Origin of the sequence: Sphingobium vermicomposti (assembly GCF_011762025.1) — a bacterium.
Taxonomy (GTDB): domain Bacteria; phylum Pseudomonadota; class Alphaproteobacteria; order Sphingomonadales; family Sphingomonadaceae; genus Sphingobium; species Sphingobium vermicomposti.
Genome location: NZ_JAASQR010000003.1, coordinates 169,773 through 281,212 on the forward strand (window position 1 = coordinate 169,773; position 111,440 = coordinate 281,212).

At 62.8% G+C, this 111,440-nt stretch carries 117 protein-coding genes, 1 other RNA gene and 1 pseudogene (2 of these 119 cut by a window edge); 52 read left to right on the plus strand and 67 right to left on the minus strand.

What is annotated here, in order from left to right; translation table 11 throughout:
* From FHS54_RS10430 to FHS54_RS10450, 5 genes are all read right to left on the minus strand, one after another.
* Window positions 1-98, minus strand: the 5' portion of a protein-coding gene (locus FHS54_RS10430) for a hypothetical protein (protein WP_167303763.1). Its footprint begins 241 nt before the window's first position; only the first 98 of its 339 coding nucleotides appear in the window; it begins with the start codon at window positions 96-98; its stop codon lies beyond the left edge, outside the window.
* A 60-nt stretch (window positions 99-158) separates the two neighbouring features.
* The gene (locus FHS54_RS10435; RefSeq protein WP_167304388.1) at window positions 159-1,457 is read right to left on the minus strand and encodes a DNA-packaging protein; all 1,299 of its coding nucleotides are present in this window, start codon (window positions 1,455-1,457) and stop codon (window positions 159-161) included.
* Window positions 1,458-1,914: 457 nt separating this feature from the next.
* Window positions 1,915-2,526: a hypothetical protein gene (locus FHS54_RS16440; protein ID WP_167303764.1), complete on the minus strand. Its 612-nt coding sequence runs from the start codon at window positions 2,524-2,526 to the stop codon at window positions 1,915-1,917.
* 143 nt (window positions 2,527-2,669) lie between these two features.
* On the minus strand, window positions 2,670-3,317 hold the full coding sequence (locus FHS54_RS10445) for a glutathione S-transferase family protein (RefSeq protein ID WP_167303765.1): 648 nt from the start codon (window positions 3,315-3,317) through the stop codon (window positions 2,670-2,672).
* A gap of 99 nt (window positions 3,318-3,416) precedes the next feature.
* Window positions 3,417-4,163 (minus strand): hypothetical protein, encoded by a 747-nt coding sequence (locus FHS54_RS10450; RefSeq protein ID WP_208404886.1) that lies wholly within the window; start codon window positions 4,161-4,163, stop codon window positions 3,417-3,419.
* Between the two features lie 123 nt (window positions 4,164-4,286).
* On the opposite strand from FHS54_RS10450, the gene FHS54_RS10455 reads away from it, so the two are divergent.
* The 5 genes from FHS54_RS10455 to FHS54_RS10475 all read left to right on the plus strand — a co-directional run bounded on the left by FHS54_RS10455 (window position 4,287) and on the right by FHS54_RS10475 (window position 9,531).
* Complete coding sequence (locus FHS54_RS10455) at window positions 4,287-4,922, plus strand: YqaA family protein (protein WP_167304391.1); 636 nt, start codon at window positions 4,287-4,289, stop codon at window positions 4,920-4,922.
* A 10-nt stretch (window positions 4,923-4,932) separates the two neighbouring features.
* Window positions 4,933-6,489: an apolipoprotein N-acyltransferase gene (gene lnt / locus FHS54_RS10460; protein WP_167303766.1), complete on the plus strand. Its 1,557-nt coding sequence runs from the start codon at window positions 4,933-4,935 to the stop codon at window positions 6,487-6,489.
* 58 nt (window positions 6,490-6,547) lie between these two features.
* Window positions 6,548-7,753, plus strand: a complete 1,206-nt coding sequence (gene metK / locus FHS54_RS10465; protein ID WP_167303767.1) for a methionine adenosyltransferase — start codon at window positions 6,548-6,550, stop codon at window positions 7,751-7,753.
* 181 nt (window positions 7,754-7,934) lie between these two features.
* Entirely contained in the window at window positions 7,935-8,630 is a 696-nt protein-coding gene (gene trmB / locus FHS54_RS10470; protein WP_167303768.1) for a tRNA (guanine(46)-N(7))-methyltransferase TrmB, read from the plus strand.
* 46 nt (window positions 8,631-8,676) lie between these two features.
* A complete protein-coding gene (locus tag FHS54_RS10475; protein ID WP_167303769.1) occupies window positions 8,677-9,531 on the plus strand; it encodes an SDR family oxidoreductase in 855 nt (284 codons plus the stop codon).
* 90 nt (window positions 9,532-9,621) lie between these two features.
* Here the strand turns inward: FHS54_RS10475 and ndk are convergent, their stop codons facing one another.
* The 3 genes from ndk to FHS54_RS10490 all read right to left on the minus strand — a co-directional run bounded on the left by ndk (window position 9,622) and on the right by FHS54_RS10490 (window position 12,026).
* Window positions 9,622-10,044 carry a nucleoside-diphosphate kinase gene (gene ndk, locus FHS54_RS10480; RefSeq protein WP_167303770.1) on the minus strand — a complete coding sequence of 141 codons (423 nt, stop codon included), beginning with the start codon at window positions 10,042-10,044 and terminating at the stop codon, window positions 9,622-9,624.
* A gap of 94 nt (window positions 10,045-10,138) precedes the next feature.
* Window positions 10,139-10,576 (minus strand): DNA polymerase III subunit chi, encoded by a 438-nt coding sequence (locus FHS54_RS10485; protein WP_167303771.1) that lies wholly within the window; start codon window positions 10,574-10,576, stop codon window positions 10,139-10,141.
* Window positions 10,577-10,580: 4 nt separating this feature from the next.
* A complete protein-coding gene (locus FHS54_RS10490; RefSeq protein WP_167303772.1) occupies window positions 10,581-12,026 on the minus strand; it encodes a leucyl aminopeptidase in 1,446 nt (481 codons plus the stop codon).
* A gap of 230 nt (window positions 12,027-12,256) precedes the next feature.
* Here FHS54_RS10490 and FHS54_RS10495 point away from each other — a divergent pair, with 230 nt between their 5' ends.
* The 4 genes from FHS54_RS10495 (at window position 12,257) to rsmA (ending at window position 17,804) form a co-directional block, all read left to right on the plus strand.
* Window positions 12,257-14,491: an LPS-assembly protein LptD gene (locus FHS54_RS10495; protein ID WP_167303773.1), complete on the plus strand. Its 2,235-nt coding sequence runs from the start codon at window positions 12,257-12,259 to the stop codon at window positions 14,489-14,491.
* Between the two features lie 89 nt (window positions 14,492-14,580).
* Window positions 14,581-15,966 carry a peptidylprolyl isomerase gene (locus tag FHS54_RS10500; RefSeq protein WP_167303774.1) on the plus strand — a complete coding sequence of 462 codons (1,386 nt, stop codon included), beginning with the start codon at window positions 14,581-14,583 and terminating at the stop codon, window positions 15,964-15,966.
* Window positions 15,944-16,972 carry a 4-hydroxythreonine-4-phosphate dehydrogenase PdxA gene (gene pdxA, locus FHS54_RS10505; protein WP_167304393.1) on the plus strand — a complete coding sequence of 343 codons (1,029 nt, stop codon included), beginning with the start codon at window positions 15,944-15,946 and terminating at the stop codon, window positions 16,970-16,972. Before FHS54_RS10500 ends, pdxA begins: the two co-directional genes overlap by 23 nt.
* Window positions 16,962-17,804 carry a 16S rRNA (adenine(1518)-N(6)/adenine(1519)-N(6))-dimethyltransferase RsmA gene (rsmA, locus tag FHS54_RS10510; RefSeq protein ID WP_167303775.1) on the plus strand — a complete coding sequence of 281 codons (843 nt, stop codon included), beginning with the start codon at window positions 16,962-16,964 and terminating at the stop codon, window positions 17,802-17,804. Before pdxA ends, rsmA begins: the two co-directional genes overlap by 11 nt.
* Window positions 17,805-17,877: 73 nt before the next feature.
* On the opposite strand, the gene FHS54_RS10515 is transcribed toward rsmA, so the two are convergent.
* From FHS54_RS10515 to FHS54_RS10580, 14 genes are all read right to left on the minus strand, one after another.
* Window positions 17,878-18,339: a GNAT family N-acetyltransferase gene (locus tag FHS54_RS10515; RefSeq protein ID WP_167303776.1), complete on the minus strand. Its 462-nt coding sequence runs from the start codon at window positions 18,337-18,339 to the stop codon at window positions 17,878-17,880.
* A gap of 6 nt (window positions 18,340-18,345) precedes the next feature.
* A complete protein-coding gene (locus tag FHS54_RS10520; protein WP_167303777.1) occupies window positions 18,346-18,864 on the minus strand; it encodes a tetratricopeptide repeat protein in 519 nt (172 codons plus the stop codon).
* Window positions 18,865-18,941: 77 nt separating this feature from the next.
* A complete protein-coding gene (locus tag FHS54_RS10525) occupies window positions 18,942-20,117 on the minus strand; it encodes an RsmB/NOP family class I SAM-dependent RNA methyltransferase (RefSeq protein ID WP_167303778.1) in 1,176 nt (391 codons plus the stop codon).
* A gap of 12 nt (window positions 20,118-20,129) precedes the next feature.
* Complete coding sequence (guaB, locus tag FHS54_RS10530) at window positions 20,130-21,587, minus strand: IMP dehydrogenase (protein WP_167303779.1); 1,458 nt, start codon at window positions 21,585-21,587, stop codon at window positions 20,130-20,132.
* Between the two features lie 257 nt (window positions 21,588-21,844).
* Window positions 21,845-23,794, minus strand: a complete 1,950-nt coding sequence (gene ftsH / locus FHS54_RS10535; RefSeq protein WP_167303780.1) for an ATP-dependent zinc metalloprotease FtsH — start codon at window positions 23,792-23,794, stop codon at window positions 21,845-21,847.
* Between the two features lie 75 nt (window positions 23,795-23,869).
* Window positions 23,870-24,061: a hypothetical protein gene (locus FHS54_RS10540; protein WP_167303781.1), complete on the minus strand. Its 192-nt coding sequence runs from the start codon at window positions 24,059-24,061 to the stop codon at window positions 23,870-23,872.
* 129 nt (window positions 24,062-24,190) lie between these two features.
* The gene (gene tilS, locus FHS54_RS10545; protein ID WP_167303782.1) at window positions 24,191-25,147 is read right to left on the minus strand and encodes a tRNA lysidine(34) synthetase TilS; all 957 of its coding nucleotides are present in this window, start codon (window positions 25,145-25,147) and stop codon (window positions 24,191-24,193) included.
* Between the two features lie 6 nt (window positions 25,148-25,153).
* The gene (locus tag FHS54_RS10550; RefSeq protein WP_167303783.1) at window positions 25,154-26,077 is read right to left on the minus strand and encodes a tol-pal system YbgF family protein; all 924 of its coding nucleotides are present in this window, start codon (window positions 26,075-26,077) and stop codon (window positions 25,154-25,156) included.
* A 96-nt stretch (window positions 26,078-26,173) separates the two neighbouring features.
* Window positions 26,174-27,115, minus strand: a complete 942-nt coding sequence (locus tag FHS54_RS10555) for a helix-turn-helix domain-containing protein (protein WP_167303784.1) — start codon at window positions 27,113-27,115, stop codon at window positions 26,174-26,176.
* Between the two features lie 90 nt (window positions 27,116-27,205).
* Entirely contained in the window at window positions 27,206-29,482 is a 2,277-nt protein-coding gene (gene ptsP / locus FHS54_RS10560; RefSeq protein WP_167303785.1) for a phosphoenolpyruvate--protein phosphotransferase, read from the minus strand.
* Window positions 29,483-29,605: 123 nt separating this feature from the next.
* Window positions 29,606-30,073: an SRPBCC family protein gene (locus tag FHS54_RS10565; RefSeq protein ID WP_167303786.1), complete on the minus strand. Its 468-nt coding sequence runs from the start codon at window positions 30,071-30,073 to the stop codon at window positions 29,606-29,608.
* On the minus strand, window positions 30,070-30,558 hold the full coding sequence (locus tag FHS54_RS10570) for a VOC family protein (RefSeq protein WP_167304395.1): 489 nt from the start codon (window positions 30,556-30,558) through the stop codon (window positions 30,070-30,072). Before FHS54_RS10570 ends, FHS54_RS10565 begins: the two co-directional genes overlap by 4 nt.
* Before the next feature lie 11 nt (window positions 30,559-30,569).
* Window positions 30,570-31,373 (minus strand): VOC family protein, encoded by an 804-nt coding sequence (locus FHS54_RS10575; protein ID WP_167303787.1) that lies wholly within the window; start codon window positions 31,371-31,373, stop codon window positions 30,570-30,572.
* A 25-nt stretch (window positions 31,374-31,398) separates the two neighbouring features.
* Window positions 31,399-31,761: a DUF1428 domain-containing protein gene (locus FHS54_RS10580; RefSeq protein ID WP_167304397.1), complete on the minus strand. Its 363-nt coding sequence runs from the start codon at window positions 31,759-31,761 to the stop codon at window positions 31,399-31,401.
* 158 nt (window positions 31,762-31,919) lie between these two features.
* Here FHS54_RS10580 and FHS54_RS10585 point away from each other — a divergent pair, with 158 nt between their 5' ends.
* Entirely contained in the window at window positions 31,920-32,591 is a 672-nt protein-coding gene (locus FHS54_RS10585; protein WP_243855732.1) for a winged helix-turn-helix transcriptional regulator, read from the plus strand.
* Here FHS54_RS10585 and FHS54_RS10590 read toward each other — a convergent pair.
* From FHS54_RS10590 to FHS54_RS10600, 3 genes are all read right to left on the minus strand, one after another.
* Complete coding sequence (locus FHS54_RS10590) at window positions 32,588-33,433, minus strand: hypothetical protein (RefSeq protein WP_167303788.1); 846 nt, start codon at window positions 33,431-33,433, stop codon at window positions 32,588-32,590. The two genes, FHS54_RS10585 and FHS54_RS10590, sit on opposite strands and share 4 nt — an antisense overlap.
* 141 nt (window positions 33,434-33,574) lie before the next feature.
* Window positions 33,575-34,588, minus strand: coding sequence for an NAD(P)H-dependent flavin oxidoreductase (locus FHS54_RS10595; RefSeq protein WP_167303789.1), 1,014 nt, complete (start codon window positions 34,586-34,588; stop codon window positions 33,575-33,577).
* A 161-nt stretch (window positions 34,589-34,749) separates the two neighbouring features.
* Complete coding sequence (locus tag FHS54_RS10600) at window positions 34,750-36,015, minus strand: aspartate kinase (RefSeq protein WP_167303790.1); 1,266 nt, start codon at window positions 36,013-36,015, stop codon at window positions 34,750-34,752.
* 163 nt (window positions 36,016-36,178) lie between these two features.
* On the opposite strand from FHS54_RS10600, the gene FHS54_RS10605 reads away from it, so the two are divergent.
* Window positions 36,179-36,394, plus strand: a complete 216-nt coding sequence (locus tag FHS54_RS10605; RefSeq protein ID WP_243855733.1) for a hypothetical protein — start codon at window positions 36,179-36,181, stop codon at window positions 36,392-36,394.
* 37 nt (window positions 36,395-36,431) lie between these two features.
* A complete protein-coding gene (ubiG, locus tag FHS54_RS10610; RefSeq protein ID WP_167303791.1) occupies window positions 36,432-37,169 on the plus strand; it encodes a bifunctional 2-polyprenyl-6-hydroxyphenol methylase/3-demethylubiquinol 3-O-methyltransferase UbiG in 738 nt (245 codons plus the stop codon).
* A gap of 3 nt (window positions 37,170-37,172) precedes the next feature.
* Here ubiG and FHS54_RS10615 read toward each other — a convergent pair whose 3' ends face one another.
* Window positions 37,173-37,988, minus strand: a complete 816-nt coding sequence (locus tag FHS54_RS10615) for an HpcH/HpaI aldolase/citrate lyase family protein (RefSeq protein ID WP_167303792.1) — start codon at window positions 37,986-37,988, stop codon at window positions 37,173-37,175.
* A 99-nt stretch (window positions 37,989-38,087) separates the two neighbouring features.
* On the opposite strand from FHS54_RS10615, the gene FHS54_RS10620 reads away from it, so the two are divergent.
* Window positions 38,088-39,065 (plus strand): SPFH domain-containing protein, encoded by a 978-nt coding sequence (locus FHS54_RS10620; protein ID WP_167303793.1) that lies wholly within the window; start codon window positions 38,088-38,090, stop codon window positions 39,063-39,065.
* Entirely contained in the window at window positions 39,065-39,508 is a 444-nt protein-coding gene (locus FHS54_RS10625) for an NfeD family protein (RefSeq protein WP_208404921.1), read from the plus strand. The genes FHS54_RS10620 and FHS54_RS10625 overlap by 1 nt, the downstream gene beginning before the upstream one ends.
* Before the next feature lie 226 nt (window positions 39,509-39,734).
* Here FHS54_RS10625 and FHS54_RS10630 read toward each other — a convergent pair whose 3' ends face one another.
* The 3 genes from FHS54_RS10630 to FHS54_RS10640 all read right to left on the minus strand — a co-directional run bounded on the left by FHS54_RS10630 (window position 39,735) and on the right by FHS54_RS10640 (window position 42,761).
* On the minus strand, window positions 39,735-40,550 hold the full coding sequence (locus tag FHS54_RS10630; RefSeq protein ID WP_167303794.1) for a ferredoxin--NADP reductase: 816 nt from the start codon (window positions 40,548-40,550) through the stop codon (window positions 39,735-39,737).
* A 186-nt stretch (window positions 40,551-40,736) separates the two neighbouring features.
* Window positions 40,737-41,054, minus strand: a complete 318-nt coding sequence (locus FHS54_RS10635; RefSeq protein WP_167303795.1) for a hypothetical protein — start codon at window positions 41,052-41,054, stop codon at window positions 40,737-40,739.
* Window positions 41,055-41,165: 111 nt separating this feature from the next.
* Window positions 41,166-42,761: a phosphoenolpyruvate carboxykinase gene (locus FHS54_RS10640; protein WP_167303796.1), complete on the minus strand. Its 1,596-nt coding sequence runs from the start codon at window positions 42,759-42,761 to the stop codon at window positions 41,166-41,168.
* Window positions 42,762-43,073: 312 nt separating this feature from the next.
* Between FHS54_RS10640 and FHS54_RS10645 the strand changes: the two genes are divergently transcribed.
* The 8 genes from FHS54_RS10645 (at window position 43,074) to FHS54_RS10680 (ending at window position 49,753) form a co-directional block, all read left to right on the plus strand.
* Window positions 43,074-43,778: a response regulator transcription factor gene (locus FHS54_RS10645; RefSeq protein WP_167303797.1), complete on the plus strand. Its 705-nt coding sequence runs from the start codon at window positions 43,074-43,076 to the stop codon at window positions 43,776-43,778.
* On the plus strand, window positions 43,747-45,342 hold the full coding sequence (locus FHS54_RS10650) for a sensor histidine kinase (protein ID WP_167303798.1): 1,596 nt from the start codon (window positions 43,747-43,749) through the stop codon (window positions 45,340-45,342). Before FHS54_RS10645 ends, FHS54_RS10650 begins: the two co-directional genes overlap by 32 nt.
* 87 nt (window positions 45,343-45,429) lie before the next feature.
* On the plus strand, window positions 45,430-45,864 hold the full coding sequence (locus tag FHS54_RS10655) for an HPr kinase/phosphorylase (protein WP_167303799.1): 435 nt from the start codon (window positions 45,430-45,432) through the stop codon (window positions 45,862-45,864).
* Entirely contained in the window at window positions 45,861-46,799 is a 939-nt protein-coding gene (rapZ, locus tag FHS54_RS10660) for an RNase adapter RapZ (protein WP_167303800.1), read from the plus strand. The genes FHS54_RS10655 and rapZ overlap by 4 nt, the downstream gene beginning before the upstream one ends.
* Before the next feature lie 22 nt (window positions 46,800-46,821).
* Window positions 46,822-47,226 (plus strand): PTS sugar transporter subunit IIA, encoded by a 405-nt coding sequence (locus tag FHS54_RS10665; protein ID WP_167303801.1) that lies wholly within the window; start codon window positions 46,822-46,824, stop codon window positions 47,224-47,226.
* Window positions 47,223-47,495: an HPr family phosphocarrier protein gene (locus FHS54_RS10670; RefSeq protein ID WP_167303802.1), complete on the plus strand. Its 273-nt coding sequence runs from the start codon at window positions 47,223-47,225 to the stop codon at window positions 47,493-47,495. The genes FHS54_RS10665 and FHS54_RS10670 overlap by 4 nt, the downstream gene beginning before the upstream one ends.
* A gap of 65 nt (window positions 47,496-47,560) precedes the next feature.
* Entirely contained in the window at window positions 47,561-48,361 is an 801-nt protein-coding gene (locus tag FHS54_RS10675; RefSeq protein WP_167303803.1) for a TrmH family RNA methyltransferase, read from the plus strand.
* Window positions 48,362-48,478: 117 nt separating this feature from the next.
* Window positions 48,479-49,753 (plus strand): MFS transporter, encoded by a 1,275-nt coding sequence (locus FHS54_RS10680; protein WP_167303804.1) that lies wholly within the window; start codon window positions 48,479-48,481, stop codon window positions 49,751-49,753.
* Window positions 49,754-49,911: 158 nt separating this feature from the next.
* Here the strand turns inward: FHS54_RS10680 and rplS are convergent, their stop codons facing one another.
* From rplS to ffh, 6 genes are all read right to left on the minus strand, one after another.
* Window positions 49,912-50,280 (minus strand): 50S ribosomal protein L19, encoded by a 369-nt coding sequence (gene rplS, locus FHS54_RS10685; protein ID WP_167303805.1) that lies wholly within the window; start codon window positions 50,278-50,280, stop codon window positions 49,912-49,914.
* Between the two features lie 5 nt (window positions 50,281-50,285).
* Window positions 50,286-51,023 (minus strand): tRNA (guanosine(37)-N1)-methyltransferase TrmD, encoded by a 738-nt coding sequence (trmD, locus tag FHS54_RS10690; protein WP_167303806.1) that lies wholly within the window; start codon window positions 51,021-51,023, stop codon window positions 50,286-50,288.
* Window positions 51,020-51,292, minus strand: a complete 273-nt coding sequence (locus FHS54_RS10695; protein WP_167303807.1) for a hypothetical protein — start codon at window positions 51,290-51,292, stop codon at window positions 51,020-51,022. Before FHS54_RS10695 ends, trmD begins: the two co-directional genes overlap by 4 nt.
* A gap of 125 nt (window positions 51,293-51,417) precedes the next feature.
* The gene (gene rimM, locus FHS54_RS10700; RefSeq protein ID WP_167303808.1) at window positions 51,418-51,897 is read right to left on the minus strand and encodes a ribosome maturation factor RimM; all 480 of its coding nucleotides are present in this window, start codon (window positions 51,895-51,897) and stop codon (window positions 51,418-51,420) included.
* A gap of 5 nt (window positions 51,898-51,902) precedes the next feature.
* Entirely contained in the window at window positions 51,903-52,373 is a 471-nt protein-coding gene (gene rpsP, locus FHS54_RS10705) for a 30S ribosomal protein S16 (RefSeq protein WP_167303809.1), read from the minus strand.
* Window positions 52,374-52,417: 44 nt separating this feature from the next.
* Entirely contained in the window at window positions 52,418-53,878 is a 1,461-nt protein-coding gene (ffh, locus tag FHS54_RS10710; RefSeq protein ID WP_167303810.1) for a signal recognition particle protein, read from the minus strand.
* Window positions 53,879-54,224: 346 nt separating this feature from the next.
* Here ffh and dapF point away from each other — a divergent pair, with 346 nt between their 5' ends.
* From dapF to ispZ, 4 genes are all read left to right on the plus strand, one after another.
* Complete coding sequence (gene dapF / locus FHS54_RS10715) at window positions 54,225-55,025, plus strand: diaminopimelate epimerase (RefSeq protein WP_167303811.1); 801 nt, start codon at window positions 54,225-54,227, stop codon at window positions 55,023-55,025.
* A gap of 2 nt (window positions 55,026-55,027) precedes the next feature.
* Window positions 55,028-56,335, plus strand: coding sequence for a tRNA (N(6)-L-threonylcarbamoyladenosine(37)-C(2))-methylthiotransferase MtaB (mtaB, locus tag FHS54_RS10720; RefSeq protein ID WP_167303812.1), 1,308 nt, complete (start codon window positions 55,028-55,030; stop codon window positions 56,333-56,335).
* A complete protein-coding gene (gene ftsY / locus FHS54_RS10725) occupies window positions 56,332-57,270 on the plus strand; it encodes a signal recognition particle-docking protein FtsY (RefSeq protein WP_167303813.1) in 939 nt (312 codons plus the stop codon). Before mtaB ends, ftsY begins: the two co-directional genes overlap by 4 nt.
* 102 nt (window positions 57,271-57,372) lie before the next feature.
* The gene (gene ispZ / locus FHS54_RS10730; protein WP_167303814.1) at window positions 57,373-58,032 is read left to right on the plus strand and encodes a septation protein IspZ; all 660 of its coding nucleotides are present in this window, start codon (window positions 57,373-57,375) and stop codon (window positions 58,030-58,032) included.
* A gap of 156 nt (window positions 58,033-58,188) precedes the next feature.
* Here ispZ and FHS54_RS10735 read toward each other — a convergent pair whose 3' ends face one another.
* Entirely contained in the window at window positions 58,189-58,752 is a 564-nt protein-coding gene (locus tag FHS54_RS10735) for a urate hydroxylase PuuD (RefSeq protein WP_167303815.1), read from the minus strand.
* Between the two features lie 210 nt (window positions 58,753-58,962).
* On the opposite strand from FHS54_RS10735, the gene FHS54_RS10740 reads away from it, so the two are divergent.
* Complete coding sequence (locus FHS54_RS10740; RefSeq protein ID WP_167303816.1) at window positions 58,963-59,574, plus strand: superoxide dismutase; 612 nt, start codon at window positions 58,963-58,965, stop codon at window positions 59,572-59,574.
* 127 nt (window positions 59,575-59,701) lie between these two features.
* On the plus strand, window positions 59,702-60,136 hold the full coding sequence (locus tag FHS54_RS10745) for a hemerythrin domain-containing protein (protein ID WP_167303817.1): 435 nt from the start codon (window positions 59,702-59,704) through the stop codon (window positions 60,134-60,136).
* On the opposite strand, the gene FHS54_RS10750 is transcribed toward FHS54_RS10745, so the two are convergent.
* From FHS54_RS10750 to mscL, 11 genes are all read right to left on the minus strand, one after another.
* Window positions 60,129-60,473: a (2Fe-2S) ferredoxin domain-containing protein gene (locus FHS54_RS10750; RefSeq protein ID WP_167304405.1), complete on the minus strand. Its 345-nt coding sequence runs from the start codon at window positions 60,471-60,473 to the stop codon at window positions 60,129-60,131. The genes FHS54_RS10745 and FHS54_RS10750 overlap by 8 nt on opposite strands.
* Window positions 60,446-60,994, minus strand: a complete 549-nt coding sequence (locus FHS54_RS10755; protein WP_167303818.1) for a J domain-containing protein — start codon at window positions 60,992-60,994, stop codon at window positions 60,446-60,448. The genes FHS54_RS10750 and FHS54_RS10755 overlap by 28 nt, the downstream gene beginning before the upstream one ends.
* Window positions 60,995-61,092: 98 nt before the next feature.
* An RNA gene (gene rnpB, locus FHS54_RS10760) (RNase P RNA component class A) lies at window positions 61,093-61,493 on the minus strand.
* Between the two features lie 43 nt (window positions 61,494-61,536).
* Window positions 61,537-62,235, minus strand: coding sequence for an N-acetylmuramoyl-L-alanine amidase (locus FHS54_RS10765; protein WP_167303819.1), 699 nt, complete (start codon window positions 62,233-62,235; stop codon window positions 61,537-61,539).
* Window positions 62,236-62,375: 140 nt separating this feature from the next.
* On the minus strand, window positions 62,376-63,245 hold the full coding sequence (locus FHS54_RS10770) for a CheR family methyltransferase (RefSeq protein WP_167303820.1): 870 nt from the start codon (window positions 63,243-63,245) through the stop codon (window positions 62,376-62,378).
* Window positions 63,245-64,333 (minus strand): chemotaxis protein CheB, encoded by a 1,089-nt coding sequence (locus FHS54_RS10775; protein WP_167303821.1) that lies wholly within the window; start codon window positions 64,331-64,333, stop codon window positions 63,245-63,247. The genes FHS54_RS10770 and FHS54_RS10775 overlap by 1 nt, the downstream gene beginning before the upstream one ends.
* 45 nt (window positions 64,334-64,378) lie before the next feature.
* Window positions 64,379-64,744, minus strand: a complete 366-nt coding sequence (locus FHS54_RS10780) for a response regulator (protein WP_167303822.1) — start codon at window positions 64,742-64,744, stop codon at window positions 64,379-64,381.
* A 90-nt stretch (window positions 64,745-64,834) separates the two neighbouring features.
* Window positions 64,835-65,272, minus strand: a complete 438-nt coding sequence (locus tag FHS54_RS10785; RefSeq protein WP_167303823.1) for a chemotaxis protein CheW — start codon at window positions 65,270-65,272, stop codon at window positions 64,835-64,837.
* Between the two features lie 10 nt (window positions 65,273-65,282).
* The gene (locus tag FHS54_RS10790) at window positions 65,283-67,661 is read right to left on the minus strand and encodes a chemotaxis protein CheA (RefSeq protein ID WP_167303824.1); all 2,379 of its coding nucleotides are present in this window, start codon (window positions 67,659-67,661) and stop codon (window positions 65,283-65,285) included.
* A 137-nt stretch (window positions 67,662-67,798) separates the two neighbouring features.
* Window positions 67,799-68,065 (minus strand): hypothetical protein, encoded by a 267-nt coding sequence (locus FHS54_RS10795; RefSeq protein WP_167303825.1) that lies wholly within the window; start codon window positions 68,063-68,065, stop codon window positions 67,799-67,801.
* A 147-nt stretch (window positions 68,066-68,212) separates the two neighbouring features.
* Complete coding sequence (gene mscL / locus FHS54_RS10800; protein WP_167303826.1) at window positions 68,213-68,641, minus strand: large conductance mechanosensitive channel protein MscL; 429 nt, start codon at window positions 68,639-68,641, stop codon at window positions 68,213-68,215.
* 102 nt (window positions 68,642-68,743) lie between these two features.
* Here mscL and FHS54_RS10805 point away from each other — a divergent pair, with 102 nt between their 5' ends.
* Genes FHS54_RS10805 through FHS54_RS10820 form a run of 4 tightly spaced genes read left to right on the plus strand, consistent with a single transcriptional unit; the run spans window position 68,744 to window position 71,357 of the window.
* On the plus strand, window positions 68,744-69,346 hold the full coding sequence (locus FHS54_RS10805) for a LemA family protein (protein WP_167303827.1): 603 nt from the start codon (window positions 68,744-68,746) through the stop codon (window positions 69,344-69,346).
* A 3-nt stretch (window positions 69,347-69,349) separates the two neighbouring features.
* Entirely contained in the window at window positions 69,350-70,138 is a 789-nt protein-coding gene (locus FHS54_RS10810) for a TPM domain-containing protein (RefSeq protein ID WP_167303828.1), read from the plus strand.
* Entirely contained in the window at window positions 70,135-70,815 is a 681-nt protein-coding gene (locus FHS54_RS10815) for a TPM domain-containing protein (RefSeq protein ID WP_425057310.1), read from the plus strand. The genes FHS54_RS10810 and FHS54_RS10815 overlap by 4 nt, the downstream gene beginning before the upstream one ends.
* Entirely contained in the window at window positions 70,812-71,357 is a 546-nt protein-coding gene (locus tag FHS54_RS10820) for an NUDIX hydrolase (protein ID WP_167303829.1), read from the plus strand. The genes FHS54_RS10815 and FHS54_RS10820 overlap by 4 nt, the downstream gene beginning before the upstream one ends.
* Here the strand turns inward: FHS54_RS10820 and FHS54_RS10825 are convergent.
* A complete protein-coding gene (locus tag FHS54_RS10825; RefSeq protein WP_167303830.1) occupies window positions 71,347-71,829 on the minus strand; it encodes a DUF6456 domain-containing protein in 483 nt (160 codons plus the stop codon). The genes FHS54_RS10820 and FHS54_RS10825 overlap by 11 nt on opposite strands.
* A 98-nt stretch (window positions 71,830-71,927) precedes the next feature.
* Between FHS54_RS10825 and FHS54_RS10830 the strand changes: the two genes are divergently transcribed.
* Both FHS54_RS10830 and FHS54_RS10835 read left to right on the plus strand, forming a co-directional pair.
* Complete coding sequence (locus FHS54_RS10830) at window positions 71,928-72,491, plus strand: helix-turn-helix domain-containing protein (RefSeq protein WP_167303831.1); 564 nt, start codon at window positions 71,928-71,930, stop codon at window positions 72,489-72,491.
* Window positions 72,492-72,548: 57 nt separating this feature from the next.
* Window positions 72,549-73,721 carry a glycosyltransferase gene (locus FHS54_RS10835; RefSeq protein WP_167303832.1) on the plus strand — a complete coding sequence of 391 codons (1,173 nt, stop codon included), beginning with the start codon at window positions 72,549-72,551 and terminating at the stop codon, window positions 73,719-73,721.
* A gap of 45 nt (window positions 73,722-73,766) precedes the next feature.
* Here FHS54_RS10835 and FHS54_RS10840 read toward each other — a convergent pair whose 3' ends face one another.
* The gene (locus FHS54_RS10840; protein ID WP_167303833.1) at window positions 73,767-75,416 is read right to left on the minus strand and encodes a molybdopterin-dependent oxidoreductase; all 1,650 of its coding nucleotides are present in this window, start codon (window positions 75,414-75,416) and stop codon (window positions 73,767-73,769) included.
* Between the two features lie 68 nt (window positions 75,417-75,484).
* Window positions 75,485-76,231, minus strand: coding sequence for an HAD-IIB family hydrolase (locus FHS54_RS10845; RefSeq protein ID WP_167303834.1), 747 nt, complete (start codon window positions 76,229-76,231; stop codon window positions 75,485-75,487).
* 162 nt (window positions 76,232-76,393) lie between these two features.
* Here FHS54_RS10845 and FHS54_RS10850 point away from each other — a divergent pair, with 162 nt between their 5' ends.
* Window positions 76,394-77,212 carry a phosphotransferase family protein gene (locus tag FHS54_RS10850; RefSeq protein ID WP_167303835.1) on the plus strand — a complete coding sequence of 273 codons (819 nt, stop codon included), beginning with the start codon at window positions 76,394-76,396 and terminating at the stop codon, window positions 77,210-77,212.
* Here FHS54_RS10850 and FHS54_RS10855 read toward each other — a convergent pair.
* From FHS54_RS10855 to thiS, 7 genes are all read right to left on the minus strand, one after another.
* Window positions 77,202-78,473, minus strand: coding sequence for a capsule biosynthesis protein (locus FHS54_RS10855; protein ID WP_167303836.1), 1,272 nt, complete (start codon window positions 78,471-78,473; stop codon window positions 77,202-77,204). The genes FHS54_RS10850 and FHS54_RS10855 overlap by 11 nt on opposite strands.
* Window positions 78,466-80,079: a capsular polysaccharide export protein, LipB/KpsS family gene (locus tag FHS54_RS10860; protein ID WP_167303837.1), complete on the minus strand. Its 1,614-nt coding sequence runs from the start codon at window positions 80,077-80,079 to the stop codon at window positions 78,466-78,468. Before FHS54_RS10860 ends, FHS54_RS10855 begins: the two co-directional genes overlap by 8 nt.
* 115 nt (window positions 80,080-80,194) lie before the next feature.
* The gene (locus FHS54_RS10865) at window positions 80,195-81,493 is read right to left on the minus strand and encodes a glycosyltransferase family 4 protein (RefSeq protein WP_167303838.1); all 1,299 of its coding nucleotides are present in this window, start codon (window positions 81,491-81,493) and stop codon (window positions 80,195-80,197) included.
* A gap of 47 nt (window positions 81,494-81,540) precedes the next feature.
* Window positions 81,541-81,981 (minus strand): HIT family protein, encoded by a 441-nt coding sequence (locus FHS54_RS10870; RefSeq protein ID WP_167303839.1) that lies wholly within the window; start codon window positions 81,979-81,981, stop codon window positions 81,541-81,543.
* A gap of 10 nt (window positions 81,982-81,991) precedes the next feature.
* Complete coding sequence (locus tag FHS54_RS10875; protein WP_167303840.1) at window positions 81,992-82,627, minus strand: CoA transferase subunit B; 636 nt, start codon at window positions 82,625-82,627, stop codon at window positions 81,992-81,994.
* Window positions 82,627-83,337 (minus strand): CoA transferase subunit A, encoded by a 711-nt coding sequence (locus FHS54_RS10880; RefSeq protein ID WP_167303841.1) that lies wholly within the window; start codon window positions 83,335-83,337, stop codon window positions 82,627-82,629. Before FHS54_RS10880 ends, FHS54_RS10875 begins: the two co-directional genes overlap by 1 nt.
* A 121-nt stretch (window positions 83,338-83,458) precedes the next feature.
* A complete protein-coding gene (gene thiS, locus FHS54_RS10885) occupies window positions 83,459-84,460 on the minus strand; it encodes a sulfur carrier protein ThiS (RefSeq protein WP_167303842.1) in 1,002 nt (333 codons plus the stop codon).
* Window positions 84,461-84,580: 120 nt separating this feature from the next.
* On the opposite strand from thiS, the gene aroQ reads away from it, so the two are divergent.
* From aroQ to polA, 6 genes are all read left to right on the plus strand, one after another.
* Window positions 84,581-85,021 (plus strand): type II 3-dehydroquinate dehydratase, encoded by a 441-nt coding sequence (gene aroQ / locus FHS54_RS10890; RefSeq protein WP_167303843.1) that lies wholly within the window; start codon window positions 84,581-84,583, stop codon window positions 85,019-85,021.
* An 84-nt stretch (window positions 85,022-85,105) separates the two neighbouring features.
* A complete protein-coding gene (gene accB / locus FHS54_RS10895) occupies window positions 85,106-85,588 on the plus strand; it encodes an acetyl-CoA carboxylase biotin carboxyl carrier protein (RefSeq protein WP_167303844.1) in 483 nt (160 codons plus the stop codon).
* Between the two features lie 13 nt (window positions 85,589-85,601).
* On the plus strand, window positions 85,602-86,948 hold the full coding sequence (accC, locus tag FHS54_RS10900; protein WP_167303845.1) for an acetyl-CoA carboxylase biotin carboxylase subunit: 1,347 nt from the start codon (window positions 85,602-85,604) through the stop codon (window positions 86,946-86,948).
* Between the two features lie 65 nt (window positions 86,949-87,013).
* On the plus strand, window positions 87,014-87,208 hold the full coding sequence (locus FHS54_RS10905; protein ID WP_167303846.1) for a DUF898 domain-containing protein: 195 nt from the start codon (window positions 87,014-87,016) through the stop codon (window positions 87,206-87,208).
* 11 nt (window positions 87,209-87,219) lie between these two features.
* A complete protein-coding gene (gene arsC, locus FHS54_RS10910; protein WP_167303847.1) occupies window positions 87,220-87,564 on the plus strand; it encodes an arsenate reductase (glutaredoxin) in 345 nt (114 codons plus the stop codon).
* Between the two features lie 1,311 nt (window positions 87,565-88,875).
* On the plus strand, window positions 88,876-91,662 hold the full coding sequence (gene polA / locus FHS54_RS10915) for a DNA polymerase I (protein ID WP_167303848.1): 2,787 nt from the start codon (window positions 88,876-88,878) through the stop codon (window positions 91,660-91,662).
* A 10-nt stretch (window positions 91,663-91,672) separates the two neighbouring features.
* Here polA and FHS54_RS10920 read toward each other — a convergent pair whose 3' ends face one another.
* From FHS54_RS10920 to FHS54_RS10930, 3 genes are all read right to left on the minus strand, one after another.
* Complete coding sequence (locus FHS54_RS10920; protein WP_167303849.1) at window positions 91,673-93,130, minus strand: mannose-1-phosphate guanylyltransferase/mannose-6-phosphate isomerase; 1,458 nt, start codon at window positions 93,128-93,130, stop codon at window positions 91,673-91,675.
* A 125-nt stretch (window positions 93,131-93,255) separates the two neighbouring features.
* A complete protein-coding gene (locus FHS54_RS10925; protein WP_167304409.1) occupies window positions 93,256-93,540 on the minus strand; it encodes a TFIIB-type zinc ribbon-containing protein in 285 nt (94 codons plus the stop codon).
* Between the two features lie 2 nt (window positions 93,541-93,542).
* The gene (locus FHS54_RS10930) at window positions 93,543-94,253 is read right to left on the minus strand and encodes a Bax inhibitor-1 family protein (RefSeq protein WP_167303850.1); all 711 of its coding nucleotides are present in this window, start codon (window positions 94,251-94,253) and stop codon (window positions 93,543-93,545) included.
* Window positions 94,254-94,558: 305 nt separating this feature from the next.
* Between FHS54_RS10930 and cysS the strand changes: the two genes are divergently transcribed.
* From cysS to FHS54_RS10950, 4 genes are all read left to right on the plus strand, one after another.
* Window positions 94,559-96,076: a cysteine--tRNA ligase gene (gene cysS / locus FHS54_RS10935; RefSeq protein ID WP_167303851.1), complete on the plus strand. Its 1,518-nt coding sequence runs from the start codon at window positions 94,559-94,561 to the stop codon at window positions 96,074-96,076.
* Window positions 96,077-96,184: 108 nt separating this feature from the next.
* On the plus strand, window positions 96,185-96,541 hold the full coding sequence (locus tag FHS54_RS10940) for a Rap1a/Tai family immunity protein (RefSeq protein WP_167303852.1): 357 nt from the start codon (window positions 96,185-96,187) through the stop codon (window positions 96,539-96,541).
* Window positions 96,542-96,665: 124 nt separating this feature from the next.
* Complete coding sequence (locus tag FHS54_RS10945; protein WP_167303853.1) at window positions 96,666-98,036, plus strand: class II 3-deoxy-7-phosphoheptulonate synthase; 1,371 nt, start codon at window positions 96,666-96,668, stop codon at window positions 98,034-98,036.
* Window positions 98,037-98,310: 274 nt separating this feature from the next.
* Window positions 98,311-99,075 (plus strand): ParA family protein, encoded by a 765-nt coding sequence (locus tag FHS54_RS10950; RefSeq protein ID WP_167303854.1) that lies wholly within the window; start codon window positions 98,311-98,313, stop codon window positions 99,073-99,075.
* Between the two features lie 120 nt (window positions 99,076-99,195).
* On the opposite strand, the gene FHS54_RS10955 is transcribed toward FHS54_RS10950, so the two are convergent.
* Window positions 99,196-100,959 (minus strand): fatty acyl-AMP ligase, encoded by a 1,764-nt coding sequence (locus tag FHS54_RS10955; protein WP_243855734.1) that lies wholly within the window; start codon window positions 100,957-100,959, stop codon window positions 99,196-99,198.
* Window positions 100,960-101,103: 144 nt separating this feature from the next.
* Between FHS54_RS10955 and FHS54_RS10960 the strand changes: the two genes are divergently transcribed.
* The 4 genes and pseudogenes from FHS54_RS10960 to FHS54_RS16450 form a co-directional block, all read left to right on the plus strand.
* Window positions 101,104-101,631, plus strand: a complete 528-nt coding sequence (locus FHS54_RS10960; RefSeq protein ID WP_167303855.1) for a regulatory protein RecX — start codon at window positions 101,104-101,106, stop codon at window positions 101,629-101,631.
* 41 nt (window positions 101,632-101,672) lie between these two features.
* Entirely contained in the window at window positions 101,673-102,200 is a 528-nt protein-coding gene (locus FHS54_RS10965; RefSeq protein WP_167303856.1) for a DUF192 domain-containing protein, read from the plus strand.
* A 51-nt stretch (window positions 102,201-102,251) separates the two neighbouring features.
* Window positions 102,252-102,650: an NADH:ubiquinone oxidoreductase subunit NDUFA12 gene (locus FHS54_RS10970; RefSeq protein ID WP_167303857.1), complete on the plus strand. Its 399-nt coding sequence runs from the start codon at window positions 102,252-102,254 to the stop codon at window positions 102,648-102,650.
* 245 nt (window positions 102,651-102,895) lie between these two features.
* Window positions 102,896-103,066, plus strand: a pseudogene (locus FHS54_RS16450) (DUF2155 domain-containing protein); the annotation flags it as partial.
* Window positions 103,067-103,101: 35 nt separating this feature from the next.
* Here FHS54_RS16450 and aat read toward each other — a convergent pair.
* Window positions 103,102-103,860, minus strand: a complete 759-nt coding sequence (gene aat / locus FHS54_RS10980) for a leucyl/phenylalanyl-tRNA--protein transferase (RefSeq protein ID WP_167303858.1) — start codon at window positions 103,858-103,860, stop codon at window positions 103,102-103,104.
* 140 nt (window positions 103,861-104,000) lie between these two features.
* On the opposite strand from aat, the gene FHS54_RS10985 reads away from it, so the two are divergent.
* Window positions 104,001-104,645, plus strand: coding sequence for a glutathione S-transferase family protein (locus FHS54_RS10985; RefSeq protein WP_167303859.1), 645 nt, complete (start codon window positions 104,001-104,003; stop codon window positions 104,643-104,645).
* A gap of 69 nt (window positions 104,646-104,714) precedes the next feature.
* Here FHS54_RS10985 and FHS54_RS10990 read toward each other — a convergent pair whose 3' ends face one another.
* From FHS54_RS10990 to sdhC, 5 genes are all read right to left on the minus strand, one after another.
* On the minus strand, window positions 104,715-105,071 hold the full coding sequence (locus FHS54_RS10990) for a response regulator (protein ID WP_167303860.1): 357 nt from the start codon (window positions 105,069-105,071) through the stop codon (window positions 104,715-104,717).
* Between the two features lie 9 nt (window positions 105,072-105,080).
* A complete protein-coding gene (locus tag FHS54_RS10995; RefSeq protein WP_167303861.1) occupies window positions 105,081-106,085 on the minus strand; it encodes an HWE histidine kinase domain-containing protein in 1,005 nt (334 codons plus the stop codon).
* 339 nt (window positions 106,086-106,424) lie between these two features.
* Window positions 106,425-108,239: a succinate dehydrogenase flavoprotein subunit gene (gene sdhA, locus FHS54_RS11000; RefSeq protein ID WP_167303862.1), complete on the minus strand. Its 1,815-nt coding sequence runs from the start codon at window positions 108,237-108,239 to the stop codon at window positions 106,425-106,427.
* Window positions 108,239-108,628, minus strand: coding sequence for a succinate dehydrogenase, hydrophobic membrane anchor protein (gene sdhD / locus FHS54_RS11005; protein WP_167303863.1), 390 nt, complete (start codon window positions 108,626-108,628; stop codon window positions 108,239-108,241). Before sdhD ends, sdhA begins: the two co-directional genes overlap by 1 nt.
* Window positions 108,628-109,023 carry a succinate dehydrogenase, cytochrome b556 subunit gene (gene sdhC, locus FHS54_RS11010; RefSeq protein ID WP_167303864.1) on the minus strand — a complete coding sequence of 132 codons (396 nt, stop codon included), beginning with the start codon at window positions 109,021-109,023 and terminating at the stop codon, window positions 108,628-108,630. The genes sdhD and sdhC overlap by 1 nt, the downstream gene beginning before the upstream one ends.
* Window positions 109,024-109,192: 169 nt before the next feature.
* Here sdhC and FHS54_RS11015 point away from each other — a divergent pair, with 169 nt between their 5' ends.
* Complete coding sequence (locus FHS54_RS11015) at window positions 109,193-110,524, plus strand: methyl-accepting chemotaxis protein (protein ID WP_208404941.1); 1,332 nt, start codon at window positions 109,193-109,195, stop codon at window positions 110,522-110,524.
* 39 nt (window positions 110,525-110,563) lie between these two features.
* Window positions 110,564-111,440, plus strand: the 5' portion of a protein-coding gene (locus tag FHS54_RS11020; RefSeq protein WP_167303865.1) for a 50S ribosomal protein L11 methyltransferase. The gene runs 119 nt beyond the window's last position; the window shows 877 of its 996 coding nt (coding positions 1-877); the start codon lies at window positions 110,564-110,566; its stop codon lies beyond the right edge, outside the window.

Below are 111,440 nucleotides of genomic sequence, written 5' to 3' on the forward strand. Positions count from 1 at the left end.
ACGCGCGCCCGTTCCTTGCTGCTCAGTGAAGCCGCCATGACCGGCGTTGCTACAAACGTCACGCCAGCGGCTATCATCATGATCCTGGCCAGCTTCATGACCGATACTCCTTATAAAAATTCACCTGTATAATACGCCAGCCTCCCGCTGCGGGTTCCTCATAGGTGCCGCACCCTCGCGTCACCCCGTCGTCCCAACATCAATTCGGTCAGCGCCCATACCAGCGCGTCGGCGCGGTCGGGCGACCGGCCGGGACCGACATAGCCGCCCCCCGCCACCAGCCCGCACATCTGGTCCTCCATCTGCCAGAATGCGCCCAGGTGCAGCACACGTCCCGCTTCATACAGCGCCGCCACCGGCTCGGCCCGCGCCGCCTTGCCCCGGCTGGCATGGACCAGCCGCACGGGCAACGCCGCCTCCGCCGCGCGCAGCACGCTTTCCACCATCGCGCCGCCATTATTGGCTTCCGCCACCACCCTGTCCGCGCCATGCGCCGCCGCCGCACTCGCCACCGCGCGCGCCCAGCCGTCGGGCGTCGCCTTTTCCACGCTCGCATCCGCAATCACATAAGCGCGCCCGTCATGGCCAATCCCGGCCACCACGATGCCGCATGCGTCTCCCGTTGCCGAAGCGGGCGGATCGACCGCCACCACGACCCGCGACAACGGAGGCGCGCCGTCCTTGCCAGCAGGCACATGGACCGCGCGGCATCGCTCCAGCAGGTCCCGGCTCCACAATGCGCCTTCGACATCTTCGATCAGTTCGCCGTCCAGTTCCTGCCGTCCCAGCCGCGTATCGCCATAATTACGCTCCATCGCCGCGATGAAACCATCCGCCAGGTTCGCGCTATTGTCGGCGGTGCGTCCCCGCGTCACCGCAACGTCGGCTCCGTCGCGCGCCACCAGCCTGCGCACCAAAGCGACCGGGCGCGGCGTCGTCGTCGCCAGCACGCGCGGTTCATTCCCCAGCCGCATGCCCATCATCAAATTGTCCCACACCGCCTCGCCGCCCGCCCATTTGGCGATTTCGTCCGCCCAGCCATGGCTGAATTGCGGCCCGCGCAACGCTTCCGGTTCCGCCGCCCCGAACAGGATCGCCATCGCCCCATTGGGCCAGATCAACCGTCGCAACGCCGGGGCAAAGGCTGGCCGGTTCCACCAGGGCGCAATCGCCAGCAGGCCCGACGGTCCCTCCACCATCACGGACCGCACCTCGCCCAGCGTCGCCCCGACCAGAGCGATCCGGGCGCGGCCATCGCTTTCCGCTATCGCCCGCACCCATTCCGCCCCTGCCCGCGTCTTGCCGAACCCGCGCCCCGCCATCATCAACCAGACCCGCCAGTCTCCGTCGGGTGCCAGCTGTTCTGGCCGCGCGAGCCAGCCCCAGTCATGCGCCAGCGCCTGCGCCGCCGCATTGTCCAACCCGGCCAATATCCGATCGCGTGTCTCGACCGGCATCAGGGCCAGTCGTTCGAAATCCGATATGCCCCCCACTTCGATCGCCTCCCCGCTCCGCTTTCCACCCACATTTCCGCCGCATCGCTACACAGAATTAATGTAGATCAACTTTTGCCCGTCTGAACAAAAAAAAGCCCCGCCTAAGAAAAGGCGGAGCAGTTTGGGTCGCACTGCAGGCATAACCTGCAAATTGATAAGATCACTGTTTAATAGAAATTACCATATATCCAACGACATATTTTTACAAAAAAATTATTTGTTGCCAACGGTTTAACAAGGCACAAAAAAACCGGAGCACTTAAGCGCCCCAGGATGAATTATTCCGAACCAAGCACTGAATGTTTGCCGCTATAAATAGTTCCGTCATCATCAATCGCATTTTCAAAGACGCGCTGGCTGCACGCGACTGACTGCCGCCATGCTCCACCCGGTGGTCCGATCCTGACATTCGCCGGGGTCAAGGACATCCTTCCCCTGCCGCTGCGGCATCGCTGCGCCGCCGGACCGCGTCCAGCGCCGCCCGCAATCGCGTCACCGCATCCTCGCCGTCCGGCCTTTCGGTTTCGTTCGCGGCGCGCGCTTCCATGGCCTGGCGGGCGTGGGCGGTCAGCAACCGCATGCCCACCATATGGGGATGGCCGCGCTTCACCTTGCGGCTTTTCACCATGCCGTCCGCGTCCAGCGTCACCTCTTCCTGCTCGCTGCCGAACAGCGCCTCCCGCAACAGCAGTGCCTCCAGTTCGGAATAACCGACGCTCAGCGCCTGCGCCCATTCCCGTGCAAAGCCGGGATCACGCCGTTTTTGATAATAAGCGCTCGACAGATTCATGCCCGCCGCCCGCGCCGCCTCGCTGACGTTGCAGGTCGCGGCCAGCGTTTCCATGAAGGTCTTGCGCAGTTCCTGCGTCCAGCCATCCTTGCGCACGGCGCGTATCTGGGCTTTGGCTCCTGCCTTCCCGGCCTGACTGCGCTGCACGGTCAATTCCCGGTCCGTGCCGTCGCTCGCCTTCCCGCTGAAGCGGCGCGACGCGCCCCCGGTCTTCTTCCCCTCCCTCTCCTTGTCCTCCACGCTGCCCCTCCTTTGCCCAACGCAAAAGGGCCGGCCCATCTGGACCAGCCCGTTCGCGCCGCCGCCTTGGCGACTCACATTTCCCAATATCGACATATCTGCCTGAACAGCGTGACGATGTCAAGAAGAATGTTCCAGATAGGTTAGTTTCCGCGCATCTTCCGCAACGCATCTTCTTCCGCTGCCAGGGCGCGGGCAAAGCTCGGGCGCGCGCTCAGCCCCTGCAACCACGCGCTGATCTTGGGCCAGCGCCCATCGGCCAGCACGCTGCTGCAATAGTTGACGGTGATGATGGGACAGGCGACGGCGATGTCGGCCAGGGTGAAGCGATCCTCCACCAGAAACCCGCTATCGGGTATCACAGACTCCAGATAATCATATACGGTCGGCAACTTCTCCGTCTCCGCGCGCGCCGCTGCGTCCAGGTCCTGGGGCATGTTGACCAGCGGCGCGACCATGCGGTTGAACACGATCGGCATGCCCGCCGCCTGAATGATCGTATCGCCAAATTCATCATACCAGATGGTCCGTGCCCGCGCCTTGGCCTCCAGCGGGATCAGATTGGGGTCCGGTTGAACCGCATCCATATAGGTTATGATGGCGCTGCTGTCGCTGATCAGGAAATCGCCATCCTGAAACGCCGGTATCTTGCCAAAGGGGGACGCCTTGGCGAACGCTTCGCCCCCCTGTCCAAATCCACCCGGCATCACCTCTGCCGACAGGCCTTTCTCATCCGCGAAGATGATGACCTTCCGCACAAAGGGGGACGGTCTTGCTCCATATATGATCATCGCATCATTCCTCTATCACGGTTGGCCTTGATCGCGGCTCGATGGACAGAATGACATTTAGATATCAAATTGCAACCTATGTTATCGGTCGCGGGCGGATCACCCCTCTTCGCCACCCGGTGCTTTCGACCGGCTATAGTCGATGCGGATGCGCACCCAGCTTCCCACCATCGGCTTGCCGTTGACGCGCGGTGGCCTCACCAGAAACTGCCACGCCGCCAGCCGCACCGCGCGGGCAAAGCCCGACCCGGCGGGCGATTCTCCTAGCGCCTGGCAATTTTCGACATGATAATCGTCAACCGTCTTGCATGCGACCAGCCCCCATCCCTGCGCGGGCGCATTGCCGGGAATATAGGTTGCCAGTTCCGCATGGGTGGGCCGCCTGTGCCATTCCGCCTCGAACAGCTGGACGCCGCCCGGCCCCTCGCCCGGACCCGCCGCCGCTGCCGCTTGATCGCCCTGCCCGGCCGCGCTGTCCGCCTCGGCCTTCCGGGGCATGCGCCCAATGTCGGCCGCCGCCATCTGCGCGCTTTCCAGCACCAGGAAGGGCAAGGGCGATGGCAGTTGCACGATGGGCGGGCGCACCGCTTCCACGGGGCGATCTGGCGGCGGCGTCTCCCGCTGCGGCTGCGCGCGCTCCTTTTCCTCGCTGCGCTTCTCCGCCTTCTGCTCAGCCTTTTCCTTCTTCGCCTCAGGTCCGGGGGCCACGTCGAACGTCACCAACTGGCGCATGTCCTCCCGCAGCTGTTCAGGGTGCGGGGCCAGCGTCAGCAGCGCCAGCAACAGCAGGCCGTGAAGCAGCAACGCGAACAACAGGCCACCCCCTCGCTCGCGCACCCCTTGCATTCCCGATCTCCTTCGCGGCCAACCCTTACCGGCACGACCCCCGCCCAATCAAGCCAGCGCATCATCATCACCGCCCGCCAAAAGCTCTGGCGGTCGGAAACGATCTCGGCTAGTCCCGCCGCGATGCTTACAAAGCTCTATCAATGGACGCTGGCAAAGGCCGCCCACGCCCATGCCGAACGCTGGCTTTTCGTTGTTTCCTTCATGGAATCCAGCTTTTTTCCCATCCCCCCACATCCACTTCTGGGCCTAATGTGCCTCGCCCGCCCCGAACGCGCGCTCCGCTTCGGCATCATCTGCACCCTCGCTTCCGTTCTTGGCGGCCTTCTGGGCTACGCCATCGGCTATTTCCTCTATGAAGCGCTCGGGCAGCAAATTCTCGACACGCTCGGCCTCGCCGCAAAATTCCCCGTCGCCGCCTGCTACCTGCGCGACTACGGCGCCGAAATCATCCTGGTGAAGGGCGCGACGCCAATCCCCTTCAAGCTGATCACTATCACAGCCGGATTTATCGGCCTCTCTCTCTTCACCTTCATCTGGGCCAGCATCCTGTCCCGCGCCTTCCAGTTCATGCTGGTCGGCTTTCTATTCTGGAAATTCGGACGGCCGATTAAGGCATTCATCGAAAAATATCTCGCCCTCCTGTCCGCCGCCTTCATCGTCCTCCTGGTAGGCGGATTCCTCGCCGCTTCGATGCTGTCGGGCGGCGGCACCAAGGACGACAAGTGCAGCAACGCCACCATGGCGACGCTCCACTGACACCGGCACAATGAAAGACCTCGCCACCCGCTTTCCCAAAGCCACCGCGCTGCTCGCGGGATTCCTGTCGGCGACCGGGTTCGAACCGTTGAAGCTGTGGCCGGTCACCTTGGCCTGCATCGCCCTGCTCATCCTGCTCGTCGATCGCGCCCCGGATCGGCAATCCGCCTTCCAGCGCGGCTGGTTGTTCGGCATTGGCCATTTCACCCTCGGCCTCAACTGGATCGCTCACGCCTTCACCTTTCAGGACGCGATGCCGCATTGGTTCGGCTATGGCGCGGTGATCCTCCTGTCGCTCTATCTTGCCATCTATCCCGGCCTCGCCGCGCTGATAGGCTGGTGGCTAAGGAGCCGCCTATCCCTACGAAGGCAGGAACATACCGCCTTCATCTTCCTCTTCGCCGCATGCTGGGTCGCCAGTGAATGGCTCCGGGCCGTTGTCCTCACCGGCTTCGCGTGGAACCCGCTCGGGGTCACGCTGCTGCCCACCGGCATCGCTATCGCCTCGACCCTCATCGGCACCTACGGCCTTGGCGCGCTCGCCATCTTCGCTTCAGGAGCGATCCTGCTCACGGCGCAACGTCGGTTCATCCCTGCCGCAGCCATCACGGCCCCGCTGCTCGCCTGCGCCCTTTGGGGCATCATCGCCCATGCGCCCCCCACTCCGGCTGGCGCGCCACGCATCCGGGTAGTGCAACCCAACATCGGCCAGGATGAGAAATATTCGCCAGAGCTTGAACAAGCTCATTTCCGCACCCTCGCCACCTTGTCCGGCCAGCCCCGCCCGGACCCGCGCCTGATCTTCTGGCCCGAAGCGGCAATCCCCGCCTATCTCGACATGGAACCGCAATGGCGCGCCAGCATCGCCGCGCTGCTCGGCCCTGGCGACCTGCTGATGACCGGCGGCACCAAAGTCTATTTCAAGCAGGTCGATCAGGGCGGCATCGTCACCAACGCCTTGGCAGGCGCAAACAACAGCCTCTGGATCGTGTCACCCCACGCCCGGATATTGGGCCGCTACGACAAGGCGCATCTTGTCCCCTTTGGCGAATATCTGCCCCTGCGCGCACTGCTCCAGCCGATCGGACTGTCGCGGCTAGTTCCGGGAGACGCCGATTTCTGGCCCGGCCCCGGCCCGCAAAGTCTGACGCTGCCCGCAACTCTGGGACGTCCAGAACTCAAGATGGGCGCGCAGATTTGCTACGAAATCATCTTCTCCGGCCAGGTGATTGACGCCGCCAACCGCCCGGCCTTCCTTTTCAATCCGTCGAACGACGCCTGGTTCGGCAGCTGGGGTCCTGTCCAGCACCTCGCCCAGGCTCGTCTCCGCGCGGTGGAAGAAGGCATCCCGATCATCCGCTCCACCCCTACCGGCGTTTCGGCGGTCATCGACGCCCGCGGCCATGTGCAACATGCGCTTGGCCTTCAACGCGCCGGTTTCCTCGACACTGGCCTGCCCCCAGCCTTGGGTCCTACGCTCTTCTCTCGCCTCGGCAACTGGGCCGCCTTCGCGTTCACGATCCTGCTGATCGGACTGGCCATTGCCATGGGCAGGGTGAGAAGCTAATAGCCACATAAACTTTTCTTTATGTCGCCTTTCAAGCCAGCCTGCTAACGGGAGTCCCATGCGCAGCAACTATCTCTTCACCTCGGAATCCGTTTCCGAAGGACACCCCGACAAGGTCGCGGACCAGATTTCCGACGCCATCGTCGACCTGTTCCTGTCCAAGGACCCCGAAGCGCGCATCGCCTGCGAAACGCTGACCACGACCCAGTTGGTCGTGCTGGCGGGCGAAATCCGCTGCAAGGGCGTCTATGAAAATGGCGAATGGGCACCGGGCGCGCAGGAAGAAATTGAACGCACCGTCCGCGAAACGGTGAAGCGCATCGGCTATGCGCAGGAAGGCTTCCATTGGGAAAGCCTTCGCTTCGAAAATAATCTGCACGCCCAGTCCGCGCACATCGCGCAGGGCGTCGATGCCAGCGGCAACAAGGATGAAGGTGCGGGCGACCAGGGCATCATGTTCGGTTTCGCCTGTGACGAAACCCCCGACCTCATGCCCGCGACGCTGGATTACAGCCACAAGATCCTGGCCAAGATGGCGCATGACCGCCACTCTGGCCGCGCGCCCTTCCTTGAACCTGATGCCAAGAGCCAGGTCACACTGCGTTTCGAACATGGCAAACCCGTCGCCGCGACCGCGATCGTCGTCTCGACCCAGCATGGCAAGGGCTATGACGAAGGCGTCAAGGAAGCCGAGCTTAAGGAATATGTGAAGGGCGTCGTCGCAGAAGTCCTTCCGGCCAACCTGCTCTCGGATGAAACCGTCTATCACATCAACCCCACCGGCAGCTTCGAAATCGGTGGGCCTGATGGTGACGCGGGCCTCACTGGCCGCAAGATCATCGTCGACACCTATGGCGGTGCTTCGCCGCATGGCGGCGGCGCATTTTCGGGCAAGGACCCGACGAAGGTCGACCGTTCGGCGGCCTACATCACCCGCTACCTTGCGAAGAACATCGTTGCCGCGGGCCTCGCGCGCCGCTGCACAATCCAGCTCGCTTATGCGATCGGCGTCTCTGAACCGCTCTCGCTCTATGTCGATACGCACGGCACCGGCAGCGTCGATGATGCGAAGATCGAAGAAGCGATCAAGTCGATCACGGAACTGGGCGGCCTCACCCCGCGCGGCATCCGCACGCATCTGGGCCTCAACAAGCCCATCTATCGCCCCACCGCCGCCTATGGCCATTTTGGCCGCAAGGCCGAAGGCGACTTCTTCCCCTGGGAAAAGATCGACCTCGTGGACCGGCTCAAGGCCGCGCTCTAAGGCGTCCAAAGCTGACGGATACGGCGCGCGGGGCTCCCAGCCCTTGCGCGCCGTTTTCATTCATGTCGCTATTCTGCATGGGTCGACGTTCCTGCTTGGCATAGTGGCGGCATCGCGCGACAACCGCGCCGCTGAATAGCCCGCTTGCTCCCTTGGTCCGCCACCGCTATCGGCGCGTGCCATGACAGCGCATAAATCCGGCGACCCCACGACTCTCAACCGTCTGTACGGTCGCCATTCGAGCCATAAGCTGCGCGCAGGCCAGCAGGAACTGGTCGATACGCTCCTGCCCGCCCTTTCCGTCCCGGAAGAAGGCGAACTGAGCGCCGCCAGCCTTTTCGGCTATGACCGCCCCTTGCACTTTGAAATCGGCTTTGGCGGCGGGGAACATCTCGCCTACCGCGCCGACTTGCTCCCCGACCATGGCTTCATCGGTTGCGAGCCCTTCCTCAACGGCGTCGTCACCGCGCTGGCCCATGTCCGCGACAATGCGCTGGGCAATGTCCGCCTTCACATGGGCGACGCACTTTCGGTGCTCAACCGCATACCCGACGGCAGCCTGAGCTTCGTCTACCTCCTTCATCCCGACCCATGGCCCAAGGCGCGCCATGCCAAGCGCCGGATGATGAACCCCGGCCCCGTCGCAATGATCGCGCGGAAACTCAAGCCCGGTGGCGAGTTCCGTTTCGGCACCGACCACCCTGTCTATCTGCGCTGGGCGCTGATGGTTATGAACGGTCATCCCGATTTCGAATGGCTGGCGCAGGAGCCCAAGGATTTCCTGGTCCGTCCCGGCGGCTGGCCTGAAACCCGCTATGAGGCCAAAGCCCGTCGTCTGGACCATGAAGTGTGGTATTTCCGCTACCGGCGGCGCTGAACCCCTACGCCCGTGGCACGTTGGACTGGGCGAAGGAGACTCGCTCATGTCCGACAATCACGAAGAAATGATCCGGGAAGACGGCCTGCCCGGCCACGAAAGCAAGCTGGAGCCCAAACCCGAATGGGAGCCGCGCTATCCCGGTTCTGGCCGCCTTCAGGGCAAGGTCGCGTTGATCACCGGCGCGGACAGCGGGATCGGTCGCGCCGTCGCCGCCCTCTATGCGCGCGAAGGGGCCGACATCACGATCCTCTATCTGTGCGAACATGACGACGCCAAAAAGACCGCCCAGATTGTGGAAGCCCAAGGATGTAAGGCGCTCACCATAGCCGGGGATATTGGTGAAAAGTCATTTTGCGATGAAGCCGTCGCCCAGGTCATCGAACGTTTCGGTCGCCTGGACATATTGGTCAACAACGCCGGCGAACAGCATCCCGATCAGGACATTACCGATATTACGGAAGAGCAGCTGCGCCGCACCTTCCAGACCAATATCTTCGGCATGTTCTTCCTGACGCAGGCCGCCCGCCCGCATCTCAAAAAAGGTGCCGCCATTGTGAACTGCACCAGCGTCACAATGTATCAAGGCTCATCGGAACTGCTTGATTATTCCAGCACAAAGGGAGCGATCACCGCCTTTACCCGCAGCCTGTCGGAAAATCTGGTGAAGGACGGCATCCGCGTCAACGCGGTAGCACCCGGTCCCATCTGGACCCCGCTCAATCCCAGCGGCGGCGCTACCAGGGAAAAGCTGGAACATTTTGGCGAATCGACACCCATGGGCCGCCCCGGCCAGCCCAACGAAGTTGCCCCGGCCTTTCTCTTCCTCGCCTGCGATGACAGCAGCTACATGTCGGGCCAGGTGCTCCACCCCAATGGCGGCATCATCGTGAATGGCTGATCGCCATCCTCATAAAGACTATGGCGCACATAAGAAAAAGGGCCGGTGGGCATATGCCCCCGGCCCCTTCATCTGCCTTGCCAGCAAGGTTCAGCCGACGATTTCTTCAGCCTTGAAGAAATAGGCGATCTCGATGGCGGCGTTTTCTTCGCTGTCCGAACCATGGACCGAATTGGCTTCGATCGATTCGGCATAATCCTTGCGGATCGTGCCTTCGTCAGCGTTGGCGGGGTTGGTGGCGCCCATGATGTCGCGGTTGCGCTTCACGGCGTCTTCACCTTCCAGAACCTGCACGACCACCGGGCCGGAGATCATGAAGGCAACCAGATCAGCGAAGAAGGGGCGTTCCTTGTGAACGGCGTAGAAGCCTTCGGCCTGCTCGCGGCTCATGCGGATGCGCTTGGACGCGACGACCCGCAGGCCCGCTTCCTCAAGCTTCTTGGTCACGGCGCCCGTCAGGTTGCGACGGGTCGCGTCGGGCTTGATGATCGAAAAAGTGCGGGTGACGGCCATGAGGCTCAAAAGCTCCGAATATCTGGGAAAGGATGGCGCGGCCTTTAGACCGGCCAGTCCGCCGCCGCAAGGGGCGTTATCCGTGTCCCGGATGTCACGGCCCCTGCACCCATTTGCGCCCTTCCTGCCGCCAGAAGCGAGGGGTGACGCCTTCCCGCTTGGCCAGCGCGCGCCAGCTTTCCCGCGCGCCATCGACGGTTGTCGCATCGAAAAAATAGAATGCGCGCTCAAAATCCAGCGCCTCGTCGCGCCACAGGCCGTCTGCGATCGCGACATGGCGCGCGCCATTGGCGGCGGCACAATCCTGCGACAGCAGCACAGGCTGAACCGATTCGCCGCCTTCTCCCACCCGGCCATGCGCCAGGAAGCTTTCGGGCGGCCCCGCCCACAGGCCTGTGGAGATGCGGCCAAGCTGCGCCGCATCTGCCGCCACGACCAGCAGCCGCTCCCCCATGCCCAGGATGCGCGCCGCGATGGCGGGCAGCACCTGGTCCACCGGGTCCTTGTTCAACTGGTAGAAGTCGACCTGCACCGCCCTATTTCTCGAACTTGTCGGCCACCAGCCTGTCGATCAGGCGTACGCCATAGCCGGTCGCGCCCTTGTCCCAGGTCGCGCCTGGCTTGTCGGCCCATACCATGCCGGCAATGTCGAGATGCGCCCATTTGACGCCATCATCGACGAAACGCTTGATGAACTGCGCCGCCGTGATCGATCCGGCATAACGCGCGCCCATATTCTTCATGTCGGCGATGGGGCTGTCGATCAGCTTGTTATAAGCGTCGGACAGCGGAAAGCGCCACAACTGGTCGCCCGCTGCCTTGCCAGCGGCGATCAGGTCGTCGGCCAATTCGTCGTCATTGGCGAATATCCCGGCATATTGATCGCCCAGCGCCACGATCATCGCGCCCGTCAGCGTCGCCAGATCGATGACGACCTCAGGCGCATAGGTTTTTTGCGCCCAGGTGATCACGTCGCACAGCACAAGGCGGCCTTCGGCGTCGGTGTTGATGACCTCGATCGTCTGGCCCGACATCGATGTGACGACATCGCCGGGCCGCTGCGCGTTGCCGTCGGGCATGTTTTCCACCAGCCCGCAAATGCCGACGACGCGCGCCTTCGCCTTGCGACCGGCCAGCGCCTTCATCGCGCCTGCGACCGCGCCTGCGCCGCCCATGTCCCATTTCATATCTTCCATGCCCGCGCCGGGTTTCAGGGAGATGCCGCCAGTGTCGAAAGTGACGCCCTTGCCGACGAAGACCAGGGGCTTGTCCACAGCACCCCCGGTGCCGTCCCATTCCATCGCGATCAGGCGCGGTTCGCGCACCGACCCTTGCGCTACGCCCAGCAATGCACCCATGCCAAGGTCAGCCATCGCCGACTTGTCCAGGACAGTGATCTTGACGCCCAACTGCTCAAGATGACGACAGCGTTCGACGAAGCTTTCAGGATAGAGGATGTTCGCCGGTTCAGCGACCAGTTCCCGCGTGAAGGCGACGCCATCGGCCACCGCCGACCACCGCTCCCACGCCGCCGCCCCGTCAGTCCCGGTCAGCGTCAGCTTGTTAAGCGTCGGCTTCGCCTTCTCGCTCTGCCGCGTGCGATAAGTGTCGATGCGCCAGCTGCGCAGCAATGCGCCAAAGGCCAGGCGCGCAGCATTCTCGCCGCTCACAGCGCCCGGAAATTCGACCGCCGCATGGGAAGCGCCGCTGGTCAGCAGCCGCGCCGACAGCGCGCCGCCCGCCTTTTCATAATCAGTATCGCTGCCACCACCGATGCCCAGCAGCACGATCCGCACGACCTTGCCGCCTTCATCCGCAAAGCTTTCAAAGCTCGACCCTGCCTCACCCGTGAAGCGTGCCGCCGTTGCGCCTGCCGACAGGGTGGCGGCGGCATCGACTGGCAAGCTGTCAAGCCGCCCTTTGGCCACGGCCAGGACCAGAGTGTCGGCGTCGGGACGTAGCGGGCTGAACGCGATTTCCATCAAGGGTCCTTACTTATCTGTCTTGTCTGTCGGTCGGGATGCGCGATCCTGTCACCGTCAGATAATGTCGCTTGCCCCGTCTGGCAAAGCCGTTCGCCCGATTTCCTGTAAAAGAAGGATGACGAAAGATTGCGGCTTGGGCAAAGCGGTGCGATAGGCGGGCAAAGAAGCGCCCCTGAAGAGGCACCGACCCTTTGCACGATTTCTCCTTTATCCGACGTTCCCGGCATATGCTGACCGCAGGCGCGGCTTTGGCGTGCCTCGCTTTGCCGCAACACGGCTCTGCCCAGGAATTGAACACGCCCTCAAAGCCGGTCAGCGCTCCCGACGCGCCCGTCCCCCAGGGCGATGACGAGATCGGCTTCGCCGCCGACCGCCTGGATTATGACAGCAATAGCGAGGTCGTGACCGCCAGCGGCAATGTGCAGTTGCTTCGGGACGGCAACCGGCTGCGCGCCGACAGCGTGGTCTGGAACCGCACCACCGGCGCGGTCGAGGCAAAGGGCAATGTTTCGGTCACCGACCCGGAAGGCAACATCGCCTATGGCGACCGTTTTGAGGTGACGGACACTCTGAAGGACGGGGTGGTCGACAACATGCTGCTGGTGCTGGAATCCGGCGGGCGGCTGGCTGCGGCGTCAGGCAAGAGGGTGAACGGCGTCTATACGCTGCACAAGGCCGCCTATACTGGCTGCGCGGTTGAGGATGCAGAAGGGTGTCCCAAAGAACCGACCTGGCAGATCAAGGCGGTGACAGTCGTCTATGACCCCGTTGAGGCACGGGTCAGATATTCCAGTGCCAGCGTAGAGATATTCGGCCTGCCGCTGATCCCGCTGCCGGGCTTTTCACATCCGGTCGGCGGCGCGGGTGGCAACGGCCTGCTGGTGCCCAACATTCGTTATGATCGCACCAATGGCGTGGAAGTCGCCCTTCCCTATTATCTGAAGCTCGCCCCCAATCGCGACCTGACGATCACCCCGCATGTCTATTCCGAAACGCTCCCCATGCTGGAGGCGAATTTCCGCCACCGCTGGGACCGGGGTGCCTATCAGATCACCGGCTACGCCACGCATGGCAGCCGCCAGGACGCAAGCAGTTCACTGCCCAACGCCACGGTATCGGACGCATCGCAAAAGGACTTTCGCGGCTATCTCGACGCCAGCGGCGGCATGCAGCTGACCCCCGAATGGAGCGTCAACGGGTCGATTCGGGCCGTCAGCGACCGCACTTTCCTGCGCCGCTACGACATCAACCGCGACGATCGGCTGCGTTCCACGCTGGGCGCGCAGCGGATCGGCGAAAACAGCTATTTCTCGATCGCGGGATGGGCTGTCCAGACGCTGCGCCTGGGCGATTCCCAGGGGCAGACACCGATTGCCCTGCCCGTCATCGATTACCGCTTGCGCATGAACGACCCTCTGTTGGGCGGTCGCATCCAGTTGCAGGCGAACAGCCTCGCCATCACGCGCACTCATGGGCAGGACACGCAACGCGCGTTCGGCGCGTTCCAATGGAATCTGCGCCAGCTGACCGGCATGGGTCAGGAAGTCACCTTCACCACCTATCTACGCGGCGATGTCTACCACAGCAGCGACACCCTGCTGAACGACGTTGCAGGCTATGCAGGCGATCCGGGCTGGCAGGCGCGCGGCATTGCGGCGGCCGCGATCGACGTGCGCTGGCCGTTCATGGGCGAAGCCTTTGGCGGAGTGCAGCGCATCGCGCCACGCGTGCAGATCGTCGCTGCTCCCCGGCTCGCCAACCTGTCGGTCCCCAATGAGGACGCGCGCGCCATCGATCTGGAGGACAGCAACCTCTTCGCGCTCAATCGCTTCTCCGGTTACGACCGGTTCGAAGATTCGACCCGGATCACCTATGGCCTGGAATATAGCCTGTCGTTGCCGGACTTCTCGCTCGAAAGCATCGTGGGTCAAAGCTATCGGCTGAACAATCGCGAAAGCATCCTGCCCGACGGCACCGGCCTTTCCGATCGCGTGTCCGACGTCGTTGGCCGCACGACCGTCCGCTACAAGGATTTCGTCAGCCTCATCCACCGTTTCCGCCTGGATAAGGACGGTCTTGCGGTGCGCCGCAATGAAGTCAACGCCACCGTCGGCAGCCGCAGGACCTATGCGATGGTCGGTTATCTTCGGCTCAACCGCAACGCCGCTGCGGGGCTGGAAGATTTGCAGGACCGTGAGGAATTGCGCCTGGGCGGTCGGGTTCAGGTGGCGCGTTTCTGGTCGCTCTATGGATCGACCGTCATCGATCTGACCGATGCCAGCGAAGATCCTCTGAGCGTCGCCGACGGCTATGAACCGGTCCGCCATCGCCTGGGCATCACCTATGAAGATGACTGCCTGACGCTGGGCCTGACCTGGCGGCGCGACTATCTGGCGGCTGGTGACGCGCGAAAGGGCAACAGTTTCCAACTACGGCTGGCTTTTCGGAATATCGGTATATAAGGATCACCGTTCCCGCCCTTCCTGCTCAGGACCGGTTAAGGCGGACCGGCGCATCACGCGCCGGACCGTATTGGAGAGATTTGCCGACGATGCACCCAGTCGTTTCCCCGCCTGCTCGCCTTCGCCATTCCCTGCGAACCGGCGCATACACCCTTCTTCTGTCGTCCATGCTGGCCACGGGGGGCATCTCGACCGCCGCCGCCCAGACCGTGAATGACGAAGACAGCGTGGCGTCGCAGCAGTTGAACCTGCCCAAGGACGTTACCGTCTTTGGCAAGAGCGATCCCAATGTCCGAAAGGCGACCGCGATCGTCAACGGCAGCATCATCACTGGGACGGACGTGGACCAGCGGCTGGCCCTGATCATCACCGCCAATGGTGGCAAGGTGGCGCCTGAGGAAAAAGAGCGGCTGCGCGTTCAGGTACTTCGCAACCTGATTGATGAAACGCTCCAGATTCAGGAAGCCGCCGCCAACGATATCCGCATCGACAAAGCGGAAATCGACCAGAGCTTTGAGCGGGTGGCGGCGAATTTCCGTCAGTCTCCCAGCCAGTTCGATCAATATCTGCGCCAGCAGGGCAGCGCGCCCGCCAGCATCAGGCGTCAGATTGAGGGCGAACTCGCCTGGAGCCGCCTGCTGCGCCGGAACATCCAGCCCTTCGTCAACGTGTCGGAAGATGAAGTAAAATCCGTCATCGACCGCATGAACGCGGCCAAGGGCAGCGATGAATATCGGATTGGCGAAATCTATCTGTCGGCCACGCCGGAAAATCAGCAGCAGATCGTCGCCAACGCGCGCAACATCATCGAACAGATCAAGCAGGGCGGCAGCTTCGCGGCCTATGCCCGACAGTTTTCGGAAGCCTCGACCGCTGCCGTGGGTGGCGATCTGGGCTGGGTGAGACCCGCCCAGCTGCCTGACGAACTGGCGCAGGCCGCCAATGAAATGCAGGTCGGCCAGATTGCAGGCCCCATCGGCGTTCCGGGTGGCGTCTCCGTCATCTATGTCATGGACAAGCGCAAAGTGCTGACCGCCGATCCGCGTGACGCGCTGCTCAGCCTCAAGCAATTGTCGGTCAGCTTTCCCGCTGGCACGACGAAGGAACAGGCCGGTGCCAGGGCCGCCAGCTTTGCCTCGCAGGTGAAAGAGATAAAGGGCTGCGGCCAAGCCAATGAACTGGGTGCGAAAATTGGTGCCGATGTTGTCGACAATGACAATGTGAAAGTTCGCGACCTGCCGCCGCAGTTGCAGGACATCCTGCTCGATCTGCAGGTCGGACAGGCAACGCCGCCCTTCGGTTCGATCAAGGAAGGCGTGCGCGTTCTGGTGGTCTGCGGTCGTGACGACGCTGCCACGGCGGCAGCGCCCGACGCCGCCCAGATCATGGCGCAACTGGAGGAAGAGCGGGTCAACAAGCGTGCGCGCATCTACCTGCGAGACCTTCGCCGCGATGCCGTTATCGACTATAACTGATCCCGGCACGCCGCTGCCGCCCTTCGCCGTGTCTTTGGGCGATCCGGCAGGCATAGGGCCGGAAATCGTCGCAAAGAGCTGGGTCATGCGCGAAGCGCGTGGCCTGCCGCCTTTCTTCGCAGTGGGCGATATCGCTTCGCTGCGCGCCGTATGGCTCGGTCCCGTCGAACCGATCGCGACGCCCGAAGAAGCGGCGGTCGTGTTCGACCGGGCGCTGCCGTGCCTGCAGGTCGCTGACGCCGGGCCGGTCGTGCCGGGAACGCCCAGCATCGATGGCGCGCGCACGGCTTTTCAGGCGCTGGAAGTTGCCGTGGGCCTGGCAAGGAGCGGATCGGCGGCGGGCATCGTGACCGCGCCTGTTGGCAAGGAACAGCTTTACGGCGTGGGCTTCACCCATCCTGGCCAGACCGAATTCGTGGCGGAACGTTGCGGCGTCGCGCCTCACAACGCCGTGATGATGCTGGCCGGGCCTTCGCTCAAGGTCGTGCCGGTCACCATCCACATCCCCCTGGGCGACGTGTCCTCGGTGCTGACCGTCGACCTTATCCGCGCCCGTGCGATCACGACCGTCAAGGGGCTGCAACGCAATTTCGGCGTTGCTCGTCCGCGGATCGTCGTTGCCGGGCTTAATCCACATGCGGGTGAAGGCGGCGCGCTGGGGCGTGAGGAAATCGACATCATCGCCCCCGCGATCGAATCGCTACGGGATGAAGGCATGGACATTCGCGGCCCCCTGGCGGCGGATGGCCTGTTTCACAGCCGCGCCCGCGAAACCTACGATGCAGTATTATGCATGTATCACGACCAGGCGTTGATCCCGCTCAAGACGCTGCATTTCGATGAAGGCGTCAACATCACCCTGGGCCTGCCGATCGTGCGCACCTCGCCCGACCACGGCACCGCATTCGGCATCGCCGGAACCGACCGCGCCAATCCCGGCGCGATGATGGCGGCGCTCAAAATGGCCGCCGAAGCCGCCCGCGCGCGCCTGACCCATGGCAACTGACATGCGGCCCACATTGCCGCCACTGCGAGAGGTGATCGCCACGCACGGGCTTCAGGCGAGCAAGGCACTGGGCCAGAATTTCCTGCTCGATGAACAATTGCTCGACCGGATCGCCGCCATTCCAGGCCCTCTTGCAGATGCTCCGGCGTTCGAAGTCGGTCCCGGCCCCGGCGGCCTCACCCGCGCGATCCTGCGGGCAGGCGCGCGCCTGGTGGCCGTAGAGCGCGACCACCGATGCCTGCCTGCCCTCGCCCAGCTTTCAGACGCTTTCCCCGGACAGTTGCGCGTCATTTCCGGCGACGCGATGCAGGTCGATGCCCGCGCCGAAGCAGGCGAAGGCGCGCATATCATCGCCAACCTTCCCTATAATGTCGGGACAGCCCTGCTGATAGGCTGGCTCTCGACGCAGTGGAACCCGCTCCCCTGGTGGTCGTCGCTCACGCTCATGTTCCAGATGGAAGTGGCGGAACGGATCGTCGCCAAGGCTGGCGGCGACCATTATGGCAGGCTCGCCGTGCTGGCGCAGTGGCGCGGCGATGCCCGCATCGCCATGAAGGTGCATCGCAGCGCCTTCACCCCTCCGCCCAAAGTCATGTCGGCGGTGGTGCACATCACGCCCAAGCCCGCGCCCGCCGATGTCCAACTCGAAACACTCGAACGCCTCACCGCCGCCGCCTTTGGCCAACGGCGCAAGATGCTGCGCCAAAGCCTGAAGGGCCTACCCGGCGCCTTGGCCGCGCTGGAAATGGCTGAAATAGACCCGCAACGCCGCGCCGAAACGGTCAGCGTCGATGAATTTGTAGAAGTCGCGCGCCTGATGGATCGCAGCTGAGCGGCTAAGACGAAGCGATGAATAGCCGTCCTCATCCTCCTCATGCCCCGCATGGGGAGGGAGATGGAACCGTTTACGGCAGATCCAGATGCAGAAACTGGTTAAAGCCGCTCTGGCCATATCCCCCGAACGCCGATCCATTTTCAAATCCTCGCCGCCGATAGAGAGCGAGCGCCGGTTCAAATGCAGGACCACTTCCGGTTTCAAGGCTCAACCGACGGACATCCCGCGCAATCGCTGCGGAAATGATGGTCTCAAGGATGGCCGCGCCCGCTCCCATCCGCAGGAAATGCGGATGCGTTCGCATCGATTTGACCTCAGCCAAACCATCTTCCAACATCTTCATGGCACCAATGGCAGCGACGCGCCCATCGCGCCATGCCGTCCAGACCGTGACTTCAGGAACCTGTAAGCCGGAAATGTCGAGGGCAAACACGCTCCCCTTCGGCGAACTGGCATGCATGTCGGCGAGGTGAAGGGCGAGCAGCGCACGAGATTGGTCGCCGCTTAGGTCATCTTCCTGAACATCAAACATTAACCGTCAAGGCGTCTCCGTCTCCGCCACCTTCGGCACTGTAACGCCTTCCTTGGCGCTCAACACGGTCGCGGGCGGGCCTTTGTCGATTGCTGCGGCGAGCTTTCCGACGGCGGCACAATCAGCCTTGCAGACATTCTTCGCCTGGGCCAGATTTTCCCTGGCCTTGGCGATTGCGCCCTTTTCGACCATGGCTTCCCCTTGCCCGACCAGCGCGCCAACATCCGTGGGGTCCAGCAGCAGGGCTTCGCGATAGAGGCGGATGGCCTTGCCCTGCAAACCCTGCGCCCGCGCCACCTGGGCCAATTCGACATAAGCGTTGCGGTTGCGCGGATCGACCGCCAGCGCAGTTTCCAGCGCATCGGTCGCCGCCTGATAATTGCCAGCCTTGCTCGCGACGATCCCCTTATGCGCCCATTCGACCGACAGGGGGGATATCTGCGCATCAGGCCGCTGGGACAGGCCAACGCTGGACACGGTGGTCAACAGGACGGCAAGGGCGATCGAGGCAGGGGTAAAACGCATGCACAACTCCAGCCATGTTTCAGGCGTTGATTCCGCCCGAGTGTCGTCATTTTGCCGGGGCTTGTCCATCGTCTCTTTCAGGCCATCCGCCGAAGCCGGGCGAAATAGAAACCGTCCGTCGCATCATGGCCCGGCGTCAGCAACAGGCCGTCGCCATGGGGCCGCCCCATCGGACAAGGGATCGAATCGGCCACCCACCCCGCATGCCGTTCCAGAAACGCGCGCGCCTGGTCCCGCCCTTCCCTATCCGTCAACGCACATGTGGCATAAACGAGCACACCGCCAGAAGCGACCAGAGGTGCCGAAAAGTCCAGGATGCGCGCCTGTTCCTGCACCAGCCGGTCAAGCCGGGCCGGAGTCAGCCGCCAGCGCGCTTCGGGATTGCGTCGCCATGTGCCGGTGCCCGAACAGGGCGCATCCACCAGCACGACATCGGCCCGGCCATTCAGCGCTTCCAACGCCCTGCTTTCATGGACCTGATCCAGCAGTAAGGTTTCGATGAAGGTGGCCCCGGCACGGACAGCGCGCGGGTCCAGCCGGGCGAGGCGCGACCGGATAGTGTCAGCCGCGATCAGCGTGCCCTTGCCCGCCATCGCACTGGCCAGCGCCAGCGTCTTGCCGCCCGCGCCCGCGCACATATCGACCACCGTCATGCCGGGTTGCGCCTGGCACGCGGCGGAAATCATCTGGCTGCCCGCATCCTGCACCTCGACCAGCCCCTGTTTCCAGGGCTCACTCTGTTCGACAGGCCACCCTTCGGGCAATCGCAGCGCATCCGCCAATCCCTGGATCGGCACGGCGTCAGGATAAAGCGGCGCAACGTCGCCCATCACCGCCTTCAATCGGTTCACGCGAAGGTCGACCGGCGCGCGCCCCAGCAGGGCATTCTGCTCGACCGGCGCGGCCAGCAACGGCTTCAGCCAATCAGGCACATCGCCCGCGATGGCCCCCTCTTCGCCCGGCTCAATCGGTGCCGGACCATGGGCAGAATCATCAAACAGCGCCGCGATCTCAGGCCGCTCGCGCGCCAGCCCGACCATCGCCGCCCGGCCCGTGGAAGGGTACTCGCCCGCCCGGCGGACAGCGTCATAGACATGGTCGCGCACCGCTCGCCGGTCACGCGATCCGGCATAGCGCCGGTCCTTGAAATAGCGCGCGATCAGCGTGTCCGCCGCCGGGCCGCCGTCCCGTGCCGACGCGATGATGGCGTCCAGCAGCTCAATCGCGGCCTGCACCCGCGCGGAAGGCGTCACGCCCGCCGACCCTCAGCGCGTGGGATAATTGGGTGCTTCGCGCGTGATGGTGACGTCGTGGACATGGCTTTCGGACAACCCGGCATTGGTGATCTGGACGAAACGCGCGCGTTCCTTCAGATCCTTGATCGTGCGGCTGCCGGTATAGCCCATCGCCGCCTTCACGCCGCCGACCAGTTGGTGGATGACGTCCTTGGCCGGCCCCTTGAACGGCACCTGGCCTTCAATGCCTTCGGGGACCAGCTTCATCTGATCCTTGATGTCGGCCTGGAAATAGCGATCAGCAGAGCCGCGCGCCATCGCGCCGACGCTGCCCATGCCGCGATAGCTCTTATAAGCACGCCCCTGATACAGGAACGTCTCACCCGGAGCCTCCGCCGTGCCCGCCAGCAGCGATCCCACCATGACGCAGCCAGCGCCAGCTGCCAGCGCCTTGGCAAGGTCGCCTGATGTGCGCAGGCCACCATCGGCGATGACGGGAATGCCCTGCTTGGCGGCTTCATTGGCCGAATCCATGACGGCGGTCAGCTGCGGCACGCCGACACCCGCGACGACGCGGGTCGTGCAGATGGAGCCGGGACCGATGCCGACCTTCACGCAGTCCGCGCCCGCATCGATCAGCGCCTTGGTGGCTTCGGCGGTCGCGACATTGCCTGCGACGACCTGCACATGGCTGGACAGGCGCTTTACCGCTTCGACGGCGGCGGAAACCTGCTTGCTATGCCCATGCGCCGTGTCGATGACGATCAGGTCGCATTCGGCGTCGATCAACGCCGCGCTGCGCTCCAGCCCCTTGTCGCCGACCGTGGTCGCCGCCGCCACGCGCAGGCGGCCCGAACCATCCTTGGTCGCCTTGGGATAGGTAACCGCCTTTTCAATGTCCTTGACCGTGATCAGGCCGACGCAATGATAATCATCGTCGACCACCAACAGCTTTTCGATCCGGCGCTGGTGCAACAGGCGCATCGCCTCATCCTGCCCCACGCCCACCTTAACGGTAGCCAGATTGTCCTTGGTCATCAGTTCGCTGACGGGCTGCCCCGGATTTTCCGCAAAGCGCACGTCGCGGTGGGTCAGGATGCCGACCAGCTTGCCCGAATCTTCGACTACGGGAATGCCGCTGAACCTGTGACGCTCCATCAGCATCTGCGCGTCGGCCAGTGTGGCGCGCGGCGTGATGGTGATGGGATTGACGACCATGCCGCTTTCGAACCGCTTGACCGCGCGGACGGCCGCAGCCTGTTCTTCGACCGACAGGTTGCGGTGCAGAACGCCGATGCCGCCCAACTGCGCCATGACGATCGCCATGTCCGCTTCCGTCACCGTATCCATGGCGGACGACAGGATCGGGATGTTAAGCTTGATCGTCTTCGTCACGAATGTGCTGGTGTCCGCCTGGCTTGGCAACACATCGGATTCGCCGGGCTGCAACAGCACGTCGTCAAAGGTGAGGCCTAGGCGGATATCCATGTGAAAGCCACTTTCTGCTGTGCGATCTGCCAATGGGCTTAGCATGATCGCCGGGGATTTGTGGCGGCCCATGTAACCATTAACCCTCAAAACAGCCAGACCTTACGGCGCTTTTTGTTGCAGGGGTGGAAACGGGTGGCCGATGCCTCCCTTTTCGTCTTCCCGTCCTTGAGCCGAGACCCGCCTTCTCCCGCGTCCCAGGCCAGGAAAAAGGGCGCGATCATCGACCGCGCCCTCTTTAACCCTGTGCCTTGGCATCATGCTCCGGCAGGCGAAGGTTCCCCAAACGGCCCCTTGCGCTTACGCGTCTTGGGGATGGAAGACCCCGCCGACGGCACGGTGGACGGCTTGATCGTCGTTCCATCGTCGCGGGTAATCTCACCCTTGTCGAGCAGCGTCTTGATCTCCTCGCCGCTCAGCGTCTCATATTCGAGCAGCGCATTGGCGAGCAGATGGAGCTGATCCTCATGCCCGGTCAGCACCTCCTTGGCGCGGTCATAGCCGCCCTCGACAATCATGCGGATTTCATGATCGATCGCCTTGGCCGTCTCGTCCGACATGTGCGTGCGCTGGCTTTGCGAATATCCCAGGAACGTTTCGCCCTGCTGCTCTTCATATTGCAGCGGGCCAAGCTTGTCCGACATGCCCCACTGCGTGACCATGTCACGGGCAAGTTTCGTCGCATATTGAATGTCGCCCGAAGCGCCCGACGACACCTTGCTATGGCCGAAGATAATCTCTTCCGCCACGCGCCCACCCATGGCCACGGCCAGATTCGCATGCATCTTGTCGCGGTGATAGCTGTAGCTGTCCCGTTCCGGCAGGCGCATCACCATGCCCAGCGCGCGACCGCGCGGGATGATCGTGGCCTTGTGGATCGGGTCGGACGCCGGTTCGTGGACCGCGACGATGGCATGACCTGCCTCATGATAAGCGGTCATCTTCTTTTCATCGTCGGTCATGACCATCGATCGGCGCTCGCTGCCCATCATGACCTTGTCCTTGGCCGCTTCAAACTCGTCCATGGCGACCAGACGCTTGCCCCGGCGAGCCGCCATCAAAGCCGCCTCATTGACCAGGTTCGCCAGGTCCGCACCGGAAAAGCCGGGCGTCCCGCGCGCGATGGTGCGCGGATTGACGTCGGGTGCCAGCGGCACCTTCTTCATGTGCACGGCCAGGATCTTTTCACGGCCCTCAATGTCCGGGCGCGGCACCACGACCTGACGGTCGAAACGACCCGGACGCAGCAGCGCGGGGTCCAGCACGTCGGGACGGTTGGTCGCCGCGACGATGATGATGCCCTCATTCGCCTCAAAGCCGTCCATCTCGACCAGCAACTGGTTCAGCGTCTGTTCGCGCTCATCATTACCGTTGCCCAGGCCCGCGCCACGATGACGGCCGACCGCGTCAATTTCGTCGATAAAGACAATGCAGGGCGCATTCTTCTTGGCCTGTTCGAACATGTCGCGCACGCGGCTCGCGCCGACGCCGACGAACATTTCGACGAAGTCCGAACCGGAAATAGTGAAGAAGGGCACGCCTGCCTCACCCGCGATCGCGCGGGCCAGCAGCGTCTTGCCGGTGCCGGGCGAACCGACCAGCAACGCGCCCTTGGGAATCTTGCCACCCAGCCGCGCGAACTTGGTCGGGTCCTTCAGGAATTCGACGATTTCCTGCAATTCCTCGCGCGCTTCATCGATGCCGGCGACATCGTCAAAGGTCACCTTCCCGTGCTTTTCGGTGAGCAGCTTGGCCTTGGACTTGCCAAAGCCCATCGCGCCGCCCGCGCCCCCGCCCTTTTGCATCTGGCGCAGGACAAAGAAGGCTATGCCCAGGATCAGCAGGAATGGCAGCGACTGGTAGAGCATGATCTGCCAGAAGCTAGGCTGCTCTTCCGTCTGCCCGGAATATTTGACGTTATAATCGTCCAGCAGGCCGGTCAGGCCCGGATCGTTGACTGGCACGGTGTTGAACCGCTGTCCGCTGCTCAGTGTCCCGGTGATCTTGTTCGGGGCAATGGCGACGTCCTTCACCTGCCCTTCCTGCACCTTGGAACGGAACTCGGAATAGGCGATGCCGGTGCCCGCCTGCGTGGCGGTCCGGCTGTCGAACATGGATACGAAAAGCAGCAGGGCGATAATCACGCCCGCCCAGATCATCGCGCTCTTGATCCAGGGGTTACCCTGGGGGTCCTTCTCGTCGTTCATTCAACACTCTCTTTCACCCGGCAAGATAGGGTGCTCCGGCGAAATCGCAAGCTGGCGAAGGCCGATGAAGTGCGATCAACCGCCAGCAAATTGAGAAAGGGCGATATAAGCCAGGATCACGGCCACGCCGCCCGAAACGCCGCAGAGCAGATAACCCGTATAAAGCAGCAGCGGCGGATGCGGCCGAGCCATTTTCCGGTTACGTTGCGCTGCCGAAAGGATGATGCTGGCGAGCACGCCGTAGGTCAGCGCCGCAAATTCGAACATGACTCACTTTCCAAGCTGAAGGGCTGCCCTGTTAAGCATTCAGGCTATTAAGGAAAGCGCATCGCACTGCAACATTTCGACAGGCCGTTTCCGGGATGCGACAGGTGGTGGAACCTTTCCGAAACGACCTTATCCGCGTCGCGGCGGAGCGATCCAAGCCGTCCATTGGACGCCGCCTTTAAGCAACACCGGGCCAACACTGACCTGTCGCCCTTCCGTGGCAGCAACGATGGCGCGGTCGATCGCATCGCCCCTCGGTTCGGACGCGCCGGGCGCGACGCCAGCGATCATCTGCATCAACAGACGCCGCAGAATTTCGCGCGGAAAGTCAGTGCGCTCCAGCACCCATGCCTCCCCCTGCCGCCGCAGATATCGCGCCGCCAGATCCCCCACCATCCAGTCCAACGCATCGACTGCTTCCGCCAGCGCCCCGGCACTGCGTGTCGCCGCAATGGGGTCCAGCCAGCCGATATCATGCAGATGCTGGCGAATCGCCGCCCGGTCGAACCGAAGGTCGCTGTTCGACGGATCATTGACAAAAGGAACGCCGCGCCGCTGCACATGCGCGAGCAATTGAGACCGGCGCGCGCCCAGCAGTGGTCGCAAAACCTGCCCCTGCCGGGCCCTCACTCCCGCAAGACCGCCGACCCCGGCCCCGCGATTGAGCCGCATCAACATCGTTTCCAGCTGATCGTCCGCATGATGCGCGGTGAAGATCCAATCCAGCTTACGATCCGTCCGCCACGCGTCCAGCAGGGCATAGCGTTGCTGCCTGGCCCAATGCTGCACGTTGCCAGCGACCGGTTGCCCGGGATGCAGAATGACATGCGGCACGCCATGGTCGTCGCACCAGGCGGCGACCATCGACGCCTCCGCCGCCGACGCATCCCGCAGGCCATGATCCACGGTCGCAGCCTCTACCCTTCCGGGGAACAGACGGGCCGTCAGGTCCAGCAGCGCCATGCTATCTGGACCGCCCGACACCGCGATGCCAAAGCGCCAATGGCCCCCCGGCCCGGCGAGGTCCCGAACCCGCCTCACCAGCAGCGCGTCCAGGTCAGGCTGCTCCGGTTCGGACCCGGCCATCCGGCCTTAGCTGCACTTGGCCTTGGCGCGCCCCTTATCCATCATGCCGCGCAGGCTCGCCGACAGATTTGCGCCATAAACCTGGTCGAGTTCGCCATAGACCTTGCAGGCGTCGGCAGGCTTTTTGAGTTGCATCAGTGCCTCGCCCAACCAGGCCAAGCTGTCGGGCGCGCGATCGCCACGGGGGCGCTTCTGATAATTTTCGTAGAAGGCGACCGACGCCAATGCCGGCTTCGCATCATCCAGATAGGCGCGGCCCAACAGATTGGACGCACGGCTCGCGACCGAAGACGACCCGTATTTTTCGACCGTTGCCTTCAATTGCGCCTGCGCTTCGGGATAGAATTTGGCGTCCCACAGCCGGAAACCATAAGTATAGGCGTCGTCGGCGGCGTCCCCCGTCGATGGCCGCTCGATCGCCGCGACCGCCAGCTTACGCGCCTCGCTGGCACCGCCATTGGCGCCAGGCTTCGGCGCGGGCGATGTCGCCGCCGTTCCGGCCGTCGCTCCGATCGGCGGGACCGTGGGCTTGACCGACGGAGGCGCGGCGGCATCGGCCCGGCTCTGCGCTTCGGCCTTGAACTTGTTGAACGCCTCTTCCAGCTGCCGCAGCTTGAAGCTGTTTTCCTCGACCTGCCCCGTCATCGATGCGAGCTGCGATTCCAGCGCCGACACGCGCGCCGTCAGGTCCGTGATGGGCGATGACGATGGCGAACCGGGCGAAATAACGGGCGTCGCCGGACGGGTAATCTCTGCCTCCAGCGGGGTGCCCGCGGGGAACACCTTGCGCTGCACCGCCTTCATCTCTTTTTCCAGACGATCGACCCGGACGTCGATTGCCACCCTCTGGGCAGCAGCCGACGGCGCGAGCGCGACCAGAGCCGGCCCTCCCATCAGAAGGGCGGTTGTCGCAATGAAGGCGTGACGCATGATGATCCCCGACTATGTCTCCGCCTTAACCATAAGGCGATATTCGCCGCCGTAAAGCGCCTCGTGTGGACGATTAGGCTCCTGCGACCCGGCGCATCATTCCAGCGGAGGTGCCGCCGCAGGTGCAGGGGCTGGTGCCGTGGCCGCACCAGTCGGCGCAGTTGGTGCCAATGGCGCAGGCGCAGGCGCAGGTGGCCGTCTGGCAGCAGCCGGCGCAGATGACGCCGCCGGAGCCTGCGCCCCTGCAGCGGCCGGCGCTGCTCGCGCGAGCAACGCTTCAGCGGAAACAGGCACGTCGGAAATAGTCCGATCCGGCGAACCCAGCGGCGCGACGGGTTTGCCGCCGACCGTCACGCTCAACGCCTGCGGGCGGCCCGTCAAGATCATCGGGTTGCGGGCGGTGGCGGGCAGGGTGAAACTTTCACCCTTCTTCATAAGCCCGTCCTTCAACCGCTCGCCCGCTTCATCATAGATGCGCAACCAAACATCGTCATTGGCAGTGAATACGACCGCCTGAACCGCGGGAGCAGCGGGCCGTGCACTGACGGCAGGTGTCGGGACAGCGGCAGGAACCGCTTCATGCGCAGCGATTTCCTGCTCGGTCGGGGGCGTCAGCAGCTGGGTGCGCCAGATGGCGAAACCCGCGACCAGAAGGATGACGATCACGGCTGCGGTCCAGGCCAACACGCGCGAAGGCACGCGCGCCGGATCGGCTGGCTCGAACGTTTCATATCGGCTGGCGCCCAGTTCGGAATTATTGACGGCGTCGCGGACCTGGGCGGCGATGGCAACTTCGTCCAGGCCCACGGCCCGAGCATAGGCACGCGCGAAGCCCACGGCATAGGGTATGCCGGGCAAGGCGGAATAATCGTCACGCTCGATCGCTTCCAGCTGGCGCTGCGCGATACGGGTCCGTGTCGCCACGTCCTGCACCGACAGGCCCTGCGCTTCGCGCGCGGCGCGCAGCTTCGTGCCGGGACTGATCGACTGTGATTCCGTTCCTTCTGGAGCGGTTTCCATTTCCGGTTGTTCTGCCATGCTGCTCCGCGACCTTTGAAGGCGGTCTTGTCTCATTCAGGGACAGGGATTGTCAACGCCGTGCTGCGGCCCCCGTCCCGGCTAATCGGTTCAATTCAATTCGATTTCGCGTTCCGTTGCCCAGGCCGTCAGCCGAGCGCGGAAATCGACGGCTCCATTGTCCAGCAAGGACCGCATCAACGCCCGCAATTCGGACGCATCGACGCCGCGGATCATCGCCTTCACCGGCCCGACCGAGGCCGGAGTGATCGACAGCCGCCGCACGCCAAGGCCAATCAGCGCCATGGCCTCCAATGTGCGCCCGCCCATTTCGCCGCACACGCCGACAGGGCATTCATAGGCTTCGCACGTCCGCACCACCCGGTCCAGGAATCGCAGTATCGCCACGCTCAGCCAATCATAGCGCTCGGCCAGCTTGGGATGGGCGCGGTCGGCGGCAAACAGGAACTGGGTCAGGTCGTTGGTGCCGATCGACAGGAAATCCAGCTTGGGCAGCAGAATGTCCAGCACCTCCGCCAAAGCGGGCACTTCCAGCATCGCGCCATAACGTACCGCCGTCGGCAGCTTCTTGCGTTGGGACAACAGCCATTCGCGCTGATGTTCGACCAGAGCGCGCGCCTGCTCATATTCCCACGGTTCCGAAACCATCGGGAACATGATGTTCAGCACCTTGCCCGCCGACGCTTCCAGCAACGCCCGCGCCTGCGCTTTCATCAGGCCATCGCGGTCCAGCGCCAGCCGCAACGCGCGCCAGCCCATCGCCGGATTATCCTCCAGCTCCTCGTCCCCGTCGCGCGTCATATAGGGCAGCGCCTTGTCGCCGCCGATGTCGACCGTGCGAAATATGACCGGGCGATCCCCCGCCGCGTCCAGCACATCCTTGTACAGCCGCTGCTGCTTTTCCCGCTGCGGCAAGGTGGCGGACACCAGAAACTGGAACTCCGTGCGGAACAGGCCGATGCCGTCGGCACCGACTACGTCCAGCGCCTGCGCATCTTCGCGCAGCCCGGCATTGACCATCAATTCGATGCGCTGCCCGTCCGTGGTCACAGATGGCAGGTCGCGCATGGCGGCAAATTCCGCGCGGCGCTTCTGCGTGACGTGCAGCCTGTTTTCGAACGCCTCGTCCATGTCGGGCGTCGGTCGGATCAGCAGGCTGTTCGACACGACATCCATCAGGATCAGGTCGCCTTCATTCACCTTGTGCCGGATTTCGCGGACGCGCCCCAGCACCGGCACGCCCATGGCGCGCGCAACGATGGTGACATGGGCGGTCAGCGACCCTTCCTCCAGGATCACGCCCTTCAGTCGCCGCCGGTCATATTCCAGCAGTTCCGCCGGGCCCAGGTTGCGCGCGATCAGGATCGCATCCTGCCGCAGGCCCATCTGCGCCGCCGTGCCCAGCTGTCCCGACACGATCCGCAACAGCCGGTTCGCCAGATCCTCCAGATCATGCATCCGGTCGCTCAGCAGCGGGTCGTCGATCTGCCGCATGCGCATCCGGGTGCGTTGCTGCACCCGTTCGATCGCGGCCTCGGCAGTCAGGCCGCTGTCGATGGCTTCATTGATGCGCCGTGCCCAGCCTTCGTCATAGGCAAACATCTTGTAGGTTTCGAGCACCTCCTGATGCTCGCCCTCCGTGCCGAATTCGGCCGTTCCCGTCATCCGGTCAATCTGTTCGCGCATCTTGGTAAAGGCGGAAATAACCCGCTGGCGCTCGGCTTCGGTATCCTCCGCGACCGTATGTTCGATGTGGACGCGCGGCTGGTGGAACACGGCGTGGCCGCGCGCCATCCCCATGACCAGTTGCAAGCCCTGCAGCATGATGGTGCCGGTATCCTGCACCCGCGCATCCGCCGGGCCATCATCCGCCAGTTCGGCATTGGCGATCAGTTCGGACAGCACCATCGCCACGGTCTGAAGCGCTTCAATCTCTACCTCGTCATAACGGCGCGGTTCGACATGCTGGACGCACAGCACGCCGATTGCCCGTTCACGCCGCACGATGGGGACGCCCGCGAAACTGTGGAACAGTTCCTCACCCGTTTCCGGGCGATAGCTATAGTCGGGATGCGAAGCCGCTTCGTCCAGGTTCAGCGTTTCGACATTGGTGGCGATCAGGCCGACCAGCCCCTCGCCCATTGCCATGCGCGTGACGTGGACCGCATCCTGATTCAGGCCGCGCGTGGCGAACAGTTCCAGCAGCCCCTCGCGCACCAGATAGATGGAGCAGACTTCGCTCGAAAGCGCCTTGCCGATGATGTCCACCACCTTGTTCAGCTTGGCCTGGGCGCTGTTGCGCGCGGCCATGACCTCCTGCAGGTGGTTGAGGATCTGGCGAGCGGCGGCGGCGGGCGTGCTTGACATGATCCAGCGCTATCAGATCGGACGCCTGCTTTCCAAGAGGAAGTCGGGGCCGATACGGCGCAAAAGGCAGAAATTGCGAAAAACCGCCCTTTCCCCTCCGTCCGCGCCACGCCGCCGCCTCGCTCATGCCGTCGCGGCGGACGTTTCGCACAGATCTTTGAACTGCTGCGCCATCTGGTCCCAGCCGGGATGGAAACCCATATCCTCATGCCGCTTGAGTGCATCCTCACTCCAATGACGCGCCGTCGCGGTAAAGCGTGTCCCTTCCCCTTCATCGGCAAAGCTCCAGATGGAGGTCAGGAACGGTTCCTGCGGTATCCAGCCGGAAGCATAGGCATCTGTCGAAACGACCCGCTCGCCCGGCACCACCTCCAGAAAAACACCCTCCATCGGCCCGGCATCTTCACCGTCCGGGCCAAACATGCGCACCGCGCTGCGACCGCCGGGGCGCAGATCTTCCTCGACCACCTCGGCTCGCCACGGCTTCGGACAAAACCATTGGTCTTTCAGGTCGGTCCACACCTTCCACACGATTTCGCGGGGGGCGGCGATGTGGCAGGTCACCGACAGTTCAAATGATGCGCCGCTCATGCTGCTTCTCCTTCATAGGCCGCCTTCATCCGGGCGAGGTCCAGCTTCTGCATCGTCATCATCACCGCCATCATCGGCTGGATGCCGGGGCCGCCCTTCCGGTGCATCTCCATCACCTCTTCGGGCACGATCTGCCACGACAGGCCATATTTGTCCTTCAGCCAACCGCATGGCCCCGGCGATCCGCCATCCGCCGTCAGCGCGTCATAATAGCGGTCCAGCTCCGCCTGATCCTTACAGGACACGGACAGCGATACCGCCTCGGTAAAGCCGAATTCAGGCCCGCCGTTCAGCCCCTGATAGCTTTGGCCGAACAGAGTGAATTCAACCAGCAACACATCTCCACCCTTGAAGGGCGAAGGAACCGGGGAGTTTTCGGGATAGCGGCTGACGGAATCCACCGACCCGCCAAAAATTGAGACATAGAAGCGCGCAGCTTCCTCGGCCTGCCCGTTGAACCACAGGCAAGGTGAAATCTTCGACATCATTCCTCTCCTTATGCTGCGGCTGAGCGCATGCCGACCAGAGCGAACATCGCGCCCTGCGGGTCGAGGCCCTGAATGATCCAGGCCCCGCCCGGCACCTCCGCCGGGCCATTCAACACCGTGCCGCCGCCAGCCTTCACCTTTTCCACGCCCGCATCAATGTCGGGCACGACAAAGTAGAACAGCCATTGCGGCACGGGCATTTGCTCGGGCTGCGGCATCACTCCACCGGCCATCTCGTTGAATTCGGTCCCGCCGGACATGGAAAATAGCTGGTAGCTGCCCATCGGCCCCATATCCATGGCCTCGCCCTTGCCCCATCCGAACTGCGACGTGTAAAAGCCAAGGTCGGCATCGAAATCGCCGCTATACAATTCATGCCAGCCCACATGACCGTTCGCCATCGGGGGCGCGGCGTCCATTCCATCAGGGCTGGACCCTTTTAGCAGCATGAATACCGCCCCACCCGGATCGCTCATCACTGCAAAGCGACCGACGCCGGGAATATCGTCCGGCGACCGTTTCACGCTGGCCCCCGCGTCGGCCAGCCGCTGCGCGTCGGCGTCGACATCGGCCGAACCGACATAGCCACCCCACCAGGGGGACATGCCGCAATCCTTCGCCTCGGCGGGAATGCGCATGATGCCCCCCATCGGCCCCGCGCTGCCGGACACGACATGATAGGGATCGTCCGTCCGCTCGCCTCCGAAAGACTGCGCCGTCCAGCCCACCACATCGCCATAAAAGGCGATCGCCGCCTCTGGATCGCTGGTCATCAGCTCATACCAGAAGAATTTACCCGTGAGATCGGTCATCGTTCCGCCTCCTCTGAAAAGAATGTCAGGCCTTTTCGTCGAGTACCGCTACAAAGCCGCCATAGATCATCCGCGCGCCTGAAAAGGGTATTTCCACCCCATCCTGATGCTGCATGCGGGGATCGTTCATCACCTTTTCCTGCCCCGCGTCGCGGGTCGCCTTGTCGGGCCATTCGATCCAGGAAAAGACGACTTCCTCGTCACCCTCCGCGATGACAGCGGTGTGGAAATCGTTGACCTTCCCACGCGGAACGTCATCGGCCCAACATTCGACCATGCGCAGCGCGCCATGCTCCAGAAAGACCGGGGCGGCTAAAGCGGCCATTTCCTTATACTCCTGCCTCTTCCCCTTGGGCACGGGCACCACGAAACCGTCTATATAGCTCATCATGTCTCTCCTCTTTTCAAGGGCGATTCAAAGCCGTCATCTTCAGCCGATGGGCCGCCAGGGTCTGCCTCGCAGACCGACTCATGACTTGCACTTTTTGAACTCATAAATTATCTTATGCAACCTATAAGTTATAAAAGATAACTAAGGACGCGAAATTGAAGAAGCGGGCTTATCTCGATGGTTGCGCGACCGCTCATGCGCTGGATCTTATCGGCGACCGTTGGGCGATGCCGATCATGCGGGAATTGATGCTGGGACCAAAGCGCTTCACCGATCTGCGCGCCAGCCTGCCCGGAATCAGCGCCAATGTGCTGACGCAAAGGCTGGAACAGCTGGAAGCGGCCAGCGTTCTCATCCGCCGCCGCTTGCCGCCGCCCGCCGCCAGCCAGATTTATGAGCTGACCGAATGGGGCCGCGAGTCGGAAATCCTGTTTCAGGTTCTGGGGCGCTGGGCGTGCCGATCCCCCACGATGCAGGCAGGCCAGCCGATGAGCAACGTGTCGGTGATATTGTCCATGCGCACGATGATCGACCGCAGCCGCATCGGCGACCTCAACGCCACAATAGGTCTACGCTTCGGTGAAGAGGAATTTCGCGCCATTCTGCGGGATGGCGACTTCACTGTGGATCGCGCGCCGGCGGATGGCGCGGACGTGCTGATCAGCGGCGACCCGAATGCGCTTGTGGCGGTCGCCTATGGTGGCGCAGCTTTTGATGATGTGGCGGGCGCGCTTCAGATCGTCGGCGACCGCGCGCTGGCGGAACGCTTCGTTCGCATGTTCCCCCTGCCCGCAAAGGCTCCGGCGACCTGTACTCCCGTTCCCTAGCGGGGTGCCGAAGGCGTGATCGGGAAAGTCGGCACGTTCACGCGCGGAGCCGACGTCGCGCCGGGCAGGAGCGCCTGGCCGCTTTCCTCACGCAATTGGGGCAGCGCAGGCGCATTTGCGGGCGGAACGAACCCGGCGCTGATTTCCTTGGGCGGCAGGGGTGGTGGCGGCAGCGGCGTCGGCGATACGACCACGCTCACGGTGCCACCAAAACGGGACTGCCATTCAGCCAGCCGCCGCAGATAATCGGCATAAGCCTCGTAAAATTCCTGAAACGGTTGCTCAAGCGCAGTCAGCGCTTCGGGGGCATAGGCCAGCAGCTGGCCCGACGGCGTCGCAAGCACCTTGGCCCCGACCTCGATCGCGGCCTTGCAAAAGGTCGGCTGAACCGGCGGCAGTGAGAAGAAATTATAGACGACGGTATTCAGCAACTCGCGGGACTGAAGCCCGCCGCGCCCATAGGCCGCCGTATAGTTGCGGTCGACCGCGGCATTGGCTTCACGCAGCGCGTCCTTATGGACATGCAGCATCCGGTTATATTGCGTCTTCGCCGGTTCATTGCCGCCACGACAGGACAGGGCGGCGACGTTCAGCGCCATGCGCACATGCCACAAAGCGGTGTTGGCGGTGACGCCGCGATTGGGCGTCAGATATTTGCCCCCGTCATCGACATCGGGGATGCTCATTTCTTCCACCGCACCCATTGGCGGCATCGGCTTGATCGTCGGCACGACCGGCGGTGGCGGAGTGGGCGCTCGGGGCGTCGAGCATCCGGCGACCAGCGCCAGTGCAGCGATGGAGGATATTGTCCAGACGCGACATGAAACAGTACGCAGCGGCACCCTATTCCCCTAAAGCTAAAGCACAAAAGATCTTCACTCGCGGAAAACTCATGGCAAAGCCGGGCGTTCCTGGCGATGATCGTCCGGTTCGGTTCATCCGCAAATGGATTCGGCTCGTCCGATTCAGGGGACGATCCAGCCTCAGGCGCTACGACGTTCCAACGCAACCACGGCTTCGGCCATCAGCTGCGCGATAATGTCAGCGACAGGCTCTTCCTTCGTCACCATGCCGACCGACTGGCCCGCCATCAGTGATCCGCCTTCGACATCGCCGTCGATCACCGCACGGCGCAGCGCACCCGCCCAATAATGTTCGATCTGCAACTGCGCTTCGCCCATGTCGACAACACCGCTGTCCAGCAGGTTTGCAACTTCGCGCTGCTTGGCGGTGAAGGCTTCGGTCCCTTCATTCTTGAGCGCCCGAACCGGGATGACCGGCAGGCGCGGGTCAATCTGGACGCTGGAGATCGCATCACGGGCGGAAGCGCGGAAGAAGGATTTCTTGAAATTGGGATGCGCGATGCTTTCAGCCGCGCAGGCAAAGCGCGTGCCCAGCTGCACGCCAGCCGCGCCCATTTCCAGATAGCCCGCGATCAATTCGCCACGGCCAATGCCACCCGCGACGAAGACCGGAAGCTGCGCCGCCATTTCCGGCAGGATTTCCTGCGCCAGCACGCTGGTGGATACCGGGCCGATATGGCCGCCCGCTTCCATGCCCTCGATCACCAGCGCATCCACACCCGACCGCGTCAGCTTCTTCGCCAGGCTCAGCGCCGGGGCAAAGCAGATCAGCTTCGCGCCCATCGCCTTGATCGCATCGATGCTGCCCTTGGGCGGCAGGCCACCGGCCAGCACGACATGGCCGACTTCATGGCGGGCGCACACCTCGATCAGGTCGAACAGCTGCGGGTGCATGGTGATCAGGTTGACGCCAAAGGGCTTGTTCGTCAGCGCCTTGGTGCCCAGGATTTCCTTGTCCAGCAGTTCCGGCGTCATCGCACCGCAGGCGATCACCCCGAACCCGCCAGCGTTGGATATGGCCGCGACCAGATTGCGTTCCGACACCCAGCTCATCGCCCCGCACATGATGGCGACATCGCACCCCAGAAATTCGGTGCCGCGAGCCATCAGGGAAGTGAGTTTGGCGTTGGTCATCAGTCCATCCATCGAATCAAATAGCCCCTCCCGCAGGCGGGAGGGGTTGGGGTGGGCAGGCGCGCCAGCGCCCGTTCCAAACTATCCGTGTAGGGCAGAGGCTCGCTAACGCTCGCCCCCTCCCCTAACCCCTCCCGCTTGCGGGAGGGGGATTGTTTTTGTCAAGCGACCGGCGCGTCCAGCCCATAGGCCGTGTGCAACACGCGCACCGCCAGCTCTGTCTCATCCTCGTCGATCAACACCGACACCTTGATCTCGCTGGTCGATATGGCGAGGATATTGATCCCGCGATCGGCCAGGCTCTGGAACATGGTCGACGCAACGCCCGCATGGCTCTTCATGCCAACGCCGACGACCGACACCTTCGCAACCTTCGTATCGGGGATCACGCGGTTAAAGCCGATGACCTCTTTCTGGCTTTCCAGCACGTCAAGCGCGCGCGCCAGGTCAGCGCCCGGCACGGTGAAGGTCACATCGGTCTCACCCTTGTCGCGGCCAACATTCTGGATGATCATATCGACGTTGATCGCCGCATCGGCCAGCGGCGCGAAGATGTGCGCCACCGCGCCGGGACGATCCGGCACGCGGGTCAGGGTGATCTTCGCCTCATTCTTGTCATGGGCGATGCCGGTGATGAGCTGACGTTCCATCTTGTCTTCCTTGAGCTTGGCTTCCAGTTCCTCTTCGCTGACGATCAGCGTGCCGGGGAGGTCTTCCTGGGTGGGATCATCGAAGGAGGAAAGCACCTGCACGACCACGCCTTCCTTCATGGCAAGGCCGACGGATCGGGTCTGGAGCACCTTGGCCCCGACTGAAGCCAGCTCCAGCATCTCCTCATAGGTGACGAGGTCCAGCTTGCGCGCACGCGCCACGATGCGGGGATCGGTCGTGTAGACGCCGTCGACATCGGTGTAGATGTCGCAACGGTCGGCCTTCAGCGCCGCCGCCACCGCGACCGCCGACGTGTCCGACCCGCCACGACCCAGGGTCGAAATGCGCCCATCTTCCATCATGCCCTGAAAACCGGGGATCACCGCCACGGTGCCGCCGCGCATCGACGACAGCAGGTCGGTCGTGTCAATCTCACCAATGCGCGCCTTGGCATGGGCTTCGTTGGTGCGGATCGGCAATTGCCAGCCCAGCCAGCTGCGCGCATCCACGCCCATCGCCTTCAGCGTCATGGCCAGCAGGCCGCTCGTCACCTGCTCTCCGCTGGCAACGACAACGTCATATTCCGCCGGATCGTACAGCGGTGAGGCTTCCTTACAGAAACCCACCAGCCGGTCCGTATCGCCCGCCATGGCCGAAACCACGACGGCGACTTCATTGCCCTGCTCCACGACATGTTTCACACGCGCGGCAACATTGCGAATTCGCTCCATCCCCGCCATGGAGGTGCCGCCGAATTTCATCACGATGCGCGCCATTGCCTGTCGAACCCGCCTGCTGATTGTAAAGAATATGTCGCCCAAAGGGGCAAAACGGCGCTCCTATTAGCAGTAAAGGCGAATATGGCAAGCAAGCCCTATGGACTGGGGGGAACTCCGATGCCTGCCGCACATTCCTTCCCGATCAGCTATGGAGGATGGGATGGAAGCGATCCTTTGGGCATTCGTCACAATCGGCGGCCCGATCTTGCTCGGCGCAGTGCTACTCTTCGTGATCATCAGCAATCGCAGGCACCACAGCCCGGAAGAAATAGCCCGCACCGAAGCCGCCACGCGGGAACTGCATCACCAGATGGATGCCGAGGACAAGGCGCTGAACGGCGAAGGTCCGCCGTTGCGGCCTGACACCCGCAAATAACGTGGCGCGGCGTTACGGATATTGGTAGCAAAGGCGCATGGCGAACATGGCTAATGCGACGATAGACCCGCGCGAGGCAGCGCATTTCGGTGCGATGGCGGCGGACTGGTGGGACCCCAACGGCAGCAGCGCAATGCTGCACAAGCTTAATCCGGTGCGGCTCCGCTACATTCGGCAAGCCATTGGCTGGCACTGGCATATGGACGAAAGCGGCTTTCATCCGCTGCTGGGCAAGCGCGCGCTGGACGTTGGCTGCGGCGCAGGCCTGCTGACCGAACCGCTCGCCCGGCTGGGGGCCGCCGTCACCGCGCTCGACGCGGCGGAGGAGAATATCGCCGTCGCCCGTCATCATGCTGAAAAGCAGGGCCTTGCGATCGATTACCGAGCGACCCCGGTCGAACAGCTGGACGCGGGCGAGTTCGACCTCATCACATCCATGGAAGTGGTGGAACATGTGGCGGACCCAGCCGCATTCGCAGCGGCATTGGCGCAGCGGCTTTCGCGCGAAGGGCTACTCATCATGTCCACGCCCAACCGGACCCCGCTGTCCCGCCTGGCCATGATCACGGTGGGCGAATCCATCGGCGGCATTCCCAAGGGGACGCACGACTGGAAGCGCTTCCTGACACCAGATGAACTGAGCAAATTGTTGGTCGATGCGGGGCTGGAAGTCACCGACGTCACCGGCCTGTCCTTCGACCCCCGCTATGGCTTCACCCTGTCGCCCAACAAGGCGATCAACTATCTGCTGACCGCCCGGCATCCACAGGTCTGATCTTCAACCGCCCACCGCTTCGGCCCGGACGATCAGCGCCCTCGCTTCTTCAACGTGCATCGATTCGATCATGCGCCCTTCAAACCGTTCCGCCCCGCCGGTCGCCGCGTCGATCAACCGGCGCGCGTCGGCAACCGCCTGTGGGTCTGGACCAAATACCTGATTGGCGACCTGCACCTGGCTGGGATGGATCAGCGTCTTGCCGTCAAAGCCCAACGCATGTCCGGCGGCGCATTCTGCCTCGAACCCGGCTTCATCATCCAGCCGGTTGAACACGCCGTCGAACACCGCAACCTTGTGCGCGCGAGCGCTCAGGATCACCGACTGCATCGCAAAGGACAGCCCTTCCCGCCCGGCCGACGGAGGAATACCCAAATCCTGCCGCAGGTCATTGGTGCCCAGGAATATCCCCGTCGTCCCTTCCGCCGATGCAATGGAGGACGCGGCCAGCACCCCGACCGCGCTTTCGATCATGGCGATGACGGGCTTCTGGCAGACGCTGAACACATCCCTTACCTGCCGGACGCATTCCACCTTTGGCAGGACGACATAATCCGCACCCGACCGCTTGATCGCGACCATTTCGGCGCCGTGCCACGGCGTTCCTTCGACATTGATGCGGATCGCCGACAGGCAACGCCCGAATCCTTCGTCCACGGCCTTGATCGCATTGGCCAACGCTTCTTCCTTGCGATCCTTTGGGACAGCATCCTCCAGGTCCAGCATCACCATGTCGCACGGCAGGGTGCGCGCCTTGGCGATGGCGCGCAGGTTCGACGCGGGCAAATAAAGCAGCGAACGGGCATGGCGCAGCAGCATGGTCAGTCTCCTGTTGCGGTCGCAACGACCTTGTAACCTTTGCCTTTTCCCCACGGCGATTTCACGTCATAGTCAAGCGCTTCTTGGGGGGATGGAAAGATGCTGACGACATTCGCGCTGACGGTGACTCTACTCGTGCTGTTCTATCTGGCGGTGAGCGTCAAGGTGGTGCGCCAGGGCTATCAATATACCATAGAACGCTTTGGCCGTTTCACCGAAGTGGCCCGGCCCGGCCTCAATTTCTATCCCGCCTTCTTCTATGCCGTGGGTCGCAAGATCAACATGATGGAACAGGTGGTCGACATTCCGGGGCAGGAAATCATCACCAAGGACAATGCCATGGTGTCGGTCGACGGCGTGGTGTTCTTCCAGGTTCTGGACGCGGCCAAGGCGGCCTATGAAGTGTCGGAACTCTATGTCGCCATCATGCAGCTCGCCACGACCAACCTGCGCACCGTCATGGGCTCGATGGACCTCGACGAAACCCTGTCAAAGCGCGACGAAATCAACGCACGCCTGCTGTCGGTGGTGGACCACGCCACCAACGCCTGGGGGATCAAGATCACCCGCGTCGAACTAAAGGACATCCGTCCGCCCGCCGACATCGTGAACGCCATGGGCCGTCAGATGAAGGCCGAACGTGAAAAGCGCGCGCTGATCCTGGAATCGGAAGGCCTGCGGGCGTCGGAAATCCTGAAGGCCGAAGGCCAGAAGCAGAGCCAGATCCTGGAAGCCGAAGGCCGCCGCGAAGCCGCCTTCCGCGACGCCGAAGCCCGCGAGCGTGAAGCAGAGGCGGAAGCCAAGGCAACGCAAATGGTGTCCGACGCCATAGCCAGCGGCAATGCGCAGGCAATCAACTATTTCATCGCGCAAAAATATGTCGAAGCGGTAAGCCAGTTCGCCACCTCCCCCAATGCCAAGACGATCCTCTTCCCGGTCGAAGCAACCCAGCTCATCGGCACGCTGGGCGGCATCGGCGCGCTGGCAAAGGAAGCGCTGGGCGGTGACGGCGCGCCAACCCCACCCACCCCACCTGCCGCGCCGCGCCGTGGCCCCTTTGATCGGGGTCAGGCGTGATGGACTGGCTCGGCATGCTGGACGATCATTGGGGCTGGCTGGTCTTCGCCGCCCTGCTCGGCGTCGCTGAAGTGATGATCCCCGGCGTGTTCCTGATCTGGGTCGCGCTGGCGGCGGCGGTGACAGGGCTGATCGCGCTAGCAGTGCCCCTGTCCGTCCCGGTGCAATTCCTGATCTTCGCAGGGCTGTGCCTCATCGCCGTCTGGGGCGGAAGGCGCTGGTATGCCGCCAATCCCGTGAATTCGCAGGACCCGCTGCTAAATGACCGCACCGCCCGCCTGATCGGCGAGGTGATCACCGTGGTGGAAGCAATCGACAATGGCCGGGGACGAGTGAAGGTGGGCGACAGCGTCTGGTCCTGCCGAGGCCCCGACGCCCCAGCGGGAAGCCGGGTACGCGTCATCGGAGCCGACGCGTCAGTGCTACAGGTGGAATTGGCCTAAGATCATTCCCCTCCCGCAGGCGGGAGGGGCCGGGGGTGGGCCAGCGCAACATTGGCAATGGTCTTCAAAGGCCAAGTCTGAAGCTCGCTTCGCTCGCCCCCACCCCTAACCCCTCCGGTCTACGGGAGGGGAATATCTCGGAGTGATCCTCAGCCGACGCGCCCCCAGGACAAAAAAAGGGCCAGCGTCACCGCCAGCCCCTCTTTTCCAGCACTCCCCGCGCCGATCAGCCGACGAAGGCACGCTCGATCACATAAGCACCCGGCGCGGCATTGGAGCCTTCGGCAAAGCCCTGCTCCTCGAAGAACGCGCCGAACTGCTTGATCATCTCCATGCTGCCGCACATCATGATCCGGTCGGTTTCCGGGTTGAACCGGGCCTCCCCCGGAATGCCTTCGAACAGCGTGCCATCCTCAACCAGCTTGTCGATGCGCACATTGTTGCGGAACGGCTCGCGAGTGACGGTCGGGACATAGTGGAACTGCGTGGCCGCCTGTTCAGACACCAGCGGATCTTCGGCCAGCTTGCCCGTCAACTCGTCGTGGAAGGCAAGGTCGCTGACGCGGCGCACCGAATGCACAGCGACAACCTGCTCGTAAAATTCATAGACGTCGGGGTCACGCGCCAGGCTGAGGAAGGGAGCAAGGCCGGTCCCGGTCGACAGCATGAACAACCGCTTGCCCGGCAGCAGCGCGTCGGTCACCAGCGTGCCAGTCGGCTTGCGGCCCAGATAAATCTGGTCACCCGGCTCGATCAGCTGCAGCTTCGACGTCAGCGGCCCGTCCTGAACCTTGATCGACAGAAATTCCAGCTCTTCATCCCAGGCGGGGCTGGCGACCGAATAGGCGCGCAGCAGCGGCTTGCCATTGTCGCCCTGCAGCCCGATCATCACGAATTCGCCCGAACGGAAGCGAAAGCTTGCCGGGCGGCTGATGCGGAAGCTGAACAGATGCTCGTTCCAATGGCGGACCGACAGCACGGTCTCCACGCTCAGGGCGCCGGTCGGCTCCAGCACCGGCTTTTCGATCGTCACGTCGCTCAAAACCTTTTCTCCTGCCAAATCCAACCCGCCAACGCCCCTTATTGCCGGGCGCTAGTTGCGTGGCTTTCGCAATAAGTGATGGCGGCCGAATGCCTCCTTGGCTCCACGAAGGCAAGGTGAAAAAACTTGTGCGTTCGATAGCTGATGATCTTCAGCGCGGCTGGTCGATCAGCCTGCGGGGGGAGATCAGCCGAACAAACCCTTCGCCAGCCGGCTGAGTTCGTTGAGCGGATTGCCGTCGCCATCACGGTCGAACAGGCCGCCAATCTTGCCCATGATCGCCTCTGGCCCACCGAAATGGGCGAACAGCGATTGCAGCCGATCAGCCGAAACGCCATGTTCCGCAGCGGTCGCGGCAAGAGCGGTGATGTCGGTTTCGCCCGACGCGATCCTGCCGCCGATCTCAGCCATAAGGGCCTGCATCTGCTCAGGCGTCACGCCCAACTGTCCGGCCACCGCCTCCAGCCCGCCAGCACTGTTCAAAAGATCGTCAAACATGGCCATCCACCAAATCCCTCAATTTCCCATAACATAGCACCGGTAAAGGGAGACCGGAAGGAAAAGAGCCGGCGGGCATGTCCCACCGGCTCTTCACTGTTCACCATCATTAACTCATCAGGCGGCGGTCAGCGCGGCCTCCCGAACGGACGCATCGACATGCCCCTCAAACTGGGCGAAATTGTCGACGAACTGCTTCACCAGCTTGCTCGCGGTCTCGTCATAAGCGGCTTGATCCGCCCAGGTCGCCCGCGGGTCGAGGATGATCGAATCCACGCCGGGCACCGCGACCGGCACCTGGAAACCGAAATTCGGATCGGTCCTGAACTCGGCATCATGAAGGCTGCCGTCCAGCGCCGCGTTCAGCAGCGCGCGCGTCACCTTGATCGGCATGCGCTTGCCCACGCCATATTTGCCGCCGGTCCAGCCGGTATTGACCAGCCAGCAAGTGACGCCGCCCTTGTTGATCCGGTCCTTGAGCAGATTGCCATAGACCGAAGGATGACGCGGCATGAACGGCGCGCCAAAGCAGGTGGAGAAGGTCGCCGATGGTTCGGTGACACCGATTTCCGTGCCCGCAACCCGCGCGGTATAACCGGACAGGAAATGATACATGGCCTGATCGGGCGTCAGCCGGGCAATCGGCGGCAACACGCCATAGGCATCCGCCGTCAGGAAGATGATATTCTTGGGCACCGGCCCCAGATTCTTTTCGGACGCATTTGGGATGAAGTCGATCGGATAGGAACCACGGCTGTTTTCGGCCAGGCTATTATCGTCCAGGTCGATTTCGCGCGTGTCCTCATCGATCACGACATTTTCCAGCACCGTGCCGAATCGCTTGGTCGTGGCAAAGATCTCCGGTTCGGCCTCGGCCGACAAGTTGATCATCTTGGCATAGCAGCCGCCTTCGAAGTTGAAGACCGCCGTGTCCGACCATCCATGCTCGTCATCGCCGATCAGGGTGCGGCTGGCGTCCGCCGACAGGGTCGTCTTGCCCGTGCCCGACAGGCCAAAAAAGACCGCCGTATCGCCATTGGGTCCAATATTGGCCGAACAGTGCATCGGCATCACGCCCTTGGCAGGCAGCAGGTAGTTCAGGATGCCGAAAACGGACTTCTTCATCTCGCCAGCATAACGGGTGCCGCCGATCAGGATCAGCTTTTCGGTGAAGTTGACCGCGATCACCGTTTCGCTGCGCGTGCCATGCCGCGCCGGGTCCGCCTGGAAAGTCGGCAGGTCGATGATCGTATATTCGGGGGCAAAGCCCGCCAGCTCGTCCGCGCCGGGCCGCACCAGCAATGTGCGGATGAACAGATTGTGCCAGGCCAGTTCGTTGATGACGCGGACATTGACGCGATGTTCAGGCTGCGATCCGCCGAACAGGTCGGCTACGTACAGCTTGTCCTTTTCACCCAGCGCCTTGAAAAAATCGGCCTTCAGCGCGGCGAAATGTTCCGGCGTCATGGGGACATTGGTCTTGCCCCACCACACAGTGGCTTCGGTTTGCGCATCCTTGACGATGAACTTGTCGTTGGCCGAACGGCCCGTATGCTTGCCGGTCTTGACGACCAGCGGGCCGTCCTTCGACAAAATGCCTTCGCGATTGGCGATCGCGGCTTCAACCAACGGCGCGGTGCCCAGATTCCAGAACTGCACGGCATTGGTGGTAATGCCCTGGTGATCCAGGGTGGTAGAGGATTTGGCCTGCACGCCTTAACTCCTGATGTCAAAACTTCGGATCGCCAATGTTAGCTATCAGCGACCGATCCGCCCCTAAAGCGCCACGATCCGTAAGGAGCGGCGGCATTTGCTGCAGACGGTTCGCGGCATAGCCCTAATGCGGCCCGACCGTCAAACCCCTCAAGACCGTCATTCGTCCCGATCCTGGCTGCTCATGGCGCATAAGTCATGACCTACCCCTTTCTTGCGAGTGAGCCGGGCATCGTCTAACGCTGGGCATGACGCGGGGAAGCGGGCCTATCCGGCCTGCCGGGATGACAGGCACAATCATTGGGACCAAGCATGAATGCAACCATCGCCCTTGTGGATGATGACAAGAATATCCTGACTTCCGTGTCCATCGCGTTACAGACCGAAGGGTTTATGACGCGCCTTTATTCCGACCCGGAAGCGGCCCTGAAGGCGCTGGTGGAAAATCCGGCGGACCTTGCCGTGTTCGACATCAAGATGCCGGGCATGGACGGGCTGGAACTGCTGCGGCGCTTACGCGAAAAAAGCCAGATGCCCGTCATTTTCCTGACGTCCAAGGCGGATGAGCTGGACGAAGCGCTGGGCCTTGCCATGGGCGCGGACGATTATATCTCCAAACCCTTTTCACAACGCCTGCTGATCGCGCGTATCCGGGCCATTCTGCGACGGGCGGAGGTCAGCCGTGCGTCCGAATCCGCGGACGAGCCGGTGTCGGAACCGATCGTGCGCGGCCGGTTGGAAATGGACCCGGCCCGGCATCGGGTGAAGTGGCTGGGGCAGGATGTGACGCTGACCGTCACCGAATTTCTTATCCTCGAAACGCTGGCCACCCGGCCCGGCGTGGTCAAGAACCGCAACCAGTTGATGGATGCCGCCTACCAGGATGACGTCTATGTCGACGACCGGACCATCGACAGCCACATCAAGCGGCTCCGCCGCAAATTCCGTGAGGCCGATCCCGAATTCAATGCAATCGACACACTCTATGGCGCCGGATACCGTTTCTCAGAAGAATGACGGCGGGGGCGACGGGTTGCGCTGGTCCGGGCGGATCAGCCTCACCCCGCGCATCCTGGCCGTCAACGTCTTTGCCCTGGCATTGCTGGCGGGCGGATTTTTCTATCTGGACAGCTATCGCACCCGGATCGTCGACTCCCGCCTTGAACAGTCCGCGCGCGAACTCAAACTGCTTGCTCTGGGCATCGAAAATGCTCCGGCAGACCGGCAGAATGCCCTGATCGCCGCCTATGCGCGCCAGACGTCGGATCGCGTCCGCCGCTATGGCCCCGACGGCGCCCTGATCGCCGACAGCTTCACCATGGATGCGCCGCGCTATCGCCTGCGCCTGCCAGCCGAAGAGGCATGGAAACGCCATGTCGCGCGCTTCCTCGACCGGGTCGTGGACCGGGTAGTATCAGCCGACCGCCCCCCCAGTTTCGAAGAACCGGCAGTAGATCGCGCCGACGCCTGGCCCGAACTGTTGCTGGCGCGCAAGACGGGCAAGCCCCAGGCGATGAACCGCTATGCGCCCGACCGCACGCTCATGATTTCAGCGGCGGCAGGGGTGAAGGACGGCAGCACCCTGCTTGCCACCGAAAATGCGCGCGACATCACCCGCATCGTCCGGGCCGAACGTCTGCGGCTGGGCATCGTGATCGCCGCCGCCGTACTGGCATCCGTGCTGCTGTCACTCTTCCTGGCGCGCACCATCGTCCAGCCGCTTCAACGCCTGGCCCGCGCCGCCGTGCGCGTCAGGCTGGGCCGCGCGCGCGAAGTGACGGTGCCGCGCCTGCCCGAGCGCCGCGACGAAATCGGCATGCTGGCGCGTGCCTTGTCGGACATGAGCCATGCGCTGCGTCAACGCATCGACGCGACCGACGCCTTCGCCGCCGATGTCAGCCATGAGCTGAAAAATCCCATCGCGTCGCTTCGGTCCGCGCTGGATGCGCTGGATCGCGTCGATCGGCCAGACCTGCGCGAACAGTTGATGGCAATCGCGCAGGACGATGTGCGCCGCCTCGACCGGCTGGTCACCGACATTGCCGAGGCGTCGCGGATCGACGCCCTATTGTCCCGCACCCGGTTCGAACCGATCGACCTTGGCCTGCTGATCGAACGCATGGTCGTCGCCCGTGAAGCGCGCGGCGTGCCACGGGGCATCCGCCTGGCCTTCGCCCGACCGCGCAAGGACGTCGCCGTCGTGCTGGGCGAAGAACAGCGGCTGATGCGCGTGCTCGACAACCTGATCGACAATGCCATCTCCTTTTCGCCCGACGGCGGGCTGGTCCAGATCGTGGCGACCGTGGCGGACCATGAGGTGCTGGTCAGCGTGGAGGATGAAGGCCCCGGCGTGCCGGAGGATCAACGGGAACATGTGTTCCGCCGCTTCCACAGCGTTCGACCGGAAAGCGAAGCCTTCGGCAGGCATTCGGGCCTCGGCCTCGCCATCGCCCGCTCCATCGTGGAAGGGCATCAGGGCAAGATCGGCATCGCCGACCGGACGGACAATCAAAGCGGCGCCTGCTTCATCCTGCGGCTGCCCATGGGCGTGGAACGCGATCCGGGCATTGTATCGGAATAGGACAGGGTGCAGGGTCGGGACGGCTTACCCTTTTCCATCAAAACGATTCCCACCACCGCCAACAGGGTCTATGAAGGGATGAGCGATATGGCGCGGCAACACTCATCCGAAACCCTGCACGCAACCAGCGTAGCCATTGGCGGACGCGCCGTGCTGCTGTCCGGCCCCAGCGGGGCGGGCAAATCCGACCTCGGCCTGCGCCTCATCGACCGGGGCGCTACTTTGATCAGCGACGATTATACCGTGGTCAAATGGGTCGATGGGCGGCTGGAAGCCACTGCGCCTGAAACCATCACCGGCATGATGGAAGTGCGCGGCCTGGGCGTCGTCGACATGCCCCGTGTCGATTTTGCGCGCGTCGCCCTGATCGTCGATCTTTGCAAAGAGATAGACCGCATGCCCGCCGACCCGGAAATGCGGTCGGTCGCTGGCGGCGATGTCCCCGTGGTCAGGCTGGCCGCGTTTGAAGCCTCCGCGCCGATCAAGGTCGAACTGGCGCTCAAGACCATAGGGCTCACATGAACGCGCCGACGCCCAAGACCATCCTGCTGGTGTCCGGCCTGTCCGGCGCGGGCAAGACGACCGCGCTCAAGACGCTGGAGGATATGGGCTGGGAAGTGGTCGACAACCTGCCCCTGCTGCTGCTGGAACGGCTGCTCGACACCCCCGTCCCCGCCGGGCATGAGGAACTGGACGACCGGCCACTCGCCATCGGCATCGACGCGCGCACGCGCGGGTTCAACGCCAACGCCATCGTGCAACGAATCAAGGCGCTGCGGACCCGGCACGGCCACGACATCGAAACGCTGTTCCTCGACTGTTCGGACATGGAACTGGAACGCCGCTTTGCAGAAACGCGCCGCCGCCATCCGCTCGCGTCTGACCGGCCCGCAGCGCACGGGCTCGCGCGCGAACGGGAACTGACCGAACCGATCCGCCGCTGGGCCACCCATGTCATCGACACGACCAGCCTCAGCAGCAACGGGTTGCAGCAGGAAATCCGCAACCGCTTTTCCCGCGAAGGCCTGTCGGCCCCGGTCCTGACGATCCTGTCCTTCGGCTTTTCGCGCGGCGTGCCCCTCAATGCCGACCTGATGTTCGATATGCGCTTCCTGCGTAATCCGCATTGGGACGACGAATTGCGCCCCCGCACCGGGCTGGACCCGGACGTGTCGGCCTATATCGCGGAAGATCCGGCCTATGAAGAATCGGTCCGCCGTATCGAGGAACTGTTGGCGATGCTCCTGCCGCGCTATGCGGACAGCGGAAAAAGCTACGTCACGGTCGCTTTTGGCTGCACCGGCGGGCGGCACCGTTCCGTGCATGTTGCCGAACGCGTCGCCAAATACTTGCAACAGGCGGGCTTTTCGCCCACGGTCTCGCACCGCAATATGGAATCAGCGCCCCAGGATGCCCTGGAGAAGCGCCGACCGGGAGGCCCGAAAGCTCAATCATGAAACAGGTGGGCCGCGTAAGTAGATGATTGGACTTGTACTCGTCACCCATGGAGAGTTGGCGACGGAATTCGTCGTCGCGATGGAACATGTGGTCGGTCCGCAACAGCAGATCGCGACCATCTGCATCGGCCCGGAAGATGACATGGAAGTGCGCCGCGCCGACATCGCGGCAGCGGTCGACCGCGTCAACGATGGATCGGGCGTCATCCTGCTCACCGACCTGTTCGGCGGCACGCCGTCCAACCTCGCCATATCGCTGCTGAAGGCTGGCGAGATCGAGGTGATCGCGGGCATCAATCTGCCCATGCTCATCCGTCTGGAAAGCGCGCGCAAGGTCATGGACGTGCGCCAGGCCGTCGCCGCTGCGCGCGAGGCGGGGCAGAAATATATCAGCGTCGCATCGGAATTGTTGGGCAGCACTACATGAGCGAAATCAGCAGGGAAGTCCTGATCAGCAACAAGCGAGGCCTCCACGCCCGCGCCAGCGCCAAATTCGTCACCCTCGCCAGCGGCCTGCCCGCCCAGATCACCGTCCGCAAGGATGGCAGCGAAGTGACCGGCACGTCGATCATGGGCCTGATGATGCTGGGCGCGGCGCTCGGCGATTCGATCATCATCAGCGCAGCCGGCCCCGATGCGGAAGATTCGCTCGGCAAGCTGGTGACTTTGGTCGAACAGAAATTCGGCGAAGAATAGCTCTTCCTCGCTCCGTCGCGGCCCGATAGAGAGGCCGCCTCGTCCCCAGGAGGAAAGCAGGCGCAGTGGCACGCGAAATCACCGGATTTTCCAACCCGCTGGTGAAGCGTGTCCGGTCCTTGCGGGAAAAGAAATTCCGTAAGGCCGAAGGACTCTTCCTGGCCGAAGGACTCCGCATCCTCACCGAAGCACGCGAGGAAGGCGTGCTGCCCGAAATGCTCTTCCACGCCGGGTCGACCCATCCCCTCGCCATTGATCTGATCGCCGCGATGGAAGCGGCAGGCGGCGACGTTATCGAAACCACGCCGGACATTCTCTCCAAGATCTCCGGCAAGGATAATGCCCAGGCAGTGGTCGGCGTTTACCGCGACCGCCTGACCCCGCTGGCGAAGCTCGACCGGAGCAAGGCCGACATCTGGATCGTCGCCCAGTCGCTGCGCGATCCCGGCAACCTTGGCACCATATTGCGCACCGGCGACGCGGTGGGCGCTGGCGGCCTCATCCTCATCGACGATTGCGTCGACCCCTTCTCCGTCGAATCCGTCCGCGCCAGCATGGGCGCGCTCTTCACCCAGTCCATCACCCAGGCGCGCTGGGGCGAATTCATGCACTGGCTGCGGCAGGGTCCGGGCGAACTGATCGGCACCAGCCTGAACGCGACCCAGGACTATCAGGAACCGCGCTACGCCAGCCCCTCCTTCCTCCTCGTCGGCAATGAAGCGCAGGGCCTGCCCGAATCCTATGAAGCGGAGTGCGACCAGCTGGTGAAGATGCCGATGCTGGGCAAGGCCGACAGCCTCAACGCCGCCGTAGCCTGCGCCGTGATGGCCTATGAACTGCTCAACCAGAAACGCGCACAACGATAGATCGAAGCGAACCACCCCACCACCGTTCGGGCTGAGCCTGTCGAAGCCCTTTCTTCCTGAGAAGAACCACGTTGGAGGCAGAGTGGCCTAGTAAATTACGGGGGAATAAGAGGGATCATGGCCAACGAAGGAATAGGCGCAATGCTGCGCCACAGGCGCGTGCTGGCGGCCAGCCTGATCGGCACGGCGGTCGAGTTCTACGACTTCTACATCTACGCCACCGCCGCCAGCCTGGTGTTCGGCCCCCTCTTCTTCCCCGCATCATCGCCCTCGGCCCAGTTGATGGCCGCCTATGGCAGCCTCGCCCTCGCCTTCTTCGCGCGGCCATTGGGCGCAGCCGTATTCGGCCATTATGGCGACCGCATCGGGCGCAAGGCGACGCTGGTCACCTCGCTCATGCTGATGGGGGGCTGCACGCTCGCCATCGGGTTCCTGCCGACCTATCAGTCGATCGGCTGGTGGGCGCCGCTGATCCTGTGCGTCCTGCGCTTTGGCCAGGGCCTTGGCCTGGGCGGTGAATGGGGCGGCGCGGCACTGCTGGCGGTGGAAAATGCCCCTCCGGGATGGCGCGCCCGCTTCGGCATGTTCCCGCAGCTTGGCGCGCCGGTCGGCTTCATCGCCGCCAACGGCCTGTTCCTCATCCTGGGCATGTTCCTCACCGACGAAGACTTCTTCGCCTGGGGCTGGCGCCTCCCCTTCCTGGGCAGCGCCGTGCTGGTGTTCCTGGGCCTATGGGTGCGCCTCAAACTCACTGAAACCCCCGAATTCGCCGCTGCCCAGGCCGAAGCACCGCCGCCCGCGCTACCGCTGGCGACGCTGCTGTCGCAACATCTGGGCGCGGCAGTGGCAGGCACCTTCGCCGTCGTCGCCTGTTTCGCGGTCTATTATATCGCCACCGCCTTCGCGCTTGGCTACGGCACCACGACCATCAAGATCGATCGGGAAGTCTTCCTGGCGATTCAGTTGGGCGCGATCCTGTTCATGGGCGTCAGCATCGTCATCGCCGGCTGGTGGGCAGACAAGACCAGCCCCACTCGCGTGCTGGTCGCGGGCTGCATCGGCACCGTCTTTATGGGCATCATCTTCGGCCCCGCCATAGGCACCGGGGAATTGCTGCCGATCTTCCTGATCCTCAGCCTCGCGCTATTCCTGATGGGCTTCGTCTATGGGCCGCTTGGGGCGTATCTCCCCCACCTCTTCCCGGTCCAGCTACGCTATACGGGCGCATCCTTCTCGTTCAACCTTGGCGGTATCATCGGCGGCGCACTGGCCCCGATCGTCGCCACATGGTTGATCCAGGTTCAGGGCGTAGGCCTGGTCGGGCTCTACATGTCGATCGCCGCCGCGATCAGCTTGGTCGGACTATGGTTCACGAGCCGTCAACCCGCCTAGCAAAATAGCTCCCCTCCCTTCAGGGAGGGGTCGGGGGAGGGCCTGTCACTGCCACCGCCGAACATCCCCTCCCGCACATGGGAGGGGGACAGACACAAAAAAGGCGGCGCTCCATCGGAACGCCGCCCTTTTTCTCAGCTGTCAAACCGCGAGGAAAATCAATCCTCGGTGCGGACGTCGCGGCGCTCGGCGATGCGAGCGCGCTTGCCGGTGCGGCCACGCAGATAATAGAGCTTCGCACGACGCACGACGCCACGACGGACGACCGTGATCGAATCGAGGTTCGGCGAATAAAGCGGGAAGACGCGCTCGACACCTTCGCCGAACGAAATCTTGCGCACGGTGAAGTTGCTGCCCATGCCCTTGTTCGAGCGGGCGATGCAGACGCCTTCATAATTCTGGACGCGGCTACGTTCGCCTTCGATGACCTTCACGCCGACGCGCAGCGTGTCACCGGGACGGAAATCGGGAATATCCTTGGCGAGAGCCGCGATGTTTTCGGCCTCGATCTGCTGGATCAAGTTCATTTAACTCAGTCCTTACTTTCGCGTTGCGCACCAGAGGGCGACTGGTCCCGAACGCCGATATGACGTTCCCAAAGGTCCGGCCGCCTTAGCCGTGTGTCGTCTTCCGCCCTTTGTTTCCGCCAGGCGGCGATTTTCGCATGATCCCCCGATCGCAACACTTCAGGGATCGCGCGCCCTTCCCACAAAGCGGGTCGGGTATAGTGCGGATATTCGAGAAGGCCGCTTTCGAAGCTCTCGTCATCCCCACTGGAAGCCGCGCCCATTACTCCGGGAAGCAGCCGAATGCAAGCGTCCAGCAGCATCAGCGCGCCCATCTCTCCACCGGAAAGGATGATGTCGCCCATGCTGATCTGCTCGACCGGGCGAGCGTCGAAAATACGCTCGTCAAAACCTTCGAAGCGGCCGCACAATATCGTTGCGCCCGGCCCCGCAGCCAGCTCCCGCACGCGCCCCTGCGTGATCGGCGCACCGCGCGGCGTCATGGCGATGACCGGTAGGTCGGGCCGCTTGTCCAGCGCATGGTCGATGGCAAGCCCGACTATGTCCGCGCGCAACACCATGCCCGCGCCGCCGCCCGCCGGCGTATCATCGACCGTCCGATGCTTGTCCGTGGCAAAATCGCGAATATGGATGGGATCGCAGGCCCATTTCCCCTCGGCCATCGCTCGGCCCGCCAGCGATACGCCCAGCGGCCCCGGAAACATCTCCGGGTAGAGCGTCAATATCTGCGCCTGAAAACTCATGCCCTGCGCGCCTTGAGCCAGGCACCCACCATGCCGCCCATCAGCGACAGTCCCCCGCCGCCCGCCAGCGCCAAACCAATGGCGCGCAGCATGTCGGCAAAGGGGCGTTCCGGGTTCATCAGTCCAGGCAGCAGGAACAGCATGGGAAGGGGCATGACCAGTAGCACCGCCGCAGCCATCTTCATCGCGCGTGTCCAACCCATGGTGAACAACCGCCAGCCCGCGGCGACCATCAACAGCAGATAAAGGGCGATAAGGATGTTCGGCATGTCTCTCGCACGTTCAAATCAAAACGCCACGTGCTCCTGCGAAGGCAGGAGTCCAGTTCGGACGGCAGGTCTGGGTTCCTGCCTGCGCAGGAACACGGCAACTTAATTTTCCTGCCGACCGAAATTCAGATCGCGAACGCCGCCTCAATCACGGCTTTCTCATCCGCGATCGTCACTGCATGCATCGGCGCCATGAATCGTTTGCCGTTAGCGCGCTCTACCTCGATAATATCGCCAGCGCCAAAATTCTCGACCGCGACGATATTGCCGAGCCCCTCGCCCTCGCTCGAAAAGCAGGGCAGACCGACCAGATCGGTATAATAATATTCGCCCTCCTCCAACGGAGGCAGGGCAGAACGGGCAACTGTCAATTCCGTGCCACGCAGGGCTTCCGCCTGGCTACGGTCACCGATTTCGGTGAAGCGCGCGACCGCCCCGTTAGGACCGGGGCGTATCGACTGCAAAGTCAGCATACGCCCCGCCGTGTCGAAGCTCTTATAGGATTTGAGAGCGTCCACCCCCGCCCCGAAGAGCTTCAGACGGACCTCGCCCGCCACCCCATGCGCGCCGATGATGACGGCGAGAGTAACGGGCTTGTCCGTCATTGGCCTCAGCCTTCAGCCTGCTCTTCAGCAGCAGCAGCTTCGGGCGCAGCTTCCTCGGCAGCCGGCGCTTCTTCAACCGCCGGAGCAGCGGCGGCTTCAGCGGCAGCAACCTTCGCGGCCTCAGCAGCTTCGGCGGCTTCAGCAGCCTTGGTCGCGCGGTCTTCGGCGCGATCCTTGGCCTTCTGGCCCGGCTCAGCCTTGTTCGGGTTGTTGCGGGCAGCGCGCTCCTTCACGCCAGCGGCGTCGAGGAAGCGAGCAACGCGGTCGGTCGGCTGCGCACCAGCGGCAAGCCAGTGCTTCGCGCGCTCTGCGTCCAGAATGACGCGCTTTTCGTCACCCTTGGGCAGGACGGGGTTGTAGCTGCCGATGCGCTCGATGAACTTGCCGTCACGCGGCGCGCGGCTGTCGGCCACAACGATGCGATAATAGGGGCGCTTCTTGGAACCACCGCGCGAAAGACGAATGGACGTTGCCATGGATATTTTGACCTTTCTGACTTAAACTAATCTATTGAAAATGCTTATTTCTTCATGAAATTCTGAAAACCGGGCGGCAGGTTCGGCATGTTGCCGCCACCCAATCCGCCAAGCCCACCCAGATCGGGAGCACCGCCAGCGCCCCCCATCAACTTGTCCATCCCGCCGCCGGTGAACATCTTGGCCAGCCCTTTCAGGCCGCCCATCTTGCGAATCTTCTTCATCGCGCTTTCCATCTCCTGATGCATTTTCAGGAGCTTGTTGACGTCCTGCACAGTCCTGCCCGCACCTTTGGCGATGCGGATCTTGCGCTTGGCGTTGATCAGGGCGGGGCGCTCCCGCTCCTTGGGCGTCATGGACCCGATCATCGCATCGAGATGAACCAAAGTCTTGTCGTTGGCACCGCTGTTCGCCATCGCCGCCTGCGCTTTCTTAAGGCCCGGCAACATGCCTGCCAGCGCGCCCAGGCCACCCATGCGGCGCATCTGGTTCAGCTGGCTGCGCAGGTCGTTCATGTCGAACTGACCCTTGGCCATCTTCTTGGCCAGCTTGTCGGCTTCCTCGGCGTCGATGCTCTCGGCGGCCTTTTCGACCAGCGATACGACATCGCCCATGCCCAATATGCGCTGCGCCACGCGCTGCGGATGGAACGGCTCGATCGCATCGAGCTTCTCGCCGGTGCCCGCAAACTTGATCGGACGGCCAGTCACCGCCCGCATCGACAGCGCCGCACCGCCGCGCGCATCGCCATCCATGCGGGTCAACACCACACCGGTCAGCGGCACCTGAGCGGTAAAGCTGCTCGCGACGTTCACCGCGTCCTGGCCGGTCAGCGAATCGACCACCAGCAGAATTTCCGCCGGGTTAGAGACTTCGGCGACCGCCTTCATCTCGTCCATCAACGCCTGATCGACGTGCAAGCGGCCCGCCGTATCCAGCATCACCACGTCAAAGCCCTGCAGCTTCGCCGCCTGCAATGCGCGCTTCGCAATCTCAACCGGTTGCTGCCCCGGCACGATCGGCAGTGTCGCCACATCGGTCTGGGTGCCCAGCACCGCCAACTGCTCCTGCGCTGCCGGGCGCTGGACGTCGAGCGACGCCATCAGCACCTTCTTGCGCTCTTTTTCCTTCAGCCGCTTGGCGATCTTGGCAGTCGAAGTCGTCTTGCCCGACCCCTGCAGGCCGACCATCATGATGACGGCGGGCGGGGACACGTCGATCAGCAGGTCGGACGTTTCCGACCCCAGCACAGCGGTCAGCGCATCGCTGACAATCTTCACGACCTGCTGACCCGGCGTCACCGACCGCAGGACATTGTGACCAACCGCCTGTTCAGTCACGTCATCGACGAACTGCCGAACGACCGGAAGCGCCACGTCCGCTTCGAGCAGAGCGATTCGCACCTCGCGCATCGCGGCGCGGACATCGTCCTCCGTCAGCGCACCGCGCCCACGAAGCTTGTCGAATACCCCGCCTAAACGATCGCTCAGCGAATCGAACATCATCACCTCAATTGGGCCAAAAGCCCGGAAAACTGCGCCTACCCCGCCAAACGACGAAATCGCCGGCGGGCGAAACATCGCCGGCCAGCGTCCATCCGGTGCCCCATTTGGGCACCATGGATTTGTCAGAATATCAGACAGCGAGCCGCCTGATTGCGATGTGGCCCTTAGCGGAACGGCGGGAGGGATGCAACGATAGTCGGCACACACCACCGCCGTTCGGGCTGAGCCTGTCGAAGCCCTTCCCTTCTCTTCAAAAAGAGAGCCCTTCGACACGCCCAGGGCGAGCGGGGGAGGTGAACGGCAACGTCTGGCCTTTTCCCCCCACACACCTTACATGCGCGGCCATATGGGCCGATTTTCAAAGATGCACGGGCTGGGCAACGACTTCGTCGTCATCGACGCGCGGACAAGCGCGGTCGAAATGACGGCGGCGCGCGCGCAAGCCATATCCGACCGCCACGCCGGTATCGGCTGCGACCAGCTGATCCTGATCGGCCCGTCAGACCGCGCCGACGTATCGATGCGCATATTCAATAGCGACGGCAGCGAAGTGGAGGCATGCGGCAACGCCACCCGCTGCGTCCCCCTGTTCGTAGGGCGCGACGTGTTGATCGAAACCAAGGCAGGCCTGCTGGATGCAAAAGCCGTCGATGGCGGCGCCAGCGTCGACATGGGCGCGCCCCGGCTCGACTGGGACGCCATACCCCTCGCCTATGCCATGGACACGCTGGCCATGCCGGTCAGTTGGGAAGCCCTCCCCACCCCGGCCGCCGTCAATGTCGGCAACCCACACGTCATCTTCTTCTGTGACGATCTGAACGGTGTGAACTTTGAACATCTGGGGCCGCTTATCGAGACGGATCCGCTCTTCCCCGCCCGCGTCAATGTCAACTTCGCGCAGACTATCGGCGACAACCATATCCGCCTGGTCGTCTGGGAACGCGGCGCTGGCCTGACCCGTGCCTGCGGGACCGGAGCCTGCGCCACAGCCGTCGCAGCAGTCCGGCGCAAGCTCGTCAGCGGCCCCACCAAAGTTTCCCTGCCCGGCGGCGACCTCATCATCGACTGGCAACCCGGCGGGCACATAATGATGACCGGCCCTGCCACCCACGTCTTTGACGGCGAGGCTGACTGGGCGCGCTTCTAACCATGAACGGGCCGCAGATCATCACGCTGGGCTGCCGCCTCAACATAGCGGAGAGCGAGGCGATCCGCGAAATGGCGGGCGAGCAGAACGATCTGATCGTCATCAACAGCTGCGCTGTCACGGCGGAAGCGGTGCGCCAGACCCGTCAGACGATCCGGCGCGCGCGGCGGGAACGGCCCGATGCCCGGATCATGGTGACAGGCTGCGCGGCGCAGACGGAACCGGAAACCTTCGCGCAGATGGCGGAAGTCGATGCTGTCATCGGCAACCGCGAGAAGATGGAGGCGGGGGCTTACACGCCCTCCGTTCGTGTCGAGCGAAGTCGAGACACGGATGCGCTATCGCTTCTCGACTTCGCTCGAAGCGAACGGGCGAATGTAAGCGTTTCCGACATCATGGCTGTCCGCGAAACGGCACCCCACATGGCCAGCGCCTTCGCCGAACATGCCCGCGCCTTTCTGGAGGTGCAAAATGGCTGCGACCATCGCTGCACCTTCTGCATCATCCCCTATGGACGGGGGAACAGCCGCTCCGTGCCCGCAGGCGCGGTGATCGACAAGGCGCGCGAACTGGTCGACGCCGGTTACCGGGAAATCGTGCTGACCGGCGTGGACGTCACCAGCTACGGCCCCGACCTGCCCGGCGCACCGTCGCTCGGCCACCTTGTCGAGCGTATCCTCAAAGCCGTCCCCAACCTCCCCCGCTTGCGCCTCTCCTCCATCGACAGCGTGGAAATCGACGACCGGCTGTTCGACCTGATCGCGCATGATCCGCGCATGATGCCGCATCTGCACCTGTCGCTTCAGGCGGGCGACGACATGATCCTCAAGCGTATGAAGCGGCGACACACGCGCGCCGATGCCATCCGCATCGTCGAGCGCCTGAAAGCCGCCCGCCCGACCATCAGCATCGGCGCGGACATCATCGCCGGTTTCCCGACCGAGGATGATGCGATGTTCGAAAACAGCCTCGCGCTGGTGCGGGAATGCGACATCGTCCACGGCCACATCTTCCCCTACTCACCCCGAACCGGCACGCCAGCGGCCCGCATGCCGCAAGTGGACCGCGCAACGGTAAAAGCCCGCGCCGCCCGCCTTCGGGATGCTTGCGGCCAGCAGCGGCAGGCATGGCTGGAGAGCCTCGCAGGGTCGTCCCAGTCGGTGTTGGTGGAGCGCGACGGCCTCACCGGCCACTCGGAAAACTTCGCCCCCATGCGCTTTACCCAGCCACAATCCCCATCCTCCATCATATCCGCAACCATCACGGGCCTTGAGAATGGCGTGCTGATCGCGCAAGAGGCGCAGCAATGACTGAACCCGGCACCAGCTGGCGCGACCGCCTCTTCGGCGGCTTGAAGCGCACATCCGACAAACTCGGCGAAAATTTGACTGGCCTTTTCACCAAGGCCGCGCTCGACGACCAGACCCTGGATGAAATTGAGGAGGCGCTGATTGTCAGCGACCTTGGCCCCGCAATGGCGGCGCGTGTGCGCGGCCGACTGTCCGAAGGGCGCTATAGCAGGGAACTGACCGAGGAATATCTGCGAGAAATCATCGCGGAGGAAATCGAGAAAGTCCTCGCCCCCGTGGCCCGACCGCTTGAGATCGAAGCCTTCCCACGCCCACAGGTGATCCTGGTCATCGGGGTGAACGGATCGGGCAAAACCACCACCATCGCCAAGCTCGCCAACCTGCTGCTGGAACAGGATTATGGTGTGATGCTGGCCGCAGGCGATACCTTCCGTGCTGCCGCCATCGGTCAGCTCAAGGTCTGGGCCGAACGGCTCGGCATCCCCATCGTCGCTGGCAAGGAAGGCGGCGACGCTGCAGGCATCGTGTTCGACGCGGTGAAACAAGCGACCGCCACCGGCATCGACGTGTTGATCGTCGACACCGCAGGCCGCCTGCAGAACAAGACCGAGCTGATGGACGAGCTGTCCAAGATTCGCCGTGTGCTGGGCCGGTTGAACCCGGCGGCGCCGCATGACGTTGTGCTGGTGCTGGATGCCACCACGGGACAGAATGCGTTGAACCAGATTGAGGTTTTCAAGGAAGTCGCGCAGGTGACTGGCCTTGTCATGACAAAGCTCGATGGCACCGCGCGCGGCGGCGTGCTGGTGGCGGCGGCGGAAAAATACCGCCTGCCCATCCACGCGATCGGCGTCGGCGAAAAGATCGAGGACCTGCGCCCGTTCGACGCTGGCGACATGGCGCGCGCAATCGCAGGGACTGCCTATGCGCGATAAGATTATAGAATAACCGTTCGGGCTGAGCTTGTCGAAGCCCTTCCCTTCTTTGAAGAAAAGCAAAGCCCTTCGACAAGCTGAGGGCGAACGGATGGAACCATCATGGCCCAACAAGAGCCGTCGCCCAAACCAGCCCATAACGGCAATCTCAGCCTCGCCCTCGATTTCGGGCCGCTGCTCGTCTTCTTCCTGACCTACAAGGGCGCTGGCTGGTTTTGGGGCGCGGGCAACCCGATCACCGCGATGAGCCTGGGCACAGCCGCTTTCATGGCCGCGATCATCATCGCCGTCATCATCTCGAAAGTGAAGCTGGGCCGCGTGTCGCCGATGCTGTGGCTGTCGGCGATGCTGATCCTGTTTTTCGGCGGGCTGACGATCTATTTCCAGGATCAAAGCTTCATTCAGATCAAGCCGACCATCATCTACAGCTTCTTCGCGCTGATGCTGTTTGGAGGCTTGCTGCGGGGCAAGGCGCTGCTCAAATATCTGCTACAGGCCGCCTATGACGGGCTGACCGAAGAAGGCTGGCGCAAGCTGTCACGCAACTGGGGCATCTTCTTCGTGGCCATGGCAATCGCCAACGAAGTGATGCGTCACTCGATGAGCTTCGACGCATGGCTCGCGATCAAGGTCTGGGGCGTGACTATCGTGTCGCTCGTTTTTGCGCTGGCCAATATCCCGATGCTGATGCGCCACGGGCTTGCGCTAGGCAATAAACTGGACAGCGAGGACATCGGCGAAACCACTCCGCCGCAGGGGTGATTTGCGCCCAGAGCGGAACGCAATGTCCGTTCGCCCTGAGCTTGTCGAAGGGCTCTACTTCTTCAAAAAGTAGAAGGCTTCGACAGGCTCAGCCCGAACGGCCATTGTTGACGCACAAGGCGGAGCCAGCCTCAACCAGCCCCGCCCGCAATCTTCTTAACCGCCGTTAAAGTTGATCATGCAATAGAGCATCGGCAGCGACAGCAGCGTATTCATGCGTGAAAAGATCATCGCAGTGGTCGCCGCCTTGGCCTTCGCCGCATCCTCGGCTGCCACGATCCCCAGCGCCTTCTTCTGGTTCGGCCAGATGATGAACCACACGTTGAACGCCATCACCAGCGCCAGCCACATGCCGATGCCGATCAGCACGAAACCGGGCGTCAGCGTCAACGCTTCCACCAGATAGGCACTACGCCAGGCAATGATAACACCGGTCAGCACGGTCAGCGCGGCACCCCAACGGAAGAAGAACAGGGCCGAAGGCGCGATGAATTTCGACACGCCTGGCTTCAACTCCGCCGGCACTTTGGGCATGGTTGGGATCTGGACGAAGTTGAAATAATAAAGAAGGCCGATCCAGACGACGCCGAAAAACAGATGAAGCCAGCGCAAGATCGCTTGCTCAGGAATCGTATTTGCAGGCACCGCGAAAATCACCACCAGCGCCAGAACCAACCCTGCGGCAAGCACCAGATGCAAATTACCAAAGAATTTTGCCATTGATCCGTCCCCTATTATCCAGCCGCTGCTAACGATCGGCATGACCGGTGATTCTAAGCCATCGTTACGCGGCTGTCACATGGATAATTCCGCTTCCTTAAACGAAAATATCCTGTTTTCCGCAGTGCAATAAGGCTGCTACGGGCGGGGACCCTTCCGGCTGCATACCCGTTATGCGGCCATCCATCACAGAACCCGAGGAGTTCCGACATGGCCTTTGTGCTGCCCAATCTGCCCTATCCCAAGGATGCCTTTGGCGACATTCTTTCGGTCGAAACATTCGATTATCACCATGGCAAGCATCACAATGCCTATGTTGTGAAGGCCAATGAACTGGTCGCCGCCGACCCCACGCTTCAGGGGAAGTCGCTGGTCGATCTGATCAAGAGCAGCAAGGGCGGGCTGTTCAACCAGGTCGGGCAAATCTGGAACCACACATTCTACTGGCATTGCCTGTCGCCTGAAAAGAAGCAGCCCAGCGGCCAGTTGCTGGACCTCATCAACGAAGGCTTCGGCTCGGTCGATGCCCTGCTCGACAAGCTGAAGGCGGAGGCCGTGGGCCATTTCGCCAGCGGTTGGGCCGCGCTCATCCTCAAGGACGGCAAGTTGGAAATCACCAGCTATCACGACGCCGACACGCCGGTCGCCCACGGCCATGCGCCGCTTCTGATCCTCGATGTGTGGGAACATGCCTATTATATCGACTATCGCAACCTGCGCCCGAACTATGCCGAACGTCTGCTCAAGGAAGCGATTGACTGGGATTTCGTCGCGCTGAACCTCGATGGCGAAGGCGCGAGCCGCGCAGACCAGCCGGGCTGATCCCCAATGCCGTCCGCCGCTCCCCCAACGGGCGGCGGACGGCCACGCCGGGTCCTTTCATTTACGGAACGGATTATTAACAGGGTTGCGAGATAAGCGTCCAATGTGATGCAACGGACGCAGCCTTATGAATCTTGATCAATTGCAAGGGCAGCATGAAGCGGTCGAGGCGCTTGCAACCCAGTTCCTGTCACTGATCGCCGACGATCGCCTTGCTCGTCCGGTGGGCACGCTGCGCTGGCAGCTGGCGCGGGAATTAATGGCCCATCTCGCGCTGGAGGATCAGATCTTCTATCCGTCCATGCAGCGCCAGCCCCACGCCCTCCTGCGCGACACAGCGGCACGGCTTCAGGTTGAAATGGCACCTCTCGCCGCATCTTTTTCCGGCTATATGTCCCGATGGAGCGATGATCGCATCGCGCGCGAATGGCGCGATTTCTGCCGCGAAAGCCGACAGATGATCGACGCCATCCTCAACCGGATGCACAAGGAAGAAAAGCTGCTGGTCCCGCTACTTGCCGAAGCCGGGATTATTGAACCGCCGCTTAAACTCGCTAGCTGATCCCGCTCTGACCTTGAAGGAGGCCCAACGTCTCCGCCAGTTCATCCAGATCAGCGCCCCGGCGCACCAGCAGCCAATCTGTCGCTTGCGCTCCATTGACCACTGTCACCGCGCCTTTGGGGCAGACGCCCAGGCAGTTCACTTCGACGATGCCCGCTGCGGCCTTGCGCCCCTTTTTCAGCGCAAGATGCTTGCGTAACGCCTTGGCCAGCCGTTCATCGCCGTCGGGCCCGAAACCACCATCCAGCTTCTTTGAGCATTTGCGGCAGACCAGCACCGCCTGCTGCCAGTTCGAACGGACATGAGCCTTCAATCCACGGTTTCCCGCGGCTTCCAGGTGCGACGCTCCTCCGCCGACCGCAGCACTTCATAGGCGGCCTGGATTGTCTGAAAGCGCACAGCGGCATCCGCATCGCCCGGCTTCACGTCAGGATGATTTTCCTTCGCCAGCCGTCGCCAGCTTTTCTTCACGGCTTCGAAATCGGCATCATCCTCCAGGTCCAGCGCCTTGAGCGCATGGAGTTCGTCGCGCGAACGGCTGCCATCGCCGGGGCCGCCCCAGCCATGATAGGCACTGTTTTGATAACCGCCCGCATCGCGCCGCTCGGCCCGCTCGCGCTGTTCTCTCTCTTCCTTGTCCAGCCCCTGAAAATAATCCCAGTTGCGGTTATATTCTCCCGCATGATCGGAACAGAAATACCAGCGTTCGGGGCTGTTGGGCGATTTGGGAGCAGGACAATCGCCCGGCCGGTCACAGCCATGGCGGTCGCACAGGCGCACCTGTTGCGCTTCGCGCGAAGCTCCATAGCTGCGCCAGCGGGGAAAGCCCCAGTCATTTGATCGGCTGCTTCGTGCCATCGGTCCAAATTAGTTAAGCCGAAGGCAGAACGCCACCCCGGCAGTTGATGAAAAAACCGCTGCTCTTTCCTCCCGCGCGAAGCGGGGGCAGAATCTTAAATACCAGAGGGCCTGTAAGCCGGGTTCTGTCCACCCCGTTGCCGGGGATGGGCGGCCATTCCTCTAGGGGACGGATTGCTCCGCCCCTCAAGCAACCAACCCGGACGGTCTCAGCCGAAATAGGCCTAGCAGCACAGTCCTTTCGAACTGCCTGCGCGCCGCCCCTATTCGGTCTTGCTCCCGGTGGGGTTTACCGTGCCGCCTTCCGTTGCCGGAGACGCGGTGCGCTCTTACCGCACCCTTTCAATTTCGCTGGGCCGAAGCCTTAGCGACCTGCTTTCTGTTGCACTGTCCCTTGGATCACTCCAGCCGGCCGTTAGCCGGCACCGTCATTTCGTGGAGCCCGGACTTTCCTCGCCGTGGAAGTTACCCGCCACGCCGCGGCCGCCTGGCCCTCTGGCCCGACGCGCTATACACGCAGGCGGGGCATCCGTCATCCCCACTTATTCATCGCCCCTGGGCTTGGGCAACAACAAGGCGAGCAGGATGGCGCGGCATTCGCCATCGATGATCCCGTCGATCAATTCGGGGCGAAAGCGCCGTTGGAACGCGACCACCGCCGCTTCCGGCTCTGCAATATCATAACCAAAACGCTCAAGCGCCAGCATGAAGCCGCCGTCGCTCCAGTGCGGGTCCATCAGGTTCTTCGTCGGGCGCGGCAGGGCCAGGCGCAGCCGGGCCAGTTGCCACCAGGGGAAAAGCTCGCCTGGGTCCTGCTTGCGGGCCGGGGCGATGTCGCTGTGCCCGACGATGTTGCCGCGCGTGATCCCGTGCCGCTGGATGATGTCATGGATCAGCGGGATCAAAGATCCGATCTGAGCGTCAGGGAAAGGCCGATAACCCCATTCATGGCCCGGATTGACGATCTCGATCCCGATGCTGGCGGAGTTGATGTCATCAACGCCTCGCCAATAGGAGCGCCCGGCATGCCAGGCGCGTTTTGCTTCATCGACCATGCGGACGATCTGCCCATCTTCGGTCACGACATAATGGGCCGAAACCTTCGATTCAGGGCTGGCGAGCCAATTGATCGCGCTCGCCGCGTCGGGCATCCCGGTATAATGCAGCACCAGCATGGATACCGGCAGGCTGCGCTCGTCAAAATTCGGCGACGGCGTGTCGATCATTGGAATGTCGGTCATCGCCAGAACCTGTCACCACCCATGTCTTCCGATCGCCCCGGAACCGGTCGACCGCATGTGCCTGACCATGGCGAAGAGCAGGTGGATGATCAAGCGGTCCTGTTTCGCACATGCGAAAGACAGGCCGAAAGGTCCTGCGCTTATCCTGCCCGCCGGACAGTTTCTTCTGCCGGGTCCGTCACCACCGGCCTTCGACCATAGCTTCCCCTAAATTCGGGATGCGGCGTGAAATCTTCGCTGTGGCCAATCACGGTTTCCCCTGCACCCAGCAGAAGGACGGATTGCTGATGGCTATGGCGGGCCAGCAGGCGCAGGACATCCTGCCGCCGCTCCGGGGTGAAATACAGCAACACGTTGCGGCAGAGCAAAAGGTCATATTCGCCCGATGGCGCACGCGGCTCGAACAGATTGTCGGTTCTGAACTCGATCATCCGCCGCAATTCGGGGCTGGCATGCCAATCATCGCCGACCGGCTCGAACCATTTGATAAGGTCCCCTACGGAAAGCCCGCGCTGCACATCCATTTGCGTGAATATGCCCGATCGCGCCTGGTCGATGGCGGCGGTGGAAATGTCAGTCGCCAGTATCTCGATGTGCCATCCGCGCCACCGCGCCATGTCATTGCGAAACTGGATCGCGAGCGAATAGGCTTCCTGTCCCGTCGAACATCCCGCGCTCCATATGCGCAGCACCCGATCCTTCCGGTTCGCGTAAATGGATGGCAGGATCTGGCGATTAAGCATGTCGAATATCTGCAAGTCGCGGAAAAAGCTGCTTTCATTATTGAGCAGCGCATTGATCACCGCATCCTCAAGGCCGCTGTCCCGGTTGGCCAACAGCTTCGCGGCCAATTCATCGATGCCGGAAACGCCATAGGCGCGCATCACCGGTTTCAGCGCCGTTTCCATCCGCCATGCGCGGCTTTCAGACAATATCTGTCCGGTGCGCGAAGCCAGCAAAGCGGAAAAAATGCGAGCGCCGCCCTGCGGAGACGATTCATACGAAGGCATCAATGTATCAACCCTTTGCTCTTTCCACGCCGCGCTACAAAATCCATGATGGCCCCCGGTTCCAGCAGCGCGCAGCTCAACCCCGCGCTCGCCACCGACCCCGGCATCCCCCACACGACGCTGCTCGCTTCATTCTGCGCAATGATCCACCCGCCAGCCGCCACGATATTGCGGGCACCAGCCGTTCCGTCCCGTCCCATGCCGGTCAGGACAATGCCGACCCCACCCTCACCATAGGCTTCCGCGATGCTGGCGAACATCGGGTCCACCCCCGGCAGATAGCCTGCGGCCGTTCGCTCCTGGTTCAGGCCGATTATGACACGGTCGGCCAGCACTCGCCGCACCTGCAAACTGGCATTCCCGGGCGCGACATAGATGATGTCAGGCGCGATAGTCTCACCCTGTTCGGCGGTCTTGACGCGCAGCGGCGTCATCCGCCCCATCTGCTGCGTTAAATAGGATGTGAAGCTGGCCGGCAGATGCTGTGTCACCAGAATCGGCACGCCCAGCGGCGCAGACATGCCCGCGAACAACTGGGTCAGCGCGTGAATCCCCCCGGTGGACGCGCCGATGCCAAGGCAGGCGATGGGCGCTCGCGCCCGGTTGCGTGCCACCGGCGCCTGCCCGCTGGGTCCAGCCGGTGCCGGCGTGTCGTCGCCCGCCAGACGGGACAGGCGATCGATCAGCATCCGGGGAAACTGCGCACCATAGCTGCCGCTGCCGGGCTTGGCGCAGATGTCGCTTGCCCCCAGCGCCAAAGCCTCCATCGCAGCTGCGCTACCTTCGTCGCAATTGCCCGAAAGTATCACCACCTTGCCAGACGGATTGGCCCGCAATATCGCGGGCAGAGCGGCCAGCCCGCTTTGCCCCGGCAGTTCGATGTCCAGCAGGACCAGATCGACCTGTTCCCCAGCCAGATAGCCCAGTGCCAGTTCGGCGCTGTTGGTCTTGTGCACGACCTGAAATGTCGGGTCGCCGTTCAATATGCGTTCGATCACTGTCCGAACGACCACTGAATCGTCGACCACCATCACGCGGATCGCGCTGGATTGGCTGCTCTGGGCCATGGTCTGCATGACGACGGACATCGATTGACTTTCAGGCGGGGGACGAAGGGTAAGCGGATTGCCTTGTCAGATCACACCGACGATCGACAGCTTGCTTTCCAACGTTTCGCGGTCAAACGGCTTCATGACATATTCGTCCGCGCCCGCATCGACCGCCGCCTTGATATGGCTGATGCCATTTTCGGTGGTGCAGAATATGATCTTGGGCCGTGCCGTAACCTTGGCGGTCTCCAGGGCCCGCAGGAACTCCATCCCGCTCATCACCGGCATGTTCCAGTCCAGCAGCACGACATCTGGGGCCGCCGCTTCGCACTGGATCAGGGCATCCTGCCCATCCACCGCTTCAGTGACCGACAGGTCCAGCGATTCCAATATGTGCCGCGCGACTTTACGGATGACCTTGGAATCATCAACTACCAGGCAGTTTTTCATGAGCGTCCCTTTTTGAATTTCTGCAACCCGTCTGACGGGCTTAACCGACAAAGCCGATCAATTGGTAAACACGCACGGATTCAAAGCATTTCAGGCCGCCTGCGCCAGCGGGCCCGTTTCGATAAAGCTGACAAGGGAAACGACCAGATAGGGCTGCTCCTCATGCTCCACAATCGCACGGGCATAAGGCGTCCAGGCCGGATCGAGTTGACCACGCAATGGCAGGCCCCCGTCAGCCACCTGGCAGATGTCGTGAACGGCATCGACCACCAGGCCATAGCTGTGCCCGCTGATATCCGCGATGATGGCATATCCCCGCTTCTCAACCGATGTGGCCGTCCCGCGGATGAGCGCTGGCACGTCGATAATGGTAAGCACGCGGCTACGCAGCGCGGAAAGCCCTGCCACATGCGCGGCCATTCCCGGCACCGGCGAAACATCGGCAAGGCGCACGACGGCTTCGACCTCGTGCGCGTCCACCGCCACCTTGGTGCCCGCTAGCGTCGCGAGAAGATAAAGCTGGTCCATGTCTGCTCCTTCAGCGCCCGACGCCAGCGATAGCTGCCATCAACGCGTCCTGATCATAACGATAGATGCTGCCGTCCTGCGGACCTGATGGCCGTGGCGACGCGCGCAGGTGCACGACCCGGCAGCCCAGAATTTCGGCTGCCTGCGACAGGTCCGGTCCCGAACTCAGCACGACATCCAATGGATCGACCGGCTCGCCAGCTGGCAGGCCCAGAACCACTTCATGTCCCGCCTGCCTGAGCAAAGGTGCCAATATCTCACGGGTCCATCCGTCATCCCCGTCGGCCAGAACACAGCGGCCCCGCGCCTGTTCGGGAACCGACTCGCCGGGCAAGCCAGCAAACAGGGCAAAGGGGTTGATGACTTCCAGATGCTCTCCTTCGATCACGGACACGCCGCTCAACACGCCATGCATGGCCACCATGTCGGGAACCAACGGCATGTCGATGATGTCCAGCACGGCGGCAACGGGATAGCAGGCCTCGCGCGCGCCATCCCGGATGCGCAGCGCCGACACTGTTGCAGCTCCAAAGCTGTGGACGCCATTGACCACCGGCACCAGCCCGCCGTCCAGCCGGACGAATGCGCGAGAGCCCGACCGGCCGAACGATGCAGTGTCGATGTCCTCGACCCGCTCGATCACAGACAGCTGGATCAGCCTGCGCTCCCCGGAAAGCTCCTCGAATCGCAGGGCGGGAATCATCTCCACCGCCGCTGCGTTCATCTCGTCTTCTTCGATGTGACGCTGGGCGCAATCGTCAGCGACGTTGGGCAGGTCCGCCGCATTGGCAAGGCCCGCCGCATCCAACAGCAACATCGGCTTGCCATTGTCGGGCAGAGTCATGCCCGCATAGACGCCGCTCGCCATGATGAGTGGGGATGCAGGACGTATAACCAGTTCCTCATGATTTTCGACCGCCGCCACGCCCATGGCAAACGGAACGCCCGTGCCGGATCGCACCACCATGATGCTGCGGGGACCGCTTTGGGGCAGCTTCTCCATCCCCAGCACATCTTCCAGATCGACCATGGAATGGCGCACCGATCGAATCGTCGCGATCTTTGCTCCGGCCACTTCGGCGATCCGCAGCATGGCATTGTTGTCGTGCAATATCTCGACCACCGCCGCGCGCGGCATGGCAAAATGCAGCCCGCCCGCACGGACGATCAGGCCGGGGATGATCGTCAGAGTCAAAGGCACGCGCAATATGATGCGCAATCCCCTGCCGGGCTGATTATCCAGCGATATGACCCCGCCAATCCGCTCCACATTCGCCCGGACCACGTCCATCCCGACGCCCCGGCCGGAAATGGCCGTTATCTGCTGCGCGGTCGACAGGCCGGGATGAAAGATAAGCTCCAGCCTTTCCGCTTCGCTCATGCGGTTCGCCGCATCCCGCGTCAGCGTTTCGGCGAGAACCGCCTTTTCCACCAGTCGCTGCGTATCGATGCCCTGGCCGTCATCGCTGACCTCGATCACGATCTGATTGCCCGACTGCCGGGCCTCCAGCTTCAGCATGCCGACCTCTGGCTTGCCCAGCGCGCGCCGACGCTCAGGCGTTTCGATGCCATGATCGATGCTGTTGCGAACGATGTGGGTCAGCGGATCGACCACCATCTCCACCATCTCGCGGTCCATTTCGACGTCGCCGCCTTCCAGCGTCAGGTCGATGCGTTTCCCCAATTCCCGCCCCAGGTCACGGACCATGCGCGGGATCGCCGTGAACAGACGGTCAACCCGCTGCATCCGTGTCTTCGATATGGCGTCACGCATGTCGGCGACGCAGGTCGACAGCCGCTCAAAGGCGCTTTCCAGTTCGGGATCGCCTGACCGTTCTCGCAACTGACGGGACAATTCGTTGCGCGCCAGCACCATGTCCGACACGCCGTTCATCAGCTGGTCGATCAACGACAGCGGCAGGCGGATGGTCCGCGGCACCGCCTGAGCGCCGCCTTGGCGAACGCGCTGCTCAGGTGCCGGAGCAGCAACCGCGTCGGTTTCGGGCACGCTATTGCTATGCGCATCGGCAGACAGAGCGCCGATCAGCAGGTCGTCATTCTCATCGGGCAACGCCGCGCCGATCGCCACGGCTTCGGCCAGTTCACCGATCCGATCCATGACGCCCAGAACGGCGTTAACGGTCGCGGGGTCGGGGCTGCGCTGGCCGCTGCGCAAGTCGGACAGAACATCTTCGGCAGCATGGCTCAGCCGCTCAAAGCGCGGCAGGTTAAGGAAGCCGCAGCTTCCCTTGACCGTGTGGAAAAAGCGGAAAATGGCGTCCAGCCGGTCGCGGTCACTGGGATCTGCTTCCCAGGCGACCACCTCACCGGCGAGCGCCTCCAGCGTCTCCTGCGTCTCGGCAATAAATTCCTGAAGTAGATCGTCCATTCTCACGCCCCACGGATCCGCGACAGCACCATGGGACAGCGTGGTTAAATCGCCGTTAAAGCGATGATGTTCGGCATGAAAATGGGCGCCGCAACCTACGTCACGACGCCCATTCGGCTTAGTTTCGAGAATGAAACTTAGCGGTTTTCGACGGCATCGGCAGCGGCTTCACCCGCTTCACGTGTCGCTTCGGCCTTGTTTTCCAGCGAATCCGCTGCGTTTTCAGCAGCCGCTTCAGCGTTACCGGCCAGGTTGTCGGCCATGGCTTCCATATTCGCTGCCTGGTTGTCGAGTGCGTCCGCCTGATTCTCGTAAGCGTTCTCGACCTGGTTTTCCTGCTTCGAATCGCACGCTGCGAGTGCGATCAAGCTGGCAAGGCCCAGAACTGAGACGATGGTTTTCACGGCGTATTCTCCTGTTGCGCCCCCTGGGGCTGACGTCATTCGGCAAGGATCCGGGCCGCGCATGCAGCCTTGGGACCCTGACGCCGATCAACTGGCCGCGCGCAGGTTGGTTCCCGCCGCACAACTACTTTCGTCGCAGAAACGATATTATTTTTTCAGCGAATCCCTAATTTCCCGCAACAACATGATGTCTTCGGGCGTCGCGGCGGGCGCGGCCTCGGGCTTGGGCATCAGCCTGTTCACCGTCCGCACCAGCAGGAAAATGATGAAGGCCAGGATCAGGAAGTTGACCAATACGGTCAGAAACTCGCCCCATCCCAGCATGGCGACGCCAGCGCCCTTCAAATCGGCATAGCTTTGCGGATTGCCGGTAAAGCCCGCCGGGATGTCGCCCAGCCGGATGAAGTAACGCGAAAAGTCCGATCCCCCCAGCACATAGCCGACCACCGGCATGATGATGTCGTCAGTCAGGGACTTGGTAATGGTAGCAAAAGCGCCACCTATGATGACGCCGACGGCCAGGTCGATCACATTGCCGCGATTGATGAACGTCTTGAATTCCGCGATCAGCCCCATGGTGAACCCCTTGTCCTCATTACGATAAAGGCAGAATGGGCCGTTGCACGCACGCCGACAACCACCTATTTCCGGGAACGCAACAAAAGCTGAGGATGTTTCATGACGATCCCGCGCCGACTTTCCTACGCTCTATTGGCCATCATGGGCGCGTTCGCCCTGTCTGCCTGCGGCATCAACAGCGTGCCCACGGCGGAGGAAGCCGCAAAGGCCAAATGGGCCGACGTGCAGGCGCAATATCAACGCCGCGCCAACCTGATCGGCAATCTGGTGGCAACGGTAAAGGCCGCTGGAAAACAGGAACAGGACACGCTCGTCCGCGTGACCGAAGCGCGCGCCAAGGCGACATCGGTCCAGGTCAGCGCCGACGACCTGTCGGACCCTGCAAAGGTTCAGCAGTTCCAGCAGGCGCAGGCGCAATTGTCCCAGGGTCTGGGACGGCTCCTCGCATCGGTGGAGGCCTATCCCGACCTCAAGGCCAATCAGAATTTCCTCGACCTCCAGTCCCAACTGGAAGGCACCGAAAACCGCATCGCGGTGGCGATCCGCGACTATAATGAAGCCGTTCGCGCCTATAATACGCGCATCCGCACCTTCCCCGACGCGATCGGGGCCAAGATCATCCACGGCGCAAAGCCGATGACGCCGTTCCAGGCGACGACCCCCGGCGCGGAAGAAGCGCCCAAGGTCGACTTCGGCAACTAAATCATGCTGCGTCGGCTGCTCCTGATCCTCCTGCTGCTGGCCTTCGCGCCGGCAGCCCAGGGGCAAGTCTTTCCCAAACTGACCGGGCGAGTGGTCGATGACGCCGCGCTGCTATCTCCTCAACAGGAACAGGCGCTCACCGACAGGCTGGCCGCGCTGGAACAGCAGAGCGGGCGGCAACTGGTAGTCGCCACGATCCCCGACCTGCAGGGTCATGACATTTCCGACTATGCCTTTCGCCTGGGCCGAACCTGGCAGATTGGCAGCAAGGATCGCGACGACGGCACGTTGCTGCTGGTCGCGCCCAAGGAACGCAAAGTGTGGATCGCCACAGGCTACGGCGTCGAAGGCGTGGTCACGGACGCGCTGGCGGCGCGCATCTATCGCAACGCCATCATCCCGCGTTTCAAGACAGGCGATTTTGCGGGAGGGATAGAGGCTGGCGTCAATGAACTGGCGACCCTGCTGTCCCTGCCCGCCGATGAAGCCAAGGCCCGCGCCGCCGCCGCCGAAACCGAAGACCGGCAGCGCGACAAATCCGGCGGGGGCGCATTCATGGCCATATTCTGGATATTCATCCTGATCGTCATCTTCGGCGGTATGATGTCGGGCCGGGGCAAGCGCGGACAACGTTACCGGGGAGGGGCGGCGCCCATCATCCTCTGGGGACCGTCCGATTTTGGCGGCCACGGCGGCGGATCGAGCTGGGGCGGTGGCGGCTGGGGCGGCGGTGGCGGCTTTTCGGGCGGAGGCGGCAGCTTCGGCGGCGGCGGCGCAGGGGGCAGCTGGTGATTCCGGTTCGTTTCAGCCAAGCCGATCATGATCGCATCACCGCTGCCGTCGCGGCGGCGGAACGCGGCACGGATGGCGAAATCGTCACGATCGTCGCGCGCCGGTCGGACCCCTATCATGATGCAGGGCTACACTGGGCCATCGGCGCCGTGTTCCTGGCCTTGTCCATCATCGCGGCCTTTCCCGCCCATTTCCGTGCGCTCTGCGCAACGCTGCTGCAAAGCTGGGACCATGATCTGGAAGACTGGAAGCTGCTGACGCTGCTGCTCGGCCTGCTCATCCTCAAATTCCTCGTCGTCCGCTATGCTCTGGCCTGGATGCCGCTGCGCATGGCCCTGACCCCGCGCGCGACCAAGACGCGCCGGGTCCATCGACGGGCGACCACCCTGTTCCGCGCCGTGGCGCAGGGGCGCACGCGCGGGCGGACGGGCGTCCTCATCTACCTCTCGCTGGACGAACATCGCGCCGAAATCATCGCCGACGCGCCCATCAATGAAAAGGTCACGCCCGATGTGTGGGGTGACGCCATGGCCGCCCTGATCGAAGGCGTGCGCGAAGGCCGCGCGGCGGACGGCATGATCGAAGCCATAAAGAGGGTCGGCGCGGTTCTGGGCCAGCATTTCCCTCACCTCGACGATAATCCTAACGAACTACCCGACAGGTTGATCGAGCTATGAGCGAACAGGATATGGCGGCCGACGAAGAGGTCATGTGGTCCGGTCGCTTCATCAGCGCGAAGCGGCGCGGACGATGGGAATATGTCGGCCGCGCCCGTGGCATCCGCGCTGCCGTCATATTGGCGATAGACGAGGATGACGATGGCCGCCGCCATGTCCTGCTGGTGGATCAATTCCGCGTCCCCTTGGCCCGCCGCTGCATCGAATTGCCCGCCGGCCTGGTCGGCGACCAGGACGAAGGGGAGGATGCGGCGCTGGCGGCGACCCGTGAGCTGGAGGAGGAAACGGGCTACCGCCCCGCCCGCATGGAGCCGATGGGCGAATTTTTCAGCTCGCCCGGCATGGTTTCCGAAAGCTTCTCCCTCTACCGCGCGCACGGCTTGCAAAAAACGGGCGACGGCGGCGGTGTCGATGGTGAGGATATTCGCGTCCATCGCGTCCCGCTCGACACGTTAAGTCAGCAGGTCGAAACATGGCGCGGCGAAGGGTTCGCAATCGACGTAAAGCTGCTCCTGCTATTGGGCGGCGCGATCACGGCGTAGCGCGCTGCTCACCTCCAGCGACCCTGTACCAGGCAGCGACCCGGTCCAGCGCCAGCGTCAGCACCAGCTTGCCCGCCCGGGTCGGCCAGCCCAGCGCCTTTTCCGCCGCCACCAATCCTTCCCCCGCACAGGCGACCCGCCACAATATGTCGCTCAGGCCCGGCCCCGCCGCCGCGATGGCGGCATGGAAACGGTCGCGGGCGGAAATCTGCCGCAATGTCGGATCGGCGGGACGCCCCGCCCCCTTCCGCCCGCTCTGGGTCGGCGCGGCGTCCCACCGCATCGTCACTTGCGGGGCCATGCCCGCTTTCTCCCAGTCCGCGCGCAATAACTCCCCGGCGCGGAAATGGCGTTCGTTCAAATGCCCCCGCGCATACAGCCAGGCGAGCGGCGATTCGCCAATATTCACCGTCACCCGCTGCTGCTGACCCGCCGGATCTTCGATGATCTGTTCCACATATTGCGTCCGCATCCGCGTCTCCTTGCCGTTCCAGGGCCGAATGGCTTGCCATAGGCACTACTTTGTAGGAAAGAGCGAAAAACCAAATAGGTAAAAATTCAGGAATAGCCATGATCACCCGCATCCGTGAAGTCCGCAAGTCCAAGGGATTGACCCTCGAACAGGTCGGACTCCTCTGCCAGCCGCCGACCACGGCTCAGACGATTGGCCGCCTTGAAACCGGGACGCGAACCGTATCGGTCAACTGGCTGAACCGCATCGCTACGGCGCTGGGCGTTGCGTCTTCCGAACTTGTCGCGCTCCCCGGACAAAGCGTAGTGCCCGTCGCCGCGCTGCTGGGGCCGGACGGCGCGCGCGCGCCCACCCGGTCGCTGTCCTTCCCGCCGCCGGTTCCCGCCGACGCCATGGTCGGAGTGCAGGTGGCGACCAGCATCGGCGATTATCGCAGCGGCGATGAAATCTGGTGCCGCCGCATTGGTCCCGACGATTTTGCCAGCGCGCTCAACCGCGACATTTTACTGCCCCGCCACGCAGGCCGCTTCCTGTTCGGCAGGCTGATCGGCCGCGAAGGCGACCGAATGCACATCCTGCCGCTGGGTAGCGGCAGCCGCCAACAGGTGATCACTGACCCACCCTGGGGCGCCGTGGCGGTACAACTGGTCAGACAATTGTAGCCAAAAGGCCAGTTCGTCCCTAACCCTCGTTTAACTGTGGCATGGTATGGGGAACCCATGACTCTGAACGTCCTAACGCTTTCGACCCTGTTTCCCGACATCAGCCGCCCGAATTTCGGCGTGTTCGTGGAACGGCAGGCGCGCGAACTGGCTGGCAGGCCCGATGTCGATGTGACGGTCGTCGCTCCCATCGGCATCCCCATCTGGCCATTCAGCCTTTCCGAAAGCTACGATGCCCTGCGGTCCCTGCCGCCTAAGGAACGGTGGCAGGACCTGACCGTCTACCGCCCGGTTTTCCGCACCATCCCCAAAATTGGTGCCCGCATCAATGTCGCCAACATGACCCGCGCCATACTGCCGCTGGTCCGGCGGCTGCACGAACAAAAACCTTTCGACGTCATCGACGCCAGCTTCTTCTTCCCCGACGGGCCAGTGGCGCAGCGCCTGTCGCGAGCACTCGGCATCCCATATTCGGTGAAGGCGCGCGGCGCGGACATCCATTATTGGGGCGCGCGCCGCGACACTCGTAAGCTGGTCATGCGCGCTGCCGAAGGCGCATCAGGCCTCCTGGCAGTATCGAACGCCATGCGCCGGTCGATGGTCAAGCTCGGCATGGAAGCCGACAAGATCCGCGTCCATTATACCGGCGTCGACCTCGATCGCTTTGAAATAGCCGATCGCGCAGCGGCAAAGGATGTACTCGGCTTTGAAGGGCCAGTTATCCTCTGCGTCGGCGCGCTGATCCCGCGCAAGGGACAAGAACTGCTGGTGCAGGCCCTCCCCCGCCTGCCCGGCGTGACGCTTCTGTTCGTTGGCCAGGGCCAATATCGCCGCGCGCTGGAAAAACAGGCCGAAGATCTGGCGGTTGACCGCCGCATCGGCTTCCTCGGCTCCGTCCCGCACGACCGGCTGCCCCGCATCTATGCCGCCGCCGACGTGATGGCCCTGCCCTCATCGTCCGAAGGACTGGCCAACGCCTGGGTGGAAGCGCTCGCCTGCGGCACGCCGATCGTCATCAGCGACGTGGGCGGCGCGCGCGAACTGCTCGACCGCCCCGAAGCGGGCCAGATCGTGGATCGCGACCCCGAAGCCATCGCCGCCGCCATCGGTGCCATATTATATAATCCGCCGGAGCGCGAAGCCGTACGGGACACCGCCCTGCGCTTCACATGGACCGCCAATGGCGACACACTACTGCACCATCTGCGAGGCATAGCGCGCCAGGGCTAAGGCTCGTCACCTCAGTGGTGCCGCTGCAATCGGGCCAGACCCGTATCAGCCCAATATCAACCGCGCCTTGCCGCTCTCCGTCGGAAAACGGCCATCGCCGAAGGGGACTTCGCCCCAGCGCCATGGCGTCAATTCATCATAAGCGGGGTTGGAAATGGGGCCATGCCGCCTCAGGTTCAGCAGCCTTTCGCCTCCATTTTGATAGGCTGTCAGCCGCGCATATTCGCGATATATTTCCGCAGGCCGCTCATAGTGAAAGGCGTCGCCCCACCCCATCGCCTGCCCGATCCGCGTCACGCTCCACCAGTCGGGCTTCGCTTGTCCGGGCAAAGGGAATATCCGCCGCTGACGGCTGATCAGCCGGTCGGCCCCGGTCATCGTGCCATCCTTTTCAGCCCAGACCGGGGACGGCAGAGCGATCATCTGCTGGGCGGCGATGTCCGGGTCCATCCACGCGGTCGACACCATCTTGAACGGCACCCTATCCAGCACGGCGCGCAGCGGATGATCCGCAGGCGGCATCCCGCCCAGCATCCACAGCACCTTGATCCGCCCCGCCCCAATCGCATCGATCAATGCGTCGCCATCCAGCCCCGGACCCGTCGCAATCGCCCGCGATCCCCAGAACCGGCCCGTCCGTTCCAGCGATGGCACGGAAAAATCCATATGCGCCGCCAACTCGCCACTGAAGCACCCGGCTTCCCGCCCGCCCATGGCATTGAGCGCGGCTGGCAGCGGCATGGGCGCCGCGCCCGTCCTGCCGATCCATCCCATCGCCAGATGCAGGTTCAGGATAGCGCGGGACAGGGACAGCCCGCTTGCCTGGCCGGAACCGCTCCCATGCAATGTCACGACCCGGCGCATGGAACCCAGCATGTCGTAAAATGCGCGCAGGTCTACCGGAGCCACGCCGCATCGCCGCGCCACCGACCAAAGGTCGTGATCCGGCCTCAACGCCTCCCAGAAACCGGGCGGCACGTCCACGCTCCGCGCCATGAAATCCCGGTCCAGCGCGCCAATATCATGGCAATGAAGCAACAGCCCGTTCAGCAGCGCCGCTTCGGTTCCCGGCGTGATGGAAAGGATAAGGTCCACATTCTGCCGCTCCCCGGCCTCCCCCGACGTCAGCAGGACCAGGCGGACCGACCGCTCCTCCCGCACCGCCTGAATCCGGTCCATCAGCACGGGATGCCGGTCACCCGTGGCTGCCCCGACCATCAGGATCAGGTCGGCGGCGTCCATATCCTCATAAGTCCCCGGCACGACATCTTCGCCCAGACCGGCGCGATAAGCCCCCTCGACATCGTCGTTCCGCCAGGCTGCATCGATGTTGGCGGACCCGACAAAGCCCTTCATCAGCTTGTTTGCGACATAATAATCTTCGGTCAGCAAATTGCCTGAAACATACATGGCAACGCTGTCCGGCCCATGCCGCGACAAGGCGCTGGCCAACCCACGGGCTGCCTGATCGATGGCGCGGTCCCACCCGATCCTGCGATGGCCCGCCATCGGGTGCAGCAATCGCCCCTCCAGCGCCACCATCTCCCGGATTGCATCGCTTTTCGCGCATAGCTGGCCGTTATTGGCGGGGTGCACGGCGTCACCCGTAAAGCTCAGGTCACGCCCCTCGCCCGTCACCGCGCGAATGCCGCATCCGACCGGGCACTGGCCACAAAGCGTTCGAACAATCGCCATCGGCAGAAATCAGGTCGTCGGGCCTGCCCTCCACCGCACGGGCGCGAGCGGCGGCAGGGACGGCAACGTCATTTCTGGCAGGCCACGATAGCGTCGATCACCGACAGCGTTTCCTGCGGGTCGCGCACACGAACGGTATCCAGCCCCAGTTGCTTGGCGGGATAGTCATTGCCGCCGGGGAAGATAGCGTCGCCGATGAACAGCATGGCGTCCAGCGCGATACCGCTCGCGTCCCGCAATTTCTTCAGGCCATAGGCCTTGTCCACGCCTTCGCGCGTAATGTCGATCGACGTCGCGCCGCCCATGTTGATCGACAGGCCCGGCAGCCGCTCCCGCAGGTCCGCCTGGATCACCCGCCGCTTGGCGAAATCGGGGTCCCACATCTCCTTGGCATGGATCGGAGCCTGCTGCCCCAGCGCCGAAAAGGTGATCTGGCTACCCCGATCCTCGATCCGGTCGCCCCAGGTTTCTTGCGGAACAAAGCCGGTCGCTTCCAGCGACGCGTCAAAGGCGGTGAAAATCTGCTGCTTTTGCGCGTCGTCGAACAATTCGGCATAGACGGGCAACCATGTTCCGTCCCTGTGCGTGAACAGCTTGGTGCCGGTGGTCGGCATCAACCACAGGCGGGACAGGTCCGCATGGGCGGGCAAGCGGCTCGCCACCTGCTTGTCGAATTGCGGCCAGTCGCCGCCGGAAATGACCGCGACATGCGCCACGCGCAGCAGGCCGGCAATCGCCTCACCCATCGCATCGCCCATCGGCTGCTTGCTTTCGGCCAGCGTTCCATCCAGATCGAACGCGATCAGCTCCTTCATCCGACAAGCTCCTGGAAATGTTGAAAAAGGGCCTCGCTGCCCCTGCGCGCGCCGCTACCATTAAATTAGCCGTCGGCAAATCCTGCAAAACCGAATAAATCGGCGACGCCCGCCCATTGTTAAGCGGCAGGCGGCTTTATCCTCAAAGGAAACGCGCGGCGCATGTCCTCTCAACCGAACGATCAATGGGTGCTGCTCGGCAAGGGCAAAAGCTCGCAGGTGTTCAGGATAGCGGACGGCCAGATCATCAAAATCTTTCACGCGGCAGTTTCGGAAGACATGATCCAGCGCGAAATGACGGCGGCTACCCTTGCCGCGGCACATCATCTGCCCACCGCCGCTCCGTCCAGCCGGACCAGCGTCGACGGCCTGCCCGCGCTGACCTATCCAGAAATCAGCGGCGCGTCACTGACGGTCACGATCCGCAAAAAGCCCTACCGGGCGTCGGCGCTGCTGGAGCAGATGGCCGACCTGCTCGCCGCCATTCACGACCGCCCCGCAACGGGCCTGCGCACCGTCAATTCGGTGCTGGAAACTGACATCAACTACGGCCCCGCACCCGCCAGCCTGAAGGAAGCCGCGTGCCGTTATCTTGAGCAGTTGCCGCAATCCGACCATCTGCTGCATGGCGATTTTCACATCGACAATATCATCATCCGCGATGGCCAGCCGGTCATTCTCGACTGGGCAAAGGCGGCGGCGGGCGATCCGGCTGCCGATATGGTCCGGGCCGAAATGCTGATGCGCTTTGGCGAAGGTCCATCCGATCCGGTCACGGCGCTCTGGCGTGACTGGGCAGCGGCACGCCTCAGCCGTGCCTATCGGAAACGCAGCGGCATGAGCATCGAACGCCTGTCGCTCTGGCGCCCCGTCGTCGCCCTGGCCTGGCTCCGCGCCCGCCCCTCCGTCCGGGACCGGGCGTTCCACAATTATCTCAACCAGGCATTGGCCAGGGCGCAGCTTCCACCCTTCACCCCGTAACTTCCAGCTTCGCAACCGCGGCACGACGGGCGGGCTTTGACCGATGATTTTCACCCCCGGCACAAAGTCGCTGGACCGCGTTATTCACCAGCATATTCAGGCCCTGCTCGCTCAACAGCCCGCCCCGGATCAGGCAACGGTCGATCAAAACGCGCCGGAACGCCGAATAAAGCTCTTCGTCAGGCGCGCCGGGGTCCAGCCAGAATTCGTCCAGCGTACCCTTATAGACGACACCCGGCACCTTGTAGACCGCATGGCCCAGCACCAGCACCGGCTTACCGCGATTAAGTGCCAGCGTCCCTACGGTGCTGTTGACCGTCACCACGCCCAGCGACTTGCCCACGACCTGCGCAATATCCCAATCGGCCAGGTAGAACACGCGCTCGCTCACCCCATAGCGCGCCGCCAGCCGCCGCGTCAGCCGTTCCCACGCGACCAGCCCGGAATCGAGCGGATGACGCTTCACCAGCAGCGACGTGCCCGGCGGCGCATGGCGCGCAAAGCTTTTGATGACGAACCGCAGCGCCGCACGCATGTTGCCAAAGGGTGAGTGGACCCGGATCTGATAGTCCGAATCCAGCTGCAGCGGCAGGGTAAAATAGGGCTTGTCCCTGACCTTGTCCCATTCGGCCACAGACGCCTGCCGGTCGCCCTTGCGCAGCATCAGCTTCTTGAACCAGCCCGCCGCTTCCAGCGCGAAGTTTTGAGGTCGATGCGTCCGGTAAAAGGGAAAGGCCGGTCGCATGACCGCTGAGGCCAGGCCGTTGCGCGCGGTGTTCACGGCCCGCTGGCGGAATGCCGACGGGATCTCCGGCGCCTTCCCCCCTTCTTCGGCGGGCAGGTCGCGCGCCTGATCCAGATACCATTGCGGGTCGAGCGGCAGCGTCGAATTGCCGTTCACCCCATCTTCCTGCAACGTCATGAAATCGGGGCGGATATAGCCTTCCTCAACGACATGCACGCGCAGCCCCCGCAACCGCGCCATCTTGTGCGCGGACGCATGATAGGGCCTGCAATCGCCATAAAGGACCAGGTCGGTCACATCATGGTGAACGATGAAATCATCGAAAAACAGCGGCCAGTTTCGGAAAGTCCCGCGATAGTCGGTCGCCTCTCCCGGCCAGTCGACCTTGTCGCCGCCATTGATGTTGATGCGCAGCGCGCCATGCCCCCGCGCCCGCAACGCATCGGCCAGCATCGCGAAAAAAGGTCCGTGAGGCCCCTGAAGGAAAAGGAAGGTCTGTGCAGGTGCGTCAGCCATGGAAACGCTCAGCGGACAATGTCATGAATCTTTGTATTTTTCCCTGCATCATCCGCAACCGGATCAGCCATGATATGGGTGGTTTTGATCCGCCCGCCATCCGCTCCACCATGATTTCAGGACCGCAGGGCAACCGGGTGACCGGGTCCAGATAATATGGATAGAGAATGAGGGCGGCGGCGACAAGCTGGTCAATCGTCAATTGACGACCTCTGCGACCATTGGGCTGGGCCAGATCGCGCGTCAGCCCCCACCCCGCATAAAATGGCATGCCATGGACCGTCACCGGGCGATCGCGCAATAGCGCCTCGAACCCGGTGAGCGACGACAGCACATGCACATCGTCCACCGCCTGGACCAGGGCCATCAACGGCGCACCCGTATCGACAATATCGGCAAACTCCAACACCGTGGCATCGGTCAGATGTCCCCGCCGCAAACCCGCCTGAACATCGGGATGGGGACGATAGAGGATATAGGCATCCGGCTCCGCCTGCCGCGCCCGCTCCAGCAGCGCCAGGTTGCCCGCAACCCCTGCGCCGCCCTGTTGAACCGACAGGTCATCTTCCACCTGCCCCACCACTAGCACGGTCCTCCGCCCGGCGGGAAGGTCGGGCATGCCGCCTGCTTCCAGCCCATATTTCGTAACACCACTCGCCCGGATCGCCGACCGCAAACGACGGGCACGCTCGATCAGCGCAGGGGCAAAATCATGGGTGGCCAGCAGCGTTTCCAAATCGCTCGGCCCTCGCGCATCATAATAGATGCCGCTGTGGTCGATCACCACCGATCCGGGCGGCGTCAGCGCCGCGCCCAGTCCCTTCGACCGGAGGAAACCATCCTCCACTTTCGCTACCGCTACGCCCTGCGCCTGTGCTTCGCCCACGAATGTGGCAGGAACCCGCGAAGGCCAGTAGGCGACGCCCCCCTTCTCCCGCGCCGCACGCCGCAGGGCGTTCCGTGGCGACAGGAAGGGCGGGGATCGCATGCCGTCCCACAGGAAACGCCGCATCGCCTCCCGCTTCCACCAGGCCATGCCGGTCGCCGCCGCGATGCCGCGATTGGCGTCCAGCTGCCGCCGCCATTCGCTCAGCTGAAATACGACCTCGGCCACACCAGCCGGATCGCCGGTAAAGCAGTTACGATAGCATGCCGTAGCCACCGCCCGCCGCGCCGCTTCTCGCAGCCGTTCCGGCGGAATCAGCCCGCCGTCCACTCCATGGACCGGAACATTCATCAGGCCCGCGACGATCGCCAGCTCATCATCCTCCGGCGCATGGACCGATTGCGCGCCGTCCATCAGGGCCCACGGGTCCACCGTCCCGGTAAGCTGAGTGCCGCGCACGGCTCCGTTTGTCCGTCCCACCACGGCGATTTCCGCCGCCGGGACATGATCAATTATTCCCGCCACCCCCGCACGAACAATCACCCGGAATCCGCCATGGCGCTGCCCCCAAAACGCGCCGCCCACCCGCGCCCCGGCGATGGCGTTCAGCACCTCGTCGGAAACATGCCCGGCACCATCCGCGCCCGACCTGCTGACCGCCGCGACGGCAGGGGCAACGCCGGGAAAAGGGGGTGAGCGAAGAAAGGCGGTCCCGCTCATCGAACGACGCCTGCCGCTACGGTATCAAGGCGCAAACCGACAAAAGCCCAGCGTTGTCGCGCACCGATAGAGGCAATGTTCACCTCGCATCTATGGATCGGCTGGCGCGGGAACGTCAAGCGAAGGTCGCTAAATTCACGTCATCCAACAGCGTCATGACCTGGTCGAAATAGCTGCTCCAGGTCGGCGCACGCCATGCCGCGATACGCGCCAGTTGCGCCGCCCGCTCTGGTGAATCCTGCCGCCGATAGGCATCGATCAGGTTCAGCCAGCCCAACCCGTCCAGCGGGTCCAGATAGTCGGGCGCATCGCCGCCAACTTCGCGATGCGCAACGATATCGCTACAGATCACCGGCACGCCCGCCGCCAGCGCCTCGACCACCGGCATGCCGAACCCTTCCTCGAATGACGGCATCACCATTGCCCGCGCATGGGCGACGAGCTGCTGCATTTCATTGTCCGACAGTTCGCCTGCCTCGATCACATGGCCGCGCAATATTTCGCCGCGCTCCAGATGGTCGATGACATTCTCATTTTCCCAGCCGCGACGACCGATCAGCACCAGCATGGGCGCTTCATCGCCCAGCCGCTCAATCAACCGCCTCCAGATATTCATCAGCAGGAGGTGATTCTTGCGTGGCTCGATGGTCGAAATATAGACGAAATAGGGCCGGGACGGCCTCTGAAAACCGTCCGTCGATGGCATGTCCGGCGGGTCGGCACCGAAATGCGCGACACACAGCGCCCGTCCCGCCATCCCCCGGCTCATATGCGGGCCAAGCGCGTCGATGGTCGCTTGGCTGTTGCCGATGATGCCGTGCGCGAACCGATCGATGGTCCGCACCCGCCGCAGATGATCCTGCGCGCCCTGCGGTCGGGCGAATTCTGGATGGGTGAGCGGGATGACATCATGCACCAGCGTAACGAAGCGCGCCCCTTCCGCCCGCAAAATCGCTCCGACCTGATCGGGATCGTCCAGATGGTGCGGCGACACCTGCAAATAGACGCGCGGTCCCGTGGCGCGTGGGACGGGCCGGGGTCTCAACGCAATTAGATGACGGATGATCGCCGCCCGACCGACCTGTTCGTCAGGCATTTCCGCATTGCGCCACCGCGCGGCGGTAAAAGCCAGAAACTGGCGGACAGCCGCCGGGTTCAGGCGACCATAATAGCCGCCCGCCGGATGGACCGCAGCAAAGGCAAGCCGGTCGGGAATGCGCTGAAGCAGTTCGCGCGCATAGACGAACTCCACCCGGTCGATGCCGGTGGGTGCGGCATGAAAACTGCGCGAAAGCAGGCGCGACAGGTCCAATATGACCTCCGCCTTTCCGTCCGATGCGGTAAAGGTCGGGCTGGCAGGCTTCGCCCGAAGCGCCAGCCGCGCACCGGGGGCCTTGAACGGCTTGAGCGCCATCTTATCGCTTCCCCGCCCGATACTTGTCGTGCAGCCTGATTACCGCCTCAAAGCTGGGCACGAATCTCTTCCGCCAATGCCTCCTGCGCGGCCGGATCGGCGAAATTGCCCTGCGCATGAGCAGAAAAGCCCACGGGGCCGCCTGCCCAGCGCGGCACGATGTGAACGTGCAGATGGAACACAGTCTGCCCAGCGGGCGCGCCATTGAACTGGGCGACATGGATGCCGTCCGGGTCCAGCGCCTTGTGCGTGGCGACCGCGACTTTCTTCACCGTCGCCATCACCTGCGCCAGCGCCTCATCCTCGACCTCCAGGATGTTGCGCGCCTTGGACCATTTGGAAATGACCAGGCTATGCCCCTTCGACTGCGGTTGGATGTCCAGGAAGGCATATGTATGCTCATCCTCATACAGCTTGGTCGAAGGGATCTTTCCCTGCAGGATCAGCGCAAAGACATTGCCTTCGTCATAATTGCCCTCAAGGCTCATGCCACAATCCTCAGCTCAGATATTGAGCCGTAGTCTTAGCGGCGACTTCCTCCGCCGTCACGCCCGGCGCGAGTTCAATCAGCTTGAACGGGCTGTCATGATCTGCGCGCATGAACACGCACAGGTCGGTGACGACCATGTCGACCACATTCTTGCCGGTCAGCGGCAGGGTGCAGGCCGGGATGAACTTCGGGCTGCCATCCTTGGACGTGTGCTCCATCACCACGATGATCTTCTTGACGCCCGCGACCAGATCCATCGCGCCGCCCATGCCCTTGATCATCTTGCCGGGGATCATCCAGTTGGCGATGTCGCCATTTTCGGCGACCTCCATCGCGCCCAGCACGGTCAGGTCGATATGCCCGCCCCGGATCATCGCAAAACTGTCGGCGCTGGAAAAATAGGCGCTGTTCGGCAATTCGCTGATAGTCTGCTTGCCCGCATTGATCAGGTCAGCATCCTCTTCCCCCTCATAGGGAAAGGGACCGATGCCCAGCATGCCGTTTTCCGACTGCAACGTCACTTCCACGCCAGCAGGAATATGGTTCGCCACCAGCGTCGGGATACCGATGCCCAGATTCACATAGAATCCGTCCTTCAGCTCTTTTGCCGCGCGCGCGGCCATCTCGTCACGGGTCCAGCTCATTATGCGGTCTCCCTCTGGCGCACGGTGCGGAATTCGATCTTCTTTTCATATGGCGCGCCGACAATCATGCGCTTCACATAAATACCCGGCAGATGAATCGCGTCGGGGTTAAGGCTGCCCACCGGCACCACTTCCTCGACTTCGGCGATGCAGATCTTCGCCGCCGTCGCCATCGGCTGGTTGAAATTGCGCGCGGTCTTACGGAAAATCAGGTTGCCGCTCTCGTCGGCCTTCCACCCCTTGATGATCGCCACGTCAGCAAAGATGCCGCGCTCAAGGATATAGTCCTGCCCGTCGAAATTCTTGACTTCCTTGCCCTCGGCCACCGCCGTGCCGACGCCCGTCTTGGTGTAGAAGCCGGGAATGCCCGCGCCGCCAGCCCGGCAACGCTCCGCCAGCGTCCCCTGAGGGCAGAATTCCACCTCCAACTCGCCAGCCAGATATTGCCGCTCGAACTCCTTGTTCTCACCGACATAGGAGGAGATCATCTTTTTCACCTGCCGCGTGCGCAGCAGCTTGCCCAGACCTTCGCCGTCAATTCCGGCGTTGTTGGACGCGATGGTCAGGTCCTTGACCCCCGAATCGCGGATTGCGTCGATCAACCGCTCAGGAATTCCGCAAAGACCAAAGCCGCCAGCACATAAATGCATGCCGTCGAAGAGAAGGCCCTCCAACGCAGACGCAGCATCGGGGTAGAGCTTCTTCACCATCGCTTTTCCTTCATCCTGAACCCGTTCCGCCCATAGGGGTAAGCCGTGAGAGGGTCAATTTGCTGCGATGGCGAAAGTTGGGCGCGATCGTGCTCCTGCGCAGGCAGGAGCACGGCGATCGTCAGATCAACCCCGCCAACGGACTCGACGGGTCCGCATACATGCGCCTGCCCATGCGCCCGGCGCGATAGGCCATCCGCCCCGCCTCGACCCCGGCCTTCATCGCCGCCGCCATCAGCACCGGATCTTTCGCCTCTGCAATCGCCGTGTTCATCAGCACGCCGGTGCAGCCCAGCTCCATCGCCTCGGCCGCTTCCGACGCCGTGCCCACGCCCGCGTCGACCAGCACCGGCAGCTTCGTCCCCTCGACGATCAGGCGGATCGTGACCCGGTTCTGGATGCCCAGTCCCGACCCGATCGGCGCGCCCAGCGGCATGATCGCCACCGCGCCCGCATCTTCCAGCCGCTTCGCCGCGATCGGATCATCGACGCAATAGACCATCGGCTTGAAGCCTTCCTTGGCGAGCACCTCGGTCGCGCGCAAAGTCTCTACCATGTCGGGATACAGCGTCCGCGCCTCGCCAAGCACCTCCAGCTTGACGAGGTCCCAGCCGCCTGCTTCCCGCGCCAGCCGCAGCGTACGGATGGCCTCCTCCCCGGTATAGCAGCCCGCCGTATTGGGCAGATAAGTGACCTTCTTCGGGTCAATGAAGTCTGTCAGCATCGGCGCCTTGGGGTCGGACACATTGACGCGCCGAACCGCCACGGTGACGATTTCCGCCCCCGAAGCTGCCAGCGCCGCAGCATTCTGCTCGAAATTCTTGTATTTGCCGGTGCCGACAATCAGCCGCGACCGGAAAGTCTTGCCCGCGACGGTCCAGCTGTCGTCATCCACCGCCGACACATCGCCACCGCCCACAAAGTGCACGATCTCCAGATCGTCGCCGTCATCGACAACCACCTGCGCCAATGTCGAACGCGGCACGACCTCCAGGTTGCGCTCCACCGCCACCTTTTCCGGCACGAAGCCCAGTTCACTCGCCAGTTCGGCCAGCGTCATGCCCGCACGCACCCGGCGATGCTCGCCATTGATGGTGATCGATATGGTTCCGTCGACGTGCAATGCTCGGTCCTGTCTTTCACGAAAGAACGTGTCTCGACTTGGCGCGACACGAAAGGCTAAAGATCACCCTGCATATAGGGGCCGCGACGCCCCTGCCGCAACATGCTAAGGGGAAATGCAATGGCCGATGCGCGCAAAATCTATGTGTTGAACGGCCCGAACCTCAACATGCTGGGTACGCGGGAACCGGAAATCTACGGCTATGACACGCTCGACGACATTGCCGAACGGATGGAGGATGCCGCCGGACGCGCCCATGTGGAGATCGATTTCCGCCAGTCCAATCATGAAGGCCATCTGATCGACTGGCTACAGGAAGCGCATGGCGAAGGCGTGCATGCCGTGATCCTGAACCCCGGCGGCCTCACCCACACTTCCGTCGCGCTGCACGACGCGATCAAGGGCATCAGCGTTCCAGTCATAGAGGTGCACCTGTCCAACCCGCATAAGCGCGAGGCTTTCCGCCACAAAAGCTATGTCGGAATGGCCGCCAAAGGGACCATCGCCGGTTTCGGCGCCATGTCCTACATGCTGGCACTGGAAGCCGCGCTCGAACTGTAACTTATCGCTCAAAAGTTGCGCTTCGGCCCAAATGCGCATAGGCGCGGGCATCACATAAGACATTTCATCGTCCAGGGACTTCAAATGAACGATAAGGCTGAAAAGGGCGCAATGCAGGTCGATGTGCAGCTGGTGCGGGATCTCGCCGCGCTGCTCGACGACACCAACCTGACAGAAATTGAGGTGGAGGACGGCGATCGCAAGATCCGCGTCGCGCGCAAGGCTGGCGGCGGACATGCTGCCCCGGCCTATATGCCCGCACCCGTGGCAGCTGCGCCGGTTTCTGCCGCCGCCGCACCCGTGGCCGTCGAAGCCAGCGCCCCCGCGCCCTCCGTCAACGCCGTCCGCTCGCCCATCGTGGGCACCGCTTATCTGTCGGCTGAACCGGGTGCCGCGCCCTTCGCCGCCGTCGGCTCCAGCGTAAAGGCAGGCGACACCGTCATCATCGTCGAAGCGATGAAGGTCATGAACGCCATCACCGCGCCCACCGCCGGCACGGTCAAGGCCGTGCTGGTCGATAATGGCCAGCCGGTCGAATATGACCAGCCGCTGATCGTCATCGAATAAGGCCGAATATCTTATGGCCATTGAAAAGCTGCTGATCGCGAACCGGGGCGAAATCGCCCTGCGCATCCACCGCGCCTGCCATGAAATGGGCATCAAGACGGTGGCGGTTCACTCCACCGCCGACGCCGACGCCATGCATGTGCGCCTTGCCGACGAAGCGATCTGCATCGGGCCGCCTGCGGCCAGGGACAGCTATCTCAACATCGCCGCGATCATTTCCGCCGCCGAAATCTCCGGCGCGGACGCGATCCATCCCGGCTATGGCTTCCTGTCGGAAAACGCCCAGTTTGCTGAGATTGTGGAGGCGCATAACCTCGCCTTCGTCGGCCCCAAGCCCGAACATATCCGCATCATGGGCGACAAGGTGGAGGCAAAGCGCACCGCTGGCGCGCTTGGCCTGCCGCTCGTCCCCGGCTCTGATGGCGCGCTCTCCAGCGTCGAGGAAGCGAAGGCGGTCGCCGCGAAGATCGGCTACCCCGTCCTCATCAAGGCGGCATCAGGCGGCGGCGGTCGCGGCATGAAGGTCGTGCCGTCCGAAGACCTGCTCGAAACCTCGATGAAGCAGGCGGGCAGCGAAGCCAAGGCCGCGTTCGGCGACGACACCGTCTACATGGAAAAATATCTGGGCAACCCCCGGCATATCGAATTCCAGGTCTTCGGCGACGGCAACGGCAACGCGATCCACCTTGGCGAGCGCGACTGCTCGCTCCAGCGCCGCCACCAGAAAGTGCTGGAAGAAGCGCCCTCCCCGGTCCTCTCCTCCGCCGAACGCGACCGCATGGGCGAAGTCGTGCGCAAGGCGATGGCCGACATGGCCTATCGCGGCGCGGGCACGATCGAATTCCTGTGGGAAGACGGCGAGTTTTATTTCATCGAAATGAACACCCGGCTTCAGGTGGAACATCCGGTGACGGAAATGATCACCGGCCTCGACCTCGTCCGCGAACAGATCCGCGTGGCAGAAGGCAAGCCGCTCTCGGTCCAGCAACAGGATATCGAGTTTACCGGCCACGCCATCGAATGCCGCATCAACGCCGAAGACCCGCGCACCTTCGCGCCGTCGCCGGGCACCGTCACCAGCTATCATGTGCCGGGCGGCATGCATGTCCGCGTCGATAGCGGCCTGTACCAGGGCTATCGGGTGCCGCCTTATTATGACAGCATGATCGGCAAGTTGATCGTCTATGGCCGCACCCGCGAAGGCTGCATCATGCGCCTCAAGCGCGCGCTGGAGGAATATGTGATCGAAGGCATGAAAACCACGATCCCGCTCCACCAAAAGCTGCTGACCGACCCCGACTTCCTCAACGGCGACTATACGATCAAGTGGCTGGAAGAGTGGTTGGCGCGCGAGGATTGACTGCGACGGCGCGCCAAGGGGGCTTTGCGCGCCGTCTATAACGTTTGAGTAATGGGGGAGTGCACATGCAAAAGGGCAAGATCGTCTTCACAGGTCATTTCCTGGAATATTTCATCATGTCCCTCGGTCTTATTTTGCTGTGCCTGATAACCCTGGGTCTCGCGTTGCCCTATTACGCCTATTGGAACTTCAAATATTTTTTCTCCAATATGGAAGTCGAAATATACCAGCCGGGTAACCCCGTCGAACGGACTCGATAAGGGCAGGAACGATGAAGGCGACCATCTGGCACAACCCCCGCTGCTCGAAATCGCGGGCCGCGCTCGCGATCCTCGAAGCCACGCCGGGGGTCGAGGTCGAGGTGGTCGAATATCTGAAAACCCCGCCCAGCCGCACCGAAATCGAAACGGTGCTGGCGAAGGCAGGCGTCCGCCCCTCCGAAGCCGTCCGAAAGGGCGAGGGCGTGGTCAAGGAACTCTGCCTCGACGTGACGGATGACAAGGCCGTCCTCGACGCCATGGCACAGCACCCGATCCTGATCGAACGCGCCATCGTCATCACCAACAAGGGCACCGTAATCGCCCGTCCGCCTGAACGGGCAAACGAAGTCCTCTAATCAACCTCCTCCTCCCCTCCCGCAAGCGGTAGGGGCCGGGGGTGGGCCTGCGCAACGCCTGTGAATCTTAGAACTCGCGCAAACTTCCACGCCTGTCGTTCCTTATGCCGAACGGCTTGGATGGGTGGGGAGCGGACAATCCCCTTTTGGACGATGCATGATAAGAAGCGGACGTGGATTGGATGAGATCGTACGCGACTAAGGCGTCAGCTTCAGTTCGCTTTCTTTCGATCTGCCCATGCTATCGCTCCAACGCCGAAACCGAAAGTCGTTACGGTTCGACCATGCTCGTCGATAGTTGGCTTCGGCACGCCTGGCTGTTTACCGTCAGCACCCCCAAGCGCTTCTAGAAGTTTCGCTACATCTGCTGTGTAGCATCGCTTCATCTCACAGTCCTCTGGCGCTGACGGACTATCACTCGCTCGCGCATAGACCCAACTCTTGGCCGCGCCGTAGCTAGCACTGCCGCCGCCCCCAAGAATTTGCACATATGGTTTCCCGGCCTTCTGGGATAGTTCCGCGGCTCTATACATGGCTACATTAAGAGCAGTATACGGCTCTCTGCCTGGATAGCTGGCATAGATTGCCCAACTACCGTCCTTCCGAATATTCTCTTTGTACCCAATACCCATCATTCCGGACTTTTCTTGATATGGGGGTATATATTCCTCTGCGGTTGCCACTGAATGAGCCGCCAGCGCCAATATAAGACAAACGAATTTACGCATCTTCCCACTTCATCTTTCATCGAGTTCGCATGAGGACCGCCGATTAGCAAACACTCCGGCCTGTCCGCAATTTGATTGGACAGGCGACGCTCTTAAAAGGCAACAAATGGTCGTTACCTGACGCCTCTTTCTGTCATGCCAGCGGGCGATGTCACGGCATTCGGTTTCTCCTATGAGGTCCCAGCTTTCGCTGGATGATGAACGAACAATTTGCCGAGCCGGCATGCTCTCCGCGCCCCTGAATTCACCGTGCCCCGATTGCCACACCATCTCCAAAAACCATCCTATTTCTCCAACACAGCGCGATTTCAGCCTGTCCTATTCCGCATCGGCGCGCTTATCCTCGATTCGTCTTTGAAACGTCCAGCACATGCGCCCTCGCGCACACGCGCGCTCAGGCTCGCGCGCGCATATGGTGTGAACTTCGGCGGAAAACCGCCATTTTTCGTCACTCCGTTCGCCAGTCCGCAAAAGCAGCTCCTATTTTCATCTGCCCCTCAGAACAGAGCAGGCCACCATAGCGACAGCGATCTCAACCAACCCCACTGGAGCCACCCAGCATTACCCGCTATCCCCTGCGCCCATGGCCCAGAATCACCTCTACCTCGTCGACGGCAGCGGCTATATCTTCCGCGCCTATCACCAGCTTCCGCCGCTCACCAACAAACATGGCCAGCCCGTAGGCGCGGTCTATGGCTACACTACCATGCTCTGGAAGCTGGCCGAGGAACTGGGCAAGGCGGAAGGGCCAACCCATCTCGCGGTGGTGCTGGACAAGGGCAGCCACACCTTCCGCAACGACATGTACGACCAGTATAAGGCGAACCGCCCGCCCGCGCCGGAAGACCTGGTCCCCCAATTCCCGATGATCCGCGACGCGACCCGCGCCTTCTCCCTCCCCTGCATCGAGGAAGCGGGTTTTGAGGCCGACGACATCATCGCCAGCTACACGAAAGCCGCCGTCGCAGCGGGCTGGCACGTCACGATCGTCAGCTCCGACAAGGATCTGATGCAGCTCATTCAGCCCGGCGTCGACATGTACGACACGATGAAGAATGAACGGCGCGGCGCGGACTATGTCATGACCAAATTCGGCGTCCAGCCGGAGCAATTGGGCGACGTCCTCGCGCTGATGGGCGACAGCGTCGACAACGTCCCCGGCATCCCCGGCATCGGCCCCAAGACCGCCGCCAAGCTGATCAGCGAATATGGCGGATTGGAAGCGGCGCTTGAGGCCGCGCCTTCGATGAAGAAGTCGAAGATGCAGGAAAACCTCATCGCCCATGCCGACATGGCGCGCCTGTCGCGCCGCCTGGTCGCGCTGCATGACGCGATGGACCTGCCCGAACCGCTGGACGACCTGACGCTCAAGGGCATCCCGCCCGAACCGCTCCAGAATTTCCTGGAGCATCATGGCTTCAAGTCGCTGCTGACCCGCCTTGGCGCGCCTGCTGCTGCCGTCGCCATTGCGACCGCCGCAGCCGCCGTGACCCAGGCCGCATCGCCCCCCGCGCCGGTACTGGAGGAAGAACCCCCGATAGACCGCAGCCTCTACGAAACGGTGGTGACGGAAGATGCCCTCGATCGCTGGATCGCCGCCGCCCATGCCGAAGGGCAGGTCGCCGTCGATACCGAAACGGACATGCTCGACTGCGTATCCTGCGCACTGGTGGGCATCAGCCTCGCCGTCGGGTCAAACGCCGCCTGTTACATCCCCGTCGGCCATGGCGGGAAAGACATGTTCGCGGAAAAGCCTGAACAGCTCCCGCTCGCCCTCGTCCTCGCGAAACTCAAATCCCTGCTCGAAGACGACAGCGTCCTCAAGATCGGCCAGAATCTCAAATATGACCTGACGGTTATGCGTCGCCACGGCATCGAAATCGCGCCCTACGACGACACCATCGTCATGAGCTTCGACCTCGACGCCGGGCAGAGCCTGTCCGGTCACGGCATGGATGAGGCGGCAAAGACCCATCTCAACCACATCTGCATCAGCTTCAAGGATGTGTGCGGGTCCGGCAAGAACCAGATCAGCTTCGCCGAAGTCCCGCTCGACAAGGCGACCGAATATGCCGCCGAGGATGCGGACGTCACGCTGCGCCTGTGGAAACTGTTCAAAAGCCGCATCGCCAACGAAGGCGCAACCCGCGTCTATGAACTGGTCGACCGCCCGCTCGTCGCTGTCATCGCCCGGATGGAGCATGAAGGCATCAAGGTGGATCGCGAGGCCCTGTCCCGCCTGTCCGCCGAATTTACTGCTGGCATCGCCGCGCTGGAAACCGAAATTCATGGATTGGCCGGTCAGCCCTTCGCCATCGGTTCAACCCAGCAACTGGGCGCGATCCTGTTCGACAAAATGGGGTATAAGGGCGGCAAGAAAGGCAAGTCGGGTGCTTACTCGACCGACGTCACCATCCTCGAACAGCTCAAGGTCCAGGGCGCAGAGATTGCGGGCAAGATCCTCGACTGGCGCCAGCTTTCGAAGCTGAAATCCACCTATACCGACGCGCTCCAGGCACAGATCAACCGGGACAGCAGCCGCGTCCACACCAGCTACTCGCTGTCCGGCGCACAGACGGGCCGCCTGTCCTCCACCGACCCCAACCTTCAGAATATCCCGATCCGTACCGAACTTGGCCGCCAGATCCGTCACGCCTTCGTCGCGGAACCGGGCAACGTCATCCTCGCCGCGGACTATAGCCAGATCGAACTGCGCCTTGCCGCGCATATGGCCGACGTGCCCGCCCTCAAACAGGCCTTCGCCAATGGCGAGGATATTCACGCCGCCACGGCCCAGCAGCTATTCGGCGAAGTCAATCGCGACACGCGCGGGCGGGCCAAGACGATCAACTTCGCCATCCTTTACGGCATTTCCCGCTGGGGCCTTGCCGGACGGCTGGAAATCAGCGCCGACGAAGCGCAGGACATGATCAGCCGCTATTATGAACGCTTCCCCGGCATCAGCCTCTATATCACCGAAACCATCGAAAAGGCCCGGTCGCAGGGCTATACCGAAACCCTGTTCGGCCGAAAGACCTGGTTCCCGCGCATCAAGGCCCCGATCCAGCACGAACGCCAAGGGGCCGAACGCGCCGCAATCAACGCCCCGATCCAGGGAACCAGCGCCGACATCATCAAACGCGCCATGGCCCGCATGGGACCGGCGCTGGCGGCGCAGGGGCTGCATGAAGTGAAAATGCTGCTCCAGGTTCATGACGAACTGGTCTTCGAACTGCCCGAAGGCGACGTGGAACGGGCCACCCCCGTCATCCGCCACGTCATGGAAACCGCCGCCGAACCGATCGTGAAGCTCAGCGTGCCGCTAGGCGTGGAGATTGGCCACGGCATCAGCTGGGGCGCAGCGCATTAACCGGCAACCGTCACTTGCGCGCGTAGCGATCCTCATAGCGGACGATATCATCCTCCCCCACATAGGACCCGGTTTGCACTTCGATGAAGACCATCGGAATGCGCCCCGGATTTTCCATCCGGTGCATCGCCCCCACCGGAACATAGACGGATTGGTTTTCCGACAGCAGCTGAACGTCGTCACCGACCGTCACCTTCGCCGTCCCTTCGACCACGATCCAATGTTCTGACCGATGGAAATGGCTTTGCAGGCTCAGTGACGCGCCGGGCAGCACGGTGATCCGCTTCACCTGGAATCGCGGCCCAACCACCAGGCTTTCATACCAGCCCCAGGGCCGGTGATCCTTGGGAAAAGCCTCAGCCTGCGGCGCGCCCTTGCGCTGCAATGCCTCCACGACCAGCTTCACATCCTGCGTGCGCGACTTGTCCGCGATCAGCACAGCGTCGTTCATCGCCACCGCGACGATATTGTCGAGGCCTAGACCGACAATCTCCAGCCCATCGCTCTCCGACCTTAGCAGCGTGTCACGGCAATCCAGCGCGGTCGCCGCCCCGGACAAGGCCACGCCATTTTCGTCAGGCCGCGAATGGCTCCACACCGCGTCCCACCCGCCCAGATCCGACCATTCCGCATCGAACGGAACGACCGACAGATTGTCCGCCCGCTCCATGATCGCATAGTCGATGGCGACGCTTTCCGCCTCGCTCCATGGCTCCGCCGCCAGCCGCAGGAAGCCTAGGTCGCTTTCCGCCTGCTCGACCGCCGCCCGCACCGCCGATAATATGGCGGGAGCGTGCTGTTCGAACGCTGCAATCAGGTCCTTCGCGGCAAACAGGAAGATGCCCGCATTCCAAAGATAATTGCCCGTCGCCAGCATCTCCTCCGCGCGCGCGGCATTGGGCTTTTCGACGAAGCTGGCCAACTTGATCGGTTCGCCCGAACCGTCCGGCCTGCTCTGCGCCTCCAGATAGCCATAGCCGGTTTCCGGTCGCGTCGGGCTGATGCCGAAGGTGACGAGGTCGCCTGCCTCTGCCGCGACCAGCCCCTTTTCCACCGCCTGATGGAAAGCGGCTACGTCCGGCACGACATGGTCCGATGGCGCGACCAGCATGATGGCGTCGGGCTTGCTGGCGACCAGATGCAGCGCCGCCGCCAAAATGGCGGGCGCGGTGTTGCGCCCTTCCGGTTCGATCAGGATGGCCTGCGGGTCGATATTCTCCTTCGCCAGCTGCTCAGCGATGATGAAGCGGAACAGCGAATTGGCGAGGATCAGCGGTCGGGCGAAGGAAAATTGCTCGCCCCCGCCTGACAGGCGGCGCGCCACCGACTGGAACAGCGTGGTATCGCCCAACAAGGGCACGAACTGCTTGGGATAGGATTTGCGCGACAATGGCCATAGCCGGGTGCCCGACCCGCCAGCCAGGATGACGGGTGTGACCTCGACATTATATGCGTTACGTGTCGACATGAAACCCTGATCGCTAAATGGAACCTGGCGAAAGCTCTAAAGGATCAATCGCGGGAGGCAAGGGCCAGCCCCAGACCCTTTCCGCAGCGCCAAGGAAAAAGGGACGGCGCCATGGCCGTCCCCTCTTAATCGAACAGCTCCTCCAGGAAGCTCTTCTTCCGCTTCTTCTGATAATAGCGGCCATCATCGCGATAGTCACGATCCGGGCGATAATGGGGCTGCTGGGGCTGGGGCGGGGTGGTCGCGACCGAAGCGGATCGCTCGATAATCTTGTCGAGCTCGCCCCGATCCAGCCATACGCCCCGGCATTGCGGGCAAAAGTCGATCTCCACCCCCTGCCGGTCCGTCATGGAAAGTCCCACATGACAAACCGGGCAGAGCATGGCCGACACGGCCTCTGACGTGCGCATCATTATTCCCGTTCGCCCGTCAGGTGCAGCAGCATCTGGAACAGGTTCACGAAGTTCAGGTACAGCGACAGCGCGCCCATGACCTGCATCTTCTGCGCCATCTCATGGCCCGCATAGGCGAAATATTCCGACTTGATGCGCTGTGTATCCCAGGCGGTCAGGCCGGTGAAGATCACGACGCCCAGGATAGAAATGACCATCTGCAACGCCGACGATCCGATGAAGATATTGACGACCATCGCCACCAATATGCCGATCAGGCCCATGATCAGGAACGAACCCATCTTCGTCAGGTCACGCCCGGTCGTATAACCCCACAGCGCCATCGCCAGGAACATCACCGCAGCCGAAAAGAAAGCCTGCGCGATGCTGGCCCCTGTGAACACCAGGAAGATGCTGGCCAGCGACACGCCCATCACGGCGGAAAAGGCCCAAAAAGCCATGCGCGCGCCTGCGGTTGTCATCTTTTCAATGCGAAAGCTGAAGAAAAAGACGAAGGCGAGAGGCGCGAAAATCGCGACCCATTTCAGCGGCGTTCCGAAAATCGCGGCGGCCAGCACCGGCGTGTTGCCGATGAAAGCGGCAACCAGCCCGGTGATGACCAGGCCGATACCCATGTTGCGAAATACGCCCAGCATATGACTGCGCAGCCCGGCGTCATATTGCGCCGCCTGCGTCGTCCCATAATTCGGTGTACGAACGGGATTGTTCACGGCGTTAAAACTCCATCCTTCAAAATCATCATGTGGATCGAGTGGCCCGGCGCGGTCTTCGCAAGGCTAGAGGGGGTTTAGCCCCACGAACCTGCACCGAGCGCACTCGATGCGGTCCGACATCGCGGCTGGATGAAAATCCAACCGCCAGAGGGGCCCGGCCCGCAGAAGCAATATCGGTAGAGAAGCGCGCGGGCGCAAGGGAACGAGGGGGCAGCAACAATTTGTTACACAGCGGCACGACAGACCAAGCCTTTCCGCTCACCAGTTGACGCCCGCCCTGAACCGCCCCATGGCTGCGCCTCATGAGCGACCAGTTCACCCCAGACGAGCAGCATGTGAGCGCGCCCCTGCGCCTCTTCAACAGCCTGACGCGCACGGTCGATCCGTTCGCCCCGATCGACCCGAACCACACCCGCGTCTACAGTTGCGGCCCGACCGTCTACAACTATGCCCATCTGGGCAATCTGCGCGCCTATGTGTTCACCGACACGCTGCGCCGCACCTTGTTGTGGAAGGGGATGGACGTCACCCACATCATCAACATCACCGATGTCGGCCATCTGACCAGCGACGCCGACGCAGGCGATGACAAGATGGAAGCAGCAGCCCGCGCCCAGGCCAAAAGCATCTGGGACATAGCGGCCCATTATACGCAGGCGTTCAAACAGAATATCGCCGACCTCAACATCCTGCCGCCCAGCGAGTGGACGGTCGCGACCGACTATGTGCCGCAGATGATCGAATTTGCGAAGAAGATCGCGCCCGACCATTGCTATGAACTGGACAGCGGCCTCTATTTCGACAGCAGCACCGTGCCCGACTATGGCGCTCTGGCTGGCGGGCGGGACGATGCTGCCCATGCCCGGATCGACCCGGTCGCGGGAAAGCGCAATCCGTCCGACTTCGCCATCTGGCGCAAATCCCCGCCCGGCGAACAGCGCCAGATGGAATGGGATTCCCCGTGGGGCAAGGGCGCGCCCGGCTGGCACCTTGAATGTTCGGTGATGAGCCAGGCGCGGCTTGGCCATCCGTTCGACATCCACACCGGCGGCATCGACCATCGCGAAATCCATCACCCCAACGAAATCGCCCAGAACCAGGCCTATTGCGGCTGCACCGATGCCCAGCCCGGATTCACCGGCGCGCGCTGGTGGATGCACAACAACTTTCTGGTGGATCGTCAGGGGAAGATGAGCAAGTCGAAGGGCGGCTTCACCACCCTCTTTTCGCTGATCGACGCGGGCGTCCACCCGCTCGCCTATCGCCTGCTGTGCCTGGGCGCGCATTATCGCAGCGAACTGGAATTCAGCGCCGAAAGCGTCGGCGCGGCCCTGACCCGGCTCAAACGGCTGATCATGGCCGTGGAGGGGCTGAAAAGCCGCGCTGAAGGCGTGACATGGCAATCGCCCCGGCTCGACTATCTGCGCGCAAACCTGCACCCAAAGCTCGCGCCCCTGCTGGAACAGTTTGACGCGGCGATCAGCGACGACCTGATGACCCCGCGCGCCCTGCCCCTGCTGGAAGAAGCGATTGCGCTCAAAAAGGTGCCCGTCGATGAAAAGCTCTGCCTGATCGCGGCTTTTGATCAGGCGCTGGGGCTGAACCTGCTGACCATCAGCCGCGCCGACCTGCGCCTTACCCCTAAAGATGCGCAGATGACGCCCGAAGCTGTGGAGGCCGAACTGGACCGGCGTCAGGCCGCCCGCGCGGACAGGAATTTCGCATTGTCGGATGAGATCAGGGACGCGCTGGTCGAACGGGGCGTCGATGTCATGGACGGCGACCCCCTGCGCTGGGAATGGCGCCCTAACCTGGGGTAAATTCCTTATTTACCATAATGTTACGGTTTCGTCACAATAGGCCCAACCGTGCTGTGCGCGCGCTCGCCGGGCTGGACAGGACGGGCCGTCAGGCGCACCATCCATTCCATGAAATTACCCATCCTGGCGGCGTCGCTTTTGCTCGGCAGCACTCTGACTCCCCACCCCGTGGCCGCGCAGGCCTTCATGTTTGAAACGGGCGCGACCTTATTGGAAAAATGCCGCAACAAGGCCCCCGAATATGCGCTCGCCTGCACCGCCTACATTGTCGGCGCGGTGGACGGGATCAAGAAGGATGTGTTCATCGGGCGGGCGCAACCCAATTGCTGGCCTGACCGGATGCAGGCGAGCGAAGTCAAGCGCGTCGTCGTCGCCTATCTCGAACGCTATCCCGACCAGCGCAAGGCACCCGCCTCCGTCCTGGTCAGCGTCGCCCTGAATGGCCATTATCCCTGCCAGAAGTGATCTGTATCATCGTTCGGCGCTGCCCCCGATGCCACTGCGCCTCCCCCATATGGTATAAACTTGCGTTAGCCCCTTCATCGGCGTAGGGGCGGCCCCTATTTTTATATCTTTTGGGAGATTCAAAGTGGCGGCGAAGTGGACGCCGGAAAGCTGGCGCGAACATACGGGCATCCAGATGCCCGTCTATCGGGATGCCCAGGCGCTGGGCGCTGTAGAGGCACAGCTCAGCCAGTTTCCCCCGCTCGTCTTTGCCGGCGAAGCGCGCAGCTTGAAGGCTGAACTCGCCAAGGTCACGACCGGCGACGCGTTCCTGCTGCAAGGCGGCGACTGCGCCGAAAGCTTTGCCGAATTCCACCCGAACAACATCCGCGACACGTTCCGCGTGCTGCTGCAAATGGCGGTGGTGCTGACCTTCGCGTCCAAGCTGCCGATCGTGAAGGTCGGTCGCATGGCGGGTCAGTTCGCCAAGCCGCGTTCGGCCGATACGGAAACGATCGGTGGCGTGGAACTACCCAGCTATCGCGGTGACAATGTCAACGACATCGCCTTCACGCCGGAATCGCGAGAGCCCGACCCGGAGCGGATGGTGCGCGCCTATAATCAGTCGGCGGCGACGCTCAACCTGCTGCGTGCCTTCTCTACCGGCGGCTATGCCAGCCTGGATCGGGTCCATGGCTGGATGCTGGATTTCATGGGCCGCAGCCCGCTCGCGGCAAAGTTCGACGCAGTTGCCGACCAGATTGGCGCGGCGCTCGATTTCATGCGCGCCTGCGGCCTGTCGCCCGACACCGTGCCCCAACTGGGTGGAACCAGCTTCTACACCAGCCATGAAGCGCTGTTGCTTCCCTATGAGCAGGCGCTGACCCGGCAGGATTCGCTGACCGGCGACTGGTATGACACGTCGGCGCACATGCTCTGGATCGGTGACCGCACGCGATTCGAAGGGTCGTCGCATGTCGAATATCTGCGCGGCATCGGCAATCCGATCGGCATGAAGTGCGGCCCCAGCCTTGAGCCGGACGCACTGATCCGCCTGCTCGACATCCTCAACCCAACGCGCGAAGCGGGCCGGATCACGCTCATCACCCGCTATGGCCATGACAAGATTGAGGCTGGCCTGCCCAAGCTGGTGCGCGCCGTGCTCAAGGAAGGTCATCCGGTCGTCTGGTCGTGCGACCCGATGCACGGCAATGTCATCAAGGCGGCCAATGGCTACAAGACCCGGCCCTTCGACCGCATCCTGGCCGAAGTGCGCGGCTTCTTCGCCGTCCACCGGGCCGAGGGCAGCTTTGGCGGTGGCATCCATGCCGAAATGACCGGGCAGAATGTGACGGAATGCACCGGCGGCGCGATTGCCATCACCGATGAAGGGCTGGCGGATCGCTACCACACCCATTGCGACCCGCGCCTCAACGCAGCGCAGAGCCTGGAACTCGCTTTCCTGCTCGCCGAAATGCTGAACGAAGAACTGAAGGAACGGCGCGCAGCCGCCTGACCCAGGCACCTCCATGTTCCTGTGCAAACAGGAACATGGAGTGGCTGGGCCGAGGATGGGACAGCGCCTCCCCTACCCGGTATTCCTGCGAAGGCAGGAACCCAGTCCCGCCCTTTATCACTGGTCACGAACCTTCGGACTAGGCTCCTGCCTGCGCAGGAGCACAAGCGCAATCATGCCTGAATGGGCCAAGTCGCGCCGACCAGTCACACCCATGTAACATTGCCATGATTGTCCGCTTGCTTTGACAGGTCAAAGCCCTAGCTTTCACCCCATGGCAAAGGAACCGGAATTGGCGACCATCGCCGTCTACAGCCTCAAGGGCGGGGTAGGCAAAACCACCTTCGCGATCAATCTCGCCTGGGCGTCGGCGGCCATCTCCCGGCGGCGCACGCTATTGTGGGATTTGGACCCACAGGCCGCGGCAAGCTGGCTCATTTCTACCGACCGGCAAAGCCGCGACGCCGCGCAGGCGATCTTCAGCAAGGATGTTGAGGTCCGAAAGCTGATCCAGCCGTCCACCGTGCCGGGGCTAGACCTGATCGCCGCTGATACGTCGCTGCGCAGCCTCGACCATCTTTTCCGCGAAATGGATAAAAAAAAGAGGCTGGCCAAGCTGATTGAGAGCCTCGGCCAGGATTATGACCGCATCATCCTGGATTGTCCGCCGGGCCTGACCGAAACCAGCGAGCAGGTTTTGCGCGCCACCAACATGGTCGTCATCCCGGTGATCCCTTCCCCCCTGTCGCAGCGCGCGATGGGCGAAGTGGCGCGCTATCTTGTCCAGCGGGGCGGATCGCACGCGCCGATCATGCCCGTCTATTCCATGGTCGACCGCCGCCGCGCCCTGCATCGCAAGGCGCTGGAGGATCAGCCCGGATGGCCCGCCATTCCGATGGCGAGCATGGTCGAACAGATGACGGTGAAAAGGAAGCCGCTCGGTGCCTTCGCCGCCTCATCGCCCCCGGCACAAAGCTTCGCGGGCCTATGGACCACGATCGAGCGACAGGTGCAAAAGCATCAGAAGAACGGCGGGTAAGAACCGCCCTAAACCCGTTCGGGCTGAGCTTGTCGAAGCCCTTTTCTTCTCAAGAAGAAGTAGAGCCGTTCGACAGGCTCAGGGCGAACGGAATTTAGGAATGGTTTGTCCGTCAGCCAATCACGCCGCGATGTCGTAAGGCCTGATCTCACCCGTCAGATACAGGTTACGCGCCTTGGACCGGCTCAACTTGCCCGAACTGGTGCGTGGCAATGTGCGCGGCGGCACCAGTTCGACAACGCAATTCATCCCGGTGATCGCCCGCACCCGCTCGCGAATCTGGTCGCGCAACCGCGTGCGTTCGTCATTGTCGGACGTGCGGCAATGCACCAGCACGGCAGGCGCTTCCTCGCCACCCGGCGTGGTGATCGCAAAGGCGGCAATGTCGCCCTGCTTGAAGCCGGGCAACTGCTCCACCGCCCATTCAATGTCCTGCGGCCAGTGATTCTTGCCGTTGATGATGATCATGTCCTTGGCGCGACCGACGATGTACAGATAGCCATCGCTCAGATAGCCCATGTCGCCCGTGTCCAGCCAACCATCGACCATGCAGGCGTCGGTAGCCTCCTGATCGCGGAAATAGCCGACCATCAACGACGGACCGGTCGTCCACACCTTGCCGATCTGCCGTTCGCCCAGCGGCGCGCCATCCTCGTCGCGGATCTCCACGACCATGTCGCGGGCAGGCTTGCCGCAATTGACGATGGACCGGAAGCGATGCGGCCGTCCCTCGGTCGCGTCGCCGCCCGAAAGGTCCGTTTCCTCGACCAATTCGACGATGATGCCTTCACCCGGCGGCATGATGGTGACCGCCAGCGTCGCTTCGGCCAAGCCATAGCTCGGCAGGAACGCCTTGGGCGAAAAGCCCGCATCGGCAAAAGCGTCGACAAAGCTCTGCATCACATCGGGGCGGATCATGTCCGCGCCATTGCCCGCAAGCCGCCAGCGCGACAGGTCGAACCGATCCTGCGCCTTGGTCTGGCTCGACATGCGCCGCGCGCAAATGTCATAGCCGAATGTCGGCGAATAGCTGATCGACGTGCCTTCATTGCGGCTGATCAGGTCCAGCCACGCCAGCGGACGGCGGGCGAAATCCTCCGTCTTCATGTAATCGGTCGACACCTGGTTGGCGACGATCGACAGGAAACATCCGACCAGACCCATGTCATGATACCATGGCAGCCAGCTGATGCAGCGGTCGCTGTCCTGCAGTTCCATGCCATGGCTGTGCGCGGCCAGGTTGCTCAGCAGCGCATGGTGCGTCACCGCGACACCATGGGGAAAACGGGTCGATCCGCTGGAATATTGCAGATAGCAAACCTCATCGCCCCGCGCCTGCGGCAGATCGCACGAAATGGCCTCACGCGCGATGAAATCCTCGAACGCGATACTCTCGACCTTCTGCTGGCGACCGGACTCGCCCGCCATCTCTTCCAATTCCTTGGGGAACAGGAACAGCATCGGATCGCAACTGGTCAGCTGGACATTCAGCTGGTCGATATAGCTTTCCTTGCCGCCAAAGCTGGTCGGCAACGGCAGCGGCACAGGCCAGCCGCCCGCATAGACAATGCCAAAAAAGAGCTGCGCGAAATCCGCGCCCGTTTCGGCGACCAGAGCCACGCGATCCTGCGGCTTCACGCCATGGGCGATCAACCGATGAGCGCAGGCCAGCGCATCCTCGCGCAGTTCGGCAAAGGGATAAGGCCGCGCCAGGTTGCCCCGCGCGTCATGGAAATTCAGACCACGCGCGCCACGCGCAGCATAGTCCAGCGCCTGCGCCAGAGTCTCGAAATCGGAGAAGCGCCGTGGAAGGGCGTCATTCGTAGGCGTAGGTGCCATCATGCTTTGCGAACCCGTCATATTGGCGTCACCCAATGTCTTCATTTTGTCATCCGGGCGCGCGCTATCATCTTTGACATCGCAATGCACCGGATAGTTGCATTCCAGCGTGGACTTCTACAGCATAAGGCGCGGTCAAATTCCGGCCCTACTGTGGCATAAAGATGGCGCTTGACGCATGATCGCCCGATGACGACCAAACGCCCCCCGTCCGCGCTCGATGAAGACCGGCTGCGTGAACTGGCGCTCCGCTATGTCGGGCGCTTCGCGACCAGCCGGGCCAAACTGCTCGCCTATATCAACCGCAAGCTGCAGGAACGCGGCTGGCAAGGGGCCGCTCCGCCCGATCCCGCCGGTCTGGTCGAACGGCTTTGCGAGCTGCGCTATGTCGATGACAGCAGCTATGCCACCATGAAAAGCGCCGCCCTGTCCCGCCGGGGCTATGGCGCGCGGCGCGTCGCGCAAACCCTGCGCGCCGACGGAATCGCCGAATCCGACCGCGCGGAAGCCGACACTCAAACCCAGAATGACAGCTGGACCGCCGCCGACCGCTTCGCCCGCCGCAAGCGCATTGGCCCCTATGCCCAGGCGCAGCCCGACCCCAAACAGCGCGAAAAGGCGATTGCCGCCTTCATCCGCGCCGGCCACAGCTACGACACCGCCCGCCGCTGGACCGACGCCCCGCCGGGCGAACCGCCCGACCCTTCGGAATCATGATCGACCCCACACGCCCACCTTGCCGACAGAGTAGCCATCATATGCGGATCATCCCCCTCCTCCTCATCGCCCTGCTCGCGGCCTGCTATCCCACCGCGCCCAAGGGGGAAAAGGCCACCGCCCCCGCGACGCAGCAGGAAACCCTCCTCCCCCTTGCCATCACCACGGCAAAGGGGACGCACCGCTTCGCCGTCGAAGCCGCCCTCACTCCGCAGCAGCAGGCACAGGGCCTCATGTTCCGCAAATCGCTCGCTCCCGATGGCGGCATGCTCTTTCCCATGAACCCGCCGCGCACCGCCAGCTTCTGGATGAAGAACACGCTGATCCCGCTCGACATGCTGTTCATCCGCACCGACGGGACCATCGCCTTCATCGCCGCCAGCACGACGCCCTATTCGCGCGATCCCGTATCCGCCGGGGTTCCCGTCGCCGCCGTGCTGGAACTGCGCGGCGGGCGGGCGGCGGAACTTGGCATTGCACAGGGCGACCGGGTCGCCTGGGGTCGCTGCGTCGATCCAGCGGGCAAAGCCCCCGCAGAACTCGATTTCTGCCCGTCACCCGCCCGCTGACTGCACATCCGCCTTGCCAATGCCCTGCCCGTGGGGCTAAGCGCATGGCCCATGGGAATCCTGGCCAATATCTTCACCTGGTGGAATGGCGCGACCATCGGCACCGCTCTCTACACCTCCCGCAAGGGTACGAAGGTGGGGGAGGACCATCAGGGCAATATCTATTATGAAGGCGGCACCGATCCCAACGGCCTGGTGCGCCGCTGGGTGATCTACAACGGCAATAATGACGCCAGCCGCGTGCCCGCCGAATGGCATGGCTGGCTGCACCACACGATCGAAGGCACGCCGGAAAGCTGCCTGCCGCCGCCGCGCATCTGGGAAAGGGATTACACCCCCAACGCGACCGGCACCCCGCTCGCCTATCGTCCTTCCGGCGCTCTGGAAAAGGGCGGACAGCGGCAAAAGGCCACCGGCGATTATGAGGCATGGAGCCCCGACGCGTCATGACCCTGCGCCGGTCGGGGGCTTTCCTGCCGATCCTGCCCTGCCTCCCCCTGCTCGGCTGCGCGCTGTTGCTGGCAAGCTGCGGCGATGATGATATTCCCGCCGCGAACCAGACCGGCCCCGTGCGCATCGACCGCACCCCCATCCGCAATGACAAGAGTTCGGCCCTGCCCGGCACGCCCATGGGCGAACGCGTCGCGGTGATTGGCCTACTCAACAAACGCAACGGCTTGACCCGCGACCTGACGATGAAGCCCGGTGAAGCGCTGCGGGTCGGGGACGCCATCGTGCGCCTGCAGGCCTGTGAAACCAGCGCGCCATGGGAAAATGTGCAGGAAACCGGGGCCTTCGTGCAACTGGACGTGCGCAGCAGCGCCGACGGCAAATGGCGGCGCAACTTTTCCGGCTGGTTGTTCCGCGAACGGCCCGACCGCAACGTCGTTCAGCACCCGATCTATGACGTCTGGGTCAGAAGCTGCAATATGTCCTGGCCCGAAGCTGGTCCCGACACGGTGAAGCTGGGTGGCAAGGGTGAAACACCCTCCACCCCCGCCACCGCTCCCGACAGCCGCCCGAACGCCACTTCCGCGCAGGACCCCGAACCGCCCGCCAGCACGGCGCGGCCCGAAGCCAGCGGCACGTCATCCACCGCGCCTTCCAACAACTGAATATAATCACGCTGGCTGATCTCGATCGCGCCCAGCGACCGCAGATGATCCGTCATGAACTGGCAGTCGAGCAGGGTGAAACCGGCAAAGCGCATCCGCGCCGTCAGCCACGCCAGCGCAACCTTTGAAGCATCCGTCCGGCGCGACACCATGCTTTCGCCGAAAAAGGCCCGACCCAGCGCCACGCCATACAGCCCGCCGACCAGTTCCTCACCGTCCCAGACTTCGACGCTATGCGCAAAGCCGATCTCGTGCAGATGGCGATAAGCGCTTTCGATCTCGCGGTTGATCCAGGTCGTCGGGCGATCCCCAGCCGCCTGCGCGCACAGATCGACAATCCCCGCGAAATCGCGATTGGCCGTGACCCGGAACCGGTCCTGCCGGATCGTCTTTGCCAGTGAATGAGAGATGTGAAAGCCGTCCAGCGGCATGATCGCGCGCCGCTTCGGCTCGATCCAGTAAACCTCCTGCGCCTCCCTGTCGTCGGACATGGGAAACACACCGATGGCATAGGCCTGCAGCAGCACCAGCGGATCAATCATCATCGCCCAAGGATTTAGTGATAGATGAAGCGCCGCGCCAGTGCGACTTTGCCCCCTCCCCCAATTCTCCCGCAGACCGCCTTTCGACGTCCATTGCCACGCCGCAGCCGGGCAGGCATCCTCCACCGATTGAAAGGTGCATCATGACCATCACCATCACGGCGTTTGAACAATCTCCCGATCGCGGCCAGGGCCTGGCGCGGGACATGCCGGTGCGCTGGGCGCTCGAAGAAGTGGGCCAGCCCTACAATGTCCGCCGCCTGTCCTTCGCCGCCATGAAGGAGGCCGAACATCTGGCGCTCCACCCCTTCGGCCAGATTCCCACTTATGAAGAAGGGGACTTCATCCTGTTCGAATCGGGCGCGATCCTGCTCCACATCGTCTACCATCATCCAGGCCTGTTGCCGCGCGACGCGAACGCGCGCGGTAGCGCAATCGCCTGGATATTCGCCGCCCTCACCACAATGGAGCCGCCCATCGTGGAACGCAGCATGGCGGTCCTGCTGGAAAGCGACAAAAGCTGGAGCGTGGAGCGCCTGGCCCTGCTCGACCAGCGTGTCCGCAATCGGCTGGACCAGCTGTCCGACCGGCTGGGCAGCGCCGACTGGCTGGACGGCGCATTCAGCGCAGGCGACCTGATGATGGTATCGGTGCTACGCAGGCTGCGAAGCTCCGGCCTCCTCACCGAATATCCCAACCTCGCCGCCTATGTAGCCAGAGCCGAAGCACGCCCCGCTTTCCAGCGTGCCTTCGACGACCAGCTGGCGCTGTTCAAAAGGGGCAGTTGATCGGGCAGGCTGATCCCGCTCCACAATATCCTTGCCCGCCATTGCAGCCTTGGGAGATCACAGCCGCAGTCAGCGGCCAGTTAGTTGCATCAGCGCGGCCATCAGCCGCCGTTCGTCCGTCGGCTTACCCGCATTGGGCACCCCAGCCAGTACCTCGCCACCATATTGCTCAGGCCTGTCATAGGCCGTCGCCACGGCAAAAGGCACGTCGTGCGCCTTCAGATATTCCGCTACGGGTGTAACCAATTCGCGGCCCAGATTGACATCCAGCAATGCCACCGACGGCAATTCGGTCTCTAACAAAAGCAGCGCATCTTTGACCGTGCCGACGGGACCCATCACGCGCCACCCATAGCCCTCCAGCATCAACTGAAGGTCCATCGCGATGAAAAACTCGTCCTCAACAATCAACACCGTTTCGGGCACGGATGGCTCTCAGCTAGAGGATGGAGCCGTCCCCAATGGAATGACGATCTCTGTCCGAAAACCGTCTACCGCATAGTCTTGTTCCACCTCGCCATGGAGGTTGTAGGCGATGGTGGACCGGATCAGCTGGCTTCCATAGCCCGCTACAGCAGGCCGCGATACCGGGGGGCCACCGCTCTCTACCCATTTCAGCCGCAACTTGCTGTTGGCATCCTCGACCTGCCATCCGACGCGGACCTGTCCGCTTGGCACTGACAAGGCACCGTATTTCGCGGCGTTGGTCGCCAACTCATGCAGCACCAGGCTCAGCGACATGATCATGTGCGGGCCCAGCTCGATGGCCTCGCCCGGCTCGATCACCACAGCCTCCGGCTTATCGGCATAGGGTGCCAGGATAATGTTCAGCAGCCGGTCAACACCGACTTCATCCTGCTCGGCATAGGCAAGTTCCTGTGCCTCGATCAGGGCGCTGAAACGCCCCAGAAACACATCACGATACTCCTTGGCCGATCGGTCCTGAGTGGTCGTCTGATGCGCTATCGCTTTCACGACGCTCAACAGATTCTTCATCCGATGGCGAAGTTCGCCGAACAGCATGTCCTTGGCCATGTCCCGACGATAACGATCCGTGGCATCGACGATCGACAATAGCAGCGTGTGGCTAGCCCCATCGGGATGGAACAGCGTGCGCGCGGTCAAAAGCATCGTCCTGCGGCCCAGCGCGGGGAATGTATGTTCAACTTCGAAATTGATGATCGCCGTGGCCTTGGGGATCACGTCCGCTAGCAGCCGACGTAGTTCGGGAATGTCCCACTGGCCGTTGCCCAACTTATATATGGGGTGGCCGATCGTCTCTTCCCGGTCGACCTTGAACGTTTCAAAAAATGCGCGGCTAGCATTTTGAACGCACAGGCTCGCGTCCAACACCAACATTGGATCGGCGACAGTATCGACGATACCTTGCGCCTGAATATGTCCTGTCCGCAGAAGGCGGTAAAGATCTTCCATGTTCATCAACACTATCCTGTACGCAGCGTGTGCAAAGGGCAAGCCCCGGCACCATCGCTCACTACTCCGCAAGACAGCTATTCCGCAATTCAACGATGTAGTATCGCCAATTTCAGGTTGAATTCTTGATCTGTGTTATCTTTTCTCGCGATCATCTTGACGATTGCAGGCATCTTCAACCGCATTGCTCCAAATTTGGGGAAATAGAGGCAAGCCCGTCAACCATAGCTTCACGGCGAGCGATTGCCAATCCAACAGCCTCACCCCCGACCCCGGCACCACCCACAACGAAAAAGGGCGGACCTTGCAGCCCGCCCTCTTCCAACGCCATCTGATAAGCGCAGATCAGTAAACACGCGCCTTGGGCTTGATATATTCCGCCTCGTCGGTGAGCGTATAATCATGCACCGGCCGGGAATTCAGGGTGACCTTGCCACCCTTCCCACCCCAGCCGTCGAACCAGCTGATGGTGTGCTTCATCCAATTGTCGTCATCGCGATTCGGGAAATCCTCATGCGCATGCGCGCCACGGCTTTCCTTGCGATTTTCCGCGCTGACCATGGTGCACACCGCCTGGGACATGAGGTTGTCCAGCTCCAGCGTCTCGATCAGGTCGGTGTTCCAGATCAGCGATCGGTCGGACACGCCGACATCCTGCATGCTCGCGTTGACCTGCGCCATCTTGGTCACGCCCTCTGCCAGCAGCGCGCTGTCGCGGAACACGGCGGCATGCTTCTGCATGGTGTGCTGCATTTCCAGGCGGATCTTTGCCGTCGGCGATCCGCCCTTGGCATTGCGATAATGATCCAGGCGGCCCAGCGCCAGATCAGCCGCATCCTTGGGCAGCGGACGATGCGAGCCATTGGGCTTGATCGTTTCTTTCAGGTGCAGGCCGGTAGCGCGGCCAAACACGACAAGGTCGATCAGCGAGTTGGAGCCAAGGCGATTCGCGCCATGGACCGACACGCATGCCGCTTCGCCGACCGCATAGAGGCCCGGCACCACGACTTCGGGATCGTCGCCGACCTTCGTCACCACCTGCCCATGATAGTTACAGGGGATGCCGCCCATATTATAGTGAACGGTCGGGGTCACCGGCAGAGGCTGGCGGGTCAGGTCGACGCCCGCGAAAATCTTGCCGCTCTCGGTGATACCCGGCAGGCGTTCCGCCAGCACCTTGGGATCGATATGGTCGAGGTGCAGGAAGATGTGATCCTTGTTCGGACCCACGCCGCGCCCTTCGCGCATTTCCATCGCCATCGAACGCGACACAACGTCACGCGACGCCAGATCCTTCGCCGACGGGGCATAGCGTTCCATGAAGCGCTCGCCTTCGGAGTTGGTGAGGTAGCCCCCCTCGCCGCGCGCGCCTTCAGTGATGAGCACGCCCGCGCCGTAAATGCCGGTCGGGTGGAACTGCACGAACTCCAGGTCCTGCAGCGGCAGGCCCGCGCGCAGCACCATGCCGCCGCCATCGCCGGTGCAGCTATGCGCCGACGTGGCGGAGAAATAGGCGCGGCCATAGCCGCCCGTAGCTAGCACGACCGCCTTGCTGCGGAAGCGATGAATCGATCCATCCTCCATGCAGATGGCGATGACGCCGCGGCATTCCTTGCCGTTCGGGCCATCTTCCATGATCAGGTCGATGGCGAAATATTCGATGTAGAAGTCCGCGTCATATTTCAGGCTCTGCTGATACAGAGCGTGCAACATGGCGTGACCCGTGCGGTCGGCGGCGGCACAGGTGCGCTGCACCGGCGGGCCAGCGCCCATATTCTGCATGTGGCCGCCGAACGGACGCTGATAAATCGTCCCGTTTTCGTTGCGGCTGAACGGCACGCCGGCATGTTCCAGCTCGATCACGGCGGCGGGTGCTTCACGCACCATATATTCGATCGCGTCCTGGTCCCCCAGCCAGTCCGACCCCTTCACGGTGTCGTACATGTGCCAGGTCCAATGGTCGGGCGAATTGTTGCCCAGCGACGCGGCGATGCCGCCCTGCGCCGCAACCGTGTGCGACCGGGTCGGGAACAGCTTGGTGATGCAGGCGGTCTTCAGGCCCGCTTCGGCGCTGCCCATGGTGGCGCGCAGGCCCGAACCGCCAGCACCCACGACGACCGTGTCGTAAGTGTGATCGATGATCTTATAGGCTTCGGTCATCAGGAAGCAGCCCCCTCGAACGCGATCTTCGCGATGGCGAAAATACCGGCGGCCGCGCCGGCGATGGTATAGAAATTGAGGATCAGGATGGCGAAGAAATTCAGCCCCTTGTCGTGGACATAATCCTCCAGCATCACCTGCATGCCCAGCCGCAGGTGCCAGAAAACGCTGACCAGCATCAGCATCAGCGGCACCGCGACCAGCGGATTGGCGATCCAGCTGCGCACGCTTTCATAATCCAGGCCGGGCATGGTCGCGAGGCTGAAGATCAGCCACAGCACCAGCAACAGGTTGCTGACCGAAGTATAGCGATGCGTCAGCCAGTGGCCCGCGCCATGGCGAGCCGATCCAAGCCCGCGAACACGGCCGATTCCGGTTCCGTTGCCCATCAGATTTTCCCCGCGAATATGGTGGCCCACAACGCGATGGTGGCCAGGGTGGACAGGACCGGGATCACCAGCGACCATGTCTTGTTGGTATGAAGCTCATAGCCCGCGCCCATGTCGAGCACCCAGTGGCGAATGCCTGACATCATATGCTGGAAAAAGAACCAGCTGATGCCGATCATCACCAGATAGCCGACCGGCGAAGTCGCGCACTGAATGAAAGCCGCATAGGCTTCCGGCCCGGTCGCTGCGGCCATCAACCACCATATGACGCCCATGACGCCAGCAGTGGCAAGGCCATTGCCCGTAACGCGGTGCAGGATGGAGATCGCCATGTGCGGCCCCCATTTCCAGATCGTCAAATGCGGCGAGAGCGGCCGGCTCCTGTTTCGCGCCATGATTACTCCGTCCCTGAAGCTTGTCCCTGAGTCCCGTCCCCTTAGGAGCGAACGGTCAGGAGGGCAAGCCGCCCCGTCCAGGCAGGAAAAAGCTCAGGGCTAAGAACTGATTAACCAGATCGATTTAGAACATACAGTGCAAACGAAGACACTGGGGATGAAAACGCACATGATTTCCGCCGCCACATCCAGGAGCGACATGGCCGAAATGCTCCGGGCCGCCGACCCCCATGGCGAATTGGCGATGGGGCTTCGCGAAATTCGTGACCTGATCGGCGAGGGCGCAACCGCCGCCGCGCGTATATTCTATGAATCCTATATGGATCACACCGGGCTGCGGACGAAGCTGAACGGGTCCACCCTGGCGAAAATCGAAACCGAAGCGCATGAATATCTTCGGCAGAAACTCAATCATTTTGATGTCGGCGACTGGGCATTATCCTCGACCGCTTGTGTCCGGCATGCCCGCAAGCATGGCGCGGTATTCCGCGCAGTTCTTCAGCCGGTTGCGGCTTCCAATGAAAAGCTCATCGACCTGATCTGGGATCGCGCACCGGACGACGCCACCCGGCACCGCCTCGCCAAGATCATGCTTCAGGTCAGCATGATCGACGCCAGCCTCATGGCGCACGTCGTTTCGCTGGACGAAGCCGACGAACAGCGCAACGAGCGTCAGCGTTTCGGCATGCTGTTCGAACAACGGATCATGGGTGAAATTGACGGCGCGTCTCAACTGGGCGAATCGCTTCGCGAACAGGCCAAGGATGCGTCCGCCGCCACACGCGGTATGTTGGGCAAGGCGTCCGAAGTCGCCGCAGCCGCCGAACAATCCGCCCTCGCCATGCGCGAAGCCGCCCGCACATCAGCCGGCCTCATCCGCGCGATCGAAGACGCCCGTTCCGAAGTCGAAAACGCCGCCGGTGTCGCACAACGTGCCGCGCGCCAGTCAGGCGATGCCGTCACCATGTCCGCGACCCTGTCGGAACATGCCAAATCGATCGAATCAATCCTTGGGTTGATCCGCGACATCGCCGGACAGACCAATCTGCTCGCCCTCAACGCCACGATTGAGGCAGCACGAGCAGGCGATGCCGGACGCGGTTTCGCAGTGGTTGCGCAGGAAGTGAAGAGCCTCGCCAACCAGACTGCCCGCGCCACTGACGATATCGCCGGGAAAATCTCCGACATCCAGGCATCCACCCGCCAGTCGGTGGAAACGAACGAACGCATCAGGGACACGGTGGGCGAAGTTCAGGCATGCGCCGAACGCATCCGCCACGCGATGGATGCCCAGGCGCAGACCGTCACGATGATCACCGCCGCAGTCGATGAAACCGCATTGGCAGCCGATTCGATGTCGACCACCATCTCGGCAATCCGGCAGGATACGGAAGTCGTCGCTTCCGAGATCGACCAGCTGGAGCGCGGCTTCATGAGCGTGGAGGGCAAGCTTGCCAGCCTGCGCCACGAATCATCGGAGTTTGGTCGTCAGGTCGCCTGACGCTTTTCCTGCAGACACCACTGGGCTAAAGGCGGCGGCATGAATGATGTCGCCGCCCGTCCCGCGCAAAGCTGGAAAGTCACCCTGCCCTGCACCCGTGCGGAGGCCGAGGCTCTGGACGGGGACATCGCCCTCTTCGTCGCCATGGACCAACCGCCCGTGCTGATGACCAGCGAAGCGGGGGCGGATGACGACGCCTGGCGGCTGGACGCCTATTTCGAAGGTGAGCCCGATCCGGCGGCTGTTCAGCTGCTGCGCGATCTGATTCCCAGCGCAGCGGCAACGGAACCACAGATCGAAAAACTGCCGGATGAAGATTGGGTGACCCTCAGCCAGCAGGGACTTGAGCCGGTTACAGCGGGCCGTTTCCATGTTCGCAACCGGGCAGCGGACCCCGAAGAGGCCGGGCATGTCAATTTCCTGATAGAGGCCGGACGCGCCTTTGGCACCGGACAGCATGAAACGACGGCAGGCTGCCTGATCATGCTGGACCGGATGCGGCGGATAGGCATGCGGTTCGGCAATGTGGCGGACATTGGCACCGGCACCGGCCTGCTCGCCTTTGCCGCGCTGCATCTATGGCCGCGCGCCTACGCGACCGCGTCTGACATCGATCCTGTAGCCGTAGCGATCAGCCGTGAAAATGCGATGACCAACGGCATGCCGGTCGGTCATGGCATCGGCCAGGTCGCGCTCTATACAGCAGCAGGCGTGGATCATCCGGCGATAGAGCAGCGCGCGCCCTACGACCTGCTGATCGCCAACATCCTGGCAGGGCCGCTGATCGAACTCGCCCCTTCCCTGTGCGCACTGATAGAAGATGGCGGTACGCTCCTTCTGGCGGGCCTGCTACGCGAACAGGCTGACGAAGTGCTGGCGGCCTATCGTGCGCAGGGCATGCGCCTCGCTGAACGCG

Excerpts from the sequence above, each read along its gene's own strand:
- FHS54_RS10435 (WP_167304388.1), bottom strand. The coding sequence starts at position 1,457 with ATGCCGGTCGAGACACGCGATCGGATATTGGCCGGGTTGGACAATGCG.
- FHS54_RS10445 (WP_167303765.1), bottom strand. The coding sequence starts at position 3,317 with ATGATCATATATGGAGCAAGACCGTCCCCCTTTGTGCGGAAGGTCATC.
- FHS54_RS10450 (WP_208404886.1), bottom strand. The coding sequence starts at position 4,163 with ATGCAAGGGGTGCGCGAGCGAGGGGGTGGCCTGTTGTTCGCGTTGCTG.
- FHS54_RS10455 (WP_167304391.1), top strand. The coding sequence starts at position 4,287 with ATGCTTACAAAGCTCTATCAATGGACGCTGGCAAAGGCCGCCCACGCC.
- lnt (WP_167303766.1), top strand. The coding sequence starts at position 4,933 with ATGAAAGACCTCGCCACCCGCTTTCCCAAAGCCACCGCGCTGCTCGCG.
- metK (WP_167303767.1), top strand. The coding sequence starts at position 6,548 with ATGCGCAGCAACTATCTCTTCACCTCGGAATCCGTTTCCGAAGGACAC.
- trmB (WP_167303768.1), top strand. The coding sequence starts at position 7,935 with ATGACAGCGCATAAATCCGGCGACCCCACGACTCTCAACCGTCTGTAC.
- FHS54_RS10475 (WP_167303769.1), top strand. The coding sequence starts at position 8,677 with ATGTCCGACAATCACGAAGAAATGATCCGGGAAGACGGCCTGCCCGGC.
- ndk (WP_167303770.1), bottom strand. The coding sequence starts at position 10,044 with ATGGCCGTCACCCGCACTTTTTCGATCATCAAGCCCGACGCGACCCGT.
- FHS54_RS10490 (WP_167303772.1), bottom strand. The coding sequence starts at position 12,026 with ATGGAAATCGCGTTCAGCCCGCTACGTCCCGACGCCGACACTCTGGTC.
- FHS54_RS10495 (WP_167303773.1), top strand. The coding sequence starts at position 12,257 with ATGCTGACCGCAGGCGCGGCTTTGGCGTGCCTCGCTTTGCCGCAACAC.
- FHS54_RS10500 (WP_167303774.1), top strand. The coding sequence starts at position 14,581 with ATGCACCCAGTCGTTTCCCCGCCTGCTCGCCTTCGCCATTCCCTGCGA.
- pdxA (WP_167304393.1), top strand. The coding sequence starts at position 15,944 with ATGCCGTTATCGACTATAACTGATCCCGGCACGCCGCTGCCGCCCTTC.
- rsmA (WP_167303775.1), top strand. The coding sequence starts at position 16,962 with ATGGCAACTGACATGCGGCCCACATTGCCGCCACTGCGAGAGGTGATC.
- FHS54_RS10515 (WP_167303776.1), bottom strand. The coding sequence starts at position 18,339 with ATGTTTGATGTTCAGGAAGATGACCTAAGCGGCGACCAATCTCGTGCG.
- FHS54_RS10520 (WP_167303777.1), bottom strand. The coding sequence starts at position 18,864 with ATGCGTTTTACCCCTGCCTCGATCGCCCTTGCCGTCCTGTTGACCACC.
- guaB (WP_167303779.1), bottom strand. The coding sequence starts at position 21,587 with ATGGATATCCGCCTAGGCCTCACCTTTGACGACGTGCTGTTGCAGCCC.
- ftsH (WP_167303780.1), bottom strand. The coding sequence starts at position 23,794 with ATGAACGACGAGAAGGACCCCCAGGGTAACCCCTGGATCAAGAGCGCG.
- FHS54_RS10540 (WP_167303781.1), bottom strand. The coding sequence starts at position 24,061 with ATGTTCGAATTTGCGGCGCTGACCTACGGCGTGCTCGCCAGCATCATC.
- tilS (WP_167303782.1), bottom strand. The coding sequence starts at position 25,147 with ATGGCCGGGTCCGAACCGGAGCAGCCTGACCTGGACGCGCTGCTGGTG.
- FHS54_RS10550 (WP_167303783.1), bottom strand. The coding sequence starts at position 26,077 with ATGCGTCACGCCTTCATTGCGACAACCGCCCTTCTGATGGGAGGGCCG.
- FHS54_RS10555 (WP_167303784.1), bottom strand. The coding sequence starts at position 27,115 with ATGGCAGAACAACCGGAAATGGAAACCGCTCCAGAAGGAACGGAATCA.
- ptsP (WP_167303785.1), bottom strand. The coding sequence starts at position 29,482 with ATGTCAAGCACGCCCGCCGCCGCCGCTCGCCAGATCCTCAACCACCTG.
- FHS54_RS10565 (WP_167303786.1), bottom strand. The coding sequence starts at position 30,073 with ATGAGCGGCGCATCATTTGAACTGTCGGTGACCTGCCACATCGCCGCC.
- FHS54_RS10570 (WP_167304395.1), bottom strand. The coding sequence starts at position 30,558 with ATGTCGAAGATTTCACCTTGCCTGTGGTTCAACGGGCAGGCCGAGGAA.
- FHS54_RS10575 (WP_167303787.1), bottom strand. The coding sequence starts at position 31,373 with ATGACCGATCTCACGGGTAAATTCTTCTGGTATGAGCTGATGACCAGC.
- FHS54_RS10580 (WP_167304397.1), bottom strand. The coding sequence starts at position 31,761 with ATGAGCTATATAGACGGTTTCGTGGTGCCCGTGCCCAAGGGGAAGAGG.
- FHS54_RS10595 (WP_167303789.1), bottom strand. The coding sequence starts at position 34,588 with ATGACCAACGCCAAACTCACTTCCCTGATGGCTCGCGGCACCGAATTT.
- FHS54_RS10600 (WP_167303790.1), bottom strand. The coding sequence starts at position 36,015 with ATGGCGCGCATCGTGATGAAATTCGGCGGCACCTCCATGGCGGGGATG.
- FHS54_RS10605 (WP_243855733.1), top strand. The coding sequence starts at position 36,179 with ATGGAAGCGATCCTTTGGGCATTCGTCACAATCGGCGGCCCGATCTTG.
- ubiG (WP_167303791.1), top strand. The coding sequence starts at position 36,432 with ATGGCGAACATGGCTAATGCGACGATAGACCCGCGCGAGGCAGCGCAT.
- FHS54_RS10615 (WP_167303792.1), bottom strand. The coding sequence starts at position 37,988 with ATGCTGCTGCGCCATGCCCGTTCGCTGCTTTATTTGCCCGCGTCGAAC.
- FHS54_RS10620 (WP_167303793.1), top strand. The coding sequence starts at position 38,088 with ATGCTGACGACATTCGCGCTGACGGTGACTCTACTCGTGCTGTTCTAT.
- FHS54_RS10625 (WP_208404921.1), top strand. The coding sequence starts at position 39,065 with ATGGACTGGCTCGGCATGCTGGACGATCATTGGGGCTGGCTGGTCTTC.
- FHS54_RS10635 (WP_167303795.1), bottom strand. The coding sequence starts at position 41,054 with ATGGCCATGTTTGACGATCTTTTGAACAGTGCTGGCGGGCTGGAGGCG.
- FHS54_RS10645 (WP_167303797.1), top strand. The coding sequence starts at position 43,074 with ATGAATGCAACCATCGCCCTTGTGGATGATGACAAGAATATCCTGACT.
- FHS54_RS10650 (WP_167303798.1), top strand. The coding sequence starts at position 43,747 with ATGGCGCCGGATACCGTTTCTCAGAAGAATGACGGCGGGGGCGACGGG.
- FHS54_RS10655 (WP_167303799.1), top strand. The coding sequence starts at position 45,430 with ATGGCGCGGCAACACTCATCCGAAACCCTGCACGCAACCAGCGTAGCC.
- rapZ (WP_167303800.1), top strand. The coding sequence starts at position 45,861 with ATGAACGCGCCGACGCCCAAGACCATCCTGCTGGTGTCCGGCCTGTCC.
- FHS54_RS10665 (WP_167303801.1), top strand. The coding sequence starts at position 46,822 with ATGATTGGACTTGTACTCGTCACCCATGGAGAGTTGGCGACGGAATTC.
- FHS54_RS10670 (WP_167303802.1), top strand. The coding sequence starts at position 47,223 with ATGAGCGAAATCAGCAGGGAAGTCCTGATCAGCAACAAGCGAGGCCTC.
- FHS54_RS10680 (WP_167303804.1), top strand. The coding sequence starts at position 48,479 with ATGGCCAACGAAGGAATAGGCGCAATGCTGCGCCACAGGCGCGTGCTG.
- rplS (WP_167303805.1), bottom strand. The coding sequence starts at position 50,280 with ATGAACTTGATCCAGCAGATCGAGGCCGAAAACATCGCGGCTCTCGCC.
- trmD (WP_167303806.1), bottom strand. The coding sequence starts at position 51,023 with ATGAGTTTTCAGGCGCAGATATTGACGCTCTACCCGGAGATGTTTCCG.
- FHS54_RS10695 (WP_167303807.1), bottom strand. The coding sequence starts at position 51,292 with ATGCCGAACATCCTTATCGCCCTTTATCTGCTGTTGATGGTCGCCGCG.
- rimM (WP_167303808.1), bottom strand. The coding sequence starts at position 51,897 with ATGACGGACAAGCCCGTTACTCTCGCCGTCATCATCGGCGCGCATGGG.
- rpsP (WP_167303809.1), bottom strand. The coding sequence starts at position 52,373 with ATGGCAACGTCCATTCGTCTTTCGCGCGGTGGTTCCAAGAAGCGCCCC.
- ffh (WP_167303810.1), bottom strand. The coding sequence starts at position 53,878 with ATGATGTTCGATTCGCTGAGCGATCGTTTAGGCGGGGTATTCGACAAG.
- dapF (WP_167303811.1), top strand. The coding sequence starts at position 54,225 with ATGGGCCGATTTTCAAAGATGCACGGGCTGGGCAACGACTTCGTCGTC.
- mtaB (WP_167303812.1), top strand. The coding sequence starts at position 55,028 with ATGAACGGGCCGCAGATCATCACGCTGGGCTGCCGCCTCAACATAGCG.
- ftsY (WP_167303813.1), top strand. The coding sequence starts at position 56,332 with ATGACTGAACCCGGCACCAGCTGGCGCGACCGCCTCTTCGGCGGCTTG.
- ispZ (WP_167303814.1), top strand. The coding sequence starts at position 57,373 with ATGGCCCAACAAGAGCCGTCGCCCAAACCAGCCCATAACGGCAATCTC.
- FHS54_RS10735 (WP_167303815.1), bottom strand. The coding sequence starts at position 58,752 with ATGGCAAAATTCTTTGGTAATTTGCATCTGGTGCTTGCCGCAGGGTTG.
- FHS54_RS10740 (WP_167303816.1), top strand. The coding sequence starts at position 58,963 with ATGGCCTTTGTGCTGCCCAATCTGCCCTATCCCAAGGATGCCTTTGGC.
- FHS54_RS10745 (WP_167303817.1), top strand. The coding sequence starts at position 59,702 with ATGAATCTTGATCAATTGCAAGGGCAGCATGAAGCGGTCGAGGCGCTT.
- FHS54_RS10755 (WP_167303818.1), bottom strand. The coding sequence starts at position 60,994 with ATGGCACGAAGCAGCCGATCAAATGACTGGGGCTTTCCCCGCTGGCGC.
- FHS54_RS10765 (WP_167303819.1), bottom strand. The coding sequence starts at position 62,235 with ATGACCGACATTCCAATGATCGACACGCCGTCGCCGAATTTTGACGAG.
- FHS54_RS10770 (WP_167303820.1), bottom strand. The coding sequence starts at position 63,245 with ATGCCTTCGTATGAATCGTCTCCGCAGGGCGGCGCTCGCATTTTTTCC.
- FHS54_RS10775 (WP_167303821.1), bottom strand. The coding sequence starts at position 64,333 with ATGTCCGTCGTCATGCAGACCATGGCCCAGAGCAGCCAATCCAGCGCG.
- FHS54_RS10780 (WP_167303822.1), bottom strand. The coding sequence starts at position 64,744 with ATGAAAAACTGCCTGGTAGTTGATGATTCCAAGGTCATCCGTAAAGTC.
- FHS54_RS10785 (WP_167303823.1), bottom strand. The coding sequence starts at position 65,272 with ATGGACCAGCTTTATCTTCTCGCGACGCTAGCGGGCACCAAGGTGGCG.
- FHS54_RS10790 (WP_167303824.1), bottom strand. The coding sequence starts at position 67,661 with ATGGACGATCTACTTCAGGAATTTATTGCCGAGACGCAGGAGACGCTG.
- mscL (WP_167303826.1), bottom strand. The coding sequence starts at position 68,641 with ATGGGGCTGATCGCGGAATTCAAGACGTTCATCAATCGCGGCAATGTG.
- FHS54_RS10805 (WP_167303827.1), top strand. The coding sequence starts at position 68,744 with ATGACGATCCCGCGCCGACTTTCCTACGCTCTATTGGCCATCATGGGC.
- FHS54_RS10810 (WP_167303828.1), top strand. The coding sequence starts at position 69,350 with ATGCTGCGTCGGCTGCTCCTGATCCTCCTGCTGCTGGCCTTCGCGCCG.
- FHS54_RS10820 (WP_167303829.1), top strand. The coding sequence starts at position 70,812 with ATGAGCGAACAGGATATGGCGGCCGACGAAGAGGTCATGTGGTCCGGT.
- FHS54_RS10825 (WP_167303830.1), bottom strand. The coding sequence starts at position 71,829 with ATGCGGACGCAATATGTGGAACAGATCATCGAAGATCCGGCGGGTCAG.
- FHS54_RS10830 (WP_167303831.1), top strand. The coding sequence starts at position 71,928 with ATGATCACCCGCATCCGTGAAGTCCGCAAGTCCAAGGGATTGACCCTC.
- FHS54_RS10835 (WP_167303832.1), top strand. The coding sequence starts at position 72,549 with ATGACTCTGAACGTCCTAACGCTTTCGACCCTGTTTCCCGACATCAGC.
- FHS54_RS10840 (WP_167303833.1), bottom strand. The coding sequence starts at position 75,416 with ATGGCGATTGTTCGAACGCTTTGTGGCCAGTGCCCGGTCGGATGCGGC.
- FHS54_RS10845 (WP_167303834.1), bottom strand. The coding sequence starts at position 76,231 with ATGAAGGAGCTGATCGCGTTCGATCTGGATGGAACGCTGGCCGAAAGC.
- FHS54_RS10850 (WP_167303835.1), top strand. The coding sequence starts at position 76,394 with ATGTCCTCTCAACCGAACGATCAATGGGTGCTGCTCGGCAAGGGCAAA.
- FHS54_RS10855 (WP_167303836.1), bottom strand. The coding sequence starts at position 78,473 with ATGGCTGACGCACCTGCACAGACCTTCCTTTTCCTTCAGGGGCCTCAC.
- FHS54_RS10860 (WP_167303837.1), bottom strand. The coding sequence starts at position 80,079 with ATGAGCGGGACCGCCTTTCTTCGCTCACCCCCTTTTCCCGGCGTTGCC.
- FHS54_RS10865 (WP_167303838.1), bottom strand. The coding sequence starts at position 81,493 with ATGGCGCTCAAGCCGTTCAAGGCCCCCGGTGCGCGGCTGGCGCTTCGG.
- FHS54_RS10870 (WP_167303839.1), bottom strand. The coding sequence starts at position 81,981 with ATGAGCCTTGAGGGCAATTATGACGAAGGCAATGTCTTTGCGCTGATC.
- FHS54_RS10875 (WP_167303840.1), bottom strand. The coding sequence starts at position 82,627 with ATGAGCTGGACCCGTGACGAGATGGCCGCGCGCGCGGCAAAAGAGCTG.
- FHS54_RS10880 (WP_167303841.1), bottom strand. The coding sequence starts at position 83,337 with ATGGTGAAGAAGCTCTACCCCGATGCTGCGTCTGCGTTGGAGGGCCTT.
- aroQ (WP_167303843.1), top strand. The coding sequence starts at position 84,581 with ATGGCCGATGCGCGCAAAATCTATGTGTTGAACGGCCCGAACCTCAAC.
- accB (WP_167303844.1), top strand. The coding sequence starts at position 85,106 with ATGAACGATAAGGCTGAAAAGGGCGCAATGCAGGTCGATGTGCAGCTG.
- accC (WP_167303845.1), top strand. The coding sequence starts at position 85,602 with ATGGCCATTGAAAAGCTGCTGATCGCGAACCGGGGCGAAATCGCCCTG.
- FHS54_RS10905 (WP_167303846.1), top strand. The coding sequence starts at position 87,014 with ATGCAAAAGGGCAAGATCGTCTTCACAGGTCATTTCCTGGAATATTTC.
- arsC (WP_167303847.1), top strand. The coding sequence starts at position 87,220 with ATGAAGGCGACCATCTGGCACAACCCCCGCTGCTCGAAATCGCGGGCC.
- polA (WP_167303848.1), top strand. The coding sequence starts at position 88,876 with ATGGCCCAGAATCACCTCTACCTCGTCGACGGCAGCGGCTATATCTTC.
- FHS54_RS10920 (WP_167303849.1), bottom strand. The coding sequence starts at position 93,130 with ATGTCGACACGTAACGCATATAATGTCGAGGTCACACCCGTCATCCTG.
- FHS54_RS10925 (WP_167304409.1), bottom strand. The coding sequence starts at position 93,540 with ATGCGCACGTCAGAGGCCGTGTCGGCCATGCTCTGCCCGGTTTGTCAT.
- cysS (WP_167303851.1), top strand. The coding sequence starts at position 94,559 with ATGAGCGACCAGTTCACCCCAGACGAGCAGCATGTGAGCGCGCCCCTG.
- FHS54_RS10940 (WP_167303852.1), top strand. The coding sequence starts at position 96,185 with ATGAAATTACCCATCCTGGCGGCGTCGCTTTTGCTCGGCAGCACTCTG.
- FHS54_RS10950 (WP_167303854.1), top strand. The coding sequence starts at position 98,311 with ATGGCAAAGGAACCGGAATTGGCGACCATCGCCGTCTACAGCCTCAAG.
- FHS54_RS10955 (WP_243855734.1), bottom strand. The coding sequence starts at position 100,959 with ATGAAGACATTGGGTGACGCCAATATGACGGGTTCGCAAAGCATGATG.
- FHS54_RS10960 (WP_167303855.1), top strand. The coding sequence starts at position 101,104 with ATGACGACCAAACGCCCCCCGTCCGCGCTCGATGAAGACCGGCTGCGT.
- FHS54_RS10965 (WP_167303856.1), top strand. The coding sequence starts at position 101,673 with ATGCGGATCATCCCCCTCCTCCTCATCGCCCTGCTCGCGGCCTGCTAT.
- FHS54_RS10970 (WP_167303857.1), top strand. The coding sequence starts at position 102,252 with ATGGGAATCCTGGCCAATATCTTCACCTGGTGGAATGGCGCGACCATC.
- aat (WP_167303858.1), bottom strand. The coding sequence starts at position 103,860 with ATGATGATTGATCCGCTGGTGCTGCTGCAGGCCTATGCCATCGGTGTG.
- FHS54_RS10985 (WP_167303859.1), top strand. The coding sequence starts at position 104,001 with ATGACCATCACCATCACGGCGTTTGAACAATCTCCCGATCGCGGCCAG.
- FHS54_RS10995 (WP_167303861.1), bottom strand. The coding sequence starts at position 106,085 with ATGAACATGGAAGATCTTTACCGCCTTCTGCGGACAGGACATATTCAG.
- sdhA (WP_167303862.1), bottom strand. The coding sequence starts at position 108,239 with ATGACCGAAGCCTATAAGATCATCGATCACACTTACGACACGGTCGTC.
- sdhD (WP_167303863.1), bottom strand. The coding sequence starts at position 108,628 with ATGGGCAACGGAACCGGAATCGGCCGTGTTCGCGGGCTTGGATCGGCT.
- sdhC (WP_167303864.1), bottom strand. The coding sequence starts at position 109,023 with ATGGCGCGAAACAGGAGCCGGCCGCTCTCGCCGCATTTGACGATCTGG.
- FHS54_RS11015 (WP_208404941.1), top strand. The coding sequence starts at position 109,193 with ATGATTTCCGCCGCCACATCCAGGAGCGACATGGCCGAAATGCTCCGG.